Annotated in this window: 101 protein-coding genes, 1 tRNA gene and 1 pseudogene (1 of these 103 running past the window's edge); 40 read left to right on the forward strand and 63 right to left on the reverse strand. The window is 61.1% G+C overall.

The features are described 5' to 3' along the window. Positions 1–541 (forward strand): annotated as a pseudogene (locus ACI3KQ_RS02660) (thioredoxin); the annotation flags it as partial. Positions 542–574: 33 nt separating this feature from the next. Here ACI3KQ_RS02660 and ACI3KQ_RS02665 read toward each other — a convergent pair. Then, positions 575–1,480, reverse strand: coding sequence for a pirin family protein (locus ACI3KQ_RS02665; protein ID WP_404954532.1), 906 nt, complete (start codon positions 1,478–1,480; stop codon positions 575–577). A gap of 61 nt (positions 1,481–1,541) precedes the next feature. After that, complete coding sequence (locus ACI3KQ_RS02670; protein ID WP_404954534.1) at positions 1,542–1,829, reverse strand: BolA family protein; 288 nt, start codon at positions 1,827–1,829, stop codon at positions 1,542–1,544. Positions 1,830–1,873: 44 nt separating this feature from the next. On the opposite strand from ACI3KQ_RS02670, the gene ACI3KQ_RS02675 reads away from it, so the two are divergent. The 4 genes from ACI3KQ_RS02675 (at position 1,874) to ACI3KQ_RS02690 (ending at position 5,970) form a co-directional block, all read left to right on the forward strand. Continuing rightward, entirely contained in the window at positions 1,874–2,491 is a 618-nt protein-coding gene (locus ACI3KQ_RS02675) for a DnaJ domain-containing protein (RefSeq protein ID WP_404954536.1), read from the forward strand. 122 nt (positions 2,492–2,613) lie between these two features. Beyond that, complete coding sequence (cobS, locus tag ACI3KQ_RS02680; RefSeq protein WP_404954538.1) at positions 2,614–3,621, forward strand: cobaltochelatase subunit CobS; 1,008 nt, start codon at positions 2,614–2,616, stop codon at positions 3,619–3,621. Positions 3,622–3,625: 4 nt separating this feature from the next. Further along, positions 3,626–5,452: a cobaltochelatase subunit CobT gene (cobT, locus tag ACI3KQ_RS02685; RefSeq protein WP_404954540.1), complete on the forward strand. Its 1,827-nt coding sequence runs from the start codon at positions 3,626–3,628 to the stop codon at positions 5,450–5,452. Positions 5,453–5,499: 47 nt separating this feature from the next. Next, on the forward strand, positions 5,500–5,970 hold the full coding sequence (locus ACI3KQ_RS02690) for a GreA/GreB family elongation factor (protein ID WP_404954542.1): 471 nt from the start codon (positions 5,500–5,502) through the stop codon (positions 5,968–5,970). A gap of 84 nt (positions 5,971–6,054) precedes the next feature. Here the strand turns inward: ACI3KQ_RS02690 and ACI3KQ_RS02695 are convergent, their stop codons facing one another. The 3 genes from ACI3KQ_RS02695 to ACI3KQ_RS02705 form a co-directional block, all read right to left on the reverse strand. After that, positions 6,055–6,546 (reverse strand): Dps family protein, encoded by a 492-nt coding sequence (locus tag ACI3KQ_RS02695; RefSeq protein WP_404954544.1) that lies wholly within the window; start codon positions 6,544–6,546, stop codon positions 6,055–6,057. 120 nt (positions 6,547–6,666) lie between these two features. Next, positions 6,667–7,236 carry a TMEM165/GDT1 family protein gene (locus ACI3KQ_RS02700; protein ID WP_404954546.1) on the reverse strand — a complete coding sequence of 190 codons (570 nt, stop codon included), beginning with the start codon at positions 7,234–7,236 and terminating at the stop codon, positions 6,667–6,669. Between the two features lie 15 nt (positions 7,237–7,251). Further along, positions 7,252–7,584 carry a hypothetical protein gene (locus ACI3KQ_RS02705; protein WP_404954548.1) on the reverse strand — a complete coding sequence of 111 codons (333 nt, stop codon included), beginning with the start codon at positions 7,582–7,584 and terminating at the stop codon, positions 7,252–7,254. 212 nt (positions 7,585–7,796) lie between these two features. Between ACI3KQ_RS02705 and rpmG the strand changes: the two genes are divergently transcribed. Then, positions 7,797–7,964 carry a 50S ribosomal protein L33 gene (gene rpmG, locus ACI3KQ_RS02710; protein WP_007687342.1) on the forward strand — a complete coding sequence of 56 codons (168 nt, stop codon included), beginning with the start codon at positions 7,797–7,799 and terminating at the stop codon, positions 7,962–7,964. Between the two features lie 178 nt (positions 7,965–8,142). Here rpmG and ACI3KQ_RS02715 read toward each other — a convergent pair whose 3' ends face one another. Beyond that, the gene (locus tag ACI3KQ_RS02715) at positions 8,143–10,014 is read right to left on the reverse strand and encodes a PhoX family protein (protein ID WP_404954551.1); all 1,872 of its coding nucleotides are present in this window, start codon (positions 10,012–10,014) and stop codon (positions 8,143–8,145) included. Positions 10,015–10,165: 151 nt separating this feature from the next. Further along, positions 10,166–10,528 (reverse strand): response regulator, encoded by a 363-nt coding sequence (locus ACI3KQ_RS02720; RefSeq protein WP_404954553.1) that lies wholly within the window; start codon positions 10,526–10,528, stop codon positions 10,166–10,168. 70 nt (positions 10,529–10,598) lie between these two features. Between ACI3KQ_RS02720 and ACI3KQ_RS02725 the strand changes: the two genes are divergently transcribed. The 5 genes from ACI3KQ_RS02725 to ACI3KQ_RS02745 are packed head-to-tail and all read left to right on the forward strand — an operon-like array spanning position 10,599 to position 13,841. Then, positions 10,599–10,895: a DUF3572 domain-containing protein gene (locus ACI3KQ_RS02725; RefSeq protein ID WP_404954555.1), complete on the forward strand. Its 297-nt coding sequence runs from the start codon at positions 10,599–10,601 to the stop codon at positions 10,893–10,895. After that, positions 10,892–11,548, forward strand: coding sequence for an HAD family hydrolase (locus ACI3KQ_RS02730; protein ID WP_404954558.1), 657 nt, complete (start codon positions 10,892–10,894; stop codon positions 11,546–11,548). The genes ACI3KQ_RS02725 and ACI3KQ_RS02730 overlap by 4 nt, the downstream gene beginning before the upstream one ends. Then, the gene (locus ACI3KQ_RS02735) at positions 11,545–12,009 is read left to right on the forward strand and encodes a RidA family protein (protein WP_167304274.1); all 465 of its coding nucleotides are present in this window, start codon (positions 11,545–11,547) and stop codon (positions 12,007–12,009) included. The genes ACI3KQ_RS02730 and ACI3KQ_RS02735 overlap by 4 nt, the downstream gene beginning before the upstream one ends. Continuing rightward, a complete protein-coding gene (locus ACI3KQ_RS02740) occupies positions 11,990–12,718 on the forward strand; it encodes a glycerophosphodiester phosphodiesterase family protein (protein ID WP_404954561.1) in 729 nt (242 codons plus the stop codon). Before ACI3KQ_RS02735 ends, ACI3KQ_RS02740 begins: the two co-directional genes overlap by 20 nt. Continuing rightward, positions 12,711–13,841: a GNAT family N-acetyltransferase gene (locus ACI3KQ_RS02745; protein ID WP_404954563.1), complete on the forward strand. Its 1,131-nt coding sequence runs from the start codon at positions 12,711–12,713 to the stop codon at positions 13,839–13,841. Before ACI3KQ_RS02740 ends, ACI3KQ_RS02745 begins: the two co-directional genes overlap by 8 nt. A 3-nt stretch (positions 13,842–13,844) precedes the next feature. Here ACI3KQ_RS02745 and ACI3KQ_RS02750 read toward each other — a convergent pair whose 3' ends face one another. After that, positions 13,845–14,141 (reverse strand): SEL1-like repeat protein, encoded by a 297-nt coding sequence (locus ACI3KQ_RS02750; RefSeq protein ID WP_404954565.1) that lies wholly within the window; start codon positions 14,139–14,141, stop codon positions 13,845–13,847. A 198-nt stretch (positions 14,142–14,339) separates the two neighbouring features. Here ACI3KQ_RS02750 and ACI3KQ_RS02755 point away from each other — a divergent pair, with 198 nt between their 5' ends. Next, positions 14,340–15,617: a multidrug effflux MFS transporter gene (locus tag ACI3KQ_RS02755; RefSeq protein ID WP_404954567.1), complete on the forward strand. Its 1,278-nt coding sequence runs from the start codon at positions 14,340–14,342 to the stop codon at positions 15,615–15,617. A 42-nt stretch (positions 15,618–15,659) separates the two neighbouring features. Here the strand turns inward: ACI3KQ_RS02755 and ACI3KQ_RS02760 are convergent, their stop codons facing one another. Beyond that, a complete protein-coding gene (locus ACI3KQ_RS02760; RefSeq protein ID WP_404954569.1) occupies positions 15,660–17,276 on the reverse strand; it encodes an amino acid permease in 1,617 nt (538 codons plus the stop codon). A 145-nt stretch (positions 17,277–17,421) separates the two neighbouring features. Here ACI3KQ_RS02760 and pgeF point away from each other — a divergent pair, with 145 nt between their 5' ends. Next, positions 17,422–18,180, forward strand: coding sequence for a peptidoglycan editing factor PgeF (gene pgeF / locus ACI3KQ_RS02765; protein ID WP_404954963.1), 759 nt, complete (start codon positions 17,422–17,424; stop codon positions 18,178–18,180). Positions 18,181–18,366: 186 nt separating this feature from the next. Beyond that, on the forward strand, positions 18,367–19,740 hold the full coding sequence (locus ACI3KQ_RS02770) for a glutamate--cysteine ligase (protein ID WP_404954571.1): 1,374 nt from the start codon (positions 18,367–18,369) through the stop codon (positions 19,738–19,740). A 9-nt stretch (positions 19,741–19,749) separates the two neighbouring features. Here the strand turns inward: ACI3KQ_RS02770 and ACI3KQ_RS02775 are convergent, their stop codons facing one another. Together ACI3KQ_RS02775 and ACI3KQ_RS02780 are read right to left on the reverse strand one after the other, a co-directional pair. After that, positions 19,750–21,051 carry a methyltransferase family protein gene (locus tag ACI3KQ_RS02775; RefSeq protein ID WP_404954573.1) on the reverse strand — a complete coding sequence of 434 codons (1,302 nt, stop codon included), beginning with the start codon at positions 21,049–21,051 and terminating at the stop codon, positions 19,750–19,752. A gap of 64 nt (positions 21,052–21,115) precedes the next feature. Further along, positions 21,116–21,691 (reverse strand): peptidase S14, encoded by a 576-nt coding sequence (locus tag ACI3KQ_RS02780; protein WP_404954575.1) that lies wholly within the window; start codon positions 21,689–21,691, stop codon positions 21,116–21,118. A gap of 139 nt (positions 21,692–21,830) precedes the next feature. Between ACI3KQ_RS02780 and ruvA the strand changes: the two genes are divergently transcribed. From ruvA to ACI3KQ_RS02795, 3 genes are all read left to right on the forward strand, one after another. Continuing rightward, positions 21,831–22,442, forward strand: coding sequence for a Holliday junction branch migration protein RuvA (ruvA, locus tag ACI3KQ_RS02785; RefSeq protein ID WP_404954576.1), 612 nt, complete (start codon positions 21,831–21,833; stop codon positions 22,440–22,442). Then, positions 22,439–23,458, forward strand: a complete 1,020-nt coding sequence (ruvB, locus tag ACI3KQ_RS02790) for a Holliday junction branch migration DNA helicase RuvB (RefSeq protein WP_404954578.1) — start codon at positions 22,439–22,441, stop codon at positions 23,456–23,458. The genes ruvA and ruvB overlap by 4 nt, the downstream gene beginning before the upstream one ends. A gap of 170 nt (positions 23,459–23,628) precedes the next feature. Beyond that, positions 23,629–25,404: an AMP-dependent synthetase/ligase gene (locus tag ACI3KQ_RS02795; RefSeq protein ID WP_404954964.1), complete on the forward strand. Its 1,776-nt coding sequence runs from the start codon at positions 23,629–23,631 to the stop codon at positions 25,402–25,404. Here ACI3KQ_RS02795 and ACI3KQ_RS02800 read toward each other — a convergent pair. The 3 genes from ACI3KQ_RS02800 to ACI3KQ_RS02810 are packed head-to-tail and all read right to left on the reverse strand — an operon-like array spanning position 25,383 to position 27,000. Beyond that, positions 25,383–25,784, reverse strand: coding sequence for a hypothetical protein (locus ACI3KQ_RS02800; protein ID WP_404954580.1), 402 nt, complete (start codon positions 25,782–25,784; stop codon positions 25,383–25,385). The two genes, ACI3KQ_RS02795 and ACI3KQ_RS02800, sit on opposite strands and share 22 nt — an antisense overlap. Positions 25,785–25,839: 55 nt before the next feature. After that, positions 25,840–26,562 carry a hydroxyacylglutathione hydrolase gene (gloB, locus tag ACI3KQ_RS02805; RefSeq protein ID WP_404954582.1) on the reverse strand — a complete coding sequence of 241 codons (723 nt, stop codon included), beginning with the start codon at positions 26,560–26,562 and terminating at the stop codon, positions 25,840–25,842. Between the two features lie 3 nt (positions 26,563–26,565). Continuing rightward, positions 26,566–27,000, reverse strand: a complete 435-nt coding sequence (locus ACI3KQ_RS02810) for a VOC family protein (protein ID WP_404954584.1) — start codon at positions 26,998–27,000, stop codon at positions 26,566–26,568. Between the two features lie 102 nt (positions 27,001–27,102). On the opposite strand from ACI3KQ_RS02810, the gene ACI3KQ_RS02815 reads away from it, so the two are divergent. Next, complete coding sequence (locus ACI3KQ_RS02815) at positions 27,103–27,807, forward strand: SIMPL domain-containing protein (protein ID WP_404954586.1); 705 nt, start codon at positions 27,103–27,105, stop codon at positions 27,805–27,807. A gap of 51 nt (positions 27,808–27,858) precedes the next feature. Here ACI3KQ_RS02815 and ACI3KQ_RS02820 read toward each other — a convergent pair whose 3' ends face one another. The 3 genes from ACI3KQ_RS02820 to ACI3KQ_RS02830 all read right to left on the reverse strand — a co-directional run bounded on the left by ACI3KQ_RS02820 (position 27,859) and on the right by ACI3KQ_RS02830 (position 29,772). Continuing rightward, positions 27,859–28,065 (reverse strand): hypothetical protein, encoded by a 207-nt coding sequence (locus tag ACI3KQ_RS02820; protein ID WP_404954588.1) that lies wholly within the window; start codon positions 28,063–28,065, stop codon positions 27,859–27,861. Between the two features lie 88 nt (positions 28,066–28,153). Then, complete coding sequence (locus ACI3KQ_RS02825) at positions 28,154–29,014, reverse strand: hypothetical protein (RefSeq protein WP_404954591.1); 861 nt, start codon at positions 29,012–29,014, stop codon at positions 28,154–28,156. Continuing rightward, complete coding sequence (locus ACI3KQ_RS02830) at positions 29,014–29,772, reverse strand: alpha/beta fold hydrolase (RefSeq protein WP_404954593.1); 759 nt, start codon at positions 29,770–29,772, stop codon at positions 29,014–29,016. The genes ACI3KQ_RS02825 and ACI3KQ_RS02830 overlap by 1 nt, the downstream gene beginning before the upstream one ends. A 141-nt stretch (positions 29,773–29,913) precedes the next feature. Between ACI3KQ_RS02830 and ACI3KQ_RS02835 the strand changes: the two genes are divergently transcribed. Then, positions 29,914–30,000: transfer RNA gene (locus tag ACI3KQ_RS02835), tRNA-Leu, on the forward strand. 316 nt (positions 30,001–30,316) lie between these two features. Here ACI3KQ_RS02835 and ACI3KQ_RS02840 read toward each other — a convergent pair. Then, positions 30,317–31,069 (reverse strand): SDR family NAD(P)-dependent oxidoreductase, encoded by a 753-nt coding sequence (locus ACI3KQ_RS02840; protein ID WP_404954595.1) that lies wholly within the window; start codon positions 31,067–31,069, stop codon positions 30,317–30,319. 69 nt (positions 31,070–31,138) lie between these two features. On the opposite strand from ACI3KQ_RS02840, the gene ACI3KQ_RS02845 reads away from it, so the two are divergent. Continuing rightward, positions 31,139–31,285: a hypothetical protein gene (locus ACI3KQ_RS02845; RefSeq protein WP_404954597.1), complete on the forward strand. Its 147-nt coding sequence runs from the start codon at positions 31,139–31,141 to the stop codon at positions 31,283–31,285. Positions 31,286–31,423: 138 nt separating this feature from the next. Here the strand turns inward: ACI3KQ_RS02845 and ACI3KQ_RS02850 are convergent, their stop codons facing one another. From ACI3KQ_RS02850 to ACI3KQ_RS02865, 4 genes are all read right to left on the reverse strand, one after another. Then, complete coding sequence (locus ACI3KQ_RS02850) at positions 31,424–32,209, reverse strand: acetoacetate decarboxylase family protein (RefSeq protein WP_404954599.1); 786 nt, start codon at positions 32,207–32,209, stop codon at positions 31,424–31,426. 50 nt (positions 32,210–32,259) lie between these two features. Further along, complete coding sequence (locus tag ACI3KQ_RS02855) at positions 32,260–33,774, reverse strand: aldehyde dehydrogenase family protein (protein WP_404954600.1); 1,515 nt, start codon at positions 33,772–33,774, stop codon at positions 32,260–32,262. A gap of 60 nt (positions 33,775–33,834) precedes the next feature. Then, the gene (locus tag ACI3KQ_RS02860; protein WP_404954966.1) at positions 33,835–34,629 is read right to left on the reverse strand and encodes an SDR family NAD(P)-dependent oxidoreductase; all 795 of its coding nucleotides are present in this window, start codon (positions 34,627–34,629) and stop codon (positions 33,835–33,837) included. A gap of 263 nt (positions 34,630–34,892) precedes the next feature. Then, entirely contained in the window at positions 34,893–35,918 is a 1,026-nt protein-coding gene (locus ACI3KQ_RS02865) for a helix-turn-helix domain-containing protein (RefSeq protein WP_404954602.1), read from the reverse strand. A gap of 203 nt (positions 35,919–36,121) precedes the next feature. On the opposite strand from ACI3KQ_RS02865, the gene ACI3KQ_RS02870 reads away from it, so the two are divergent. The 3 genes from ACI3KQ_RS02870 (at position 36,122) to ACI3KQ_RS02880 (ending at position 40,762) form a co-directional block, all read left to right on the forward strand. After that, the gene (locus ACI3KQ_RS02870; RefSeq protein WP_404954603.1) at positions 36,122–36,955 is read left to right on the forward strand and encodes an acetoacetate decarboxylase family protein; all 834 of its coding nucleotides are present in this window, start codon (positions 36,122–36,124) and stop codon (positions 36,953–36,955) included. Positions 36,956–37,027: 72 nt separating this feature from the next. Then, positions 37,028–39,280, forward strand: a complete 2,253-nt coding sequence (locus ACI3KQ_RS02875; protein ID WP_404954605.1) for a TonB-dependent receptor — start codon at positions 37,028–37,030, stop codon at positions 39,278–39,280. Positions 39,281–39,448: 168 nt separating this feature from the next. Continuing rightward, complete coding sequence (locus ACI3KQ_RS02880) at positions 39,449–40,762, forward strand: APC family permease (protein WP_404954607.1); 1,314 nt, start codon at positions 39,449–39,451, stop codon at positions 40,760–40,762. An 85-nt stretch (positions 40,763–40,847) separates the two neighbouring features. On the opposite strand, the gene ACI3KQ_RS02885 is transcribed toward ACI3KQ_RS02880, so the two are convergent. Continuing rightward, positions 40,848–43,106 (reverse strand): TonB-dependent receptor, encoded by a 2,259-nt coding sequence (locus ACI3KQ_RS02885; protein WP_404954609.1) that lies wholly within the window; start codon positions 43,104–43,106, stop codon positions 40,848–40,850. 286 nt (positions 43,107–43,392) lie between these two features. Next, positions 43,393–44,637 (reverse strand): DUF3422 domain-containing protein, encoded by a 1,245-nt coding sequence (locus ACI3KQ_RS02890; RefSeq protein ID WP_404954610.1) that lies wholly within the window; start codon positions 44,635–44,637, stop codon positions 43,393–43,395. A gap of 640 nt (positions 44,638–45,277) precedes the next feature. Between ACI3KQ_RS02890 and ACI3KQ_RS02895 the strand changes: the two genes are divergently transcribed. From ACI3KQ_RS02895 to ACI3KQ_RS02915, 5 genes are all read left to right on the forward strand, one after another. Further along, positions 45,278–47,728: an FAD-dependent oxidoreductase gene (locus tag ACI3KQ_RS02895; protein WP_404954612.1), complete on the forward strand. Its 2,451-nt coding sequence runs from the start codon at positions 45,278–45,280 to the stop codon at positions 47,726–47,728. Positions 47,729–47,804: 76 nt separating this feature from the next. Continuing rightward, positions 47,805–48,551 (forward strand): electron transfer flavoprotein subunit beta/FixA family protein, encoded by a 747-nt coding sequence (locus ACI3KQ_RS02900; protein WP_404954613.1) that lies wholly within the window; start codon positions 47,805–47,807, stop codon positions 48,549–48,551. A gap of 1 nt (position 48,552) precedes the next feature. After that, the gene (locus tag ACI3KQ_RS02905) at positions 48,553–49,482 is read left to right on the forward strand and encodes an electron transfer flavoprotein subunit alpha/FixB family protein (protein ID WP_404954614.1); all 930 of its coding nucleotides are present in this window, start codon (positions 48,553–48,555) and stop codon (positions 49,480–49,482) included. Positions 49,483–49,524: 42 nt separating this feature from the next. Then, positions 49,525–50,409, forward strand: a complete 885-nt coding sequence (purU, locus tag ACI3KQ_RS02910; protein WP_404954615.1) for a formyltetrahydrofolate deformylase — start codon at positions 49,525–49,527, stop codon at positions 50,407–50,409. A 2-nt stretch (positions 50,410–50,411) separates the two neighbouring features. Next, the gene (locus ACI3KQ_RS02915; protein ID WP_404954617.1) at positions 50,412–51,320 is read left to right on the forward strand and encodes a bifunctional 5,10-methylenetetrahydrofolate dehydrogenase/5,10-methenyltetrahydrofolate cyclohydrolase; all 909 of its coding nucleotides are present in this window, start codon (positions 50,412–50,414) and stop codon (positions 51,318–51,320) included. A 13-nt stretch (positions 51,321–51,333) separates the two neighbouring features. On the opposite strand, the gene ACI3KQ_RS02920 is transcribed toward ACI3KQ_RS02915, so the two are convergent. Then, positions 51,334–52,215 carry a response regulator transcription factor gene (locus ACI3KQ_RS02920; RefSeq protein ID WP_404954618.1) on the reverse strand — a complete coding sequence of 294 codons (882 nt, stop codon included), beginning with the start codon at positions 52,213–52,215 and terminating at the stop codon, positions 51,334–51,336. A gap of 71 nt (positions 52,216–52,286) precedes the next feature. Continuing rightward, positions 52,287–53,204, reverse strand: coding sequence for a LysR family transcriptional regulator (locus ACI3KQ_RS02925; RefSeq protein ID WP_404954620.1), 918 nt, complete (start codon positions 53,202–53,204; stop codon positions 52,287–52,289). Between the two features lie 132 nt (positions 53,205–53,336). On the opposite strand from ACI3KQ_RS02925, the gene gabT reads away from it, so the two are divergent. Further along, entirely contained in the window at positions 53,337–54,623 is a 1,287-nt protein-coding gene (gene gabT / locus ACI3KQ_RS02930; RefSeq protein ID WP_404954622.1) for a 4-aminobutyrate--2-oxoglutarate transaminase, read from the forward strand. Further along, entirely contained in the window at positions 54,620–56,074 is a 1,455-nt protein-coding gene (locus tag ACI3KQ_RS02935) for an NAD-dependent succinate-semialdehyde dehydrogenase (protein WP_404954624.1), read from the forward strand. The genes gabT and ACI3KQ_RS02935 overlap by 4 nt, the downstream gene beginning before the upstream one ends. A 49-nt stretch (positions 56,075–56,123) precedes the next feature. Here ACI3KQ_RS02935 and ACI3KQ_RS02940 read toward each other — a convergent pair whose 3' ends face one another. From ACI3KQ_RS02940 to ACI3KQ_RS02955, 4 genes are all read right to left on the reverse strand, one after another. Then, positions 56,124–57,872 carry a hypothetical protein gene (locus tag ACI3KQ_RS02940; RefSeq protein WP_404954626.1) on the reverse strand — a complete coding sequence of 583 codons (1,749 nt, stop codon included), beginning with the start codon at positions 57,870–57,872 and terminating at the stop codon, positions 56,124–56,126. Between the two features lie 23 nt (positions 57,873–57,895). Beyond that, a complete protein-coding gene (locus ACI3KQ_RS02945; RefSeq protein WP_404954627.1) occupies positions 57,896–60,193 on the reverse strand; it encodes a TonB-dependent receptor in 2,298 nt (765 codons plus the stop codon). Between the two features lie 308 nt (positions 60,194–60,501). Continuing rightward, entirely contained in the window at positions 60,502–61,098 is a 597-nt protein-coding gene (locus ACI3KQ_RS02950; RefSeq protein WP_404954629.1) for a TetR/AcrR family transcriptional regulator, read from the reverse strand. 261 nt (positions 61,099–61,359) lie between these two features. Continuing rightward, positions 61,360–63,630 carry a TonB-dependent receptor gene (locus tag ACI3KQ_RS02955; protein ID WP_404954630.1) on the reverse strand — a complete coding sequence of 757 codons (2,271 nt, stop codon included), beginning with the start codon at positions 63,628–63,630 and terminating at the stop codon, positions 61,360–61,362. Positions 63,631–64,081: 451 nt separating this feature from the next. On the opposite strand from ACI3KQ_RS02955, the gene ACI3KQ_RS02960 reads away from it, so the two are divergent. Beyond that, a complete protein-coding gene (locus tag ACI3KQ_RS02960; RefSeq protein WP_404954632.1) occupies positions 64,082–64,876 on the forward strand; it encodes an alpha/beta hydrolase in 795 nt (264 codons plus the stop codon). A gap of 116 nt (positions 64,877–64,992) precedes the next feature. On the opposite strand, the gene ACI3KQ_RS02965 is transcribed toward ACI3KQ_RS02960, so the two are convergent. From ACI3KQ_RS02965 to ACI3KQ_RS03045, 17 genes are all read right to left on the reverse strand, one after another. After that, on the reverse strand, positions 64,993–66,177 hold the full coding sequence (locus tag ACI3KQ_RS02965; RefSeq protein WP_404954634.1) for an acetyl-CoA C-acyltransferase: 1,185 nt from the start codon (positions 66,175–66,177) through the stop codon (positions 64,993–64,995). Positions 66,178–66,278: 101 nt separating this feature from the next. Further along, entirely contained in the window at positions 66,279–67,964 is a 1,686-nt protein-coding gene (locus ACI3KQ_RS02970; protein WP_404954636.1) for a long-chain fatty acid--CoA ligase, read from the reverse strand. A 76-nt stretch (positions 67,965–68,040) separates the two neighbouring features. Next, a complete protein-coding gene (locus ACI3KQ_RS02975; protein WP_404954637.1) occupies positions 68,041–69,306 on the reverse strand; it encodes an MFS transporter in 1,266 nt (421 codons plus the stop codon). Between the two features lie 158 nt (positions 69,307–69,464). Further along, positions 69,465–71,852, reverse strand: a complete 2,388-nt coding sequence (locus ACI3KQ_RS02980) for a TonB-dependent receptor (protein ID WP_404954639.1) — start codon at positions 71,850–71,852, stop codon at positions 69,465–69,467. 289 nt (positions 71,853–72,141) lie between these two features. Further along, positions 72,142–72,903, reverse strand: a complete 762-nt coding sequence (locus tag ACI3KQ_RS02985; protein WP_404954641.1) for an SDR family NAD(P)-dependent oxidoreductase — start codon at positions 72,901–72,903, stop codon at positions 72,142–72,144. 55 nt (positions 72,904–72,958) lie between these two features. Continuing rightward, the gene (locus ACI3KQ_RS02990) at positions 72,959–74,632 is read right to left on the reverse strand and encodes an AMP-binding protein (protein ID WP_404954643.1); all 1,674 of its coding nucleotides are present in this window, start codon (positions 74,630–74,632) and stop codon (positions 72,959–72,961) included. Positions 74,633–74,721: 89 nt separating this feature from the next. Further along, entirely contained in the window at positions 74,722–75,666 is a 945-nt protein-coding gene (locus tag ACI3KQ_RS02995) for an alpha/beta hydrolase (protein WP_404954645.1), read from the reverse strand. 28 nt (positions 75,667–75,694) lie between these two features. Next, a complete protein-coding gene (gene iolG, locus ACI3KQ_RS03000; protein WP_404954646.1) occupies positions 75,695–76,696 on the reverse strand; it encodes an inositol 2-dehydrogenase in 1,002 nt (333 codons plus the stop codon). Between the two features lie 62 nt (positions 76,697–76,758). Further along, a complete protein-coding gene (locus ACI3KQ_RS03005) occupies positions 76,759–78,441 on the reverse strand; it encodes an AMP-binding protein (RefSeq protein ID WP_404954648.1) in 1,683 nt (560 codons plus the stop codon). Positions 78,442–78,494: 53 nt separating this feature from the next. Beyond that, the gene (locus tag ACI3KQ_RS03010; protein ID WP_404954649.1) at positions 78,495–80,027 is read right to left on the reverse strand and encodes a CoA-acylating methylmalonate-semialdehyde dehydrogenase; all 1,533 of its coding nucleotides are present in this window, start codon (positions 80,025–80,027) and stop codon (positions 78,495–78,497) included. 192 nt (positions 80,028–80,219) lie between these two features. After that, complete coding sequence (gene iolB / locus ACI3KQ_RS03015) at positions 80,220–81,044, reverse strand: 5-deoxy-glucuronate isomerase (protein ID WP_404954650.1); 825 nt, start codon at positions 81,042–81,044, stop codon at positions 80,220–80,222. Further along, entirely contained in the window at positions 81,041–81,934 is an 894-nt protein-coding gene (gene iolE / locus ACI3KQ_RS03020) for a myo-inosose-2 dehydratase (RefSeq protein WP_404954652.1), read from the reverse strand. The genes iolB and iolE overlap by 4 nt, the downstream gene beginning before the upstream one ends. Next, positions 81,931–83,766 carry a 3D-(3,5/4)-trihydroxycyclohexane-1,2-dione acylhydrolase (decyclizing) gene (iolD, locus tag ACI3KQ_RS03025; RefSeq protein ID WP_404954654.1) on the reverse strand — a complete coding sequence of 612 codons (1,836 nt, stop codon included), beginning with the start codon at positions 83,764–83,766 and terminating at the stop codon, positions 81,931–81,933. Before iolD ends, iolE begins: the two co-directional genes overlap by 4 nt. Then, entirely contained in the window at positions 83,763–85,694 is a 1,932-nt protein-coding gene (iolC, locus tag ACI3KQ_RS03030; RefSeq protein WP_404954655.1) for a 5-dehydro-2-deoxygluconokinase, read from the reverse strand. The genes iolD and iolC overlap by 4 nt, the downstream gene beginning before the upstream one ends. Beyond that, complete coding sequence (locus ACI3KQ_RS03035; protein WP_404954657.1) at positions 85,691–87,031, reverse strand: serine hydrolase domain-containing protein; 1,341 nt, start codon at positions 87,029–87,031, stop codon at positions 85,691–85,693. Before ACI3KQ_RS03035 ends, iolC begins: the two co-directional genes overlap by 4 nt. Before the next feature lie 60 nt (positions 87,032–87,091). Further along, the gene (locus ACI3KQ_RS03040) at positions 87,092–87,943 is read right to left on the reverse strand and encodes a MurR/RpiR family transcriptional regulator (protein WP_404954659.1); all 852 of its coding nucleotides are present in this window, start codon (positions 87,941–87,943) and stop codon (positions 87,092–87,094) included. 448 nt (positions 87,944–88,391) lie between these two features. After that, positions 88,392–89,246 carry an alpha/beta hydrolase gene (locus ACI3KQ_RS03045; protein WP_404954660.1) on the reverse strand — a complete coding sequence of 285 codons (855 nt, stop codon included), beginning with the start codon at positions 89,244–89,246 and terminating at the stop codon, positions 88,392–88,394. Positions 89,247–89,452: 206 nt separating this feature from the next. Between ACI3KQ_RS03045 and ACI3KQ_RS03050 the strand changes: the two genes are divergently transcribed. The 3 genes from ACI3KQ_RS03050 (at position 89,453) to ACI3KQ_RS03060 (ending at position 92,555) form a co-directional block, all read left to right on the forward strand. Further along, on the forward strand, positions 89,453–90,556 hold the full coding sequence (locus tag ACI3KQ_RS03050) for a Rieske 2Fe-2S domain-containing protein (protein WP_404954662.1): 1,104 nt from the start codon (positions 89,453–89,455) through the stop codon (positions 90,554–90,556). Positions 90,557–90,564: 8 nt separating this feature from the next. After that, a complete protein-coding gene (locus tag ACI3KQ_RS03055) occupies positions 90,565–91,527 on the forward strand; it encodes a PDR/VanB family oxidoreductase (RefSeq protein WP_404954664.1) in 963 nt (320 codons plus the stop codon). 89 nt (positions 91,528–91,616) lie between these two features. Beyond that, positions 91,617–92,555 (forward strand): helix-turn-helix domain-containing protein, encoded by a 939-nt coding sequence (locus ACI3KQ_RS03060; protein WP_404954666.1) that lies wholly within the window; start codon positions 91,617–91,619, stop codon positions 92,553–92,555. 24 nt (positions 92,556–92,579) lie between these two features. Here the strand turns inward: ACI3KQ_RS03060 and ACI3KQ_RS03065 are convergent, their stop codons facing one another. From ACI3KQ_RS03065 to ACI3KQ_RS03080, 4 genes are read right to left on the reverse strand one after another with little or no spacing between them, the layout of a single operon-like run. After that, positions 92,580–92,933 carry a dihydroneopterin aldolase gene (locus ACI3KQ_RS03065; RefSeq protein ID WP_404954669.1) on the reverse strand — a complete coding sequence of 118 codons (354 nt, stop codon included), beginning with the start codon at positions 92,931–92,933 and terminating at the stop codon, positions 92,580–92,582. After that, positions 92,926–93,792 carry a bifunctional 5,10-methylenetetrahydrofolate dehydrogenase/5,10-methenyltetrahydrofolate cyclohydrolase gene (locus ACI3KQ_RS03070; protein WP_404954671.1) on the reverse strand — a complete coding sequence of 289 codons (867 nt, stop codon included), beginning with the start codon at positions 93,790–93,792 and terminating at the stop codon, positions 92,926–92,928. The genes ACI3KQ_RS03065 and ACI3KQ_RS03070 overlap by 8 nt, the downstream gene beginning before the upstream one ends. Before the next feature lie 7 nt (positions 93,793–93,799). Continuing rightward, complete coding sequence (gene purU / locus ACI3KQ_RS03075) at positions 93,800–94,660, reverse strand: formyltetrahydrofolate deformylase (protein WP_404954673.1); 861 nt, start codon at positions 94,658–94,660, stop codon at positions 93,800–93,802. A 25-nt stretch (positions 94,661–94,685) separates the two neighbouring features. After that, positions 94,686–95,564: a methylenetetrahydrofolate reductase gene (locus tag ACI3KQ_RS03080; RefSeq protein WP_404954675.1), complete on the reverse strand. Its 879-nt coding sequence runs from the start codon at positions 95,562–95,564 to the stop codon at positions 94,686–94,688. 127 nt (positions 95,565–95,691) lie between these two features. Here ACI3KQ_RS03080 and ACI3KQ_RS03085 point away from each other — a divergent pair, with 127 nt between their 5' ends. Together ACI3KQ_RS03085 and desA are read left to right on the forward strand one after the other, a co-directional pair. After that, entirely contained in the window at positions 95,692–96,435 is a 744-nt protein-coding gene (locus ACI3KQ_RS03085) for an alpha/beta fold hydrolase (protein ID WP_404954677.1), read from the forward strand. Next, complete coding sequence (desA, locus tag ACI3KQ_RS03090; RefSeq protein WP_404954679.1) at positions 96,432–97,826, forward strand: syringate O-demethylase; 1,395 nt, start codon at positions 96,432–96,434, stop codon at positions 97,824–97,826. Before ACI3KQ_RS03085 ends, desA begins: the two co-directional genes overlap by 4 nt. Positions 97,827–97,905: 79 nt before the next feature. Here desA and ACI3KQ_RS03095 read toward each other — a convergent pair whose 3' ends face one another. The 8 genes from ACI3KQ_RS03095 to ACI3KQ_RS03130 form a co-directional block, all read right to left on the reverse strand. Beyond that, complete coding sequence (locus tag ACI3KQ_RS03095; RefSeq protein ID WP_404954681.1) at positions 97,906–98,655, reverse strand: IclR family transcriptional regulator; 750 nt, start codon at positions 98,653–98,655, stop codon at positions 97,906–97,908. Between the two features lie 37 nt (positions 98,656–98,692). Then, positions 98,693–99,097: a nuclear transport factor 2 family protein gene (locus ACI3KQ_RS03100; RefSeq protein ID WP_404954683.1), complete on the reverse strand. Its 405-nt coding sequence runs from the start codon at positions 99,095–99,097 to the stop codon at positions 98,693–98,695. Continuing rightward, on the reverse strand, positions 99,094–99,933 hold the full coding sequence (locus ACI3KQ_RS03105) for a class III extradiol dioxygenase subunit beta (RefSeq protein WP_404954685.1): 840 nt from the start codon (positions 99,931–99,933) through the stop codon (positions 99,094–99,096). Before ACI3KQ_RS03105 ends, ACI3KQ_RS03100 begins: the two co-directional genes overlap by 4 nt. A 1-nt stretch (position 99,934) precedes the next feature. Beyond that, positions 99,935–100,369: a protocatechuate 4,5-dioxygenase subunit alpha gene (ligA, locus tag ACI3KQ_RS03110; protein ID WP_404954687.1), complete on the reverse strand. Its 435-nt coding sequence runs from the start codon at positions 100,367–100,369 to the stop codon at positions 99,935–99,937. A 64-nt stretch (positions 100,370–100,433) separates the two neighbouring features. Continuing rightward, entirely contained in the window at positions 100,434–100,970 is a 537-nt protein-coding gene (locus ACI3KQ_RS03115; RefSeq protein ID WP_404954689.1) for a 2,4'-dihydroxyacetophenone dioxygenase family protein, read from the reverse strand. A 33-nt stretch (positions 100,971–101,003) separates the two neighbouring features. Continuing rightward, positions 101,004–103,538 (reverse strand): TonB-dependent receptor, encoded by a 2,535-nt coding sequence (locus ACI3KQ_RS03120; RefSeq protein ID WP_404954968.1) that lies wholly within the window; start codon positions 103,536–103,538, stop codon positions 101,004–101,006. Positions 103,539–103,757: 219 nt separating this feature from the next. After that, positions 103,758–104,516, reverse strand: a complete 759-nt coding sequence (locus ACI3KQ_RS03125; RefSeq protein WP_404954690.1) for an SDR family NAD(P)-dependent oxidoreductase — start codon at positions 104,514–104,516, stop codon at positions 103,758–103,760. Between the two features lie 77 nt (positions 104,517–104,593). Further along, positions 104,594–105,526: a helix-turn-helix domain-containing protein gene (locus tag ACI3KQ_RS03130; protein WP_404954692.1), complete on the reverse strand. Its 933-nt coding sequence runs from the start codon at positions 105,524–105,526 to the stop codon at positions 104,594–104,596. A gap of 309 nt (positions 105,527–105,835) precedes the next feature. Here ACI3KQ_RS03130 and pabB point away from each other — a divergent pair, with 309 nt between their 5' ends. Continuing rightward, on the forward strand, positions 105,836–107,044 hold the full coding sequence (pabB, locus tag ACI3KQ_RS03135) for an aminodeoxychorismate synthase component I (RefSeq protein ID WP_404954694.1): 1,209 nt from the start codon (positions 105,836–105,838) through the stop codon (positions 107,042–107,044). Positions 107,045–107,151: 107 nt separating this feature from the next. On the opposite strand, the gene ACI3KQ_RS03140 is transcribed toward pabB, so the two are convergent. From ACI3KQ_RS03140 to ACI3KQ_RS03155, 4 genes are all read right to left on the reverse strand, one after another. Continuing rightward, positions 107,152–109,329 carry a TonB-dependent receptor gene (locus ACI3KQ_RS03140; protein ID WP_404954696.1) on the reverse strand — a complete coding sequence of 726 codons (2,178 nt, stop codon included), beginning with the start codon at positions 109,327–109,329 and terminating at the stop codon, positions 107,152–107,154. Between the two features lie 33 nt (positions 109,330–109,362). Then, positions 109,363–110,610 carry a serine hydrolase domain-containing protein gene (locus ACI3KQ_RS03145; protein WP_404954698.1) on the reverse strand — a complete coding sequence of 416 codons (1,248 nt, stop codon included), beginning with the start codon at positions 110,608–110,610 and terminating at the stop codon, positions 109,363–109,365. A gap of 112 nt (positions 110,611–110,722) precedes the next feature. After that, positions 110,723–111,871 carry a helix-turn-helix transcriptional regulator gene (locus tag ACI3KQ_RS03150; protein ID WP_404954700.1) on the reverse strand — a complete coding sequence of 383 codons (1,149 nt, stop codon included), beginning with the start codon at positions 111,869–111,871 and terminating at the stop codon, positions 110,723–110,725. Between the two features lie 84 nt (positions 111,872–111,955). Next, positions 111,956–112,435, reverse strand: coding sequence for a MarR family winged helix-turn-helix transcriptional regulator (locus ACI3KQ_RS03155; RefSeq protein ID WP_404954702.1), 480 nt, complete (start codon positions 112,433–112,435; stop codon positions 111,956–111,958). A 74-nt stretch (positions 112,436–112,509) separates the two neighbouring features. Between ACI3KQ_RS03155 and ACI3KQ_RS03160 the strand changes: the two genes are divergently transcribed. The 3 genes from ACI3KQ_RS03160 to ACI3KQ_RS03170 all read left to right on the forward strand — a co-directional run. Next, complete coding sequence (locus tag ACI3KQ_RS03160) at positions 112,510–113,961, forward strand: aldehyde dehydrogenase (protein ID WP_404954704.1); 1,452 nt, start codon at positions 112,510–112,512, stop codon at positions 113,959–113,961. 115 nt (positions 113,962–114,076) lie between these two features. Beyond that, positions 114,077–114,937: a p-hydroxycinnamoyl CoA hydratase/lyase gene (locus ACI3KQ_RS03165; RefSeq protein WP_404954706.1), complete on the forward strand. Its 861-nt coding sequence runs from the start codon at positions 114,077–114,079 to the stop codon at positions 114,935–114,937. Positions 114,938–115,007: 70 nt separating this feature from the next. Further along, positions 115,008–115,079, forward strand: the start of a protein-coding gene (locus ACI3KQ_RS03170; RefSeq protein WP_404954708.1) for an acetate--CoA ligase family protein. It continues 2,085 nt past the right edge of the window; the window shows 72 of its 2,157 coding nt (coding positions 1–72); its start codon is at positions 115,008–115,010; the stop codon falls past the right edge of the window.

Below are 115,079 nucleotides of genomic sequence, written 5' to 3' on the forward strand. Positions count from 1 at the left end.
GTCCCCGTCCCCGTCCCCAGCGGTCGCTCCGGCGGTGGATGATGACTATCGCACCGATGATATTTACGGGCGGGCGGGGCAGCAGCGGGAAGAGCAACCCCCGGCCAGGTCTCGACCCCGGCGCAACCGCCTGAAGCTATGGACCTATGCCGCCGTCGCCTTTTTTCTGGCCATGGCAGCGTTAGGCGGTGGCCTCTGGTATTTCGGCACGCCCAGCTGGGCTGTGAATCTGGGTTTTGTTGCCGAAGAAGGCGACCCGGATCTGCTATTCTATCTGTCCAAGCCTGCCGAGCGCCGCAAATTGCCGACGGGTGAGGAATATTTCGCATTCGGCGCGCGCATCGTGAACAGCGGCAAGGATGTTCTGCCCGTGCCGCCCGTGCTGGTGCAACTGCGCGACCAGCAAAATCGCCTGGTCTTCAGCTGGACCACCAAGGCGGACCGCAACAGCCTGAAACCCGGTGAGGAAGCGTCGATCAACGAAAGCCGGATCGACATTCCCAAAAATGCCGAAAACCTGTCCTTGACCTTTGTCCAATAGGCGACGGAGCCGCAGGCCGACGCACCCGGCGCGTCAAGGATAGCTGACGGTTTTGGGCCTTCCCTTGGGGATGGGGATGAATTCATGGTCGTCGCCGGGAATCAGCGGAAAACGCATCGCCTCCCAATCCTCCCGCGCCTGATACAGCCGGTCGACATCCGACGACACGAAGTTCCACCAGACATGGCGCGGCGTGCGGAACGCTTCGCCACCGCACAGCATCACGCGCCCGCCATCGACGCTCATCAATGTGGCGCGCGTGCCGGGGCGCAGCACATAGAGCGTCTGGGGCGCAAGCGCCACGCCGTCGAGCGCCGCGTCGCCGCCCGCGACATAGATGGCGCGCTCTTCCGCCTCTGCGTCGATGGGGACCCTGCCGCCGGGGGATAGCTGGATATCGGCATAGACGGTGTTCGCATAGGTCGTCACCGGGGACGTTTCGCCCCACAATGTCCCCATGATCACCCGCGCGCGGGCATGGCCGCAATCGACGATGGGCATGCCGCCTTCGCCCACATGTTCAAAGGCGGGCGGCATCTCCTCCAGCCCGTCGGGCAGCGCGAGCCATGTCTGGATCGCCGACAGCTTGGACAGCTTGGCCCGTTCCCCATCGGGCGACCGTTCGGAATGAACGATGCCGCTGCCCGCCGTCATCAGGTTGACGGCGCCCGGCTCAATCAACTGTTCGGTGCCCAGCGAATCGCGGTGAATGAACGCGCCCTCGAACATATAGGTCACGGTCGCGAGGTTGATGTGCGGGTGCGGGCGAACGTCGATGCCCTGCCCCGCCCCGATCCGCGCTGGCCCGGCCTGATCGAAGAAAATGAACGGCCCCACCATCGTCCGGTCCCGCGCAGGCAATGAGCGGTGGACGCGAAAGTCGCCCAGGTCATGCGTGGTCGGGGTGATGGTCTGAATGATGATGTCGTCAGGGATCATGGGGCGTCCTGTTCGATATTTTGGCCAATGGAGAGAAGGTTGCAGATGCCGACCGCGCGCTTCACCCCTCGCCGGGCGCGCGCGCCTTGATCGCGAGGGCGTGGACCTTGTCACGCAGCAGTTCGGCCAGCGCCGCATTCACCATGCGTTGCCGCGCCACTCGATTCTGGCCGGAGAATTGGGCCGACACGATCTCAACCGTGAAATGACTTTCACCCGAACCGTCATGACCTGCATGACCGCGGTGCCGATCGCTGTCGTCGATCACGGCGAGATGTTCAGGCGACAGGGCGGCGCGCAGCCGCGCTTCGATCTGTGTGGCCACGGGGCCTTTTAGTTGCATGCTCATCGCCCCTATATAGGAGTTTTGCTCATCCATGCATCAGGACAATCGTGGCCAGCGACCCGTTTTCGAACCGACGTTTCAACCGTTTCCATGGCCGGGTGGAAAGCGACCACCCCTGCGCCGCCAAAGGATGCGAGGAGCCAGGCGAGTTTCGCGCGCCACCGGTAGAAGGAGGCGCGTCGGGCCATGAAGGGCCGCGCTGGCGCTGGCTGTGCCTCGACCATGTGCGTGAATTCAACCAGGGCTATAATTTCTTCAGCGGCATGAGCGCGGATGAAATTGCCGCTGCGCAGCGTCCCTATGCCGGATGGGATCGGGAAACCCGCGCCTTTTCATCCCGCGCGGCCAGCCCGCCCCCACGCTGGAGCGATTTTTCCGATCCGCTGGACGCCATCGGCGCGAAGTTCAAGGATCGGATGGCCAAGGCCCGCGCCGACAGCCAGACGCGGCAGGACGGCAAATTCCTGTCGAATGAGGATCGCAAGGCGATGGCCGTCATGGGGCTGCCCATTGACGCGGATCGCAAGGCCCTGCGCCAGCGTTATACCGAACTGCTGCGCCGCTATCATCCCGACCATAATGGCGGCGACCGCAGCCACGAAAACGCGTTGCAGAGCGTGATCGAAGCCTATGGACTGCTGCGCAAGGCTGTCGCTTTCGCCTGAGCTATCAGATCAATTCACCATGTGGGGCTGCTTGATCGCTGCGAGACGAAGCCCCACTCTATCGACACGCCCTTCCTCGATCGGTTAGGGGCTGGAAAGACCATTCAGAAAGAGCCGCGCGCATGACCGACATTTCCAACGTCCAGCCCGATACAAGATCCGAAACGCTGCTGGCCGCGCCCGACCGGGAAGTGGACGCGCGCGAGATGTTCGGCGTCGATGTCGACCTCAAGATCCCGGCCTTTTCCGAAGCGGACGAGCGGGTGCCCGACATCGACCCCGCCTATGTGTTCGATCCCGACACCACGCTGGCGATCCTGGCGGGCTTCGCATTCAATCGCCGCGTCATGGTCCAGGGTTATCACGGCACCGGCAAGTCCAGCCATATCGAGCAGATCGCCGCCCGCCTGCGGTGGCCGTGCATCCGCATCAACCTGGACGCGCATATCAGCCGTATCGACCTGGTCGGGCGCGACGCCATCGTCCTGCGCGATGGGCAGCAGGTCACGGAATTTCGCGAAGGGCTGCTGCCCTGGTCGCTACAGCGGCCCGTGGCGCTGGTCTTCGACGAATATGATGCGGGTCGCCCCGACGTGATGTTCGTGATCCAGCGCGTGCTGGAAGCCGACGGCAAGATGACGTTGCTGGACCAGAACCGCGTGATCCGCCCGAACCCCTGGTTCCGCCTGTTCGCGACGGCCAATACGGTCGGCCTGGGCGACACGACGGGGCTGTATCACGGCACGCAGCAGATCAACCAGGGCCAGATGGACCGGTGGAACCTGGTGGTGACGCTGAACTACCTGCCCGCCGCGACGGAGGCGCAGATCGTCCTCGCCAAGTCGGGCGAATATGATCATGAAGGCGGCCGCAAGGAAGTCGAGAACATGATCAAGGTGGCGGAACTGACCCGCCAGGGCTTCGTCAACGGCGACATTTCCACCGTGATGAGCCCGCGCACCGTGATCAGCTGGGCGCAGAACGCGCTGATCTTCAAGAATGTCGGCTTCGCCTTCCGCCTGAGCTTCCTCAACAAATGCGACGAAGCCGAGCGGGCGCTGGTGGCGGAATATTATCAGCGGGTATTCGGCAAGGACCTGCCCGAAAGCGTGGCGCACCGGGTAGCCTGAAGCCATGGCGGAACGATCGCCCCTGGACGCTTTCAAGGACGTGCTGTCCGGCGCGGCGCGGTCGATCGCGCGCGATGCGGAGGTCGAGGTCGGCTTTACCGCCGACGCGCCGCATATGGCGGGCAAGGCGATCAAGGTGCCGACCCCTGCCCGCACCCTGCCCGCCGATCAGGTGGCGCTGGCGCGCGGCTTTGCCGACGCCAATGCCCTGCGGCTGCGCCATCACAACAGCCGCCTGCATGCCAGTGCCGCCCCCGCCGACGCGACCGCGCGGGCGGTCTATGATGCGGTGGAGCAGGCACGCGTCGAGGCGATCGGGTCGCGCGCCATGGAGGGGGTGCGCGCCAACCTGAACCATGCGCTGGACCTGAAACTGAAGTCCGACCCGCTGCGCCGTGCCCGGTCAGCCGATGAAGTGCCGCTATCCACTGCCGTCGCGCTCAAGGTTCGCGAGCGGCTGACCGGTCAGCCGATTCCCAAGGACGCCATCACTGGCATGGGGCTGGTCGATGAGTGGATCGAGGAAAAGGCAGGCGCCGATCTGGACGCGCTGGGACTGGCGATCGATGACCAGCGCGCTTTTCAGAAGATGACACAGGCCATTCTGGAACATCTGCATCTGGTCGAAGCCGACACGCCCCCCGAAACCGACAATTCGGAACCTGAAGACCAGGGCGAAGACGAAGAGGAAAATCAGGAAGAGGGCGATTCGGGCGAGGATCAGGCTGGCGACAGCGACATGAACGCCGAAGCCCGCGCCGACGATACGGGCGGCGACACGGAGGAAGGCGACAGCGAATATAGCGACGATTTCGACGCCGACAGCGATGCAGGCGCCGACGATATGGGTGAAGAAGGCATGATGCCGGTGCGCCCCAACCGACCGCTGTCCGATCTGCCGCCGGGTTTCGACTATAAGCCCTATACCCAGTTGCACGATGAAATCGTGACAGCCGAGGATTTGTGCGACGAGGATGAGCTGTTGCGGCTGCGGGGGTTCCTGGACCAGCAGCTCACCAGCCTGCAAGGCGCTGTCACAAAGCTGGCCAACCGTTTGCAGCGACGGTTGATGGCGCAGCAGTCGCGGTCGTGGGATTTCGATCAGGAAGAAGGGCTGCTGGACGCAGCGCGGCTGGCCCGCATCGTCATCGATCCCACGCGATCGCTGTCCTACAAGATCGAACGCGACACCGAGTTTCGCGACACGGTGGTGACGCTGCTGATCGACAATAGCGGTTCGATGCGCGGACGGCCGATCAGCATCGCGGCGATCAGCGCGGACATCATGGCGCGCACATTGGAACGGTGCGGCGTCAAGACGGAGATATTGGGCTTTACCACCCGCGCCTGGAAGGGCGGGCAAAGTCGGGAAGACTGGCTGGCGGCAGGGCGACCGCCCTTGCCGGGGCGGCTCAATGACCTGCGCCACATCATCTACAAGAAGGCGGACGAGCCATGGCGGCGCGCGCGCAAGAATCTGGGCCTGATGATGCGCGAAGGGCTGCTGAAGGAAAATATCGACGGAGAGGCGCTGCTGTGGGCGCATAGCCGCCTGATCGCACGGCATGAGGAACGCCGTATCCTGATGGTGATTTCCGACGGCGCGCCGGTGGACGATTCGACCCTGTCGGTGAACAGCGGCACCTATCTGGAGCGGCACCTGCGCCAGGTGATCGAATGGATCGAGGCGCGTTCGCCGGTGCAACTGGTGGCGATTGGCATCGGCCATGACGTGACCCGCTATTATCGTCGCGCGGTCACCATCATGGACGCCGAACAATTGGGCGGCACGATGGTGGAGCAGCTTGCCGGGTTGTTCGACGAGGATTGAAAGCCGGTCCGGCGCTTCCGATCTCTACAATTTGTCAGGAGAGTGCCATGAGCGTCGCCTTTCGTCGCGAAAGCGATGAGGAACATCTGGAACCCAAGTTCGAGATTCCGATTCCGCCCGGTCCCAATTTGGTGACGGCGCGCGGGTTGCGGCTGACGCGCGAAAAGGTTGAGGCGCTGGAGGCAGTGGTCACGGCGGACATGGCCGAGGAGGACGTCAAGAAGTTGCGGCGGGAGCTGCGCTATTGGCGCACCCGGCTGGCGACGGCGCAGGTTCAGCCGGTGCCCAATGAAGAGGTCGTGACGTTCGGAACCTGCGTGACCTATCGATTGAATGGCCAGACCAGGACGGTCACCATTGTAGGCGATGACGAAGCCGACCCCAATGATGGACGGATCAGTTTTTCCTCACCGCTCGCACGCGCGATGATCGATGCTGAAGTCGGGGAGCAGCTGGATTTCGGGAGCAACGGCCAGTCGGTCGAGATTCTGGCGATACAGGCTGTCGAGGAATCCTGATCGCTTTTTGAAGGGGCGCAGGAGTGGGAGGGAGGCCCTCCGTATTCCCCGCGCCCTGGTTGATCCCGTAAGGCCTAAGCGCCCTCAGCCGTTGCGGCCTGCCTCAAACAGGAACCATGCGCGTTCTTCGGCCTGGTCGGTCCAGTCATCGACAATGCCTTCGGTCGCGTTGTCGCCAGCATCGGTGGCGGCTGTCTTGGCCGCGCGGAGCGATTCGACCAGGCGCAGATTATCTTCACGCAGTTCGTTCAGCATGTCGGCGGCGCTGACATAGTCGGCGTCATTATCCTTGATCGATTGATGGCGGGAGATGTCGCCGATCGACCGCAGCGTCGTATTGCCGGTCTTGCGCACGCGTTCGGCGATAGCGTCGGTGGTCGCCAATATCTGCGTCGCCTGTTCATCGAACATCAGGTGATAGTCGCGGAAATGAGGGCCAGAGACGTGCCAGTGAAAATTCTTGGTCTTGAAATATAGTGCATAGCTGTCGGCCAGCACCCCGTTCAGCGCTTCGGCCACCGATTTGGTGGCGTTGCTGCGCAGGTCGGTCGGCGTCTTGAGATTAGGGGCGGTCATGCGTTGCTCCTGTGTCCAGCGAATGATTTCGGAGGTATAATGATCTGATCGCTGAAAAGTATCATGACAGAGCGCAAATTTCCCGGCGAATTCCTCGCTCAGTCTGATCAAGCGGGTCGATCAGCCGACAAGGCCGAGCGCAGCGACCGCGCTGCCCAGTCCGATCATCACCATGACCAGCGCCCCGATCACCCGAATCGGCCCCAGCGGAACAATAGCCATCAGGCGTTCGCGCAGCAGCACGGCGGGGATCAGCGCCGCCATCATGCCCAATGCACCGCCCAGGGCAGCCATGGCGGGGTCGGCCGTCCGGGTCGCTATGCCGAGGATCAGAAATTGCTGGCCATCGCCAAAGCCAAGGATGAACAGGCCCAGCGCTGACGTCAGAAAGGGGCCGGTAGGCCAGGTGGCGAGCGTATCTGGCGGCTTGACCGGCCACAGCATCCCGCCGCCCAACATGAGCAGGGCGAGCGCCAGGAACAGAAGGCGCGCCTGCGATCCCAGCATGGGACCGATAAACGACCCGGCGATGGCAGCGAGGACGGCGTTGGCGATGACCGCTATGGCGGCGCCGGCGATGACAGCGCGATTATCGTGAAAACGTGCGGCGAGGGCGAGCGCCAGAAGCTGGCTTTTGTCGCCCATGCCGCCCAGCAAACATCCCATCAATGCGGTCAGCAGTGCATCCATGGGTCGTGGCGAACGTCAGAAGGAGGCGGAAATGCGCGCGCAGGGCGTCGGCTTCGTCGCAATGGCAAGGGGAATAACGTCGGCTCTGGGCATTTCCGCCGCAATCGCATCCCGAATGAGGTCGAGATAGGATAGCACCACCGGTCCCATGCCCTGCAACGACAAGGCCGATTCCAACGTGCAGGCCAGGCTTTCCACACTGTCGATATGATAGGCGCGGGACAGATGACGGACCTGATCCACTTCGTCCCGCAAGCGCGACACGCTCAAATGGCCGCGCTCCTCCGCGAGGCCGTCGACCCGTTCGAGCAGATTTGCCAGAATGGCCATCATCGGATCATGTCGCATGGAGAATTTTCCCCTGTTCCCGCCTTGAACCTGCACTATGCGCGTGAGAGGTTAAGGCCGTGTAAAGCGTAACGCCCGCCGCCCCCGGCGGTTGCTTCGCCTTGACATCGGTCCGAATCTCCCTCATGGGCGGCTGCTGAAACAGGGCGGCCTTTTTCGGAAGATTGGGGCCGCTTTTCTTTTCACGATATTACGACCAGGAACACAGGGCCATGGCCAAGCCAGCAACCGTCAAGATTCGCCTCGTCAGCTCGGCTGACACCGGATTCTTCTACGTTACGAAGAAGAACCCGCGCACGAAGACCGAGAAGCTGAGCTTCCGCAAATATGACCCGGTCGTGCGCAAGCATGTCGAGTTCAAGGAAGCCAAGATCAAGTGATCTGCGGACGGCGTTAAGCCGTCCCGGTCCATTTGCACGCTTCAAGGAAAGGCCCGTCCCCATGTGGGAACGGGCCTTTCCTTGTTGTTGCCTGAAATCGTCAGCGACGGGCGGCGTTCCGCCGTTTCGCTTGTCGGGAAGCATCATGTGACGCTTCCCGGCCTGACTATCCCTCGCGTCAGTTGCCGACCGGCTGATCGTCGGCGCGGGTGATGACGATGGTGGAGGAACGCGGCGGCTGTCCAGCGACGGGCCAGTCTCCAGTCGGGTGCTGGATATTGACGAAGAAGGTCTTGAGGTCCGGCGTGTAGGCGATGCCGGTGATCTCGCAACCCGCTGGCCCCACCAGGAAGCGTTTGGACTGCTTGCTGGTCTGGTCGACATGGAACATCGCATTGTGGCCAAAGGCCTGGTCGATGGTCGTGCCGGTCACGCCCGAATTGCCGGGGACGCTATGGTCGGTCTGGACCCACAGGCGGCCCTGCGGGTCGATGCGGAGGCCGTCGGGGCTGGAGAAGGTGTCGCCATTGATGTCGCCCACCAGATTGGAGCCGCCCGAAGCAAGGCTGGGGTCGCCCGCCATCAGGAAGATTTCCCAGGTGAAGCTGGTCGCCAGCGGCGAGTCACCGCTTTCCTTGAACTTGATGATATGGCCGTGAAGATTGCGGGTGCGGGGGTTGGCCGCGTCCGTGACCTGTCGGCCGCTATTGTTGGTCAGGGTGCAGAAGATCGCGCTGTTGTCCGGCGCGACGGTCAGCCATTCCGGTCGGTCCATGACGGTGCCGCCAGCGACGCGGGCCGCCGCCTTGGTGTTGATCAGCACGTCCGCCCGGCTGTTGAAGTCAATGGTGGTGGGGGCAGGCGGCGTCGTGCTCTGGCTGATATTGCCGGGGTCCGAAGCGCCGGGCAGCAAGCCGTTCTGCCCCTGCACCAGCGCGCGCCATTCGCCCGTGCCATCGGCGTTGAAGCGCGCGACATAGAGCGTGCCATAATCCAGCAGATCCGTGTTCGCGGCGCGGTTGGATTGGCTATAGGCGCGGTCTGGCACGAATTTGTAGATGCAGCCCGGCGTGGCGTCGTCGCCCATGTAAAAGGCGGTGCGACGATTGCTGTCCGCCATGAACGCGACATTTTCATGGTCGAACCGGCCCATGGCGGTGCGCTTGGTCGGAGGAGCCAGTTCCTGGGACGGGTCGATTTCGACCACCCAGCCATAGTCATTCTCTGGCTGCGTGGGATCGAAATAATTGTCCGTCGTTTCTTCACAGGTGAGGTAGGTGCCCCAGGGCGTGCGCCCGGACGCACAGTTGTTCAGCATCCCCTTGATCGTGCCGGAAAGCTGGCCCGCGGCAGGACCGCCAGCATTGTAGCTGCTGTTGCCGGTGTAGCGCTTGTTGAAGCGCGAACCCGCCTTTACCGCCCATTTGCCGTCCGTACCCTTGGCGACTTCCACGACCGAGATGCCGACAGCCGACAGCACCAGCGCCTTTTGATCCGCGGTGGCCGTTGCGGCGTCGTAGCTGCCCGAAAACAGGATGTTGCTGTCGGGATATTCATGGTTGATGGCGAGCAGCCCGCCGACATTGGGGTCGGTGCCGGACAGTTCGAAATATTCCATGCCGTCATGATTGCCGCCCGCCCATTTTTCCGCCTCTGCGGGGGTGGGAAAGCTGCCCGAATAGGCGGTGCCAGCCTCAACGGAATCGCCTGCCTTGAGCAGGATGTCGACGGTGTAGCCGGTCGGGACGGTCACGGTGTCGTTCTGGTTCGCCGCCACCGGAGCAAAGGCGATGGCGTAGCTGGGCGCGGGCGTCGGTGTGGGCGACGGGCTGGGGCTGGGCGAAGGCGACGCAAAGCCGCCATCGTCATCGCCGCAAGCGGCCAGCGTTCCCAGCATCGGCAGGATCGACAGGCCCAGCAAGCCGTTTTTCAGGACGGAACGGCGGCCCGGATTGGCGGCGACAATGGCTTCCAGGCTGTTGTCGCCAAATATGATCGTCGGCTGTTTATCGCGAAATGGCGCGCGCGCTTCGTCGGTCAGATGAGACATGATTCTTTACCCCTGGTGCAGATCGGGCTGTCCGCGGATCGCGGCGCCCTTGGCCAAGGGAGTTGGCAGAGGCAGATGAAATCAGGGCGTCATTTCAGCGACATGGCCATGAAAGCCGCATGACGATCCGATGACGATCACCACCCGATCGTTACAGCAGCGCATTCACCTGTTCGACAAAGCGCAGCACCGAAATGGGTTTGGACACATAGGCCTGCGCACCGGCGCCGCGAATCCGGTCTTCATCGCCCTTACCGGCATAGGCGGTGACCGCCATGATCGGGACAGCGGACAGGCGCGGATCGCGTTTCAGCGATATGATGAGGTCAAGGCCGCTGACATGGGGCAGGTGGATGTCGGTGATCACCAGGTCCGGGCGAAACTCCAGCGCCTGCGTCACCACGTCCCGACCGTCGCGCAGGGGCAGCACTTCATGCCCGTGCGCGCGCAGCAAATCGCAAAAAAGTTTGAGATTGAGTTCGTTGTCCTCGACAACGAGCACGCGCTTTGCCACCAGTCACCCGCGTTTCGATCCATGCGCACGACATGTGCGCCGTTCATATTGTCCCCAGTCGAGAATCACCATGCGTCCCCATCACCCCGAAGGCAAGCAGGATAGCCAAGGCGATGCCCAGGAAGCGGGCACGCTGGCGCTGATGGCGCTGGCCTGGACATTAAGCGATGAGCGGCGCGCCGAGCGGCTGCTGGCGCTGACGGGACTGGACGCCGATGCGCTGCGCGCGGGCATCGACAGCCCGGCGGTGCTGGGCGCGGTGCTGGATTTCCTGGCCGATCATGAGCCGGACCTGATCGCGTGCGCCGAAGCGATCGAAACTACGCCCGCCATTTTGATCGGCATCAGGACCCGGCTTCGCCAATGACCCGCCCCCTTATCATCACCGATTGCGACGAAGTCCTGCTGCACATGGTCGTGCCGTTTCGGCAATGGCTGGACGAGCAGCACAATGTCCATTTCGACATGGGCGAACCGGGCTTTGTCGAAGCGCTGCGCCACAAGGACAGCGGCATTCCGCTGGAGCGCAAACTGGTGTGGGAGCTGCTGATCGGCTTTTTCGACACCGAAATGCACCGGCAACAACCGATTGCAGGCGCGATCGAAGCCCTTGGCCGCCTGTCGCGCATCGCCGACATCGTCGTGCTGACCAATATCGGCGAGCGTCATCACCAACAGCGGATCGAACAACTGGCCGCGCACGGGCTGCACCATCGCGTTCACTGGAACCATGGCGGCAAGGGGCCGCCGCTGGCCGCCATCGTCGCGGAACGCCAGCCGTCGGTCGCCCTGTTCATCGACGACCTGGCCGAACATCATGCGTCGGTTGCGGACCATGCGCCGGGCGTATGGCGCCTGCACATGGTCGGCGAACCCGAACTTGCCCCCAAGATCGCCGCCGCCCCGTCATCCCATGCGCGGATCGACACCTGGAGCGCGGCGGAACAATGGATCACCGAGCGGTTGGCCCAAGGCCCCGCCCCATTTTCCCCACCCTCTACCGATGGAGCTTTCCTATGAGCGTTGAAACCCGACTTGCCGAACTGGGCATCACCCTGCCCGTGGCCGCCGCACCCGTTGCCGCTTATGTCGCCACGGTGGAAGCCAATGGCCTGCTGCATATTTCCGGTCAGATTTCCCTGTCCGACGGCCAGTTGATGACCGGTCGGCTGGGCGAGGACCGCGACCTGGATTATGGCGTCAAGGCGGCGCGCGCCTGCGGCCTGAACCTGATCGCGCAGATCAAGGCGGCGCTTGGCAGCCTGGACCGGGTCGAGCGGATCGTGAAGCTGGGCGCGTTCATCAGCAGCGCACCTGATTTCACCGACCAGCCCAAGGTCGCCAATGGCGCGTCGGAACTGATGGTCGAAGTGTTCGGCGACGCGGGCAAGCACACGCGCAGCGCGGTTGGCGTTCCCGTCCTGCCGTTGGGCGCCGTCGTCGAAATCGACGCTGTAGTCCTTGTCCGGCCCGCCGCCTGATCCTTACTCCTTCCTGACCGAACGGCCCTTTGCCCATCGCGGGCTGCATGGGCCGTCGGTCAGCGAAAACGGCATGGCGGCGTTCCGCGCCGCTGTGGCGCAGGGTCACGGCATCGAATGCGACGTGCGTTTGAGCCATGACGGCGTCGCCATGGTCTTTCACGACATGGCGTTGTCGCGCATGACGGGGGTGGAGGGCGATATAGGCCACTGGCCCGCCGATCGGCTGGACCAGTTGCCCCTGCATGATGGTGGGCCGGTCCCCCGCCTGTCCGACCTGCTGGAACTATGTGGCGAGCAGGTGCCGCTGCTGATCGAAATCAAGGTGACGGGTCGGCGGGTCGCGCCGATCTGCCGCGCGGTGGCGCGGGACCTGGCGCGTCATCCCGGAGCGAAGGCGGCGGTCATGTCCTTCAACCCCCTGGCCATGCGATGGTTTGCGCGGCGCATGCGCGGTGTAGCGCGCGGCCTGGTGGTCACCGAGCAGGATAAGCGGGGCTGGCGCGCGAAAATGCAGCGCGGCCTTGCGCTTTGGCTTGCCCGGCCCGATTTTGTGGCCTGTGATATTCTTGATCTGCCATCATCCCTTTCCGCCCTCATGCGCCGCAAAGGCAAGCCGGTGTTGACCTGGACCGTACGCTCCCCAGACGATCGGGATCGCGCGGCGCGGCATGCGGACCAGATCATATTCGAGGTGGCGGGTGATTGACTGTGTGGCGCGGGTGGCGAGCGGCGTCGCAGACCTGCCCCGCGATCAATGGGATGCCTGTGCAGGGACGGCGAACCCGTTTATATGCTGGGATTTTCTGGCGGCGCTGGAAAAATCGGGGAGCGTAGGGCCGGGCACGGGTTGGCAAGCGCTGCCCTTGCTGATCGATGGACCTGACGGGGGGATCGCCGCAGCAGCGCCGCTTTATGCCAAGACCCATAGCCAGGGCGAATATGTATTCGACCAGGGCTGGGCCGAGGCATGGGAGCGAGCGGGTGGGCGCTATTATCCCAAAATCCAGCTGTGCGCGCCATTTTCCCCCGTTCCCGGTCCCCGGCTGCTGCTAAACGACCCATCGCTGGCCCCCGCGCTGATCGCCGGGATCGAAATGGTCGTCGACCGCAATGAACTGTCGTCGGCGCATGCCACCTTCATCGAACCGGCCCAGGTGCCGTTGTTCGAAGCGGCGGGCTGGCTGATCCGGGAGGACATCCAGTTCCACTGGACCAACCAGAGCTATCGCCATTTCGATGACTTTCTGGCCAGCCTGTCCAGCGCCAAGCGGAAGAATATTCGCAAGGAAAGGGCGCGCGCGGTCGAGGGACTGGACATCGTCCACCTGACCGGCGCGGACCTGCGCGAGGAGCATTGGGACGAATTCTGGCGATTTTATCAGGATACCGGCGCGCGCAAATGGGGGCGACCCTATCTGACGCGATCTTTTTTTTCGATGCTGGGCGAAAAGATGGGCGACCGCGTGCTGCTGGTGCTGGCGCGGCGGCAGGGGCGAGCGATTGCGGGCGCGCTCAACCTGATCGGTGGCGATGCGCTGTATGGACGCTATTGGGGTTGTACCGAAGAGGTCCCCAACCTTCATTTCGAGCTATGCTATTATCAGGCGATTGACATCGCCATCGCCCGCGGTTTGTCGCGGGTGGAAGCCGGTGCGCAGGGCGGGCACAAGCTGGCCAGGGGATATACGCCCGAACCAACCTATTCGGCGCATTATCTGCCCAACCCGTCATTTCGCCGGGCGGTGGCGGATTTTCTGTCGCAGGAACGCGCTGGCGTTGAACGCGACCGCGCCTGGTTGAACGAACGAACGCCGTTCAGGAAAGATTGACGATCAGGCTGCGCGCAGCTGTGTCGAAGCGATCAGGGCGCGTGCCTGGCGCTGCGCCTCGGCAATTTCACGCCCAGTCATTTCTTCGGCGATTTCGGCGCGCATCGCCTGTCCTTCCTCACTGCCCCGAAGCGCGGCTAGGTTGAACCATTTATGCGCTTCGACCAGGTCGACCGACAGATCGCCCGTGCCGCAGCTATAGGCCACGCCCAGTTCAAAACAGGCTTCGGCCGATTCATACGCCGCGATCGACTGGCGGCTTTCCATCAGAAACTGGGCGCTCTTCAAACTGTTCGCCATGACCTGATCCCCCTTATGGACTTCACTGGATGGTTCTTGACGAAGGCAACAATGGACGGGGTGTGATAAAAAATGGTTAACGCGATTTTCCTGTTTTGCAGGCCCTGACCCCGATCTAACTGGGCGGGCAAAGGTTAATGCGTTGAAATGACGATGCGGGGGTGGCTTCCGTCGGGGATAATCCCCATAGCCGCCTGCATGACTGCGTCCCCGGAAACATCTGCATCGGCATCGACGAAAAAGGACATACCGTTCCGCGAATTCGTCCTGCTATGCGCTTGCCTGATCGCGATGAACGCCATGTCCATCGACCCCATGCTGCCCGCTCTGCCGGACATCGGCCGTGACCTGGCCGTCACGCAGCCCAATGACCGGCAGCTGATCATCAGCGTCTATTTCCTGGGGCTGGGCGTGGGATCATTGATCTTTGGCGTCCTGTCCGACCGATTCGGGCGCAAGAAAGTGCTGGGCATCGCCATGGCGCTGTTCATCCTGGCATCCATCGCATGCGCCGCCGCGCAGAGCTTTGCGATGATGCTGACGGCGCGCGCCATGGCGGGATTCTTTGCCGGGGCGAGCCGGGTTATCGCGGTCAGCATCATCCGCGACCGATTCCGAGGCGACGCGATGGCGCGGGTCATGTCGCTGATTTTCGCCGTGTTCATGCTGATCCCGGTCGTCGCGCCCACTTTCGGGCAAGCGATCCTGTGGATCGCGCCATGGCGGTGGATTTTCTGGATATTGGCCATCCTGTCCACGCTGATCCTGCTGTGGATGTTGATTCGCCTGCCCGAAACGCTGGCCCCGGAAAACCGCGTGCCCATCAGCGTGCCGTCGCTGCTGCGCACCATGGGGCTGATCGTCACCACGCGCAGTTCGATCGGCTATATGCTGGCGAGCGGGGTCGCGATGAGCGGGCTGATCGGGTTCATCCTGTCGATCCAGCAAATCTTTTTCGATGTGTTCGACGCGCAGGACATATTCCCCCTTGCCTTCGCGGTGCAGGCAGGCAGCATGGGGATCGGCAGTCTGGTGAACAGTCGGCTGGTGTCGCGATTTGGCGCGCGGCGGCTGAGCCAGGGCGCGTTGCTGGGCCTGATCCTGATCAACATGGTGCATCTGGCCGTCATTCTGGCCGGGTATGAAACGATAATCAGCTTCATCGTCCTGCAATCGCTGACGATGCTGACGGTGGCGTTCACGGCATCCAACTTCAGCGCGATATCGATGGAGCCATTTTCCAGGGGCGCGGGCGCCGCATCGTCATTCCAGTCGTTCCTGACGACTGCGGTTTCCAGCATGTTCGGCAGCCTGGTCGGCCTGTCCTTTGACGGGACGACCCTGCCCCTGACGGTGGGCATGCTGACGTTCGGCGCGCTGTCTTTCCTGATCATCTACTGGGCCGAGCGCGGAAAGCTCTTTACCCGCCCCCATCATGGCGCGCTGCGCGACGTGGAAGTCGAAGCAGTCCGGTAAACAAGAAAGGGGGCAGTCGCCTGCCCCCTTGCTCCATGCCTGTCAGGCGTCGCGTCCGCCCGGCGTGGGCGCGCCCGGCATCGGCGGCACCGGCTGCGGCGGGATGTCGACGTCCTGTTCATGCGTTTCCACAAGGCCCCGCGCCACATGGCTCTTGCGATGGCCATAGAGGAAATAGAGCAGCAGCCCCAGCCCACCCCAGACCGGCAGAACCATCTGGGCATCCACCGGCAGGTTGAAGAACAGGAACATGCAGCCAATCGCCGCGGCGGGCGCGACCAGCCAGATGGCCGGCGTCCTGAACGGGCGTCGGCGCTGGGGGTCCCTGATCCGCAGCACGACGACGGCAATCGACACCATGAAGAAGGCGAAGAGCGTGCCCGAATTGGAAATGTCGGCCAGTTGACCCACGGGCAGCAGCGCGGCGGCGATGGCGACGAAGATGCCGGTAAAGATGGTCACGACATGCGGCGTTTTGAAGCGCGGGTGAATGCTGGCAAGTTTTTCCGGGAGCAGTCCGTCACGGGCCATCACGAAGAAGATGCGCGTCTGGCCGAACATCATCATCAGGATGACGGATGGCAGGGCCAGGTTTGCGGCGAGGCCGAGCGCATTGCCGACGACCGTCCAGTTGATCGCCCGCAGCACATGGGCCAGCGCTTCGTTGGAACAGACAAGATCATTGGCGTGAGCAGCCGTCCCGCAGGCGGCGGCAAAGCCCTGCGACCCCGGCGCGACGATCGACCCGTCTGGACCCAGAACCGGCTGCGCACCGATCGCGCCAATCGCGCCCGCGGCGACGAACAGGTAAAAGATGGTGCAGATCGCAAGGCTGCCGATCAGGCCGATCGGCACGTTGCGTTGAGGATTTTTGGTTTCTTCCGCAGCGGTTGAGACCGCGTCGAACCCGACATAGGCGAAAAAGATCGACGCCGCCGCCCCGACGATGCCCATGCCGCTGGTGCCTTCCGGGCCAAACCAGCCATTGGGCGCGAAGGGCGAAAAATTGCCAGTGTCCAGCACGGGCAGCGTCAGCGCGACGAAAGCGGTCAGGGCCGTGACCTTGATAGCGACCAGCACCGCGTTCACCCGCGCGCTTTCGGTGGTGCCGAGGACTAGCAGCGCAGTGACGGCCAGGGCGACGAAAATCGCGGGAATGTTGATGAACCCGTGCGAGAAATCGGCATGGGGAATGAGGCCGTTCATGGTCCATACCGGCCCGGCGGACAGCGCCTGGGGCAGTTCAAGCCCGGTGATGCTTTTCATGAGGCCCATGAAATAGCCTGACCAGCCGACCGACACGGCGCTGGCCGCGACGGCATATTCCAGGATGAGCGCCCACCCGACCATCCAGGCGAGCAGTTCGCCCACCACGGCATAGGTATAGGTATAGGCTGACCCCGAAACCGGGACCATCGACGCGAGTTCGGAATAGCACAGGGCGGCAAAGGCGCAGACCGCGCCCGCGATCATGAAGCTCCACATCATGCCCGGCCCCGCCTTTTGCGCGGCGGCGGCGGTCAGCACGAAAATCCCGGTGCCGATGATCGCGCCGACGCCCAGCAGCGTCAGCTGAACCGGCCCCAATGTGCGGACGAGGGATTTTTTCTCAGCCGTCGCCAATATGGCGTCCAGCGGCTTGATGCGCCCGAAGATCATGAATGGAGCCCTTTATCCATATGCCGTTTGTCCGGGCGGTCAGGCCGACCGATCCCCCCTGTTTTTCTGTAGGCGGGAGACTATCGCCTAATCCGGCCCGCGCAAGTATGTTGCGTGACGCCGACACTGTAGAAGGAAAGCCATGATGATCGAACTGCTGCGCGCGGCGTGCCTGGACAATGTCCCCCACGGCTTTGCCGGGCGGCGCGGCGGCGTTTCCAGCGGCGTTCACGCAGGCCTGAATGTCGGGCTGGGATCGGACGATGAGCGGGAGGCGGTTCTGCGCAATCGCGACCTGGCGCGCGACGCTCTGTTACCCGGCGCGCAACTGGTGACGGTGCGGCAAGTCCATTCCCCCGACGTGGTGACCGTCACGGCCGCAATCGGGGAACAGGACCGCCCGGCGGCGGACGCCATGGTCACGGACCGGCCGGGGCTGATTTTGGGCATATTGACCGCGGACTGCGTGCCGGTCCTCTTCGCCGACCCCGATGCAGGCGTCGTCGGCGCGGCGCATGCAGGCTGGAAGGGCGCGTTGAGCGGCGTGACCGACCGAACGATCCAGGAGATGGAGAAGCTGGGCGCGCGGGCAGGGCGCATCCGTGCCGCCATCGGCCCCTGTATCGCGCGCGCTTCCTATGAAGTGACCGAGCCGTTCATGCGGGCTTTCGAAGATCAGGACCCGGAAAATGGGCGATTCTTCAGCGCGGGGCGGGAAGGCCATTGTCAGTTCGACATAGCCGCCTATGTCGCCGCGCGTCTGGCGGCGTCCGGCATTGGCCGGGTCGAGATGCTGGATGAGGACAGTTATAGCCAGCCTGAGCGTTTCTATAGCTATCGCCGTTCCTGCCATCGTGGCGAAGCGAGCTATGGTCGGCAGATTTCCATGATCGCAGTGGGATAATAGCGCCCTGCCCCCGTCGCCCCGCCGGACAGGGCGTGGTCGGCGGGCTGGCGCGCCTGCATGTCATACCGTCCGACAGCTTTTCTAGTTGCAATAAAGGATGGGATTGCGGCCACGCCACCGGCAACCTATTTGTCGCGGGCGCGTCGATGTTTGACGAGCAAGGGGGACAGGCTAAGGCGTGGCATGAGCACCAGAACAGATTCAGGGGAAATTGATCCCGTCATCGAAAGCCGCGACCAGTTGATCGCCGCCTTCGCCAAGGGAGAAAAGCCCAAGGATCGCTGGCGCATCGGCACCGAACATGAAAAATTCGTCTATGCCAAAGATGATCATCATGCCCCGTCCTATGGTGAAAGTGGCGGCATCCACACGCTGCTGATCGGCCTGACCCGCTATGGCTGGAGCCCGGTGTTCGAGGGCGAAAACATCATCGCCTTGTCCGGTGCCGACGGGACGGTCAGCCTGGAACCGGCGGGACAGCTGGAGCTGTCAGGCGCGCCGCTGGACAATCTTCACCAGACCTTTGGCGAGACACAACGGCATCTGGAACAGGTCAGATATGTCGGCGAAATGCTGGGGCTGGGCTTCCTGGGCCTGGGCATGTGGCCCGACAAGCGCCGCGACGAATTGCCGATCATGCCCAAGGGCCGCTACGACATCATGCTGCGCCACATGCCGCGCGTCGGGTCGCTGGGCCTGGACATGATGCTGCGCACCTGCACGATCCAGACCAACCTGGACTATGGCAGCGAAGCGGACATGGTGCAGAAGTTCCGCGTCAGCCTGGCCTTGCAACCGCTGGCGACGGCGCTGTTCGCCAATTCCCCCTTTACCGAAGGCAGGCCCAACGGATTTCTGTCCTATCGCAGCCATATCTGGTCCGACACCGACGCCGCGCGCACCGGCATGCTGCCCTTCGTGTTCGAGGACGGCTTTGGCTACGAGCGCTATGCGGACTATGCCCTCGATGTGCCGATGTATTTTGTCTACCGCGAAGGCCGTTATATCGATGCGGCAGGGTTGAGCTTTCGCGATTTCCTGGACGGGCGACTGTCCGTCCTGCCGGGCGAGAAGCCGACCGAGAAGGATTGGGAGGACCATCTGTCCACCGCCTTCCCTGAGGTGCGGTTGAAGAGCTTTCTGGAAATGCGCGGCGCGGATGGCGGCCCGGCCGACCGGATCACGGCGCTGCCCGCCTTCTGGGTGGGGCTGCTCTATGATCAGGGTGCGCTCGACGCGGCGTGGGATCTGGTCAAGGACTGGTCGATGGCGGATCGGCAGGCATTGCGCGATGCGGCGCCGCGTCTGGCGCTGAACGCGCCGCTGCCGGGCGGGCGAACGCTGCGCGACATTGCGGGCCAGGTGCTGGAAATTGCGCGCGGCGGGCTGAAGGCGCGGGCGCGGATGGACGATGCGGGCCGCGATGAGACGGAATATCTGGCCCCGCTGGACGATATAGCAGCGTCAGGGGTTACCCATGCTGAACGGTTGCTGGCGCGCTATCATGGCGAATGGGCGGGCGACCTTGGCCGGGTATATGCTGACGAAAGCTACTGATCGGCGATTTTATTCGGCGGGCTGAAGTTCCGGTTTGCGCGCCGCCTTACGACCGGTGACCCAGGCAAAGAACCGAGGGACCGGCCCGTTGCGCGCCATCCATTCGCTGTAGGCGCGATAGTCGGGGTCGGCCGACAGATGCGCTTCCTCTGTCCGGGCGCGCCAATAATAGACGGCGTTGGTCACGGCCAGCATCGCGCAGTTGCGCACCATGTCTGTCAGGCTGCCCGACAAGGTCAGGAACGGCAGGGCGGAAAACCACCAGAAGAGATTTTTTGACAGATAGGCCGGGTGGCGGGTCCAGCGATAGGGTCCATGCGTCAATATGCCGCGATGGGTAAGATTGGAAAAGCGTATGCCAAAGGCTACCGTCGCCCAGGCGTAGATGGCGGTCAACAGCACCAGCCAGCCGCCCAGCAGCCACTGGATGCTGGTGTGCCCCTGTGTCCACATATCCCATTCCGCACCGCCCGCATGATAGTCGAGCGGACCGCCCGCCCCCATCAGCACGAAGGGCGGGTAGCAGATCAGCGCCGCCACCCATCCGGCCAGCGTGGGGTTGGCGGAACGGATGTGCGAATCCAGCGGCTTACAGGTCAGCAGATAACCGACCGTCGCCATGCAGACGTCGATCATGAACATGATGGCGATCAGGAAGGCGGTCAGGTTCACGGGGTTGGCGAAGGCGTGATCGATGCGCCAATCCACGACGCTGGCGAAATTGCCGGGCACGATCGACAGCATGAAGGCGAGGAAGAAGCCCTTGACCGTCCAGGCACGGGCATGGTTGGCGACCTGACCCCGATCGGGCCTACCCGCCGCGCCACCGATCACCCATTGGCCGAAGGCGTAGGACGCATCCTTCGGGTCGATCAGCCGCCGGTCGATCCAGACGACATAGGGAATGGAAAAGGCGAGCAGCCAGGGCGCGGCGGCCATGAACAGGTCCATGGAGAAACGGTAATTGCCGTTCCAGTACCAACGCGCCACGCAGTAGAATATGGCGATGGCCAGCCATGTCGCCCACAGCCCGGCGATCTTGACCAGGCTGATGTCGAAAACTTCGCGCAACAGGCGGGCAGGCCCGCGCCAGTCGAGGCCGGTCGACGCATTGCGATGCACCTTGTCCACCAGCAGCGACCAGAGCACCATCGGCAGGCCACAGGCGATAACGGCAGCGAAGCCCGCATAGGGGCCGTTCATTCCGTAGTGACGGGCCACGACCGTCCAGAGTCCGAGGCCCAGGAGGCCGACAAGGCCCACGCCATGGCCGACGGCGGAAGGCGGGCAGGGATCGGCTGTCTTTCGCATGACGGCCGCTTATGCGCGAAAATGGTAAGCAAGCGGTGAAGGACTGCGCCCTGCCCCTGCCCGTTCAAAGAACAGCCGTCACCAGCCCCAGCGCAGCGGCCTTATTCGCTTCGAGATACCAGTTTTCCGGTGCGCGCTTCTTTACTTCGTCCAATGTCACTTGCGACCCCATGATCAGGTTGGCGAACCCTTCATTCTGGATCGTGATCGACGCTTCAATTTCATTCAGCGCGGCCTTGAGCGGGGCGATGCAGGTGGAAAGCGGGCCCTGCAGGCGGATGTCGCGCGTGATGATGCGTTCATGAATCATAAGGCGGGTGCCGCGCGTCAGATAGCGGTTTTCCGTCGCGAAAAAGCCCATGAACGTCGCGCCCGCGGAATAGACGGCGGTCTTGCCCAGGAAAACGAGCCGACATTCAGGACGCAATTCCGAATGGAAACGAATATCCTCACCCATCATCCGCGCGAGTTCAGGGTCGCCGCCCAGCGTGGAAATTTCCACCACGACCAGCCCGTCCTGAGGCGCGGCGGCCAGCCTTTCCTTGAAATGGATATACATGCCATGATCGACATAGCCCGCCAGCCGGATCGCGGGGTTGGCGAAATCCTGTGGCGACAGCATCGGCGCTTGCATCGTCATCGACCTTAATGTCCTTTGGTGATGGGGAACAGGGCAGCACTACGCGCGACGCGCCAAATGGTGCCGTGGCCGCGCGCTTTTAGCTGGCGCGAGGCCCAAGACGCTGTAAAGAACAGACCATGACCAAAGGGCACGGGGCATGATCGCTAAACTCAAAGGGCGGCTGGACAGCACCGGAACCGACCATGCCATCATCGATGTGGGCGGGGTCGGCTATCTTGTCGGCGCGTCGTCGCGCACGCTGGCGGCGCTGGGGCCAGTCGGCGAAGCGGTGACGGTGCATACCGAAATGCTGGTGTCCGACGATTCCATCCGCCTGGTCGGCTTCGCACGTGGGGAGGAACGCGACTGGTTCCGCCTGTTGGTCGGCGTGCAGGGCGTCGGGTCGCGCGTGGCTCTGGCGATTTTGTCCGCGCTGGAACCGGCTGAACTGCATCGTTCCGTGGCGACCGGCGACAAGGCGATGGTGGCGCGGGCGAACGGTGTGGGTCCCAAGCTGGCCCTGCGCATCGTCAATGAGCTGAAGGACAAGATCGGCGCTGCGCCGGGGGCTTCCGGCGCGCTGGCTGGCGGTGGCGTCGCGCCATCCCTGATCAACGGCCATGGCGCGGACGCGATTTCGGCGCTCCAGAATCTGGGCTTCCGCCCGGCGGAGGCGAGCAGCGCCGTTGCTGCAGCGGAGGAAGAGCTGGGCGAAGGCGCGACGCTTGACGCGCTGGTCCGGCTGGCGCTGCGCAAGGCGTCGAAATGAGCGAGGAACGGCTAATCGCGTCCACCCGTCGCGTCGAAGATGTCGATGCGGCGCTGCGCCCCAAATCCTTGAGCGAATTTATCGGGCAGGAAGCGGCGCGCGGCAATTTGCGCGTGTTTATCGAGGCAGCGAAGGCGCGGGGCGAGGCGTTGGACCATGTGCTGTTCTTTGGACCGCCTGGCCTGGGCAAGACGACGCTGGCGCAGATCGTCGCCAAGGAAATGGGCGTAGGATTTCGCGCGACTTCAGGGCCGGTCATCGCCAAATCGGGCGACCTGGCCGCGCTGCTGACCAATCTGGACGAAGGCGACGTGCTGTTCGTGGACGAAATCCACCGCCTCAATCCAGCGGTGGAAGAAGTGCTGTATCCAGCGATGGAGGACCGGGCGCTGGACCTGATGATCGGGGAAGGACCATCCGCCCGATCCGTCCGCATCGACCTGCCCCACTTCACGCTGGTCGGCGCGACGACGCGGCAGGGATTGCTGACGACGCCGCTGCGTGACCGTTTCGGCATTCCGGTGCGGCTACAATTTTATACGGTCGATGAGCTGGAACTGGTCGTTCGCCGCGCGGCGCGATTGTTGAACCTGGTGATCACGTCCGATGGCGCGGTCGAAATCGCGCGGCGTTCGCGGGGCACGCCGCGCATTGCCGGACGACTGCTGCGGCGCGTCCGCGACTTTGCCAATGTCGCAGGGGCGCAGGCGGTGGACGCAAAGGTGGCCGACGCGTCGCTCAGTCGGCTGGAGGTCGACCAGTTGGGGCTGGACCTGATGGACCGGCGCTACCTGATGATGATCGCCGACATCTATCGTGGCGGCCCGGTGGGCGTGGAGACGCTGGCCGCGGGCCTGTCCGAGCCGCGCGACACGGTCGAGGAAGTGATCGAACCCTATCTGATCCAGCTGGGCCTGATCGCCCGCACCGCGCGTGGCCGTTGCCTGAACGGCCCGGGATGGAAGCATCTGGGGCTGAACCCGCCTGCGGGCACGCAGGACGGCCTGTTCGGCTGACAGGGTCCGGCTGAAAATTCGATTGGCCGGATTGAACAGGGCGCGCGGAAAAAGCATGGCCGTTACGGCAGCGCGCCGTTATAGCCTGCCCCCAAAATGGCGCGTTGCGGGCGCGCCGGGTCCAGGAGGCAGGGTTGCAGGCGATCAAACGGTTCCCCAATCTGGTGACGATGTTCTTTGCGCGGGCGAGGGAAAAGGGCGACCTGCCTTTCCTGTGGCGCAAGGTCGATGGCCGCTGGCAGTCGCTCAACTGGACCGAGGTCGCGCATCAGGTCGCTTCGCTGGCCGCTGCATTAAAGGCGCGGGGCCTGAAACCGGGCGATGCCGTCATGCTGGTGAGCGAGAACCGCCCCGAATTCTGTATCGCGGACCTTGCCATCATGGCGGCGGGGTGCGTGACGGTGCCGACCTACACCACCAATACGACGCGCGACCACCAGCATATCCTGACCGACAGCGGAGCACGGGCGGTAATCGTGTCCACGGCGAAGCTGGCGCAGGCGTTGATGCCCGCGGTGCTGCGGTCGCGGGCGAGTTTCGTCATCGGCATGGAACCACTGCGCGGCGGACAGGGCGACATTTCCTGCCATTTGTGGAGCGACCTGATCGCGGCCCATATCGCCGACCCTGACGCTTGCGCCGCCGAACAGACGGCGGATCGGCCGGACCTGGCGTGCATTATCTATACCAGCGGCACTGGCGGCGCGCCGCGCGGGGTGATGCAGCATCATGGCGCGATCCTGTGCAACATCGAAGGCGCAGGCAGGCTGGTGGTGGAGGATTTCGGTTGGGGGGACGAGGTCTTCCTGTCTTTCCTGCCGTTGTCCCATGCCTATGAACATAGCGGCGGCCAGTTCCTTCCGATCATGCTGGCCGGGCAGATCTATTATGCCGAAGGGCTGGAAAAGCTGGCCAGCAATATCGAAGAGGCGCGGCCCACGATCATGGTCGTGGTCCCCCGCCTGTTCGAGGTGCTGCGGACCCGGATCATGAAATCCGTCGAAAAGCAGGGCAAATTCCCCACCTGGTTGATGGCGCAGGCGCTAAGGATCGCGGCAAAGGAGCAGCAGGGCCGCAAATCGATCGCCGACCTGCCGATGAAGGCGCTGCTGGCGCGCACGCTAAAGCCCAAGATCGCCGCCCGCTTTGGCGGACGGATGAAAGCGCTGGTATCGGGCGGCGCGCCATTGAACCCCGATGTCGGCCTGTTCTTCGACGCCATGGGCCTGACCTTGCTGCAGGGCTATGGACAGACAGAGGCCGGGCCGGTGATCAGTTGCAACCGGCCGCGCGCGGGGATCAGCATGGACACGGTCGGGCCGCCGCTTGACGGGGTGGAGGTGCGGATCGCCGCCGATGGCGAGATTCTGGTGCGCGGCGAACTGGTCATGCACGGTTATTGGCGCAACGAAGCGGATACGGAGCGGGCGCTGAAGGGCGGCTGGCTGCACACCGGCGACATTGGCGAGTTTGACGATCGCGGGCGCATCCGCATCACCGACCGGAAAAAGGACCTGATCGTCAACGACAAGGGCGACAATGTTTCGCCGCAGAAAGTCGAAGGCATGCTGACGCTGCAACCGGAAATCGGGCAGGCGATGGTCTATGGCGATCGCAGGCCGCATCTGGTCGGATTGATCGTGCCGGATGCCGAATGGACACGCGAATGGGCGGCGGCACGGGGGCAGGAGCCGGACCAGGCCGGCGCCGACCCCGAATATCAGTCAGCCCTGCGCGCAGCCGTTGAGCGGGTCAATGCCGACCTGTCGGTGACGGAACGGGTGCGGCGCGTCATCTTGGCGGACGAGCCGTTCACCATCGCCAATGAGGAAATGACCCCGTCGATGAAGATACGGCGTCATGTCATTCGCGCGCGCTATCAGGATCGACTGGACGCGCTTTACCAGGGTTCAACCCCTGCTGCTCAGCGACCGGGCGTCCGATAGGGGGTAAAGGACCCAAGCGCGCATGAGCCGGTGACCATGCCAACCGCCAGGTCCGCGCTGCGAGCGATGTCGCCCCGGCAATATTGCGACCCCACAGGCCTGACCACCAGAGTGTCGCCACGGGCGAGGCCCGGGCAGCTGCCGATCAGGTCGTTGCGATAGATCAGCCGACCGCTGACCCGATAGAGGAGCACGCTGCCGCTGATCGCGGTCATGTTGGTTTGGGGACGGATTGGAATACAGCTGACCGGTTCGCCGGGCACCTTGCCCTCAAGCGCTTTTTCCAGCCTTGCCGCCTGCCTTTCGGTCAGTTGAGGCCGTTCCATGCTGCCCGCGCAACCGGCTAGCATCGCGGGCGCCAATAATATCCATCCACGCATGGCCATTCTCCTGCAAATCGCTTCATTGGAGCGACGCGGTTTCAACGCCTGACCGTCAGGCGGTATCCTTGGCCGCACGTCGCGCGGCCAGCTGATCGACGTCGGCGGCGCGCATGAAGACGTTGGTGGCCCGTTCCTGCCCGATGGTCGTGGGCACTGTCGCTTCGCCCCGGCTTCGCGCGATATCGACATCAGCCATCCGATCGGCAAGCGCGCGGTTTTCTGGCTCCACCGTCATGGCAAAGCGGCCATTGGCCTGCGTATATTCATGCGCACAATAGACCAGCGTATCGTCCGGCAACGCGGCGAAGCGCTGCATATTGGCGAACATCTGGGCAGGAGTCCCTTCAAACAGCCGACCGCATCCCATGGCGAACAACGTATCGCCAGCAAACAGCAGGTGCTCAGCCGCCAGATGATAAGCGATATGCCCAGCGGTATGCGCGGGGACTTCCAGCACAGTGGCGACATGTTCGCCGATGCGCACGCTGTCCCCCTCCCCCACCAGCCGGTCGAGTGTCCCGATCTTTCCCGCCTCCGTCGCGGGGCCGGTGATGGTGCAGCCGGTCGCCGCCTTGATCGCCGCGTTGCCGCCCACATGGTCGGGGTGCCAATGGGTGTTCCAGATCTGTCCAATGGTCCAGCCGCGCTCCGCCGCTTGCCCTAGCACCGGGTCAGCAACGGCGGGGTCGATAACCACGGTATCGCCGCCCGCATGATCATGCATCAGCCAGACATAATTGTCATTGAGCACCGGGATGCGGACCACCTCCAGCATGGTTTACCACACTCCGCTATTGGGCATGGACGCCCAGGGTTCGGCAGGGTCGAGATAGCCGTCCTGCAGAAGCTCTATCGAAATATTATCCGGCGTGCGCACAAAGGCCATATGCCCGTCGCGTGGGGGCCGATTGATCGTGACCCCCGCGTCCATCAAACGCTGGCAGACATCGTAGATATTGTCGACGCGATAGGCCAGATGACCGAAATTGCGCCCACCTTCATAGCGTTCAGGAGCGCTGCCGTCGGCGGGCGGCCAGTTATAGGTGAGTTCCACCTGAGCATGTTCGTCACCCGGCGCGGCGAGGAAGACCAGAGTGAAGCGCCCCTGGTCGTTATCGATCCGCCGCTGTTCCTCCAGCCCCAGCATGTTGAAGAAGGCCACCGTCCGGTCAACATCGGTCACGCGGATCATCGTGTGGAGATATTTGGTCAATTTTTGCTCCATTCGTCGCCGTCCAGCAACGGTTCATCTCAGGCCTGTCAGCAATGCGTCCAAGATAGGGTGGCATGGGCGGTGAAGGAAGAGGAGACGGACATGGGTTTGGACTTGCGCGACAAGGTGCTGCTGGGCTGCGCCGGACTATTGGCCTTCGGGATCGTGAGCGGCGGCTATCTGTTGGGCGACGGATTGAAGCGCGCCAGAGCCGCCGACCGTTCGGTCACCGTGCGTGGCCTGGCGGAGCGCGACGTCACCGCCGACCTTGCCACCTGGTCGATCAGCTATTCCGCCACCGGGTTCGACCTGCCCACGGTACGGGCAGAGATTGACAACAACACCAAGGAACTGAAGGCCTATTTCGCCGGGTTGGGTTTCCCGGCCCAGGCGTTGACCCCCACTGGCGCAGGGGTCAACCAATATATCAACAATGGCGTGAACACGATCACAATCACGCAACGGATGTTGTTGCGAACCAACGACATCGCCAAGGCCCAGCGCGCGGTCGCCCAGCAGTTCGACCTCGTCCGGCGCGGCGTCACGCTGCAGGAAGGGTCGGGGATGCGTTACAGCTTTACGAAGTTGAACGACGTCAAGCCGCCGATGGTGGCCGCCGCGACCAAGGATGCGCGCTCCGCCGCAGAGCAATTTGCACGCGACAGCGGCGCAAGCGTGGGTGGCATCAAGAGCGCGACCCAGGGCTATTTTTCCATCGACGCGCGCGACGGCGAAACCGACGGGGCAAGCGACACCCCTTATAAAAAGGTGCGCGTCGTCACCACGGTCGACTTTTATCTGAACTAATCATTGCGGCGTGGAGCGATGCCGTCTTCCATCGCTCCACGCGGTCCTTCATCAGTCATCATCGCCGATAATCGCGCCAGCGGTCCCGCCGACCACAGCGCCTTCTACCGCGCCGACCCCGGTGACAGCGCCCACCGCTGCACCGCCCGCGCCGCCGATCAACCCTCCGCGCGTCGCCCCATGCGAACAGGCGCCAAGCGACAAGGCGCCCATCATCAGAAGGCCGATGGCCGCAATCTTTCCTCGATTACCTTGCATTTCGAATATCCTTTCCCGAATGCCATGATGATGGGCCAACGGGAGGATGGGGCCAAGGTTCCCCGGAGCGAACCCGCCCGGTCGATTGTCAGCGCCTGGGCTGACCCGCCAGTCGCGCAAGGCTTTCGGCTGCAGCCTTCCCGGCCGGGGTCGCCGGGGCGATCTTCACCGCCCGTTCCCAGGCGGATTTCGCGACATCCTCATGATCGGTGAGAATGGCGATATTGCCTTCCTCCAACGCCACCGACGCATCATCGGGCGACAACTGCACGGCGCGCGCGATGTGGGCCTGGGCCAGTTTCATTTCACCCGTGCGGCGAGCCAAGGTCGCCGACAAAAGCCAGGCAAGGGGGTCCTGCGCGGCCTGCTGTGTCGCGACATCCAGCGACTCCCGCGCGCCCCCAACATCGCCCAGCGCGACCAGAGCACGGGCGCGGTCGAGGTGAAGTTCGCCCTTTTCTATGCCATCGGGCAAACCACGCGCCAGGGCGGCGTCAAAACTGGTACGCGCCTTTGCCGCGTCGCCGCCCGCCAGCGCCGCATTGCCTGCCTGCGCCCATAGCCGTGCGCTTTGCGCCATTTCGCCGCCACGCTCCGCTTCCTCCGCCGCCTGCTCAAAGGCGACGATGGCGGGGGGCCACCGTTCCGCCCTGGCATAGGCGAACCCCATGCAGTGACGCGCGTAGAAGCTGCCGCCTTCCAGCCGCCACTTCTGGGCAAAGGCAACCGCCTGTTCAGGAGAATCGACGGCCTGATCGAGACATGCCTGAAACGGCCTGGCAAATTTTTCCGGTACGGGAATGCGCCCGTCCGCTGCTGCGGCAGGCGGTGGCGGCGTGGATGCAGAACGGGCGACAGCCGCTTCCCTTTGCCGCCGGGTCATCACTGCCTCAATTTCAGGATCATAGGCTTGCGGCGTCAGCAGCAGCAGGGGCAGAAGGAAGGCCATTAAAAACTGTCCAAAAGGCTGGCGACAGTACGGATCAGCAGGGCGATATCCGCGTCGCGGGAAAGGCGATGGTCGCCATCCTTAACCAGCAGCGTCTGCACATCCGATGAACGTAGCCGCTGCGCGATACGGAGCGCCGTCTGCCAGGGAACGTCGCGATCTTCCTGCCCCTGAAGCAGGCGGACAGGGCAGGAAATGGCGATCTCTCCACTCAGCAGGCGCAACGCCTGCCCGGACTGCCAGAACGCCAGCGTCGTCACATAGGGCTGGTCGCCATAGGGGGTCGGCTCGACAATGCGCCCTTCCGTCGCAAGCAGCGCCTTGTCAGCATCGGTAAAGCCCCATTCGGTAAAGTCCGGCGCGGCGGCTATGCCCACCAGCCCCACCACCTTGTCCGGCCGGGCAAGCGCGATCAGCAGCGCCAGCCAGCCGCCCATGGACGACCCGACCAGCACCACCGGCCCATGGACCAGCGCGTCGATCAGTTGCAGCGCATCGTCCCGCCAAGTGGCGAGTGTGCCATCCTCGAACCGTCCTTCGCTGGCGCCGTTGCCGCCATAATCGAACCGCAGCATCGCCCGGCCCGATCCGGCAGCCCATGCGTCCAGGGCTACGGCCTTGCCACCTTCCATGTCGGACATGTAGCCAGGCAGAAAGACAAGTGTAGGCCCGTCGCCCGTGCGGTGGCGATAGGCAAGCCGACCACCGTCAGGGCACGCGAACAAGGATGGCGGCGGGTTGGCTTTTGCAGGCTCCATCGGGTTCTCCACGGGCGTTAAGGGCGTAAAGTCCGCCCTGCCTTAGAGGCAGGCGCAGCGAAATCCAAAACAGAAGAAAAATAACGGCCTGCACAATTGACAGGGTAAGGAGCAACGGCTAATCGCGCCGTCCTACCCCGTGCCCAGATGGCGGAATTGGTAGACGCACCAGCTTCAGGTGCTGGCGATCGCAAGGTCGTGGAGGTTCGAGTCCTCTTCTGGGCACCACTTTCTGACGCCAAGTGCGTCCAGCAGCGTCCAGCAAGCGTCTGGTTTCATAGCATAAATCGACGGATGATCGGCGGCTAAATTTCCGGTGACGTCCGGCTAGGACCTCCACCCCCCCCCTGGCGGCGTCTTGTGCCAAGACAGGTTCGTCGAGTGCTTATGATCAGAAGTCGTCCATGGAGCACATCCGCGCCATTGGTTTGGAGATCGCGAAGGCGGTTTTCAGGTGCATGGCTCGGATGCAGCGGGGAGCGCGTTGCTCAGGAAGCGGATCCGTGGTGCGTCCACCCGCGATAGACCGTAGTCACCCCAGCCGTCACGCGGGCGCAAAGGGGCCGGCAGAGCCTCCGCCGTCGATCGGGATAAGAGCCCCATTGATGTATCCGCCTAGGGTTGACGATACGAAATCGACAAGATTGGCCACGTCATCCACCTTCGCGAAACGCGCCAACGGCACCGCCTTTTCCGCATCGTCGAATGCCCAACCAATTTCCGCCAGCAACTGATCGAGCATCGGCGTTTCAACATATCCGGGGCAAATGGCGTTGCAGCGAACGCCCTTCGGGCCGTGGTCCAGCGCCATGCTCTTTACAAGTCCCGCGACGGCGTGCTTCGACGCGCAATAGGCGGCATAGCCCTGGAAGCCATTCAGGCCAGCGTCCGACGCGATGGCGGTGAAAGTTCCACCCCCATTCTCCAGGAATGGGATGATTGCTTTTGCGAAGAGGAACACGCCTGTAACATTGACGTCGATCATCTTCCGAAACAGCTCGGCCGACATATCTACAACCGTGCCCGTCGCCGCGATGCCCGCACAGGCGACCGCGGTCGAGGGCCGTCCGAAATCCTTCGCGACGCTTTGGATGAAACCGGCAAGTTGATTTTCGTCGGTCACATCAACAGTCGCCGCTATGCCCTGTCCGCCAGCGCGTTCGATCTGCTCAAGCGTCCCCCTGACTCCATCGGCATTTCGGTCGGCCAGAGCGATGAAGCTCCCGCGTGCGGCAAGCTTCATGGCGACGCCAGCGCCGATGCCTGAGCCTGCCCCGGTGACTACTGAAATTTCCATCGAGGCCCTTCCTTTTACTCGTGGGAGGTCAAGAATCCCGCGCTACACAGCTGACTGGGCAGGCGTACCATGATCCGCGCCCTGACTGGATCGACCGCCATTGCCGCGCCCATGAAGGAGAAGACCATCCCTACACCGGAATCAGCATCAACGGTTTCTGATGGCCAAGACGATCTGATAGCAGAGGTCACGGTCGGCTTTTTCTCTATCACCTGATCACTCCGTTCGGCGTCCGTCAGCGCGGGGGCTTAGAACGGGCTGCATCAAATCAGACGCAGCCCGCCACGCTAATTTTGTTTCGGCTCGCGCAAAACCGGCGGCCACTTTTGCACGATGTCCAAGGCGCCTCCCTTCTTACCTGATGAAGCGGCGAGCCTTGTTGAACAACCGGAAGTCGTCATATTTCTGACCGTAGATATACGGACGATAGTCATGACCGTCATCCAGTTCTTCCCAGAAAGGTATGGTCCAGCAGGAGGCGCCTTCACCATAGGAAACACCGCCCACTTCGACCACCGGTATGGTGTCGAGCGGATCGACCGCAGTGCCGGCGAGCTTGAGCATGCCCGTGCCCTGCCGCGTGACACGGAAGTCCTCCGCCGTATCAAGGCAGCTCAAAACCACCTTGTTCTGGAAGCCCTTGCCGGTCGTGTGCGGCTGCGCCTTCAGCTCGAAATCCTTGACGTTGTTTTGCGCCGGGCCAAGGTCAGCACCGAGTTCGGCCTGAATTTCTATCAGGCGCACACCGTTGCGTTCAGCATAGGCGTAAACTTCATGACCATCGACATACAGGCGAGCATTACCGGTCTTTTTGCCTTCACCCCACATCTCACGCCCGATGGTGACAGGCATATCGCCGCTGACGAACAAGGTCAGCATGGTGGTGCCAGCTTCACCCTTATATTTGCACGACAGATAGATGATGCCGCAGTCGAATTCGCCGCAAAGCGCCGACTGCCAATGCGACACGTTGGCATAGGCGATCGGTTCGTCGGGAAGATCGAAACAGGGCGGGAGGACCTTACGCAGAAATTCCTGCGTGGTCTTGAACTCAATCGTCAGGGATTCTGTCGTAAACTGCCCCTTCGACAGCAAGCTCTCAATTTCTGCGACTTCCTGGTCTGTTTTGACGAAGCTCATTGACTAGCCTTTCTGTAATTTCTTTCATGAATTTAAAATAAAATTGGATTTCACTTCTCGCCGCCAAACGCTTCCGCATCTGCATAGGGGAACCACCAGAAATCATGAGACGAGCAGCTCGGATCGATCATCACCATCTTCGAGTGCCGGAACTGGTCCAGCCCCTCCGCTCCTAGCTGGCTACCCATGCCAGAGATCTTGCGACCACCGAAAGGCGCAGCATTATTGTCCATCAGCGGGGCATTGATCCAGGTCATGCCGCTTTCAAGCTCTTCGATGGCGCGATGCGTTTCACCAAGGTCCGTGGTGTAGACCGTCGATCCCAGGCCATAGTCCGACCGATTGGCGAGCGTGAGCGCTTCGTCGAAATCAGCGACGCGGCAGACGGACATCACCGGACCGAAGCTTTCAACATTCAGGATTTCGGCGTCCGGTTGGACCTCCGTCAAGACCGTGGGTTCGACGAAGTAGCCAGCGTTGAGGTGAGACGGACGGGCGCCGCCGGTCGCCACCCGGGCTCCCGCCTCGATCGCGCGCGAGACCAGTCCTTCGTAGCGGCTCCGTTCGCGCTCCGACACCATCGGACCCATATCGACCTTGTCCAGGCCGTTGCCGATACGGATCTTCCGCGTCAGTCCGACCACCTTGTCGATGAAGGCATCGTGGATGTCCTGATGGATATAAAAGCGCTCGCCCGACGTGCAAACCTGACCCGCATTGAGATTGGCGGCAAAGACGGCGGCGCGCGCGGCAATGTCGAGATTGGCCGACGGCATGACGATGAACGGATCGTTGCCCGACGTTTCGATCAGAGCCTTCTTGAAATTTTCGGCGCATCCCTTCGCGACGGCCCTGCCCGCGCCCACGCTGCCAGTGAAGGCGATGCCATGAATATCCTTATGCGCGACCATCGCGGTGCCGACGCGAACGCCACCCGTGATGAGGCCGATCAGGCCGGGCGGCAAGTGCGGCATCATCGTCTTGAGGAACAGGAGCGACGAGACCGATGTGTGGTCGGACGGCTTCAAGATCACGGCGTTCCCAGCACCGAGCGCCGCAGCCGCTTCCCAGGAATAGAGGCAGTAGGGGAAGTTGAACGCCATGATGATGCCAACGACGCCAAGTGGATGCTTGGTGACCAGGTTCATATGGCCGCCCACGACCGGCCCAACGACACGACCATGATCGTGCCGGGACACTTCGGCATAGTAGCGGAATGCCCATACGGACCATGTAACCTCGTCGAAGGCTTCCTTGTACGGCTTGCCCATTTCGCGAGTCATCGATTCAGCCAGCAACGGCCGGTTGTCCTCAATGGCCTGCGCGACCTTATGAAGCGCTTCGGTACGTTCCAGCGCCGAAAGTTTGAGCCATGCGCGCTGCGCCTGCTTCGCGCTCGCGACCGCCTGATCGAGTTCAGCGTCAGTCGCGTCCGACACGCTCGCAACCACCTGTTCCGTAGCAGGATCAATCACATCGAGCGCAGTCGTCGAAGCACTCCGCCGCAGCTCTCCGTTCACCAGAATATGGTTGCTATAGTCCGCAAATGGCTTGAACCCCGACATCAAAATACTCCCAGAAAGACTATGGTGAAGTTCGCCTGCTCTTCACTCCCGCACCCATGATCACGCACCGAGCCAGCCCCCATCGACGGCATAGGTGTAGCCCGTGCAGTAGGATGAGGCTTCGGACGCCAGGAAGAGAGCCGCGCCCCGCAGTTCCTGCGGCTGGGCGTAGCGCTTCATCGGCGTGCGAGCCAACAGTTCGGCCTGGAGGCGGCGAACTTCTGGATCGGGATGATCCAGCTGCTCGCCTTCGCTCAATCCTGTGGCGACATAACCGGGGGCTATCGAATTTACCCGGATGCCTTCGGGAGCCAGCATGGCCCCCAACTGGCGCGTAAGCTGCACGACCCCACCCTTCGCCGCCGCGTAGCCGATGCAGCCCCATTGCGAGTCAGCAGTCACGCCGACGATGGACGCGATGTTGATGATGGAGCCTCCGCCACGACCCTTCATGGCCTTGGCCGCCGCCATGTCGGTGAAGAAGACACCCGACAGATTGACATCGATCAGCCGACGCCAGAGATCGGCCGTATAGTCCTCCCACGATATGGGAAGGTTCGGTTCAGCGATGCCTGCATTGGCGATACAGACATCAAGGCGTCCGTGCCGTTTCATGACGGCATCAACCATGCTGGCGACCGACGCCTCCTGAGACACGTCCACCTGTATTCCATGGGCGGCGCAGTCGCCATCCGCGGCAATCCGTTCAGCCGCCTCTTCAGCGCCAGCACCATCGATATCGGCACAGTAAACAATCGCGCCAGCGTGCGACAGGGCCGTAGCAAGCTCAAAGCCGATACCGCGCGCACCTCCCGTTACGAGAGCCACTCTCCCATCGAGCTTGAACAAATCCATTGTGTTCACGCGCCGCCTGATCCTCTAGCTTCAAAGTTATGAAAACTCTGTTCTTTTTTAAGATTGCGCGCCTTCAAGGCCGCGAAAATTGCTACAGCTGCTGGAAGGCCACTTCTATTAGCAACTAGAAGACAACCATAGCTTATTCGTCCGATGGTGCCGGTGGCGACGTTGATCGGCAATACCTCTGCGAGGGTATCACCGAAGCTCTGCCCTTCGGCAAAGGCAGCGAGTCCATGGGGCCAAGTTCCTCGGCCTTTTTCTCACTTGGACACCCTCCCTCTCTCTGCATTGCCGAGACGGCCGATCAAGCGGCCTTTGGTAGCAGAAGGAAGTTCGTGGAAATGACGCCGATACTGCTGGGAAAAGCGGCTCGGATGGTGGAAGCCCCATTTATACGCCAGATCAAGCACGTCGGTCCTGGCACCTTGTGCGAGAATATCTGAACGTACACGGTTCAACCTTTGCGTCAGAATATATCGTTTCGGGCTTAGTGCTGTGATATCGGCAAAACTATATTCCAAGGTGCGCTGACTGACACGCAAAGCTTCACAAAGCTCTGCGACGCTGAAGTCTTCGGTAATCCTGTCCAGGATATAGTCACGCGCTTTTCGAAAGAGATAGGTTCGTGTGTCGAGCGAGGGCCTGCTGCTCGCCTGAATGTCCAGGTCAGCCACGACGGCTCCAGCCGCGAGCGCCACATTCTCACCCCGATCCACCAGTTCAGCGTTGCGCGGATCGGCCGACAAACATTTCAGAAGATCAAAAACGGCTACGTCCAGCATGGCTGTGCGCTCCGCTGACACCGAAATCCATTTTCTGACCTTGAAATATGTCCGCCAGTCGAAATCGGCCAGCAAAACGTCGAGCAAATCCTGGTCTATCGCTACATAAAAGCCGGAATAATCGCCGCGCACCAGAAAGTGGAGTAACGCCTCATCGGCGCATATCAGTCCGAATTCTCCATTCAGCGCCTGCCCTTCACAAAATGCCTCGCCATTGGAGCGCGCCCGGAAATAGAAGAATTTGCCGGGGGGCGCGCAGAACATCTCCTCCATCGGCAGGTTATATTCTTCCAGCCCTACCGTTACGCCAGCCATTTCCATGTCAAAGAGCGCGCCCTCAAAAAGGCCAGGCAACAGCTGCACATATTGCGTGCGCCAGTTCATCTCCTTGATTTCGGCATGTTCGTCGGGAAAGGATGTAGGACGCCGGGGCAACGGCAAAGGCAGATCGCGTCCCCTTGCAGGACGGATGTGAGGCCAGCCGATGCTATCCAATTCGTCCATTTACGCGCTTCAATTCGCGGGCGATGCGCGGTCGCGCACCCCTATCCCAATTGCATCAGGCTGGCACATTCGTACTCGCCCCGCAACAGCTTGCGGAAAACGGCTAACGACATCCTCAAAGCTGTGACAGCTTTTCAAGCCAACGCACCTTCTGGAGATTCGAGGTGCGGGAAATCCAGTGATGATATCGAGGAAATATTTCAATGTCATATGTGTGGTCGGAAGAGCAGGTTCGCAATTTCCTGGATATTTTCCATAGCGAAAACACCCACACGCACAGCTGCTTCGTAAATGTCGAGTTTGAAACAACAGCAAAGTTCGCGCGCTCCGTTCTGCCACCATGCCTCGACGTTCCTGAAAATCCCACGATCACCATCAGCGTCGGATTGATGCGCGAATCGTTCAAAGGCCGCTTGCAACAAGGAAACGAGGTTCGCGCGGAGGAGGAAATCGGCTGGATCGTGATGAAGGCGGTCCATGAGGGCCGCGAAGGGATATATTCCCTTCAGGAGATCGTCAGCGGCGACTATGAAGTATCATCAGGCCGCGAATTCTGGGGCAATCCCAAGAAGCGCGGATCGGCCCAAATATACAGCGACAGCAAAACGGTTTACGCGTGGGCTGAGCGCCACGGTACGCGAGTTATCGAGATCGAGGCTAGCCTGGGCAACGACTTGCCAACCACCACGGACGAACGTTCCCGCTACTTCACCATCAAATATGACTTCGCGCCAGACGGATCGGGATTCGCGAGTGATCCTTCCCTGGTCACGCTCAACAATGGATGGGACACGCTCTACGGGAAGGAGCTAAACGACGTGCGCGTCGCGCTGCGACCCAATGGCTTCGACCCGGTGGATACGCTTGAACTAGGGAAAATAATCAGCGCTACAATGACCTATGGGGGCGGCGGATACCTGGTCGAACGTGTCGATAGGCTTGAGGGCGGAAAGACATATCTTCCTTATGTCCTGGGCCGGATTTTCGATGAGGCGACCCGTGAGCCGACTAACAAGGGCGCACGGATCTTCACCTGATCCACGCTGGTGCGCCCAGATCCTTATTGGGACGCAGGGAGGTTGGGGTTCTTGAAAAATGGGGAGGTCCTGATGGGCCAGGTGAAATATTTCCGGCTGTCGAGCAGCCTTTTTGTCCTCGCAGCACTGACCGCCACGGAGGCCGTGAACGCGCAGGAGGCCCCGGCGCCTCCGGCCTCGGCGGGAGGACAGTTGGAAGAGATTATCGTGACCGCCCAAAAACGGCGGGAGAGGATGCAGGATCTACCCGTTTCAGTAACGTCGATTTCCGGCAGTGCGTTGCAGAATCTTAAGCTGACCGACGCCTCTCAACTCGCGGTCCAGGTTCCGAACCTGACCGTTCAAACGCCCTTCGGTGAAGTACAGCCGATATTCGCGATGCGCGGCGTCTCGCTGGTCGATTATTCGCAGCATCAGCAAGGCCCGATCGGGATGTATGTTGATGAGGACTATAAGGGGGCGGGTGTTTTCCGCGCCCAGCAACTCTATGACATTGACCGGGTCGAGGTGTTGCGCGGGCCGCAAGGAACGCTCTTTGGCCGCAACACCACCGGCGGCGCGGTCAACATCTATACCGTTCAGCCCGACCTCGATGGCGCGGAGGGCTTCGTCACCGCCGGGGTGGGCAACTACGGGCTGCGGGAATTGACCGCCGCCGTCGAGTTTACGCCGGTGCAAGACGTCTTCGGCATTCGTGCCGCGTTCGATGGCCGTAAGTCCGACGGCTATCTCCACGCGGTTCAGCCGGGACTCAAGAATTTCGCCAACGACGACAGCTATGCGTTCCGGATCAATACGGCGTTCCGTCCCAGCCCCGGCCTCCGTTTCAATCTGGGCTATAGCCGCAGCCGTTCCGACACGCGTCCTGCTGGCTACACGGTGACCAATGTCGGCCCCGAAGGGTTGGGATTTGCCGGTATCTTCAATCAGGGGCTTGGCTTCTACGATGTGAATGCGGGTGACCAGGGCTATCTCAAGGTTGACAATGACAGCGTCATCCTGCGCGCTGAGTTGGACATGAGTCCCGACGTCGGGATGACGTCAGTAACGACCTACGACAAAGGCCGCTTTCGCGCCTATAGCGATGACGACAGCCGCCCTGAAGGCATTCTGGCGGATGGCAGCGACGCCAAGGCCCGTGTCTGGTCGCAGGAACTTCGTCTGGCTTCGCGCGGCTCGGGACCGTTCACCTGGCTCCTGGGAGCCGCCGCGTCTGATGAGAAAATCAGCAGCGCAACCCGCTACGATTCCTACGCTTCCTTTTCCGAAGACGTTGGCGGCACGCCGATCTGCCTGATCGATAATGTGACGGGATGCGTTTATACCAATCAGTTCAGGATGAAGCGCCGCAGCCTTTCCGCATTTGGCCATACGACCTACAAGTTCGACAACGGAATCGAAATTCAGGCGGGGCTCAGATATTCCAACGATCGCACGGACATAAATGAATATAAGGCCTATCTGGGCTATTTCGATCCTGCAACCGGCAATCCGGTTTATGGCGTCAGCACCTTCATAGAGGGACCGCCGCAAGATCGCTTCACCAACCGCAATCTCAGTGGCAAGGCGGCACTGCGCTACAGGCTTACGAGCAACACCAGCGTGTATGCCAGCTTCAGCCGAGGCTATCGATCGGGCACATTCAATGGCTACGCCTATTTCGATCCCGCAGAGATCACGATCGTCAAGCCCGAAATCCTCGACGCTTTCGAGATCGGAGCGAAGAGCGAGCTGTTCGGCAGAAAGCTCCGGCTGAATGGTGCAGTCTATTACTACAAATATAAGAACCAGCAGTTCCTCGACGTGACGGATCAGGGACTGGAGATTCTGGTGAACGCGCCGCGCAGCCGCATATGGGGCGCGGAACTGGAGGCGGCGGCCGCACCCACCCGGAACCTGACACTCAGCGCGGGGATCGGCTACACCAACGGCAAATTCCAGGATCTGACGCTCAGCGGGGTCGTCCTCGACGGCAACAGGCTGACTTCGGCGCCGCGATGGACGCTGAACGGCGCTGCGGACTGGAAGTTGCTTCAGGACACCAACGCCGCATTCGCGATCCATATGGACGCGCGATATTCGAGCCTTCAATATTTCGACGCCTTCAACACAGCCGATATATCACAACCTGGCTACTGGCTGGTCAACGGTCGGCTCACCAAGCCCATCGGAAATACCGGCCTGGAAATTGGGCTATGGGTCAAGAACCTTCTGAAGAAACGCTACTATGCTTATCTCGTCGACTACAAATCTTTCATGAACGCCAACCTCGCCACACCGGGTGCACCCCGGACTTATGGCGCCGATATTTCATTCCGCTTCTGATATCCGCGTTAATTTCGCCGTCAGGAAAACAAGACGAGTGAGAGGGTTCGATCCGAAGCGATCAGCCTTTGGTATAAACGGGATCCAGCATTGACAACGTCCACGGAAGACACTGCCACCTCCGGCGCTCTATCTCCGTTAAAGGCGGTAGCTCTTGGCTTCGCAGCGATGCAGGTCGGGCCATGTCTGGCGAGCGTACCGACGCTGCTGCTTCAGTTCGGAGGCGCTGGCTCCTGGATCAGTGCGCTGATGACGCTGGGGGTCGCGCTCCTCATCGGGCGCGCGATCACGACTTTCGCCAGCCGGTATGTCGTTAGCGGGTCACTCGTCTCCTACGCTGAAATCGCGTTTGGCAGCTGGGGGCAACGGGTGGTGGGCGTCTCGCTCATGCTCGGCTATCTCGGCGTGATCGCGATGATCGTAAATGATGAGATATATTATCTGACGAGCCTGCTGTCCGAGACCGGATTTCCCCAGGCGACGAGTTTACCCTGGCAATGCGCCTTAAGTCTCGTCGCTTCCGCCTTCTCGGCATTTTTTGCTTATCGCGGCCCTGATTTGTCCGCCCGCGTCGCAGGATTGCTCGCCCTGATCAGCTTGCCGGTCATCATGGTGGTAATGCTCCTCGCCTTCTCCAACCATCCAGCCGGATTCTTCGATCAGTTCAACACGAGCAAATTCGATGCCGGAGGAATACTCGCGGGGGCGGTATGGGGCATGGCGATCTATGTCGGTTTCGACGGCCTGACTTCGGTCGCATCGGATACGGTGAATCCGCGGAAAAATGTTCCTCGCATCCTGACCTACACCCTACTTTTATGTGGGGTGACATGGTCTCTGGGATCCTTGCTTCAATATTCGGTTTTGGCGCCGCATATGAACGACATTCTCGCCGGCAGAACCGCCATATCTGTCCTTGCAGCGCAGGCGGGCCTGCCTGGTCTCACGGCCGAGTTCGATCTTGTGGTCGGCGCCTCGGTCGTCGCATCGACGATCGCGTTCTTCAATTTCGCCGCCCGCATCGTGGCGACGGCGGCCCAGGATTCGATGCTGCCAGCCTCGCTCGGGATCATCGACCCTGAAAGCCATGCCCCCCGCCGCGCGATTTTGCTGGTCGGCGTTATCGGCGCGATCGTGCCGATGCTGATAAGGCTGAGCGGAGCCGAAAGCCCTATCGAGGCCATCACCACACTGGCCAGCATCGTGATCAATTTCTGGCTGCTGCCCTATTTCCTGATCAGCCTGGGCGCGATCCTGATCCTGCGCCGGGAATCCGTCGCCAGCTTCGCACATTTGATGCCACCGGCTGCCGGAGCGCTGCTTCTCATTCTCGTGGTCGCTCAGAACTTTATCGCGCGAGAGGGAAAGTGGCACATGCCCGTGATCGCGGCCACTATCCTCGCGGTCGCGTTGGGGCTGCTCAAACTTGCTGACCGGACCCGGCAATCGCAAGAGCTGAGAATGCATCCCAGTCCTGAATAGGCATCAGGTGCAGCGCGCAGCCAGAAAAAAGACGGCCCTGCCGAACAAGTCCGGGAGGGCCGCCAATCAGAGAAGAGATGGGACGTCAGAAATCTTTGCGAAGCTCAATGCCATAACGACGCGGAGGAACGTAGGTGACAATTCTGGTTCCAAACAGCGCGATATAATCGAACGCGGAGACCTGCTTTGCGGCATTGGTAAAGTTCTTCACGAACGCAGCAATTTCGAAGCCATTGCGCGAATAACTTACGCGAGCGTTGTGCAGCGTAGCGGCGGGAAGAAGGTTCATCGCATTGTTGTCGACCGATGAGTAACGCTTCGACTGATAGCTGAAATCATATACGAAAGCGAGCTGGCCGTTGCCGATGTCGAACGACTTGCGAGCAAGGCCATTGACCGTCCACTTGGGTGCATTGACCGCACCCTGGTCAATAACGCCGCTGTAGCTGGTGTTCACATCGTAAATTTTCGTATGAAGATTTGCTACGCCAAATTGAAGATCGAGGCCTCGCATGGGTGTAATAGACAGTTCCATTTCACCACCATACATATAGGCATCATTGTTGGTGACGAAAGATGTCAGACCCTGAAGCTGGAATGCCTGGAAGTCGGAATAATCATAATAGAATGTGCTGAGATTCAGGCGAACGGCACGATCAAATAGCTTCAGTTTCGATCCTGCTTCATAGGCGATCATTGTTTCAGCGCCAAAGGGCGTCTGATCGAGCGTAGTCGTCCCGCCCGCATTGCTATTGAAACCGCTGCCCTTCACGCCTCGCGAGACGCTGGCATAGAGCAGCGCGTCATCACTGGCGGTATAATCGAGCTGAAGGCGACCGCTCCACAGCCATTCTTTCTTCTTCGCGGCGCGACCGACAGTTGCCTCCGAAAAATCATATCCAAGCAGCGGAGGATTGTAGACGGTGTTAGTGACCCCGTCTCCCAACTCATTATAATATACCTGCGAAGAAAAGCTCTTGGTGTCGTGCAGCACCCGCCCGCCGACGGTCAGCTTCAGGCGATCGGTCAGCGCATAGTCACCCTGTGCGAAGGCCGAATAGGAGCGGACATGCTGGTCGAAGACGTTGCTGACATCGAACGCGAACTCCGTGCCAGCATAAGCAGGGAATGAATAGTTCTGATAATTGGACTGTTTTATATCCAGAAAATATACACCGCCGGTGAAGTTAAACCTGTCGCCCACTTTCGACACGCGAAGCTCTTCAGACCATTGTTTCAAATTCTGGCCGCTGGGAAAATAGCAGGCATTCAGGGGCGTGCCATCGCAATCCTCTGCATAGGCGAATTTGAAATCTGTGTAATTGGTAAGGGAAATAAGACTAATTTCGTCCGAGGCGTTCCATTCAAGGCGCAAGGTCGGTGAAATACGCTCTTTCTTCAGATAGCCGACGGCGTTGAACGCCGTCTTGCGCGCATCTGGATAGGGATCGCGATATCCCGTGGCGTCGTTCCCGGGGCCGGTCCCATAGGCATCGATGTCGGCGGGAAGGAGTTCCGGCGTGCCATTCACCAGATAGGCTGGCTGGGAGTCATAGGTGCCGATCCTTGCACGCGGATTGCGATCATAGGAGATTGCGAAATAGGCTTTGAAATTGTCGCTCAGGTCCCGCTGGATCTGCGCGCGCACGCCAAAGAATTTTTGCGCATTCGTGTCTGGACCGGTCGCGTTCTTCCACCAACCATCCGAATAGTCGAGCATACCGGAAATGCGGAACTGCGTCTTGTCGTCCAGCGGACCGCCGACGGCGCCCTCCAGGCGCTTCTGATCATAGTTGCCGATCGTGGCCGACACGAATCCTTCAAACTGTTCTGTCGGCTTCTTGGTGATGAAATTGGCGAGGCCGCCAGTGGAATTTCGACCGAACAGCGTCCCCTGCGGGCCGCGCAAAATTTCTACACGCTCCAGATCATAGACAGGGAAGTTGGTTTCATAGGGCGAGCTGACGTAAATATCGTCGAAATAGATGGCGTTGGGCGATTCCTGATTGGTCGAAAAGTCAGTCGCCGCGACGCCCCGCATCGTCAGGTTGCCGTTCAGCCCCGAACCGCCGCTCGATTCAAGCACTACGCCCGGCACTTTGGAAGCCAGTTCAGTGGCCGACTGGACCCCCATCGCCTGCATCTGGTCGGACGAGAAGGCAGAGATCGAAAGGCCGACCTTGTCCAGCCGCTGCTCACGTCGCTGCGCGGTCACCACGATGTCACCGCCCAGGCCATCGGGCTGGTGAGCACTCGCGTTGGCGCCCTGTCCACCCTGTTGGGCCAGAGCATAGGCAGGAACCATGCTGATACCGATCGCCAGCGCTGCTATCGAAGCCCGCATCGCGCGCACGCCGCATGTCTGGAAAAGATCTTGCCCTTTACTCAAGGATTGCAAAGCATAGAAGCTATTGTGATAAGCCATTGGATAAACCCCCGGATCGTTGTTGGGCGCGGTCCCGATCGCCAAATTTGAGACGGCCCAGAGGATCAGGCTGACGAAATTGTTATACAATACCCTGTGAAGGGTAGCTTATGCTTGCCTGAACAGTGCTGGCTTGCCATCGGGAAGCAGCCAACCCTTTTATTACCGCGCTTTACGATCCAATTGCTCTGGATTTCTTTACGCCCTAGCCCCCTGGCTGCCGCAGCACCGCGTTGCGGAGGCGGTGCAAGCAAAACCAGGTTCCAGCCAATATGAGCGGCGTCGCAATGGACACGATCGCCGAAGCGTGCAGAGCAGGCGCGAAGGGCTCTATCCCTTCAAGCATATGCCCCAACAGCGACACGCCATAATAGCTGATGGCGACCACGGACAATCCCTCCACCAACTGCTGGAGCCTCAGCGTCATGCTGGTGTTTTGTTCGAGCGAGGCCAGGAGTCTTGCGTTCTGATTTTCGATCCGCGTTTCGATGCGGGTCCTCAGCAAATTGGAAAGATGGGCCGCGAGGTCGGCGCTCTGGCGCGACCGTTTGGTGAAGCTCGCACATGTGCGCACCGCCGGAAGAAAGCGGCGTTGGGTGAAATCAGTGAGCGACTGGCATCCCCTTATCGGCCGCGGAGCCAGTTCGGCCAGCCGCTCATCAACCAGCTGAGCATATGCTGCGGTCGCACTCATCCTATAGTTTGTTGCGCCGGCGAGGGCGCCGATCTCCAGCGAGAGCTGACACAGCTCGTTCAGTAGATCGTCGTCGCGGACTTCTGGATGACTCAGCATCTGGCCAAGGTCTCGCAGCTTGGCTTCGGCATCGTGCAGCAATCGCGATTGTGCTTGGGCCACTGGCAAGCCCATCAGGGCCAGATTACGGTAATTCCCCAGTTCCTGAAAACGCTGCACGGCACGTGTTAGGTCGCCGTCACTGGCGCCGTTTGCAGCTACAAGAAGCCTGCCATATCCATCAGGACCAATACGAAAATCGGACCAGATGCGAATGCCGTCACCCACATGGCAGGATACCAATTCATCGCCGACGAACGCCATATCCTCCAAGCGGGTTTGAGCCTTCTCCTCGTCTTCGACGATCTGGATCCTGGTTGCGCGTATCGCGGCGCCCGGCAATTTTTCCATTTGTGAAACAGCGTGGTCCGTCGAGTTCGCCTGGCCGGGGTCTATAAAAAGAGTGACGGTGCTTGCTTCGCTGTGGCGCTCCCAAGTGTAGGCTATCCCGTCATGCAGCATTCCCGAAACATGGCTGGCGCCGGGCACACAAGCCGGATTCCCGCTGAATTGAACGACGAAATCGCATTCCTGCGCCCGATCGCCTTCATCCAGAATGTTCAGCATCTGCACGATCTCCATCGACGCTGAAAGCCTTGGCCAGCGCCGCAAATGCATTTCTCCGACGACCCGCTTGCGGAGCTCATGTTCTCTCACGCTCTATGCCCCCTCACTTGGCCATCCTCTTCCAACGCCTTTTTCGCAACGACGAATGTACAGATTTGCCCTGTTCACGAAGTCAGACGGAAAGGTGCGCATTTGATCCGCGTCCCGGATCAGTTCTTGGCGCTAAAGCCCGCCATCCGTCCGCCATGACGGACACATAGCTGACGTGGGCTAGCCATGCTCCTACCCTCATCGGAGTAGATGCCGGACTACAGGCGCAGACTTCACCTTCAGCCATTGCCGCCCAGGAGGCATGGGCGTGCGAGAAGTGGGGTCACAAGAGACCAACGCCATAGTTCTGTCTAATGACGGCAAAGAGCCACCGCATTTGCCGTTCGCGCTGCCTTTTCCCGGCCCCTGCTCCGCCCAGCCGCGCCTGCACAGATACTACCCCGCGCGGGGTATTGTTACACCAGTCCATCATCAGCACTATGCCATCTCTAGAATAGATTTTCTCTTGATGGGTGCGTCGTTTCAATAGCGGATAAACAGTTTGCCCGACGGGCAAACACTCCGACCAAAACTTACAAACTGTCGCCGGACGATCACTTGAGAGACGGGCGACCTCTTCACATGCGCATGTGAATACCTCTGCGCACTCGATACATCGCAGATATCTGGAGTGTTTTCCATGACGTCATATCCGAGTTCCGCCGAAGTCGTAATCATCGGTGGCGGCATCGCAGGATGCTCCATAGCGTACCATTTGACCAAGCTGGGCATTTCGGACGTAGTTCTGTGCGAGCGCAAGCAACTGACCTGTGGCACAACCTGGCACGCGGCAGGATTGGTCACACAGCTCCGCGCAAATCGGCGGATGACAGAGCTTGCCTATTATACGGGGCAGCTGTTTGGACAGCTGGAAGCCGAGACGGGCATGGCAACCGGCTATATGCAACGGGGTTCGCTGCGCCTCGCCAAGACGCCCGAACGGCTCGAAGAGCTTGCCCGCGGCGCATCGATGGGGCGCAATTTCGGCCTGCCTGTCGAACCTGTCACCCCCGGCCAGATCAAGGAACGCTGGTCGCCAGTAAATATCGACGGCATCGTCGGCGGATTCTGGTTCCCCAATGACGGTCAGGTCAACCCCATCGACGTAACGATGGCTTATGCAAAGGGTGCGCGCATGGGCGGCGCCAAGATTCTTGAGCAATGCCTGGTCAAGAACATCATCGTCGAAGGCGGCAAGGCCGTCGGCGTCATGACCGAGCAAGGCGAAATCCGGGCGAAGAAGGTTGTCATCACCGGCGGCATGTGGTCGCGCGATCTGGCGGCGCAAATCGGCGTAAGCCTTCCCCTGCATGCCGCAGAGCATTTCTACATCGTCACCGAGGCTATCCCGGAACTTCCGCGCAACCTGCCGGTCATGTTCGTCACCGACGAACACGCCTATTACAAGGAGGATGCAGGGAAGCTCCTGCTCGGCTGCTTTGAGCCGAACGCCAAGCCTTGGGGCATGAACGGCATCTCACCCGATTTCTGTTTCGATACGCTGCCCGAAGATTTCGACCATTTCGAACCGATCCTCGAACTCGCGGTGAACCGCGTGCCGCTGCTAGCCAACGCGGGTATCCAGCTGTTTTTCAACGGACCTGAAAGCTTCACCCCCGACGACCGCTACCTGCTGGGCGAAACGCCAGAGGTGCGCGGCCTGTTCACCGCTTGCGGCTTCAACTCGGTAGGCATCCTGTCTTCGGGCGGCGTCGGCAAGGTGCTTGCGGACTGGATCAACGACGGCATGCCACCAGTGGAGTTGGTCGATGTCGATGTCCGTCGCACGGTCTCGTTCCAGACCAACAAGAAATATCTTCACGACCGGACGACGGAAACACTGGGCGCAATGTACAGCATGCATTGGCCCAACCTGCAGATGGAGACCGCCCGCAACGTTCGCCGCAGCCCCTTCCACGATCGCCTGATCGCCAAGGGCGCCTGGATGACCGAAATGAACGGGTATGAACGACCCGGCTTCTTCGGCATCGCAGGAACGACACCGAAAGTGGAATATTCCTATCATAAGCCGAGCTGGTTCGACGACACTGCTGCCGAATGCCGCAACACGGCGGAGAATGTCTCAGTCTTCGACCTAAGCTGCTATGTCAAATATCTCATGGAGGGCCGCGACGCCCTCAAGGTGCTCAACAAGCTTTCCGCCAATGAAATCGACGTCCCGGTCGGTAAGCTGGTCTATACCCAATGGCTTAATCCCAAGGGCGGCATCGAGGCCGACGTCACCATCACGCGCCTGTCCGAAACGTCCTTCATGATCGTCACGATCGCCGCCTCCCAGCGCCGCGACATGGCCTGGCTGAAGCGGCATATCCCGGATGACGCGCATGCCCATGTGGTCGACATCACGTCTGGAATGCCCATGCTGGCCGTGATGGGTCCCAAGTCACGCGAACTGCTGCAGAAGATTTCGCCCGCCGACTTCTCCAACGAAGCCTTTCCTTTCGGCACCAGTCAGGAAATCGACCTTGGTTATGCGAAGGTCCGCGCCAGCCGCGTCACCTTTGTGGGTGAACTGGGTTGGGAACTCTACATGCCGGCTGAGTTCGCCCAGCATGTGTATGATGTCCTTGTCGAAGCGGGAACGGAGTTCGGACTTCGCGACGCTGGCTTCTTTGCCCTCAATTCCCTCCGCATGGAAAAGGGTTATCGCCACTGGGCGCATGACATCGGCGAGGAGGATACTCCGCTGGAGGGCGGCCTGGGTTTCGCGGTCGCGCTGGACAAGCCGGGCGGCTTCATCGGCCGAGATGCGCTTCTGCGTCAGAAGGAAGCAGGCAAGCTCACCAAACGCCTCGTCCAGTTCAAGCTGAAGGATCCCGATGCCCCCTTCGTCTTCCACAACGAACCGCTGTGGATCGGTGACCGGATAGTCGGCGACATCTCTTCGGGCGCTTATGGCCATCGCATCGGGGCTTCGCTGGGGATGGGTTATGTCCATCACGAGGATGGCGTCGACAAGGCGTTTCTGGAAGCGAGCAGCTTCGAGGTCGAGATCGCGTGGAAGCGGCATGAGGTGGAGGCGCAGTTAGGCCCCTGGTATGATCCAAAGGGCCTGCGCATCAAGGCGTGAGCCGCCCAAGCCAGCATTCTCGCAACAACAGCTGCACCTTTTTTTGAAGGCGCTTTAGCGTCGCCGGGAGGATATCATGCGCATTCTCGTTCCCGTGAAGCGGGTCATAGATTTCAACGTAAGGCCCAGGGTCAAGGCAGACGGAAGCGGCGTTGACCTTGCCAACGTCAAGATGGCCATGAACCCCTTCGATGAAATCGCCCTTGAGGAAGCGATCCGCCTCAAGGAATCGGGTCAGGCAGCCGAGGTCATCGCCGTGTCCGTCGGCCCCGCCAAGGCGCAGGACACGCTGCGTACGGCGCTGGCCATGGGGGCGGACCGCGCCATCCTTGTCGAGACCGACACGGACGTCGAACCACTCGCCGTCGCGAAGATTCTGAAAGAGATCGTGGCAGAAACCGATCCCGGTCTCGTCATCCTCGGGAAGCAGGCGATTGACGACGATGCAAATCAGACCGGACAGATGCTCGCGGGGCTACTGGGCCGACCGCAGGGCGCCTTTGCAAGCCGGATCAGCGTCGATGGAGACGCAATCAAGGTGACGCGGGAGATCGACGGTGGACAGGAAACGGTAAGGCTCACCCTGCCAGCGATCATCACTGCCGATCTCAGGCTGAACGATCCGCGCTATGCCTCGCTTCCCAACATCATGAAGGCGAAAAAGCAGCCTGTCACGATCAAGAGTCCCGCAGATTACGGGGTGGATTGCACCCCGCATATCAAAACTCTGAAGCTGGCCGAGCCGCCAGCGCGCTCCGCTGGTATCAAAGTCGCCGATACGGACGCTCTGGCCGTCAAAATCAAGGAACTGGGGGTTGCCTGAGATGAGAACTCTCATTTTGGTCGAGCATGATAATGGCGCGGTAAAAGACGCTACCCTGTCCGCCGTCACGGCCGCCGCCAAACTCGGTGCTGTCGACTTGCTGGTGGTCGGACTTGCATGCCATGGCGTGGCAGAGGCGGCTGCGGCGATCGCGGGCATCGATAAGGTCCTTCTGGCCGATCACCCCTGTTACGAGCATGCGCTGCCGGAAAATGTCGCGCCGCTGGTGGCAGCCCTCATGACCAACCACGATGCATTTCTCGTGCCCGCGACGAGCATGGGGAAGAATGTGGCGCCGCGCGTCGCCGCGCTGCTCGATGTCATGCAGATTTCGGAAATCCTCTCCGTGGAAGGAGAAAAAACATTCACCCGCGCGATCTACGCCGGAAATGTCATCGCGACCGTCGAAACCACCGATCCCAAGCTGGTGATCACTGTGCGGGGTTCAGCCTTCCCCATGGCGCCCACGACAGACGGTTCCGCTGTCATTGAGGAGGTTTCCATAGGGGCGGACACCGGTCTGTCCACTTTTGTGAGTGCGGAAATCGCAAAGCTGGAACGCCCTGAACTGACCTCCGCCAAGATAGTGGTGTCCGGCGGCCGCGCGCTCAAGGATGCGCAGACGTTCGAACAGATTATCATGCCCCTCGCCGACAAGCTCGGCGCGGGCGTGGGCGCCAGCCGCGCCGCGGTCGATGCGGGATATGCTCCCAACGATTATCAGGTAGGGCAAACGGGCAAGATCGTTGCTCCCGAACTTTATGTCGCGGTCGGCATATCGGGCGCGATACAGCATCTGGCTGGCATGAAGGACAGCAAGACCATCATCGCCATCAATCAGGATGTGGACGCGCCGATTTTTCAGGTCGCCGATATCGGGCTCGTCGCCGATCTTTTCACCGCCGTCCCTGAACTGACCGCGAAGCTGTGAAGCCCATGCCGGGCAACTGGGCATAGAATTTTGGAGAAGAATGTGACGACCGATATCCTCACCGTATCCTGTCCGTCAAAGCGCGGGATCGTGGCCGCCATCTCCAGCTACCTGGCAAGTCAGGGCTGCAGCATCTCGGATTCCTCGCAATTCGATGATGTGGAAACCGGCACCTTCTTCATGCGGGTCAGCTTCATCTCCGAAGAAGGGAAGGCGCTTTCGGAGGTGGCGGAGGGTTTCACACCGATCGGCGCAGAATGGAATATGAATTTCGAGTTTCATGATTCCACGGTCAGGATGAAGGTCATCCTGATGGTGTCCCGCTTTGGACATTGCCTGAACGACATTCTGTATCGCTGGAAGATCGGCATGCTGCCGATCGACATCGTGGGCGTCATCTCCAACCATTTCGATTATCAGCATCTAGTGCTGAGTCACGATCTGCCGTTCCACCATATCAAGGTGACCAAGGATAATAAGGCTGAAGCGGAAGCCGAATTGATGGCGATCGTCGAGCGGACGCAAGCCGATCTCATCGTCCTTGCCCGCTATATGCAGGTGCTTTCGGACGAACTGTGCCGCAGGATGCCGGGCCGGGTCATCAACATCCATCACAGCTTCCTGCCCGGATTCAAGGGTGCGAAACCCTATCACCAGGCCCATAAGCGCGGCGTGAAGCTCATCGGCGCCACCGCCCATTATGTCACCGCGGAACTGGATGAAGGCCCGATCATCGAGCAGGAAACCATAGCCGTCACGCATGCGCAGAGCGCGGACGATTATGTATCCGTCGGACGGGATGTGGAGAGCCGCACATTGGCCCGCGCGATCCACGCCCACATCCATCATCGCGTATTTGTGAATGGCGACCGGACGATCGTTTTTCCCGCCAGTCCGGGCAGCTACGCCGCCGATCGCGTGGGCTAACCATGGCGAAGATCATTGACGGCAAAATGATGGCCGAGGGCATTCTGGAGACCGTTCGCCACGACGTGGACGCCTTTCGGACGCGCTGTGGCATAGCGCCCTCCTTGGCGGTCATTCTGGTGGGTGATGATCCGGCGAGTCATGTCTATGTCTCGCGCAAGTTGAAGGCTTCCAAACGGGTCGGAATAAGGTCGATCGAGCGGCGCCTGCCGAGCGGAACGACCCAGGACGCCCTTCTGGCGGAGATCGATGCGCTGAACATCGATCCCTCCGTGCATGGCATATTGGTCCAGCTACCGCTGCCGCAGCACATTGACGCGACGGTCGTGCTGAACCGCATTTGCCCGTCGAAGGATGTGGACGGTTTCCACCCCGTGAATGTCGGTCGGCTCTCTACAGGCACTCAGGGGCTGACCCCCTGCACACCGCTCGGTTGTCTTCTTCTGCTTGAAAGTGTGGTGCAGGACTTTTGTGGCCTGAAGGCTGTCGTCATCGGAAAGTCCAACATCGTCGGCAAGCCTGTCGCCCTGCTTTTGCTGGAAAGAGAATGCACCGTCACCGTCACGCACATCAACACGCGTAATCTGCCGTCCATCGTTTCAACCGCCGACATCGTGATCGTGGCCGCGGGCAGTCCCCGCCTGGTGCGCGGCGGCTGGGTCAAGCCCGGAGCGATCGTGATAGACATCGGCATCAACAAGATTGTCGACAAGGATGGCCGGAGCATCATCGTGGGTGATGCGGTGACTTCAGAGCTCGATCATGCCGCAGCCGTCACACCTGTGCCCGGCGGCGTCGGACCCATGACCATTGCATGTCTGCTTTCGAATACCGTCCGCGCAGCCAACATGATGACGGCCGGTTCCTCACCGGATGTTCAGGGGACCATATTCGCCTCTCGCGTGGCTTAGTCGCGCAGGCAAGTTAGTTGCTGCGGGGCGCCTGCCCATATTGGAGCAACGGGTCGGCATCCAGGCCGACATTCACTTCCCCAACCACGTCGATGAACAGCGAAAACAGCTCCGCCATCGAACTGATATCCAGCTTGGCGTAGATATTCCTCCGATGCACCTTCGCCGTGCCCTCGGCCATTTTCAGCCGTTTGGCGATCACATCTATCGGATATCCCCTAAGCATCATCTGAACGACCTCGAACTCGCGATCGGTCAACAAGGAACGGCCAAAATTATCGCGGGCTCTTTTCAGATCGTCGTGCAGCTTCACTTCTTCGGGCGAGGGAGGAGCAAATAGTTTCGGGTCGGCAAAATGTCGCCAGCTCGAAGAAAGCGTACCGAAGACAATCGGAGCAATCGCCTTGGCCAGTTCCAATTCCTCATCCGAATAACGCCCCGCGTCACGGGACCGGGCGAAAGAAAGCAATATGTGCCCACCCTGCCCGTCCGACATGCAATAGCACATCTCATCGACAAGATCGGTGTCAACATAGTGCCGAACGAAAAAATCGCTGGTTTGAAAATCATCCTGATCTACCACGTCCTTAAGACTGATCGCCTGATTTTCGATGGACCGCTCAATGGCAAGATAGAATGGATCGGTAAGGTAAAATCCGTTTTTATAGTCGTTGATCTGCTGCTGCCTGACAGATTTCGACGTACGATGTTCGACGACCTCTGGTCCTACATTTTCACGAAAATGAAACAACATCATCTCGTCTGATCGGAGCGCGGCCGAGAACATGTCGAACAGCGCCTCTGCCCTCGCCTTACCTTCCAAAGCGATAAGCTGGGCGATCTTGCCATTCCACTCAGGGGAAGCCAGATATTCCAGTGACAACATTTCAGACATTTCCCACTGCCCTGACTTCAAAACGAAACATGTTCAGGCAAACGCGTCCCGGCAAGCCTGTTGAAGACGCGTCAATATGCCGGGTCCGCACTGAATTGCGCCGCGAGCCAGCGTCTGAAACGGACGATTGATGGGTCCGACCACCGATTGGCGGGACCCCTGAAAACATAAGCTCCCAGTGTCACAGGCACGAATTCCTTTTCACGAGGCACCACCTTCACCAGTCTACCCGCCGCAAGATCTTCGGCAATGAGATAGTGATTGCCAAGCGCTATCCCTTGGCCCGCGCGCGCGGCGGCCAGCGCCAGATGGGCATGGCCGTATCTGCCGGTCGGGGTGTTCGGCGGAAGATCGATAGATTGCGCCTTCATCCACATGCGCCATTCCACATCGCTGCGTTCCTCGATCAGCGGCAATGTAGCCAGGTCTTCAGCCGATCGGATCTTGTCGCCCCAGCGAGAGACGAACATCGGCGAGGCCAGCGGAAAAACATGCGGCCTCGCCAGTTCAAGCGTTCTCACCCCACGCTTCCGGTCCAGCGTCTGGCAATCGCCAATATATCGAATGTCGCCATCAACGGCGTTGTTCGAGAGGTCAAGAAGACCTTCTTCCGAGCGAAGATCGACCGGCGGCATTCCGTTCCGACCCGAAGACATTGCGAGCCGGGTAGCCAGCCAATGCAATGCCAACCCCCCGACGCAGGATATCACAAGCTTGCCATCAGTCCTCCCCCGAACGGCATCCGTTGCTTCCCTCAATTCATTGAAAACCTTCACCAAACGGCCATGATAATCGAACCCGACCGCTGTCAGCTGCCCGCTTTCCCGGTCCAGCAAGGTAACCCCCAAACGCTCTTCCAGCCCCCTTATATGACGGCTGACAATGGCATGGCTTACGCCAAGGGCCTTCGCTGCTCGTCGGATACCGCCCAATCGGCCCACTGCCTCAAAGGCCCTGAGAGCGGAGAAAGGAGGCAATGGTGAATTCATCGCGTTCAGCCAAGGAGTAGATGGTGACCTGAGGTTACCAAAGCGGCCGCCGAAAGCAACTGCTTCCGGGATGCGGAATCCCCTAATGTGTCAGCATAAGGACAGATTCCAGAAATCAATGAAGGTCGTCAGATGCGGAACGCCGAATATAACGCCCGTCGCAAGGAAGCCATTCCGCAGGGCGTCGCCACCGCCACCAATATTATCGCCAGCAGGGCCGAGAACGCCACCATCTGGGATGTCGAAGGCAATGCCTATATCGATTTTGCGGGTGGGATCGCGGTTCTCAACGTCGGCCATCGCCACCCCAGGGTGATCGCGGCGGTTCGCGACCAGATCGACAAATATACGCACACGGCATTTCAGGTGGTTGCCTATCCGCCTTATATCGAATTGGCTGAGCGGCTGAACGCTTTGGCGCCCGTCGATGGCGATGCCAAAACCATCTTTTTCACGACCGGCGCGGAAGCGACGGAAAACGCAGTCAAGATCGCACGCGCCGCCACCGGCCGCCCCGGCATCATCGCCTTTGCGGGCGGCTTCCATGGCCGGACCCTGCTGACGTCCGCCATGACCGGCAAGGTTTCGCCCTACAAAAGGGGCCTTGGACCCTTTCCGGGGGAAATCTACCATATCCCTTATCCCAGCCCGACCACCGGAGTCAGCATTGAGGAAACGCTAAAGGCTCTCAACTTCCTGTTTGCGGCCGACATCGAACCAGAGCGCATCGCGGCTTTCATTATCGAGCCGGTTCAGGGCGAAGGCGGTTTCCACAGCCCGCCGCCTGAATTTTTCCAGGCGCTTGATGATATCCGTCGTCGTCACGGCATATTGGTGATCGCGGACGAGGTTCAGACGGGCTTCGGGCGAACGGGGAAGATGTTCGGCATCGAACATATGCCGATCAAGCCCGACCTCCTTACCGTCGCGAAGTCGCTGGGCGGCGGCTTTCCGATTTCCGGGGTCATAGGGCGCGCTGATGTGATGGACGTCATCGGCCCAGGCGGTCTGGGAGGCACCTATGGCGGCTCGCCCGTCGGGCTGGCCGCAGCCTTGGCCGTGCTGGATGTGATCGAGGATGAACGCCTCCTCGACCGCGCCAATGTTATCGGCCACAGAATTCGCGAACGGATTACGCAGTTCGCTGAGAACAAGAATCTGGTGAAGATCACCGGCCTGCGCGGCCCCGGAGCGATGATTGCCTTTGACATCGTCGATGAACATGGCCAGCCCGACGGCGTTGAGGCAAAGCGTGTCTGCTCTCGCGCGCTCGAACATGGGCTGATATTGCTAAGCTGCGGCCAGTCCGGTCAGGCTATAAGAATATTGATGCCGCTGACTGTCGAGGACGAAACATTGGAACAAGGCCTGAATATTCTGGAGAAGGCACTGACAGCTGTCGCGAGGGAGGCGGCGTGACCTTCCCTCACACTCTCTCTCGACCGGACTTGCTTAAGGAAGCGGCTTTCATCGACGGGCAGTGGGTCGAGGGGACGGCGAAGATCGCCGTCACCAATCCCGCAGACGGCTCTGAACTGGGGGCTGTGCCCAATTTGGGCGCGGACGAAGCAAAACAGGCGGTTGCTTCCGCCTGGCGGGCTCAGGTCGATTGGCGCAAGCTGGCTGCAAAAGCGCGCGGCGCCATATTGCGGCGCTGGGGTGAGCTGATGCTCACGCACCAGGACGATCTGGCGACAATTTTGACGCTGGAGCAGGGCAAGCCTTTTGCCGAGGCCAAAGGCGAGGTCGCCTATGCAGCCTCTTTTCTGGAATGGTTCGCGGAGGAAGCGCGCCGGATCAATGGCGAACTGATCCAGCCCCACGCCTCCGATCGCCGTCTTGCCGTGCGCAAGGAACCCGTTGGCGTCGTCGCCGCCGTCACGCCCTGGAACTTCCCCCTGGCGATGATCACCCGGAAGGCCGGACCCGCTTTGGCCGCCGGTTGCTCGATGGTGCTCAAGCCCTCCGAACTCACGCCTTTTTCGGCACTGGCGCTCGCCGTGTTGGCGGAAGAGGCCGGGGTGCCCGCCGGGATATTCAACGTCGTGACCGGCGATGCAGCACCGATCGGGGAAATCCTGACCACGGACCCGCGAGTGCGAAAATTCACCTTCACGGGTTCGACGGGCGTGGGCAAAATGCTGGCGGCACGCTGCATGTCGACAGTGAAGCGTGTTTCCCTGGAACTCGGCGGCAACGCGCCCTTCATCGTCTTTGATGACGCCGATGTCGAAAGCGCGGTTGAAGGCGCCCTGATGTCGAAATTTCGTAACACCGGCCAAACCTGCGTCTGCGCGAACCGCTTTCTGGTTCAGGATGGGATTTTCGACGCCTTTGCGACGCGCCTGGCCGAACGGGTCAACCAGTTCGTGGTAGGCGCGGGCATGAGCGGACCCACGGACCAAGGGCCGCTGATCGACGGGCGGGCAGTGGCCAAGGCATCGGCCCATGTCGACGACGCCGTGGCGCGTGGGGCGCATATCCTGACAGGCGGTCACGCGATTAAGGGCGAAGGCAATTTCTTCCTTCCCACGGTATTGGCGAATGTTTCCGCCGACGCGCTGCTTTGCAAGGAGGAAACCTTCGGCCCGGTTGCCGGTCTGGTACGGTTCCAAAGCGAGGCTGAAGCGATCGCGATGGCCAACGACACTCCGGCTGGCCTTGCCAGCTACGTCTACACGCGGGATCTGGGTCGGAGCATCCGCGTTTCGGAAGCGCTGGAATATGGAATGGTCGGCCTTAACAGCGGACTGATCTCCACGGAGGTCGCGCCTTTCGGCGGCGTCAAGGAATCAGGCCTTGGGCGCGAAGGCTCCCACTGGGGCGTTGATGACTATATCGAATTGAAGTTGATCTGCACGGGCTTATGAGACCTGGTTAAATGAAGCAGGCGCCGGGCGTCCGGCTGCGGGCCAGTCCCTATCGCCCACAACTGGTTCCTTGCGCGATGACGTGATTGCCATGGACCTCTGCTTGAGCGGCCCCGTGGGTGAACTGGTCGGCCACCCGACACAGGGGAGTAGCGCCTGTGCCTTTGTTGTCAGCAATCCGGGTGATCTGGACTTCATTGTCGGTCACATGACCCTTCACCTTGCTCGCGACATAGCCGCCAGCGATTAATATGCCAGCCTGGTTGGCATCGATGCTGTTGCGCATAACCTGAACGTCGTGGACATGGTTGCGCACGATATCGGCCGAGCCGCTGACTTCGCCAGCCGCGATCAATGCTCCACCGGCCACCAATATGCCGGTCTTTGCACCCGTGATGGTGTTTCCGTCATATTTGATGCCGCGAACCATGTTGCCGGTACTTTTCCCCGGCGCGCCGACGTTGACCACGGGAGAGGCCAGCAGCCCCGTTGCGCACCCTGCGACCGTGTTGCCGGACACTTCGACGTCACTAACGGAAATTTCCGTCACCGGCGGCCCATTCATCTCTGGGAACCCGCCGATGGTGGCGATGCCGACGGAACAGCTTTTGCGTGGGCTGATCTGGTTGCCCCGCACACGGATGCCCTTCATGTGGATGTTGCGGGGAGGCTGCTTACCCCCCATCAAGGCTTCCACGCCCGCGATGAAGACAATGAAGCCGTTGCCGACGACCTTGTTGCCTTCGACCAGTACATCAGAGACGGATACGTCCGATGCATGGCCGTTCACGGCAACCGCGCCCCAGAGGTAGATGGCGGGGTCCGTCGCTTCGTCGAGCAGCGCGATGTCGTTGCCAGCTACGGTCAGGCGCGACAGCCGGGCGCCCCGATTGGGCGCGAACACCGTCTGCAGCGGCATGACATGCACTCCGCCTGCAAAGTCCTTGACGCTGTTGCGAGCAATCGTCACATCTTCGATCACGCCGTCGGGAGCGGAGGCGCTGGTGTCCTTGACGCCGTTGTCGACGCCCACGATCGACATGGCGCTGTGCAGCATGCTGGGAAATTCCTCGCCGAACTGACGCGGCCCGCGGAAATCATTGTCGCTGATGACAAGGTCGCGGAGCGTGCCACGCTCCCCTGCGGTAGTGACCGCGCTGAAGGTGATGCCGCCTCCATTATGAAATTTGTTGCCGGTCACGCGCATGCCGGAGAGCACCGTTTTACCAGCGGCGGGCCTGAAGGAAAGCGGCGTCGCAAACCGCTCGAACGCCACGTCCTTGATGGTGACATTGGCGCTTTCCACGACAAGGCCAAGTCCGCCGATCGGCGCGCCTTTGAAAAGGGGGGCAGCGTTCACCGTGTCGCGCATGTCATCTGCGCCGTTGGTGAGTTTCACGCCCCTTCCGCCGATCGTGTCGCCATCATTGTCCCGCAGTATCGGCATCAGGCTGTTGACGATCAAAGGAGCGAACGGCTGATCGGGTTTGGCCAATATCTGAACCGGAAGGCGAACGGCATCGCCCCGCACGGAAAAGCGGATGAGATCAGCAGCCGCAGGCCCAGGCGATCCCCGCACCTGCCGCCGCTCGGCCTTGCTCAATTGCGTAAGGGTCAGGCTGCCATTCGCCAGGCGGATGGCTTCGGCCAGCGAGAGGCGTTTGTCGCCGACCCGGCCAAGGCCATCGGCATCGTTGACGGTCAACGTAGCCCCCGCCCCGACGCTCGCGGCTGCTTGGCCGGGCTGGACACCGCCGATCATCAGCAAGAAGGCGAGTGACGAGATTGAACCACGCATTATTTGTCGTCCTATGAAGGCCATTAGAAGGACACCCGCCCAAGTACGCCGACTTCGCGGCCGCGTCCGATGCTCACCGGAAAATATCCGGTCGGCGCCCCGAACAGGCTGTAGATTTCGCCACCGCCCGGCATCCTTTTCCGTTCGTTGAGGAGATTGCGGGCGAAGAGTTCGATGGAGGCGTTCGCCTTGTCGAGACGCAAACCGGCGAACATGTCGATCTGGAAGGAAGATGGAACGCGGCGTCCATCAGCAGGCTCGCGGGCGGCTGGCGAGTAATCGGCCAGCAGCCGCACGAAGCCATCCAGGCCGCCCGACAGGGCAGCGGTATATTCCGTGTTGGCGCTCACTTGCCATTTCGGCAAACCGCCCAAGGATGCGCGTGACGTGCAACGGCTGAAGTAGCGGCCTGCCTGCACCGCAGGAATTCCTTGGGAGTCAGCCTCGCCATCACCATTGAAATCGTTGCACGGGATTTCTGCGTCGTCGAAATGGGCATTGGCGTAGCTGACAGTCAGTTGCGACATCCAGCCCTTTGCCATCGCCAGGCGCGCATCGAATTCGACGCCGCGCGCGCTTGCATCGCCGTTGAAGGTCGGACCAAGCGATCCCGTCCCGCAAGGGTTGGTGCCATTTGGCGGCAGGCCGTCTTGCGTCGCGAAGACCGTTCCTGGGATCAGCCCTACGCCGGCGGGATTGCCGGTGCAGACGATGCCCTGGACGTTGGAAATATAGCCGTTGAACTTCTGATAGAAGACTGCTGCAGCAATGCTGAGTTTTTCGTCGAAGAACAAACCCTTGAAACCGACTTCAAAGGAGTTGGACGTTTCCGCATCGTATCCGAACTCGGTCGCCGGGATCTGGGGATTGGACAGGACCAGATATTCCTCGTCTCCGCCCGGCCGGAAAGCACGCCCCCAATTCGCATAAGCCGTCAGGCTCTCGTTGAACTTATGCGTGTAGCTCGCGCTGCCGGTCCAGGCCTTTGCCGAGTCCGTGACTGCACGCCTTACTCCGACTTCGACCTTGTCATGAGGCGACAGGTTGAGGGTATGGGTCATGAAATAGCCCATTTCGATTTGCGATGGAGAGCCAGAGGTATCGACAAAGGTACAGGGCAGCCCGAAAGCGGCGAGCGGCCCCGGCGTTGTCCGGCAGTCGCCATTGGCACCGGTGAAGTCGATCAGGACATTGACGTTCTGCTCGACGCTCCGGCGGAAAATGCCCAGACGATAGTTCCAGAAATTGTCGCCGGTTCGTTCGATACGCGCTTCATGCGTCCAGTCGCGCTGATCTGATATCGTGTCCGTGTACAGTGCGATGGGTATCCGGCCGAAGGGCGTGGTTAGCAAGGCGTTCCCCGAGTCGCTATCCGATGTAGTGCCGAAACGCGCCTTGGAATGACCGCCGGTATAGCTTAGCCGGTGGCCTGCAAAGTCCCAGACCGCGTTGAGGGTCGTGATCTGCGTGTCGGTCTCGACCCTGCCCGCAAGGTCAGCGACCGATGCGCGATCAGAGGCGCTGAACGTTCCAAATTCACCTGATCCTTCGACCTGGGCGCTAGATATGCCCCGGCTTTGCAGGCGCTGATGAACAAGGTCAAAACGCAGGTCGGGATTGGGCTGCCACGTCAGGCTGGCACGCCCACTGCTGGTCCTGGACCGGTCGCGCTGTCCGTTTACGACGTTGCGGATGTCCGCGCCGCGCCCTTTTTCGTACAGGCCCGCGACGCGCAGGGCGAGCGAACCCTCGACGATAGGCATCGATACCGCACCCTGGATGTTCAGGGCATCCAGATCGGTATAGCTTGCCATGGCATAGCCATCGGCGCGGTCGAGCAGGGGGCGGCGGGAGGCGATAAGGATTGCACCCGACGGTCCTGTACCCGCCCGCAGAGTCCCCTGCGGGCCGCGCAGGACTTCGATCTGGCCGACGTCATATTGCGCCTGGATCTGCGCGGCGCGTTCGGACACCACCTCATTGAAGTAGACATCCACGGTCGGTCGGGTCAGCGTCAACGTGTTGAACTTGACGCCTCGCAGGGAAACGGTGCCACCGCTGACATCGAGGCCGGGTACAAGCTTCTGGATGTCAGAGAAGTTGGTCAGATTGAAGCGCTCTATGTCCTGCCCGGTCACTACGTTGATCGACTGCGGCACGTCGGTAAGCCGCTCTTCACGCTTTTGTGCCGTGACGATGATATCGGCCGTCACCACCGCGGCGCCACTTTCGGACTGCGCATAGGCGGGTGCTACCGGCAAGGCCAGGATGAGGGCGCCGGTGGCCGCTGAGCAAAGAAGCGAGATACGATTGAAGCGCATATAATCCCCCCTGTTCCGGGCACAGTGGCCCGATCACCGGTCGATGTCCGCCGGTGCGTTTACCGTTGCAAAAGAAGTAAACTTGGCTGGGGAGTGCAGCTACGGTGAAAAGATCATCCCAACGCATCCTCTCTGAACTGTTCTATTATGAACCCATGAGTACAGTTTAAGGAAGCGCGGTCAAGAGGCTTTTTGTAGGAGGAATTAGAGCATCGTGCGCAAAAGTGGGAACCGGTTTTGCGCTTAAAACGACGCGATAACAAAAAAACTAGAGCGCGCGATCTGCGTCCGATTAAACGCAGCGCGCTCTAAACGTTCAGGCGGGTCGAGATGAGGTCGACTGCGGTGTCGGCCTCGGCGAGCAGCGCGTCTATCTGCGGCGTTGCCTGAGCGCCGATCAGGCATTGAAAATGCGAGCCACCGTGCAGAAGTGAGCGTAAGGTTTTGGACAGTTCACCTGCATCGACAGAGGGTGAGCAGCCCCGCGTCCAGCCTTCGATGGCAAGTCTGACATGCTGCCAGATGTCATGCTCGCTCCCATCCGCGAATATCTGGGAAAACTTATGGTTCGCACTCTCCGCGATCATGAGCCGCATCATCGCCAGAGAGTAATCATTCATGACGAGAATAAGGTAAGTGCGGGCGAATGTCTTAAGTCGATCGATCAAACTACCTTCGCCCTGGAGAGCGGTCGCCAGATAGTCCATCGTGGGGCGGGACCCCTGCACGATGATGGCCTTCAGCAAATCCTCACGCGATTCAAAATAATTGTAGATCGTGACTTTGGAGCAGCCGACTTCACGGGCGACGTCGTTGAGCGTGGTGCCGTGATACCCCCGCTGTTCGAAGACGCGTGCAGCGCCTTCGAGTATCTGTGTGCGCTTAGCCTCTGTCTTCCGTCTCACAACCGCTGCTCCCGCTGACCTGCTATTATGGCCCGGTCGCAAGGCGCGCAACGTTGATGTTTAAGCGCGTTCTAAGCCGGTTAGTGCAAATGACCGGGGCGACAATGACAGGAACGTTGCTGTCGGACATGTGAATGGGCGGTTCCGACGAAAGCAGACCTTTTCAGCACGGCATTGGAACGGCGTCAGCATGCGCCCGGCTCCCTGACGGAAGCCGGGCCCATCGGTCCCTGCTGAGGATTTGGGGAAAAACTGACTTTCCTAGAAGTTCATCTCGGCTGATAGTCCGATCGATCTGAATGACCCGTAGGTGAACTGCTGCGTGTAGACACCCCCAGTGAGAGGGGCGCCCTGGATATACCCAACGAAGCGCCTATCGGTGCAATTGCGGCAGAAGACACTAAAGCGCCACTTGCTATCAGCAGCCCTAAGGCCCAAGTCGAAGTCGACCGTTGTATAACCCTCCTGCCTCGTTGCCGGATCCCCATTTGACGAGTAGTTGACTGCAGAACGGGAGTAGAGCGAACTGCCGATACTCGCTACCAGATTTGCGCTGACGGGCCGTTCGTAGCGAATACTTGCCAATCCAGTCCAAGCTGGCGCGTTGGGCAGACGACGTCCGCTCGAATCTGTCACCCCGCCAACACAGTCTGGCTGGCCAGCATAGCATATGTCGCCCTTGAATTCCTTGAACCTCGCATTGGCATGAGAAAGGCCACCTGAGATGGTTAGCCCGTCAATCGGTTGCGCCGCAATTTGAAGTTCAAAGCCTTTTGTTACCAGTTCGCCTGCGTTCTGTACAAATATAGACAGTGTTCCTGGGTCGAACGCTTGCGCTTGAAAATCACGGAACGACGTATGATATAACGCGGCATTGAATGTAACCCGCTTGTCGAAGAACTGGGATTTTAGACCCAGCTCATAATGGCGGGAAATCTCCGGACGCACATAGATTGTCGAGAATTGGGCAAATCCAGGTCCCTTATATCCTCTCGATGCGGTAGCATAGACCATGTTGTCACGCGACACATCATATTGCAGCGTGCCCCGCCAAGAAAAGTCAGTATTATGTCTCTCGACGATGGGTGTGTCCGCGACAGGAATGATCTGGATGGGCGCGCCCAATCCGTCTGAAGAATATTGGATGTCCACTTCGTCGTAGGTCAGCCGAGCACCACCAATAAGCCGTAGCTTTTCCGTCATCTTGCCAGTGACCTGACCGAAGCCTGCATAGCTGCGCAGATTTTGGACCTGATTCACTGAGTTACCGAGTAGATAAGGAATGCCGGGCGGCGGCGTCGATCCCAGATTGCCCGTGATGAAGTTCGACTGGCGAATACGCGCATTCAGCACATAGAGGCCAAATTGATAGTCGATCGGCCCTCCGCCCGTCGAAGCAACCCGCAGTTCGTCCGAGAACTGCCGAAACTTCTTAGGTTCCGTAAACCTGTCGAGTAAAGGAACTGGAAGAAAATCAGGGTCGAACTCCACATCCACCTTATAGAAGCGGGCCGCGGCTATGTTGGTCAGCTGAATATCGTCTCCAAGATCATATTCGACCTTGATCTGCGCGCCCCCCACTTTCGAATTTTCAAATGACGCGGTGTCAAAACTGACGCGGGTATTGCCTGGCCCGGGTTCAATTCCCGCCGAGGCAAGGATGGGAGCGATGGGATTGGCGGGCGATACTGATCTGATCGATGATGCACCGGTGTTGAGCCCCTTGGAACTCATATAGTCACCACCGATATAGATCGACAATCGATCGTTCGGTTTCCAAAGAAGCTTGCCGGACCCGCCGATCTGGCGCAGGCCAAGATCCAGATGTGGATTAGGGACTACATTTTTGAGAATAGGAGAATTGTCTCGGTAATATGCATTCAAGCGAACGGCGGCATCGGACGAAACTGGCAGATTCAATATGCCATTGACGCGGAACTGATGCGTGTCATTCCCCGTATGAAGGTCGCTATATTCCGAGTTCACGCGCGCGCTCACCTCACCAATGACTGGATCATTCGTGCGGATGTGAACCAGGCCAGCTGATGCATTTCGTCCGAAAAGCATGCCTTGGGGGCCATTGAGGACCTCAACCTGGCTTACGTCAGAGAAGTTGACGACGCCCATTTCCGTTCGCGCCAGAGCTACGTCATCGATGACTAATGCCACGCTGCTGTCGATGGTGCGTTGGAAGCTGGTTGTCCCGACACCGCGAATGGAGAAATTGCTACCCTGCGATTTGGCCCCGCCATTTTGCGTCTGCAAGCTTGGCGAAACCGCTGACAACCGATCGGGATCGTTCACGCCTTGACGCGCCAACTCCTCGCCTCGAACCGCTGTGACTGAAATCGGGACGTCCTGAAGGCGCTCGGCACGCCGCGTCGCGGTGACAATGATTTCGCCGACCGCCGCAGTCTGAGCCTCGGGAGGCAAGACTTTTTGGTCCACGCCTTGAGCGGCGGCTGGGGCAACCAGGGGAAATGCCGCGCCACTTAGAAGCGCCGCGCGCAAAACTCCTCTCACGTTCACCATACCCCTCCTCCTTCTTATTTCTATTGACTGAATATGGACTAGAACGATGATTACGTCAATTCATGTTGCAACATGGAATTTCCAAGGACTGCTGATTTGAAATATTCTTCTTTTTAATCAGCGCCTTACCTTCTGATCGGCCATTGCGGTTCCGTATCAAGATGGGAGGGCGGAGGGTGGCGGCGATTGCGGCAACCCTCTTCCGAGAGGCACGAATGGTGAATATATATATTTTTATCTCAGTCTATGGAACATATCTTCCGCACGGAAGCCGCTTCCTATATTCTCAGGCCTTCTTGCTTAGGAGAAAATGATGAAGCGTCCTCCCGCGTTGATCTCCCTATTCATAGCCATGGTTGGGAGCGGCGCCCCGGCCTTAGCCCAACATCAGCCGCATAGATCTCCTGAGGCAACGGACATTCATGGTCGGGAAACATCCGGCGAGATCCCCTTGGGTACTTCGTCCGGCACCGACACTGAGCAACGGGGCATGGTGTTCGGTGTGCGCGGCGTGCGCAATGTGTCCAGAGCGACGCTAACGCCCGTGCTCCCGCCCGCTGGCAAGGCAACGGGCGCTGCCGTGATTGTAGCACCCGGCGGCGCATTTAAATATCTATCTATCGATAATGAAGGATATGACGCTGCGCGATGGTTGGCAGCGCACGGCATCGCCGCTTTTGTGCTCAAATATCGCACCGAGGGCACGCCGCGCGACGCCAGGGCGTTCGATTCCATGATGATGCAAGCGGCGAAGCAAATGACCGACCCCTCCAATTTTCCCCGGACTGCGCCTGCGCTTCCCCGTGCGGCTCTTGAAGATGGGCTGGCCGCACTTAAGCTGGTTCGTAGCCGCGCCGCAACTTGGGGCATCAATCGCCAGCGCGTTGGGTTCTTGGGCTTTTCCGCTGGTGCGGTTTTGACCATGGGGGTTGGTCTGGCACCTGAAAAGGCGGATCGTCCGGACTTCATTGTCCCAATCTACGGTTCGCCCGAAGCAATTGCCGTTCCGGCAGATGCACCGCCGCTTTTCCTCGCCTTGGCGCTGGACGATCCCATCGTCGCACGGGGCCAACTTGGCCTTCTTAATTCGTGGCGAGCGGCCAAGCGTCCGATCGAAGCTCACTTTTATGAGACCGGCGGGCATGGCTTCGGAATGAACGCGAAGACTGCGGCTGCGGGCATATGGGCAGAGGAGATGCTCGCCTGGATGAAAGACCGTGGTTTGTTGGATATGCCTGCAAAATGATCTCAACTCCGGCGTTTTTTCGAAATGAGAGGGGTGTCGCGCCAGCGCGTGCGCGACGCCCCCCGCATAGTGGCTCAGCAGGGCCTCAAGATTGAGACTTCCTAAGTCAGCGCAATTCACAGCAGTTCGATCGCCATCGCCGTTGCCTCGCCACCGCCAATACACAGGCTGGCGACCCCGCGCCGGAGGCCGCGATGCTGCAAGGCGCCAAGCAGTGTCGCCAGAATGCGCGCACCTGATGCACCGATCGGATGACCAAGCGCGGTGGCACCCCCGTTCACGTTCAGCTTGTCCCCCGGAATGTCCAAATCCTTGGCGGCGATCATCGCCACCACCGCGAACGCTTCGTTGATCTCGAACAAATCAACATCATCCACGGCCCAGCCTGCGGCCGCCATCACCTTGCGCATGGCGGGCACGGGTGCGGTGGCGAAGCGCGCCGGTTCATGGGCATGAGCCGCCGTTGCAGCGACGCGGGCTATAACGGGAAGGCCAAGTTTGTCCGCAATGCTTCGCCGGGTCATGACGATCGCAGCCGCGCCGTCCGAAATGGAAGATGCGTTGGCGGCGGTGATCGTGCCATCCTTACTGAAGGCGGGCCTCAGCGTGGGAATTTTGTCAGGCCGTGCCTTTCCGGGCTGTTCATCGGTATCGACCAATGTCTCTCCGCTGCGGCCAAGCACCGCAACCGGCGTGATTTCTCGGACAAAGGCGCCGCTGCGGATCGCTTGATTAGCGCGAGATAGAGAACGCAGGGCATAATCATCCTGATCAGTGCGAGAGAATTGATAGTCACGCGCGGCTTCTTCGGCAAAGACGCCCATCGCCTTGCCGGGCTGATAAGCATCTTCGAGGCCATCCATCATCATCGTGTCGATAATCCGGTCATGACCGATGCGCGCGCCGGATCGATGCTTGGGTAGCGCATAGGGCGCGTTGGTCATGCTTTCCATCCCGCCCGCGATGATAATGTTGGCCGCGCCGCTGCTCAATGCTTCATGGGCCATGATCGCCGCCTGCATACCTGAACCACACATCTTATTGACAGTGGTAGCCTGCGTATTAAGGCCAAGACCGGCAGCCAGCGCAGCCTGCCGAGCGGGCGCCTGCCCTAATCCTGCGGGCAACACGCAGCCCATATAAATGCGGCCGATTGCATCTGCCACCACTCCTGCGCGCTCTACAGCAGCCTTGACGGCGCATGCGCCAAGCGCTGTGGCCTTCAGCGGCGATAAAACACCTTGAAAACCGCCCATAGGCGTCCGGGCGTAACTCGCGATAACGACCGGGTCGTTTGACATGATTCATTCCTTCTGCGGCGTCGCTCTATGTCTTCCTAAATCTGACAAGAGCAAGAAATTGTGATATATATTGCAATACCAAACCCAGATCTTCCCTTCCATCAACCGGAATGATTGGATAGTGCTGGAGCACAATATTGTTCTCGAAGCTTCTTCTTGTCCAATTTACCTACGCTCGTCTTCTCCAGCGAGCTTTGGAACATCACCCGCTCAGGCACCGCCCATTTCGAGATTTGACCGCGTTCGCAAAATGTCTTGATGTGCGCTTTGACCATGGCTTCCGTCAGCGATTCAAAACCGGCTTTCCGCACAACGACCGCGAGCGGACGCTCACCCCACCTGAGATCAGGTACGGCGATCACCGCCACCTCGCTGACACCTTCAAGTTGAGAAATAAGATCTTCGATTTCCAGAGAAGATATCCATTCTCCTCCCGTCTTGATCAAATCCTTGACACGATCGGTGATCTGCAACGTCCCATCAGGGTGGAGCACGCCGACATCGCCCGTATGCAGATATCCCCCTTCCCATAGCATCGCAGAAGATGCCGGATCGCCTGAATAGGCTTGCGTCAGCCAGGGAGCCCGCACGACGATTTCTCCGGCACTTTTCCCGTCGCGTGGAAGCGGTTTCATTTCCGCGTCGACGATGCGCAGATCGACGAGCGGCACCGGCCTTCCCGCACGCGTGCGTGCTTCCACCATTTGCGCGGACTCGTCCGCCAATTGCTCCTCCGTCAGCTCTGCTATGCTGAGGACCGGGCAAGTTTCAGACATGCCATAGCCTGCAAAGATGTCGATACCCCGCTCAAGCGCAGAATGAACGAGGGCCTTGGGCAGTGCAGCCCCGCCGATGACGATCTTCCAGCCCGTGAGGTCGATGTCGGTCGCTTCGGCAGACGTCAGCAGCATCTGGAGCAAGGTCGGCACGCAATGCGAAAAGGTAACGCCCTCGGCCTGTTGCAGCGCGAGCAGGGATGCGGGAGCATAGCGCCCCGGATAAACTTGCTTCAATCCCAGCATCGTTGCGATGAATGGCAATCCCCAAGCATGTACGTGGAACATCGGGGTGATCGGCATATATATGTCGCTACGATGCAGGCGGCCTTGAACCGGAGCAGCTGCCATGGATCCGGCCAGCACGAGGGAATGAAGGACGAGTTGGCGATGGCTGAAGAACACGCCCTTGGGCAGGCCGGTGGTGCCTGTTGTATAAAAGGTCGTGGCGCGCATATTTTCATCAAAATCTGGAAAGAGATATTCGCTTGCCGCCATGGACAGCATAGCTTCATATTCCGCCTTGATAGGCAATGCAGTCGCCGGAATTTCGTCCATGTCGGTCAAGACGATGACAACACGAACATTTTCGATACGGTCCCATATGCCTTCAAGCATTGGAAGGAAATCGGCATGGACGAGAAGAGCACCGTCGCGCGCGTGATTAATTGTGTACAATATCTGTTCGGGAGACAGGCGAATGTTCACCATGTGCAGCACCGCTCCGATGCCGGGAATGGCAAAGTAGCTTTCCAGATAGCGGTTGCTGTCCCAATCGAGCACACCCACCGTGTCGCCGACGCCGATCCCAAGGTCTGAAAGACTGTTGGCCAATTTGGCTACACGTTTGGCAAGCGTTTGATAATCGAACCGTGCGATATCGCGGTAGACGATCTCCTGCTCGGGAGCGCGTGCAACCCCTGACGCCAGCAAATGCTTCAGCAGGAGCGGAAATGCATAAGCCGACGGAGCCTCTTCTTCCGCTCGGCGGGTCACTTGTTCTCCTGTCATGATCACCGCCTTACAAAAAGGAAATCTTGTAACTTTCGTACCAGGGATCAGGTCGACCTGAAGCGCGCCTGCGGCATCACCGAAGCCTGATGAACGCCACGCACAGGCCGCCAATAAAAGCCACGCCCGCACCAAAGAGGAAGAGAGCCGGATAGCCGCTCACGGCAATGATGGCGCCTGCCACTGCCGGGGCCACTACGCCGGGCGCCGAACCAGCGGCGAGCAGAATGCCAAAGTCCCTGCCTGCGGTCTTTTCGTCAGGCAGCACGAGGGTAGCAAGCTTCAGGTCCAGGACAAAATAGCTGCCAAACATGATGCCCGTTCCAAGACCGAAAATAAGGAACATGATCCAGCTATTGGAAAGAGCTGGCAGCAACGTCACGACGCCCGCAAGGATCGACACTGTGGCGACAATCAGCACGGTTCGCGGTAAGCGGCCAGAGAGCCACCCTGTGAGGACAGTGACCAGAAGCCAAGCGGCGGTCATCACGCTGGAGAAGATGCTCATGCCCGCGTTGATGCTTTGGTATGGAAGTTGCTCCTGTCCCACATAGTCTTGAAGCAGGTAAAATATATAGCCGGTCACGCTGAAGTAACAGAGGAAGAGCAGCGCCCTCGATATCGCTGCGAGCGAATAGTTGCGATGTGCGAAGCTTCCAAATTGAGCATAACAGCTTTTCCAGCTGAAGTTTTGTCGCTCTTTCACCGGCTCTTCAAGAGACGAGTCTTCCGGCTCCAACACGATCAGAACGAATGTCAGGATGGTCAGCGGGATCGCAAGAAATATATAGCCCGTCATTATATTGGCAGCCATTGTGGCGATGTTGATGCCTGCGAAAATCCCTACAGGAGCGCCCAATCCAATTGCGGCCGACGCAAAGCTCAACTCGTGCGCGGGAATTCGGTCAGGCAAGGCAGCAAGCAGCACAGACTGGTAATAGTTGAGCGTGAACCACAAGAGAGGCAGCAAGACTGTCAGTTGCAGAAGAGAGGTCGCGCCTCCAACCAGAGGCATGAGCGCAATGCTCGCCAACAGGGCAATCAGGAGGGAGGGCGTGCGCTTACCCCAACGGGACCTGGTGCGATCCGATACCGCGCCTCCAGCAAAAAGGGCGATGACAGCTGCGATCGCCGCGCCGGTGGAGAGGAATGCCAAGGTGCCCACCTTGGCGTCAGGAGCAAGCCTTGCAACGACCAGCGGAAGCAGGACGTTCAGGATGCCCTGAAAAACAGCGATCAGCGATGCGTATGCAAGGAAAAGCAGAACCGCAAGACGTCGCGTACTCCGCATTCTTGAGAATCCAGGACTGACTAAGCTTGATCCGCTTCCTTCGATAGCCACTGCGGGCATCCTTCCATCGGGCAACTATAAGCGCTGCCAATATGTCCAAGATTTTCTTCGCATGCCGTTTTTAGCAGCTCATCAAGACGGCCCCTCAGCCGCTTGGCTGAGGGACCCGCTGCATTTCCCATCCTCTTTCGAATGGCTTCGGCATCAACTTACATTTTATAGTTCAAACTCACCCCGACAGTCCGGAAGGAGTTTGGCCCAAAGCTTTGCCAATAATCGCCGCCAAGAGCCGCGTCGCTCTGCCCTGTAGGACCGACATAGAAGGCAGACACCGGATCAGCGAAAATATAGCTGGGGACCCGCTTGTCGAACAGATTGCGGACAAAGGCAGCGATTGAAAGCTTGTCATCCGCTGTATGCACACCCGCTGACAAGCCAGCGATGGCGTTCGCACGGACCCTAAGGCGTGGGTCACGCGTCTGGCTGAAGCTGAAGGCGCTGCGATGATACACGTCCCCTTGCAGGAACCCCACCCAGTTACTGGAAACGGGATGCTCGTAACGGGCTGTGATCGTTGAGGTCCATTTCGGCGCGTTCTCGAGTTGGTTTCCGCTCACATCTGTCGTGCCATTTGGCAAGCAGACATTGGTGCCGCTGGTTCCCGCGGGCTGCCCAGTATAGCAGGGCACGCCCGACAGGTTCCGATATTCGGTATCATTATATGTGGTGCCGCCGCTGATCGTCAGCCCTTCAAACGGGAGAGCCGTGAATTCCAGTTCCACACCGCGGGACTTCAGCTTGCCAGCGTTAAGCGTCGTGAACCCTGCTGCAGTTCCCGGCCGCTGTGCCTGGGTCTGAAAACCGCTAAACGTCGTGTCGAATATTGCGAGGTTAAGACGGAGCTTGCGGTCGAACAGCGTTGACTTCACACCAACTTCGAAACTTTTAGGAATTTCAGGGTTCACGGGAGACCCGGAAAGTTGATCGAAGGTTGGACCCTTATACCCCCGAGTATATGTAGCGTAGGCGAGCACATCCGGACTGATGCTATAGTCCAGTCCCAGGCGATATGAGAGGTTATTCTCCTTGACCCGGCGATCGAGGGAGAATGCAGGTCCATAAAGCCCGATGACCGATGCCGGACTTGAAAGACTGATATGATAACGAATGTCATCATGCGTGTAGCGGGCACCTGCAGTCACGCGTAGATTGTCGCTGAGCTTATATTGTCCTTCGAAAAATCCCGCATAGCTTTTCGTCGGAGAATTACCGTCGGCATAACCTCCGAAGTTCGAAAGCCCCGGAACAATGATCGGAATGCCGAGGTTTGCACCTTGCAACAAATATTCGCGAGCGAGCAGGTCCAGGTAGAAAAAGCCAAGCTGATAGCTGAAGCGTCCCTCGCTTGGCGACGTCAGCCGCAACTCTTCCGTTGTCTGGCGACGGGTAAGCCCGCCCGTATTGGTGTTGAAAAGATCAGCGGTGGTAGTATCGGTGTCGATGGACGTACGCATGCGTGAACGGCGATGCGCAAGGACATTGGTCAATGTATATCCGCCGCCAATATCCCATTCCGCTTTGAGCGATACGCCATAGACGGTAGAGTCATTCTCGTTTCTGACATCCGTCGCCATGGTCGTGTTTCTGGGCGATGCAACGATGCCGTTCGACGCATCGACGGCCTCGATCAATCCGCCAGGTGCGCTGAATCGCCGCACGAGCACGCCTTCACCTGGCCCGTTGGAGCGCTGATAGTCACCGGCAAGTGTCAGACGCAACGCGTCGCTCGGTTCCCAAAGAAGCTTTAGACGACCGCCATAGGCAGTGTTTCCGAGATTTTGCCGAAGCGCTATGTCCTTCACGAAGGCGTCCTGGCGCGTCACGAAGGCGGAAAGCCGGAGCGCGGCGTTGGAGCTCAGCGGCGTGTTGCCCGCAACTTGCAAAGTAGCAACGTTGCCGTTTCCGGGCGCCGTAGTGTTACCATAAAGAACATTTGCGAGAAACTCGGACTGATTCAGTCGCGGTTGCGCTGTAACAATGTTGATCAGGCCCGCTGCTGCGTTCTTGCCGAACAGCATACCTTGCGGGCCGCGTAGAACCTCAACGCGCTCGAGGTCGAAGAACTGGATGTTCCCAAGCTGAGGGCGGCTCATGACGACATCATCGATCACAATGCCAACGCTTTGCTCGACCTGGGGTCCGAAGACGGATGTACCGACACCACGAATGGTGAAGTTTACCGCGCCAGCCTGCTGGTTGGTCGACCGGGTTTGCAAACTAGGGGTCAGATTGACCAATTGGTAGGCGTTGAGAACCTGATGTTGTTCCAGCGATTCAGCCGATGCGACGCTGACAGCGACTGGCACCGTCTGCGCGCTCTCGCTCCGGCGGCGAGCTGTCACGACAATGTCCTTCAACCCCTGGCCCGATGAGTCAAGCTGCGCGCCTGTTGGCGCTGAATTGGCTGACGCGGCAGCCGACTGTTCGGCTTGCACAGCGGATTCGGGCAAGGCGTCCTGCGCCTGTGCATATGTCGAAATGGCGGGTAGCGCGGCCAGGCTCGCGACGCTGCCCAATAAACAACCCCTCATGCGCATCTTATCTCTCCTTATCAGGGGCGGTCGAACTGGCCGGCAGCGAACGCCCGTTCCAACCGCCTTATAATAGAATATATGATCTGTAAATAAATATATTGGAATATTGACATCAATTGTCGGGCGGAAAATTCCATTTCGCCATTGTCGTTCGTCATTGGAATCGGCGGGTTAATGGGGTGCAACTCGTCCCGGTTAGACCTAAAAATTTCCCACTTTTCCCATGAAGGCTGCCGATCGAACGGAACCGCTCAATCGTGCACGCTTCTACATCGCACCCGGATAATTCAGATTAGCGTGGCGTCATACGAATCGCACCATCCAGGCGGATCACTTCGCCGTTCAGCATGGGATTACGAATAATGCTTTCCACCAGCTGAGCATATTCCGTCGGCTTGCCCAAGCGACTGGGGTGCGGCACCTGTGCGCCAAGTGCATCCTGAACGGTCTGAGGAAAGGATTCCAGCATCGGCGTCAGGAAGATGCCCGGCGCAATAGTCATCACGCGGATCTTATGCTGGGCCAGGTCGCGCGCGATCGGAAGGGTCATGCCGACCACCCCGCCTTTCGACGCGCCATAAGCTGCTTGCCCGATCTGCCCGTCATAGGCGGCGACCGACGCGGTGTTGACGATGACGCCTCTTTCGCCGTCAATCTCGTCCGCCGCAGCGAGCCGGGCGGAGAATTTGGCGATGGCATTGAAGCTGCCGATCAGGTTGACCGTCACCGTCTTCACAAAGCTGTCCAGCGGATGCGGCTCGTTATTCTTGCCCACTGTCTTCACCGCCGGAGCGATGCCAGCACAGTTGACGAGGATGCGCGCGACGCCATGCGCACGCTCGGCGGCTTCCAGACCAGCCGTAACGCTGGCGTCATCGGCGATGTTAGCTGCGATGAAAATGCCGCCCAATGCCTCGGCAGTTGCCCGACCAGCGCCCTCGTTCAAATCGAAAATCGCGACCTTGGCGCCGTGCTCCGCCAACATCTGCGCCGTCGCCTTGCCCAAGCCGGACGCCCCGCCGGTGACGACGGCAGCCATTCCATTGATGTCCATAATCAATCTTTCTTCTATCGTTCGTTAGGCGTGTGCCCCGCCCAATCCGGCGACGTCAGCGATTTGACTGTTCTGCATCCCGCTGCTTGGCGATTTCCTCATTCCGGAGCAGGAAACGCTGGAGTTTGCCGCTCGGCGTCTTGGGCAAGGACGGCACAAAGGCTATTTCGCGCGGATAGGCGTGGGCGGACAACCGCGTTTTGACGTAGCGCTGGATCGAAGACGCCAGATCGGGATCTTCCGCACTGTAGCCCTGATTGAGGACGATAAACGCTTTGATGATCTCGGTTCGTTCGGGATCGGGCTTCCCAATCACGGCGGATTCCATCACCGCATCATGTTCCAGCAGAGCGCTTTCCACATCGAATGGCCCGACGCGATAGCCCGAGGTCGTGATGACGTCATCGGCCCGCCCAATGAAGGAAATGCTTCCGTCTTCATTCTGCTCGACTGTGTCGCCGCTCAAATAATAGTCGCCGACGAACGCCGCGGTTTCCCGGCCCAGATAGCCGGAAAACCACATCATCGGTGACGCCTTGCGGTCCAGCGCGAGGATGCCCGGCTCTCCTTGACGCAGCTCCTCGCCCTCTGGCGAACAGACGACGACGCGATGCCCCGGTGACGCGAACCCGGCGGACCCGATGTGGATCGGATGATTGATCCCATGATGGTTGCACAGCACCATGCCTACTTCGGTCTGGCCATAATGATCGTAGATCGGCGCATTGAGATGCTCGTCGAACCAGCGAATGATCTCGGGATTGAGCGGTTCACCCGCGCTGCTGACGGCGCGAAGCTGACCTTTGATCCGCGCTGCCTTTTCAGGTCCGCCTGCCAACAGCAGGCGGTAGGCCGTCGGCGACCCTGCGACATTGGTGATGCCAAGGTCTGCGATCGTGTCATAAGCGTCATCGACATCGAAGCCGCGCTGGTTGAACGTCGTCGTGATGCCGAGCGCCAATGGACCGGTCACGGCGTAATAGAGGCCATAGGCCCAGCCCGGATCGGCGAAGTTCCAGAACCGGTCTTCAGGCCGCAGCCCCACCGCATCGCGCATATAGGCGGCAAAGGCAGCGATCGCCCTTACCGGCACCAGCAGCGGCTTGGCGGGACCCGTCGTTCCAGATGTGAACATGATGAGAAAGGGGTCGTCCAGCCCGCAGGGCACGGCAGGATGACCGTCCTCCTCATCCTCGATCATGCGCCAGAAGTCGCGGTTGGCACCTGCTTCGCCAGAGGAGACGACGATCTGCTCAATCGATGAAGGAACATCGGCAATCTTCGGAAGATTATCCTGGTCCGCCACGATCACGCGGGTGTTGGCGGTTTCCAGACGATATTCGATCGCTTTGGAGCCGAAGGCCGTGAACAAAGGCTGGTAGACTGCCCCAAGCCGCCAGGTCGCCAGGATCAGGATCAGCAGTTCTGGCGAGCGCGGCAGCAGTCCGGCCACTCGGTCGCCTCTTGTCACACCCAAAGACGCCAGCGCAGCCGCGAGCCGCCCACTGTCATGGGCCAGCCGAGCGAACGTCCACTCCTGCGTGACGCCATCGATCCCGCGATGGCGCAACGCGACCCGCGATTTGTCCGCCGCGTGCCGGTCGCAACATATCACCGCCGCATTGGTATGGCCCGTCTCGTCAAAATCCAGGATAGCCATTGCCTGCGATACATCGAACGTAAAATCAGTGCCGCCAGTCTGGATGCTGGATTGCGCCACGTCGTCCATGATGGACCTCCTCAACGAACAAAATTTATACTCTTCGGTATCAGTCCTCCCCGCTCCACTTTCCGTGTTGCCGATGACTTCGCCGAGCTTCAGTCCCGAATGTTTCGGGCCAACAAAGTCATGAGGCGCTGCTCAACCACCTCTGTGGCCTCGGTCGCAGCTGGCACCAGCGCGCACAAATTGTTAAAACCATGGGTCAGATTATCGAACCTCACCAATTCGACATCGACACCCGCCTCTCTCAGCCGATCGGCATAGGCAACGGCTTCATCGCGGAGCGGATCGACCTCCAGCACGACGATGACCGCAGGCGGTACTGTATCCAGCTGTCCTGACATAAGCGGCGATATATGGGGATCTGCCGGATTGTGCGCACCGCAATAGTCGCGCACGAGTTGAGGCAGAATCTCAGTACGCAAGGTCGGATCCGCATTGGCGATACGGGACGGATAGTTCGCTGCTTCTTCTCGCAGATCAACCGCCGGGAAGAACAACAGTTGGGCGTCGAAATTCCCGCGCCCTTCCTCAGCCAGCGCCAGGGCCACTGCCGCCGCCAGGTTCCCTCCGGCGCTCTCTCCAGCAATCACGGTCGGGTTCCCCGCGCCACCGAGCTCAGCAGCATGCTCCATCGTCCAGCGCGCAGCGGCAAGACAATCGTTGAACCCCGCGGGAAAGGGATTTTCAGGAGCGAGACGATATCCGCTCGCCACTACGACCATCGAAAGGTCCCTCGCGAGCCGCCGCGCCAGCGGCTCTATGAATTCAATGCTACCAAATGCCCAGCCGCCGCCGTGCAGCAGATGCATGGTTCCTGTAGGAGCAGTCAGAGGGCGTATGATGCGAAGCGGCACCGGCCCGCCATCGCCTGCAATATTCATATTCTCGACCGATCCGACCTCAATGGGACCGTCCGGCCCATGAAAAATCGCGATCATGGCATCCATATCACGGCGCATGACTTCATGGTCGATCTTGTCGGACGTGGGCACCGGAAGCTGTGCGATGATCTGCTGCAGTACTGGATCTAACGCCATATCAGTATCTCCTTGATCTTTTTTGGTTTCAACGGTCTGCGTGGCCGGTCAGCTTGACCACTGCTCCGCTGCGCGCCGACTGCTCCGCGGCTTCGGCGAGGATGAGCGCCTTGATACCGTCGCTTTCATCGGCGACGGGCGTTGCCTTGCCGTCGATGATATCGGCAAAATGCTCCACCTCAATCGCGTAGGCTTCGGCGTAACGATCGAGGAAGAAGTTCTGGAAGCAATCCGACCGTGCGCCTCCCTCAGTCCAGGTCTGGACGCTGCTTTCCAGCTTGTTCTCGGCCCGGATCATGCCCTTCGACCCGAAGGCTTCGATGCGTTGGTCATAGCCATAGCCGCTGCGGCGGCTGTTGGAGATGACGCAGATCTTGCCGCTGACTGTGCGCAGCAGGATCTTGGCGGTGTCGAAATCGCCCGCCGCGCCTATTTCAGGATCGATCAGCACAGCGCCTGAAGCAAAGACGCTTTCAATCTCTTCATCCAACAGCCAGCTGGCCATGTCGAAATCATGGATCGACATGTCCTTGAAGATGCCGCCCGATACCGCGACATAGGATGCAGGCGGCGGCGCTGGATCGTGGCTGATGATGTGCAGCGTCTCGAGCGCGCCGATCTCGCCCTGCTTCAAGCGTCGCTGCAGGCTGGCGAAGCTGGGATCGAACCGCCGGTTGAAGCCGAGCAGGACATGCCGGTCGCTCCCGGCGACTGCCTGCTGAACACGTGCGGCGCGGCCCGCATCCTGGTCCAGCGGCTTTTCGCAGAAGACATGCTTTCCCGCGCGGATGGACTCCAGCGTATAGTCGAGATGGGTGTCAGTCGCGCTGGCGATCACCACGCCGCTGATCGCAGGGTCGGCCCAGACTTCCTCCACCGTCGAAACACGCGCGCCGTAGCGCCCGGCCAGTTCTTCCGCCCCACCGAACGGGTCAACGATGCGCGACAAGGTCAAGCGAGGATTGGCGGCGATGTTCGCAGCGTGGATCTTGCCAATCCTGCCAGCGCCAATCAGAGCGATTTCAGACATGGAATACCTTTCCTAAAACAGGATATTGTTGTTTGCGCGCTGAAACACAGCGCTCATTTTCTCTATTGGCGGGCTTTCGCCAGCTCATCCTCCATCATCTCGCGCAGCCGGGCCTTCTGCACTTTGCCGGATACGGTCATGGGAAAACTGTCAACGAAGCGGACGTAGCGCGGCACCTTGTGATGGGCCACGCGCCCCCGGCAGAATGCGATGATCGATTCAGCATCTTCCTGCTCGCCGTGGCGGAGCTTCACACAGGCCATTACCTCTTCGCCGAACCGATCGTCCACGATGCCGACGACCTGCACGTCCAGCACGGATGGGTGGAGGTAAAGCAGCTCTTCCAGTTCGCGCGGATAGATATTTTCGCCGCCACGGATGATCATGTCCTTGATGCGCCCCACAATCCGCGCATATCCCGCGTCATCGATGGTGGCGAGGTCGCCGGTGTGCATCCAGCCGTCGCGGACTGCCTCCGCCGTCCTGTCCGGTTCACCCCAATAGCCGAGCATCACGGAATAGCCGCGAATACAAAGCTCACCCGGCTCCCCGCGCGCGACGATCTCGCCGGTTTCGGGATGCACGATCTTGGCTTCGATATGGGGCTGAATGCGCCCGATCGTGGCGACCCTGACTTCGACCGGATCGTCCAGCGCGGTCTGAAAGCTCAACGGGCTGGTTTCCGTCATGCCATAGCCGATGCCGATGTCCCGCATGTGCATCCGCGTCATCACCTTGCGCATCAGTTCTTCTGGACAGGGCGAGCCCGCCATCAACCCGGTGCGCAACGAGGACAGATCGAAGCGCGCAAATTCAGGATGCTCCAGTTCCGCGATGAACATCGTGGGCACGCCGTGCAATATCGTGCAGCGTTCCGCTTCCACGGTTTCCAGCACCGCGAGCGGATCGAAACCGGGTGAGGGATAGACCATGGCGACGCCATGAAGCATGCTCATAAGGTTGCCCATCACCATGCCAAAGCAATGGTAAAGCGGCACCGCTATGCAAATGCGCTCGCCTGGCACCAGGCCCATCTCACGGCCACACATGAACGCGTTGTTGAGAATGTTGTGGTGCGAAAGGGTCACGCCTTTTGGCGCCCCTGTGGTTCCACTGGTGAACTGGATGTTGATCGGATCGTCCGCCTTCAGCGTTGCAGCGATGCCGATGAGTTCCGCTTCCGAAGCTGCCGTCCGCAGGTTCGCAACCTCGCTAAAATCCAGCCAGCCTGGGCGCGGATCACCGCCGATCTTGATGGCATAGCGGAACGCTGGAAGGCCAACCGACACAATCTCTCCCGGTCGCCCGCCAAAGTGCGTGACGAACGTCTCCGTCATGGCCAGATAATCACTGGTCTTGAACGAGGCCGCGCAGATCAGCGCCGTCACTTCCACCTTGGCCAGCGTATATTCCAACTCCGTGACGCGATAGGCCGGGTTGATATTGACCAGGATCATACCCGCACGGGCAGTCGCCAGCTGCGCGATGGTCCATTCGGCGCAGTTGGGCGCCCATATGCCAACCCGATCGCCCGGCCTCACCCCCAACGCCAGCAGGCCTGCGGCGAAGTCATCCGTGGCGACCTTCAGTTCCGACCAGCTATAGCGAACATTGCCGTGCCGTGCGACGAGCGCATCCTCATCGGGCCAGCGCTGCGCCGCTCGGTCGAGCGCTTCGCCGATCGTGTCGTCACGCAGGCAAGGCTCCGAAGCTCCAACAACTTGACTGAGTTCTTGCGTGGTCATGAGAAGCTGCTCGCCTGATTGCCGACCCGGCATGAACCGGGCCGACGGAAACATCATTTCATCGTCGGGATCATGAAGGCATCGGACAGCGACGATCCCGAAGCGGCGCCCGATGCGTTCGGCCAGCGCTGCGTCACGGTCTTCACCTTCGTCCAGAAACGCACGCCTTCTTCGCCATGCTGGTTATGGTCGCCAAAGCCCGACCGCTTCCAGCCGCCAAAGCTGTGATAGGCGACCGGCACCGGGATCGGCACGTTGATGCCAACCATGCCGACATTCACCCGCGCGGCAAATTCCCGTGCGGCGTGACCATTGCGCGTGAAGATGGCAACGCCATTGCCATATTGATGCTTGGACGGGAGAGCCAGCGCGTCTTCAAAGCTGTCGGCCCGCACCATCTGCAACACGGGGCCGAAAATTTCCTCCCGGTACGCGCTCATGTCCGGCGTCACATGATCGAACAGGGTCGGGCCGACGAAAAAGCCGTCCTCATGCCCCTGCAACGAGAAGCCGCGCCCATCGACGACCAACTCCGCGCCCTCATCCACACCGGTCTGAATCCACTGTTCAATGCGCGCCTTGTGCTGCGCGGTCACCACAGGACCATAATGCGCCTCCGCGTCGGTGGAGACGCCCACGCGCAGGGCCTCCATGGCGGGGACCAGCTTTGCCTTCAGCCGCTCGGCCGTTTCCTGCCCAACCGGAACCACAACCGGCAAAGCCATGCACCGTTCGCCAGCCGAACCGAATGCCGCGCCGCAAAGGTCAGCCACCGCCTGGTCGAGATCGGCGTCGGGCATGACGATGCCGTGGTTCTTGGCGCCGCCCATGGCCTGCACCCGCTTGCCGTTGTCGACCCCGCGCCGGTAGACATAATGGGCGATGTCGGAGGAGCCGACGAAGCTGACCGCGCTGATCGCCGGATGATCAAGGATGGCATCCACCATTTCCTTGTCGCCCTGAACGACCTGGAAAATGCCCGCAGGCAGCCCGGCCTCCATGAAAAGCTCCGCCAGGCGGATCGGAACGGACGGATCGCGTTCGGACGGCTTCAGGATGAAGGCGTTGCCGCAGGCCATCGCGACGGCGCTCATCCAGAGCGGGATCATCGCCGGGAAATTGAAGGGGGTGATCCCCGCGCCGATGCCGATGGGCTGGCGCATCGAATAGACGTCGATGCCGGGGCCTGCGCCCTGCGTATATTCACCCTTAAGCAAATGGGGAATGCCGCAAGCGAACTCCACGACATCAAGGCCGCGCTGAATGTCGCCCTTGGCGTCGGCGACCACCTTGCCATGTTCGGACGCCAGCAGATGGGCAAGTTCGTCCATGTCGCGTTCGACCAGCCGCTTGAACTCGAACATGACGCGAGCCCGGCGCTGAGGATTGACCGCCGCCCATGCAGGCTGCGCCGCTTGAGCGGCATCGACCGCCTGCTGCAATTCGCTGGCGGTTCCCAGGCCCACGCGCGCCTGCACCTGTCCGCTATTCGGGTCGAACACGTCACTGGTGCGAGACGCGGTAGCCGTCACCGCACGCCCCCCGATGAAGTGGGGAATGTTTCGCGTTTCGGCTTCTACGGTCATGGTCAAATCTTCCTCATCATCTTTGCACAACGCCGTCGCGTAGATTGTGGGCGGGGATGCTCCCTGCCCTCACGGACGCCCAGCCGCCGCCATGGATAAAGTGCAGATTTCCACCGGCGGGGCTGGACAGGCGATAGACGTCAAAACTTTTGGTTCACTTCGCCCGGCAAGCAGACGAACGAAGGCAGCAACTCATTCTCCCGTGTCAGGTCCTGACGGCGCGCCGCGCGCGATCCACTCATGCGCGGGGTCATTGGCGAACACCCAGTCGCGACGCGGGCCAGCCATGACGTTCAAATAATAAAGGTCGTAGCCGTGCGGCGCGCCGACGGGATGGTAGCCGCGCGGCACCTGCACCACGTCACCGTCTTCAACGGCCATGGCCTCGTCGATCGAGCGGTCGTCGGTGTAGACCCGCTGAAAGGCAAAGCCCTGCGGCGGCGACAGGCGGTGATAATAGGTTTCCTCAAGGAAGGTTTCTTGCGGCCATGCGTCTCGATCATGCTTGTGTGGCGGATAGCTCGACCAATGGCCGCCGGGAGTGATGACTTCCACGACCAGCAGGCTTTCCGCATCGCCTGCGTCATCCAATATGTTGCGCACGAAACGCTGGTTTGTGCCCTGCCCCCGCGTTTCCAACCTTACGTCCTCGGGCGCGATGACACGCGGACGACGATTGCCACCGCCCGGAGCGGTGCAGATCGCGACTTCCGCGTCGCTCGCTGCCCGGATGCTGTAGAAGGTCCCTGCGGGGACATAGGCCGAGGTCGCAGGTCCGGCGAATACATCAGCCCGCCCACCAATCCGCTCGAAGCACTCCTCTCCGGCGGTCACATCAACGATGCCGGACAGGATGACCAGGCATGCTTCGCGGCCCTCTTCACCCCCGTCATAGACTTGCCCCGCGGCAAGACGGACAACCTTGAAGCCAACATAGCGCCATCCTGCGCTTTCCGGCGTGATGTCGAGCACCACGCCCTGCGCATCGGGTTCATGGCTTCGGACCTTGAGGCTCATGCCGCCAGCCCCACTTCAGCCGCGATATTTTGCAGCGTACGCAGGCCCAGCTGCTGATAGGTGTAGGGATTGGCCAGAGCCGGGTCCTGTTCCGCCTCGACGACGATCCATCCGTCATAACCGACGCTGGCGAGGGCGCCCAGGAACGGCTCATAATCATAGACGCCATCACCCGGCGCGGTGAACATTCCGCTGACGACGCCATCAAGGAAGCTCGCACCGCCAGCCCGGAGGCGATTATACCGGTTCCGCCGCACATCCTTGCAATGGACGTGGCTCACCCGCTCGGGCCGTTCGCTTATGACCTTCAGCGGATCGATGCCGCCGCAGAGCGAATGGCCCGTGTCGAGCGTCAATCCGACATGATCGCCCGTCACCTCGAAAAAGCGTTGCAGCTCATCGCCGGTTTCCACCACCGTGCCCAGATGATGATGATAGGCGAAACGCAGCCCGCGCTCATTCACATAGGCGGCGACCGCGTTCAGCCGCGCTCCAAACTGTTCCCACGCCTGATCGTCGATCCGGGGATGGGCGTCGAGCGGTCGGGAGCGATCGCAATGGATCGCGTTCGATGTCTCAGCGGCGATGAAGACCTGCGACCCCATCGCCTCCAGCAAGGCGAGGTGATCGGCCATCGCCTCGATCTCGGCGTCGGCGTCCCGAACCAGCAGATTGGTGGAATACCAGCCGCCGATGATTTCCAGCCCGTGCGAGACCATGATGGGCTGAAGGGTGGCGGCATCACGCGGGAACTTGCAGCCAAGTTCCACCCCCTCGAAACCGATCTGCCGTACTTCGTTAAGCAGCGTGTCCAGCGTGATGTCGCCCCCAAGTTCGGGCATGTCGTCATTCGCCCAGGCGATCGGGCTTACGCCCCAGCGTATCGTCATGGCATTTGCCTCTTCTTCATATCCTCATAGCGGGCACGCGCCTCAACGACTTCCGCGCGAGCCGACACCTGCGGCACCGCGACATCCCACCAGTGCCCCCCCGATTGCGTCGTGATTGCGGGGTCGGTTTCCAGCACGATGACATAGCTGCTGCGTGACGCGGCGGCGCGACCCAGCGCCTCTTCCAGCGCCGCGATGCCCGACACCTTTTCCGCTTGCGCGCCAAGGCTGCGGGCATGGGCAGCGAAATCGACAGGCGGCAGAACCTCTTGCCTGGAATCCGCGAGCAGATTGTTGAACGGCCTGCCGCCAGTCGCCTGTTGCAAGCGGTTGATGCAGCCATAACCGCCATTGTCGAGCAGCACGACGGTGATCTTCATTCCCAGCATGACCGAAGTCGCAAGCTCGGAATTCAGCATCAAATAGCTGCCGTCACCGACCAGTACAAAGACCTCCCGGCTGGGATCGGCCATCTTGACCCCCAGGCCACCTGCAATCTCATAGCCCATGCAGGAAAAGCCATATTCGACATGATAGCCGCCCGGCTTGCGAACGCGCCACAGCTTGTGCAGCTCACCCGGCAAGCCCCCGGCGGCACAAACGACGACGGCGTTGTCGGGCGCATTGCGCGATACCGCGCCGATCACCTGCGCATCGGAAGGCAGCGCGTCCGATGGCGCCATGACAGCGTCCGCCGCATGGTTCCATTCGGCCCGCGCGGTTTCGTTAGCGTCCTCCCAGGCCTGCGGCACACGCCACTTGCCCAGCGATAGGGCCAGCTCTTCTATCACTTCACGCGCATCACCCACGACGCTCTTGGCCCCATGCTTGTGCGCATCGTGCGCGGCCACATTGACCTGGAACAGTTGGGCCGGGAACAGCGTGCGCGATCCGGTCGTGAAATCCTGCAACCGGGTGCCAAGGCCAATCACCAGATCAGCCTCCCGCGCCGCACGATTGGCGGCGCTGGTGCCGGTAACGCCGATCGATCCCAGCGCCTGAGCGTGGCTGGCGACCAGACTGCCCTTGCCCGCCTGCGTTTCCGCGACCGGAATGCCGGTGGCTTGCGCCAGCGCCGCGAGCGCCTCTTCGCCCCGGGAATAAAGAACGCCACCGCCCGCGACGATCAGCGGCCGCTGCGCCGCGCGAATTGCCTGCAGCAGCGCACTGAACTCGCCCACGTCCGGATGAGGACGCCGCTGCCGCCACAGGCGCGGCTCAAGGAAGCTGACCGGGCAGTCGAAAGCCTCCGCCTGAACATCCTGGCATAGCGACAGCGTGACCGGGCCGCACCGTGCCGGGTCCATCATCACTGCCATGGCGCGCGGCGCGGCGTCCAATATCTGTTCGGGCCGAGTGATACGGTCGAAATAGCGGCTGACCGGGCGGAAGCAGTCGCTTGCGCTCACCGTCCCGTCGCCGAAATCCTCTATCTGCTGAAGCACCGGATCGGGCAAGCGACTGGCATAGACGTCGCCGGGCAGGAACAGCACCGGCAGACGATTCACATGGGCAAGCGCAGCGGCGGTCACCATATTCGTGGCGCCCGGCCCGATTGATGTCGTGCACGCCATCACGCGCTGACGACGGTTGGCCTTGGCAAAGGCGATGGCGGCATGCGCCATCCCCTGCTCATTATGCGCGCGATAGGTGGGAAGGGCGTCGCCGATCTCCGCCAGCGCCTCTCCGACGCCCGCGACATTGCCATGTCCGAAGATTGCCCACACCCCGGCGAAGAAGGGTTGTTCCGTGCCGTCAATGTCGATGCGTTGCGCCGCCATCCACCGCACGAGCGCCTGCGCCATCGTCAGCCTGATGGTTTCTCCGCTCATGATGCTGTGTCCTGCCTTGCGTCGCGCCACGCCCGCGCCAGCACGCTGAAGCTGGCCGCCATCTGTGCGATGGCCGTGTCGTCGTCAATCTCGTCCTTGAACCAGCGCATGGCGGGCTCCACCCATATGGTGCGGCCAACGGCAAAGCCCTTGACCATCGGACTGTTGGCCGTTGCGGCAAAGCCGGCCAGCAGCGTCTCTTCATCCGATGCCAGCCCCAGCAGCAATATGCCCCGGCAATAGGGGTCGTTCGCCGCTATGACCTTTTCAATCGCCGTCCAGGTGGCAGGATCGACCGCGGGTTCCAGCTTCCACCAGTCGGGATAAACGCCCAAGCCGTAGATGTGTTCGATTACCTGCGCGACGGTATCGCTTTCGACCGGGCCGTTCTTGGACGCAATGACTTCCAGCAACATCTCGTGACGGGTGGCCCGGCACGCTTCGAACAGGCTCAATATCTGCCGATCCTGTTCGGCGCGAAGGTCCGCCGGATCGTCGGGATGATAGAAGACCAGGCATTTGACGACATGGTCGAGCGGCCAGTCGGCAAGGATCGTCGCGGCTTCCCGCCCACCTTCGAACCGCAGCGGACGCGACCCCGGCAACTCGATCGGACGGCCGATCCAGTAGCGCCCACCAGCCGCGCCTTCCAGCGCAGAACGGCCATAGCGCCCATCAGCGAGCAGGCCGAAACCATCTTCGCCCCCCGCAACCTGCGCCATGGCGCGCAACGCCAGCTCCTTGAACTCGGTTACTCGATCCAGATTGTTGGTGCCAAGCTCTTCGACAAGCTCATCAAACTGGGCGCGATGGTCGATCGCCAGCACGGTCAGTTTGTCATAGCCGGTCAGGCGGTTGGTCGCCCAATGGACATGCTCCAGCGCCGCACTGTCGCGTAACCGCAGCGGCCAGTCATTGCGGGAGAGAAACACGCGCAACTCCTCCGCGCTCGGCTGGGCCGGAGCGCAGCCATGGCGTGACACCACGATGGCGCCGCACGCATTGCCATAGGTGCAACACTGCTCAATGCTCTCGTCGCGCAGCCAACCGCGCAGGAATCCCGCCATGAACGCGTCCCCCGCGCCCAAAACGTTGAAAACCTCGATCGCAAAGCCCTTGCCGACAACACCTTGATCCAACTGATCGGGCACCCCCGCCGGGAAAGCGACGCATCCATCGGGACCTCGTTTGCACACCAGAAGCGCGCCGCTGTTCTCGCGGATATTGCGCAAGGCGGCGACCGTGTCGGTCGTTCCACCCAGGATATGGATTTCCTCTTCCGTTCCGACGATCAGGTCGCATAGCGGCAGAACTTGCTGCAGCTCCTGCGTGACCTGCGCGTTGGAAACGAAACGGTCCTCGCCATTATCCTTCGACGCCAACCCCCACAAAACCGGGCGGTAATCGATGTCAAAGACCACGCGCCCGCCAGCCGCCTTGATTGCGTGCACCGCTTTCAGCGTCGCGGCGCGGACATCCGGTTGCGACAGATGGGTGCCGTTGATCAGCAACGCCCGTGCAGACGCCACATAGCCAGGATCGATGTCTTCCTCGCACAGCGCCATGTCGGCGCAGTTTTCGCGGTAGAAGATCAGCGGAAAGCTTTCAGGGTCTCGAATGCCCAGGATGACGAGAGCCGTCAGCCGCTCCGGATCATTGACGACCCCCGTCACGTCCACGCCTTCCGCCTCCAGCTGCTGCCGGATGAAACGACCCATATGGTCCGAACCGACCCGGGTGATGATGCCGACATCAAGGCCCAACCGCGCCGCGCCGATGGCGCTGTTCGTCGGACTGCCACCCACATATTTGGCGAACGAACCCATATCTTCCAGCAGACCGCCGACCTGCTCGCCATAAAGGTCCACACCCGAACGGCCGAGGGTGATAAGATCGAGCGCACGCACGCCAGTCGAAAAGCCGCTCATTGCTCACCTGCCACGTGCATCGGGACCGTGGACGCGGCATCCTTCCCGTTCAATTCATTCAGAACGTCAGCGACGATCCCGCGACTTTGGAACTGGAGCGCCAGCCGTTCGGCATCCGTCAACAGATGAACCATGCACACGAACACAAGGTCGTTCTGCGGATCACACCAGAACCAGCTACCTGCCGCACCATCCCAGAAGTATGTATCACGCCCAAGACGAACATCCGCCTTTTCCGGGTCAGTGACCACTATGCCGTTATAGGCATATTCATAGCCGGGACGCAGTCCGTGCGGAGCGCTGCCAAAATCCCCCGTCAACAGATGATCGGGCGTGTGGCTGCGCATCATCCATTCGGCAGCTTCCCGGCTGATGATCCGGTTGCCGTCCAATTCTCCCTTACCCAGCAGCATCCGTCCAAAGCGAAGATAGTCGGCTGCGGTGGACATAAGGCCGCCTCCACCGGATGCCAGCAGCGGCTCTCTGTCACAGGGCGGGATCAGGTCGCTGGGCGAAAGGCCCGCGACATTATCATAATGCAGCCGCTCGGAACCGTGCTCCATTTCCACCAGCGCATCGCCCGCCAGCGAGTAAAGCGTAGCCAGCCGGTGACGCTTTTCGTCCGGCACGATGAAGTCGGTATCGACCATCCCCAGAGGCTCGAAAATCCTCTGGCGCATGAAATCGCGCAGGGTCATGCCGCTCAGCCGTTCGATGACGAGGCCCTGAACATCCATCGATACGCCATATCGCCAGCCCGTGCCCGGATGAAAAGCCATTGGCACCCGGGCCAGACGGGCCAGATATTCTTCCGCGCTGACACTGTGAGGAATAACCGGCACATGCGCCGCGCGGAAAAGCTGGTCCACCGGTTCGTCGGTAAAGCCATAGGTGAACCCGGCCTGATGCGTCATCAGATGTTCCAGCGTCGGCTGCACGGTCGGCGGCGCCAGCATTGGAGCCTCAGCGGTGGATCCAGCCTCCAGCACTTGCAGACCGGCAAGCTCAGGGAGATGGTCGGCAATCAAATCAGAAGGAGACCATTTGCCCTCGTCCCACAAGATCATCATCGCGGCCGCCGTTATCGGCTTCGTCATGGAATAGATCCTGAAGATACTATCCTGCCGCATCGCATCACGGGTCGCGACGTCACGCGAGCCGAGAGCTGATCCATGCACAAGGGAGTTCCCGTGCCATGCCGCCGTCACGGCGCCGCTCAGCAAGCCGCGCTCGATAACGTCCTCGAAGAGACTGTCTACAGTCCGCCACGCATCGGCCGGGGGCGCTACACTATCTCCCGCAAATACAGCGTCCCCGCCAATCGGCTGCCCCACCATTCCTCTCCTATGGAAATTACATTCCACTTTATATTGGATCAGAACCTGTAGTGCAATAGCTCAAATAGTAGGTTGCAAGCTTTTTGCGGGCTGTTCGGCTGCCGTAGCTTCGTCGCGCAGTGCCGCCATGCCGATTGCAAGCGATTGTGCCAGGCACATGGACGCGGCCAGAGAACGGAAACCCCGCACCTCCGATTCGCGGACCTGGAGGATCAAATCGGCCTCCTTCGCAATGGGACCGATGACGCTGTCGGTAATAGCTATGACGGGGCACTGGCCTTTTGCAGCCTCCACGAGGCTCAGAGTTTCGTGGCTATAGGGGGCAAAACTGATGGCCAGCATCAGGTCGCCGGCGCGAAGGCCGCCAACCTGCTGAAGTTGTAGCCCGGCAAGGCCATCCACGAGCACGGTCCGCTTCCCCGCTTGCCCCAACATATAGGCAAGATAGGTCGCCACCGGAAATGACCGGCGGAAGCCTGCTACGAACACGGTTTCGGCCTTATGAAGCATCTCGATCGCTTCGGACAGTTCCCGGGAACCCAATGCATGATTGAGATTTTCCAAGGCCAGAATATTGCCTTGGACGAATTCCGACAAAAGTTCGCGGGGGCCTTCCGGCTCGTCAGAGGTTGAATATCGGTGCTGGCGAATACGTTCGGCATAACCGACGGAACGATCTTCGCGCAGCAGGCCTTCTCGCACCAGGCGCTGCATTGGGCTGGCGCCAGAAAAGCCGAACGCCTGTGCGAAGCGAACGATGGCGGACGGCTGCACATTGCTACGCTCCGCGACTACCGCCAATGTCTCGAACGCGATGTCGTTGGGCTCTTCAAGAATGTGCCGCGCTATACGCTGCAGGCGATCACTCAACTCATCATAACGCGCGCGGATCGCTTCCAGCAAATCCTCCAACTCGCGCGGCTGTTCTATTTTTTCTGACATTGAAGCTTCCCCGTAAATTAGACTTTGGAGCGGTCAAAATGCGTCGCTCAACCCAAGCTGATCCTCGCTTGGAATTTACCTTACGAACCGTAAAAAACAATTCCAGCTTTTCCAACTGCAGGTCGAGCAGCGATGCGCGCGCTCATCCCAGCGTCCGCATCTACGTGGAAGGCGTTTATTATGGCCGTTCCCAAGGCGGCATCATGGCGTGACCGTGAAACGCAACTTCTGATTGTTCTGGAACGGCGAGCGCGTCGTCTTATGCAACCGCTCGCGTCGCGCGCGCCTTTTTCATCCGTGGCGTCCGTTGAAGCCATGCTGATGTTTGAAGAGACGACGCTCCACACAGCCCTCGTCACACCCATTGCACGGCTGCGCTTCGATCAGGCAAAGCCCGGCAGAGGCGCGATCAAGCGGGTCATGCGCATTGCCGCGATAGCCATCCAACAAGCAATTTCGGCCACGGCTCCACCGACCGCCCTGGTGCGAAGCCTATACCAAAGCCATGGCCGCCTTCAGGGAACAGGTGAGTCTCGCAATTCACCCCGACAGAACGGAGCGACGAACGAAGCAGCAGCGCATTTTCGACGGGCACCGACGGATCGTCTTCGGCGTGGACGATGAACGTGGGAGGATTGTCAGGCTGGACGTGAAGATAGGGCGAGCGGGCGATTTCGCACGCTGCGTTCGCGTTCGGCCCCAGCAGATTGTTGCGCACCCCATCGTGCCGGTATGGAGTTTGCATCGTGGTCGCCGGGTAAATAAGGGCCGCAAGGTCCGGTTTCGCGCTAAACCCATCTGCCGCATCGACCGGACTATATACCGCCTCATTCTGGATCATCAGTTCGGCGCAGAGATGCCCGCCCGCCGAGAATCCCAACGCGCACAGCTTTTTCATGGGAAGGTTCAACGCGGCGGCATGGTGGCGGATGACGCGTATTGCACGCTGGGCGTCACATAGCGCGACATCGGCGCCTTCCGCCCACCCGTCGCATGGCAACCGATATGTCAGGACGAACGCGCTATAACCGTGATCGGCAAGATGGCGAGCCACCTCATAACCCTCGTTGTCAATGGCGAGGCGAGCGTAGCTGCCGCCCGGCATGACAAGCACGGCGGACCCATTCGGCGTGGCGGGCCGAAAGACGTCCAGTCGCGACCGCCGAATGCCGGAAATCATTCTGTTCGGTCTGCCTTCAATGGCGCTCGTGTCCCAGACCTGCTCGTCGAGAAGTTCTGGAGCATTGATCAGGTCGGCGGGCCAGATTTCCATATACTCTCCGGCGTCATTCATGTCGGCTAAGCAGCGGCATACACCTTCGAGGCGCTCCCGACCAGCAAGGCCGCCATTGCCGCACCCGTGCGTGCTTTCCTGTCCTACCTTTTATGCTCTCCCGTCCAGGCGAAATAGAATGAGCCCATATATGCTGACATGGTGAAGGGTTCCGACACTGAACTGGCACGATATGGAGAGGCGAGATGTTCCTGAAGAATTGCTGGTATGTCGCCGCCTGGAGCGGCGAGATCGGGCGTACGCTGTTGGAGCGTCAGATCTGCAACGAATCCATCGTCCTGTATCGCACCGAGCATGGCGATCCAGTGGCGCTCGGCAATGTCTGCCCGCACCGCTTCGCGCCGCTGAGCGCAGGCAAGCTGATCGGCGATGATATACAGTGCGGCTATCACGGCTTTCGCTTCGGCGCGTCCGGCAACTGCACCAAAACGCCGCTGATCGATGGCATCATACCGGCAAAGATGCGGACCAGGCGTTACGCCGTCGTCGATCGCTTCGACATGATCTGGCTCTGGCTCGGAGACCCGGACCAGGCCGACGAAAGCGCGATCCCTGATTTCGCGTGCAACAACGATCCGTCCTTCCGCCGGATAGAGGGCATGATGGAGGTCGCGGCCAATTACGAGCTGATCAGCGACAATCTCCTAGACCTTACCCATGCCGAGTTCGTCCATGAAGGCATTCTCAACAGCGCGGCGCTGACCCGGAGCAAGCTGGAAACACTGCAAAGCGGGACGACCATATGGTCGAACCGCTGGGCACATGACGGCGCCGCTCCGCCCGCCTGGGCCGCCGCTTTCGACGACTATGCCGACAATGTCGATCACTGGGCCTATATGCGCTGGGACCCGCCGGGCAACCTGCTGCTGGACGTCGGCGTGACCCCGGTCGGCAAGACCCGCGACGAGGGCGTCTGGCTCTATGGCTGTGACATGCTGACGCCAAAGGATGCGACGTCCAGCTGGTATTTCTGGTCCTTCGCCCGCAACTACAAGGTGGACGATCCATCGGTCGACTATATGTGGCGCGCCGCGATTGAGATCGCCTTCGTCGGGCAGGACAAGCCCATGCTGGAACAGCAGCAGCGCATGATGGGAAGCCGGACACTGGATGAGATGGGGCCGGTGATGGCATCGGCCGACGTTGCCGCGACCCGCGCCCGGCGCATCATGAAGAAGTTGATCGCCGAGGAAGCCGAAGGCGCGACGCCGCGACCCGACGCGGAGCCCCCCCTTGCGCTGCTGAAGCGCAAAGCCTCTACCCGGCTGCCGGTCGAACCCGTGGTCTGAGGCGCGCCATGACGAAGCTGGCCGACGGGCTGACGCTCGAAATCACGTCGCGCACGATGCTCACCCCGGATATCGTGCGGATCGATCTTGCGCGCGCGGATGGCGGCAGCCTGCCGCCCTTCACGGCGGGCGCGCATATCGACATCCTCGTCGATGACGGGCTGGTGCGGCAATATTCGCTCTGCAATCCTCCGGCGGAGCGGCATCGCTACCAGATCGCCGTGCTGCGCGAGCCGCAGTCACGCGGAGGATCGGCCATGGTGCACAAGGCCTTCCATCCGGGCCGGCAAGCGATCGTCGGCGCGCCACGCAACCTCTTTGCGCTCGCTCCGGACGGCGGCCGCCACATATTGATCGGCGGGGGGATCGGCATCACGCCGATCGTTTCCATGGCTGCCGCGCTAGCGGAAGGCGGCGCGCCGTTCGAGCTTTTCTATTGCTGCCGAACGCCGGAAAATGCCGCCTTCGGCAGCACGGTGGAGGCGCTGGGGGGGCGTATCTGTTTCAGCCGTCATCCCGGCGCTGCTCCCCTCGACATGTCCGTGGCGCTCGCGTCGCCTGGCGCTGACACGCATGTCTATGTGTGCGGGCCAGCCGCTTTCATGAACAGCGTCCGGGAAGAGGCGCTGCGACTTGGCTGGGCCGAAAGCCGTATCCACCGCGAGTTGTTCCAACCTGCCGAGCCGCTGACAGACGAAGGCGACCAGCCCTTCGACGTCCGCATCGCCAGCACTGGGGCGACCTTCACCATCCCGCCGCGCGCGTCGGTCGCCAGCGTGCTGACCGATGCGGGCATCGACGTGCCGGTAAGCTGCGAACAGGGCGTATGCGGCACGTGCGTCACCGCCGTGCTGGACGGCGTGCCCGATCATCGCGACAGCTATTTGACCGATGAGGAGCGGGCGGAAGGAAAGCTGTTTACCCCTTGCTGTTCACGCGCGCGGTCACCGTTGCTGCTTCTGGACCTCTGACCCAACGTCTTTGTGGCGCGCCGCCTGCTTGCCCGCTATCATCGCGATGAAAAGGCGCGATCGACAGCGCGGGAAGGAGACGGACGCGCGTGCATGGATGCAGCTATCACCTGTCGACCGCGACCGTGAACGGCTCGCCCGCCTTCGACCACTGGCATGGGCAGGTGCAGGCGCTGGTAACGCCTATCGACATTCGCGTCCCCGATCGTGCGGCGTTTCGGGGGGAATTGCGCCAGCAGGACATTGGCGAGGTCCAGTTTTCCGTCATCGACGCGACACGTCAGGAAGGGGTGCGCGACACCAGCGGTCCTCATGGCGCATCGTCGCGCTTCGACCTCGTCTATATGCGCAGCGGCGGCATCACACTGCGCCAGAACGGGCGCGAAGCCTCTCTGGGCGCGGGCGAAGCCTTGCTGTTCAGTCACCTCGACGACTTCCGCTTCCTCACGTCGGAATTTTCCGAAGCCTATTTGGTTGCGCTGCCCAGCGCCTGGATCGAACGCTGGTTGCCGGACCCATATGCCTGCACCATTCGCCCCCTGATCGGCACATCCCGCTGGGGTGCGGCGATGGACGGATTGCTGCGCAGCATCGCGATCGCCGTCAAGGAGGGGCGGCCTCTGCCCGCTCATATCGTGGGAGATCAATTGGGCGGGTGCCTCGCGCTTATGTGCGAAGGGATAGCGGGCGAAGAAACCACCTATCGGCGGCGACTGATGCATCAGTTGAGGCGCACGCTGGCCAGCCGTTTCGCGGATCCGGATCTGACCCCCGCTGCCATCGCCGCACAGCACGGCATTTCCGTGCGCTATCTCCATAGCCTGTTCGCCGCCACCGGCAGCAGCGTCGGTCGCGAACTGCGATCGATCCGGCTGGCGCGCGTGCGCGCGATGCTGGAAGACGTCGCGTGCCGCAGCCTTACCGTCAGCGAAATCGCATATAGCTGCGGTTTCAACGATCCGGGCTATCTGGCGCGCTGCTTCGCGCAGGAATATGGGCGGTCGCCGACGTCGTTCCGGCAGGCGTAAATTATACGGACGGAATGTTCCGCTTCACCTCGCCATCGATATCATGACCGACGCCATCCCCGACGGCAGCGCGCGGGGCTTGTCGATTGTCACCTCCACCTGCCGCACGCGGTCGAAGGCCAGGCACGACCGCGCCAGTTCGGCGCCAAAGGTCTCGATCAGCCCGATCCGCTTTTCCGCCAGCATCCGCGCCAGTTCATGGACGCGGCGATAGTCTATCGTCGCGCCCAGCATGTCCTCCGTCACCGGATCGACCAGCAGCGTGATGCTGACCACCAGCGGCTGGAACGTACCGATCTCGTCCGGGTTGATGCCGATATCGGCCATCAGCGGCAGGTCGCGCACGGCGACCCGCGTGGTGGAGCAGGATTCAACCAAGGGCCGCCGCCCGCTTGGCCGCCTGTACCGTGTTGGCAAGCAGGCAGGCGATGGTCATCGGCCCCACTCCGCCGGGGACCGGCGTCACCGCCCCGGCATGGCCCAGTTCGTCAAAGGCGCAATCGCCCACCAGCCGTTCCTTTCCGTCGCCATCCGTCACGCGTGTGATGCCCACATCGATCACGACCGCGCCCGGCTTTACCCAATTCCCCCGGACGAGCAGTGGGCTCCCGGCGGCCGCCACGACGATATCCGCCGCGCGCACGATGTCCGGCAGGTCCTTGGTGGCGATATGTGTCACCGTCACCGTGCACTCCCGTTCGAGCAGCAGCATGGCGACCGGTTTCCCGACGATATTCGACTTGCCGATCACCACGGCATTCAGCCCGCGATAATCCTTCACCACCGTGTCGAGCAGCCGCATGCAGCCAAGCGGCGTACACGGCACCAGCCCGCCGATCCCGGTCGACAGCCGCCCGACATTGACCGGATGGAACCCGTCCACGTCTTTGGCCGGATCGATAGCGTCCAGCACCCGGGTCGCGTCGATCTGTTTGGGAAGCGGGAGCTGAACCAATATGCCGTGGACGCCCGGGTCCGCATTCAGCGATGCGATCAGCCCAAACAGATCGGCCTGCCCGATCGACGCGTCCAGCCGGTGCTCGATCGACCGCATGCCCGCCGCCTCCGTCTCCTTGACCTTGCGCCTGACATAGACCTGGCTGGCTGGGTCTTCCCCGACCAGAACCACCGCCAGCGTCGGCAGCACGCCGGTCCGCGCTCTCAATTCTGCCGCCTGCCGGGCCGTGTTCGCGCTCATTTCGCGGGCCAGCGCTTTGCCGTCGATTGTCGTGGCCATGCGCGGTTCAGTTGCGGAAAACGACTGTGCGGCTGTCATTGACCAATACCCTGTCTTCCAGATGATAGGCGACCGCCGTCGCCAGCACGCGCCGTTCGATGTCGCGGCCCTTGCGCACGAGGTCTTCGGGGCTGTCGGCATGGCTGATCCGCTCGACATCCTGATGGATGATCGGCCCTTCATCGAGGTCGGCCGTCACATAATGCGCGGTCGCGCCGATCATCTTCACGCCCCGCGCATGCGCCTGGTGATAGGGTTTGGCGCCCTTGAATCCCGGCAGGAAGCTGTGGTGGATGTTGATGCAGCGGCCCGAAAGATAGGCGGCCAGATCGTCCGACAATATCTGCATGTATCGGGCCAGCACGATCAGTTCCGCACCGGTTTCCTCGACCACCGCCTTGATCTGCGCTTCCTGTTGCGCCTTCGTCTCTCTCGTGACCGGCAGGTGATGATAGGGAATGTCCCCGATCATCGTCGTGTTGAGCGCCGACATCGGGTGGTTCGACACGATGCCCACGACGTCCATCGACAGTTCGCCGATGCGGTTGCGATAGAGCAGGTCGCCCAGGCAATGGTCGAACTTCGACACCAGCAACAGCACGCGTCGCCGCTCCGCCGCGTCGCGCAGGCTCCATTCCATGCCGTGATCGTCAGCCACCGGACGGAAAGCGGCGCTCAGCCTGTCGATGTCGTCCCACGGTTCGGCCAGTTCAGCCACGACCCGCATGAAGAACAGGCCGCTCTCCCGATCGTCGAACTGCTGGGCCTCCAGGATATTCCCCCCGTGCGATGCGAGGAAGGCGGCGACGGTAGCGACCAGTCCCGGCCGATCGGCGCAGGATAAAGTCAGGATGCAGGTCTGGGTCAATCGATCCCCCTTTGGAATATGTGCGTCAATTCTGGTTCGCGCGATGCTGCCCGATCCACTCCGCCGTCCGCGCCAGGCCGCCGAACGGATAGAAATGCAGGCGCACCGGTCCATGGCCGGGACGCAGGCCGGCGGCGATGTCGCCAACCAGCCGGTCAGGCCCCGCTGCGCCCAGCAGGCGCGACAATGAAATGCCATATTTGGCGAGCACCGCCGCCGACGCGCCGACCCCGCAATGCGTGGCGAAGCGCAGCAGCGTCTTGATCCCCGCCGGTCCCGGCACGCCGATCCGCACCGGGGCGTCGATCCCCCGTTCCCGCAGCGCGATCAGCCAGTCGAGCACCCGCGCCGCGTCGAACCCGAACTGGGTAACGATCAGCGGCGCCATGCCGCGATTGGACACCTCAGCGCATTTCATGGTCAACGCCGCCCAACAGGCATCTTCGTCCATGACCGGATGGCCTTCGGGATGCCCGGCGATGCCAATCGCCTTCACACCATGCGCGTCGAAGAGGCCGGTGCGCAGCAACGACAGCGTATCCTCGAACGGCCCAGCGGGGACAGGAGGATCGCCCGCCACCAGAAACATGCGCTGCACGCCTGCTTCTTCGACGGAGAGCCGTATCGTCTGTTCCAGCTCCTCATAGGATGCGATCCGCCGAGCCGACAAATGCGACATGGGTTCGAACCCCAGGTCGCGCACCAGCTTCGCCGCATCAATTCGCGCATCGATGGTTTCGCCCGGCAGGAAAGTGATGGCGATTGGCGTTTCGGGCGCAAGACTGGACGCGGCCGTCCGTAGCGCCTCACAATCCTTGGCGGTGATCTCGATGGAATAGCCATCCGTGATTCGCGTGGGGATATGCTGTGCCCAATTGGGGTGGATCGTCGCCGCGCCCGCCATGATCGCTCTCCTGAAGTATCCCGGTCGTGCCGGACGGCGTCAGCCGCCCGATCTTTTTGCGAATTCCTCTCTAGCCCTATTTGATAAATTCGTATATAAGAAATTTCATGGATACGAATTCAATCTGATGGTGATGATGTCCGTCGAAGCCGCCAAACCTGTTTTCCTGCCCGGCCTGCTATGCGATTCTCGGGTTTTCGCTGCGCAGATGCGGCGCTTTCCCGATGCGTTCGTGATCGACGGATTCGGCGCCTGCGACAGCATTGCAGCGATGGCTCGGCGCGTGATCGCCACGGGTCCCGACCGAATGTCGCTGCTTGGCCATTCGATGGGCGCGCGGGTCGCGCTGGAGGTCATTCGGCTTGCGCCGGAGCGTGTCGAAAGGCTCGCGCTGGTCAGCACCGGCACGCACATGATCCGCCCCGGCGAAGCGGAAAAACGCCACGCCCTGCTCGCGCTGGGCCAAGAACAGGGCGCAGCCGCGCTGATCGACCGTTGGCTTCCGCCGATGGTCGCGCCTGCCCGGCGGGCCGATCAGGCGTTGATAATGCCGCTGCATCGCATGGCGGTGGAGGTGGGGATAGACACCTACGCCGCGCAGATCGCCGCCCTGCTCGCCCGCCCGGAAGTCGAATGTCTGCTGCCGCGCATCGCTTGCCCGACGCTGGTCGCCGTTGGCGAGGACGATGAATGGAGCCCGCCCGAACAGCACCGCTTCATCGCCGACCGCATCCCCGGCGCGCACCTGAAGATCATCGCCGGGTCGGGCCACATGCTGCCCGTCGAGGCGCCTGACGCCCTGAACGAAGCCATAGCCGACTGGCTGGAAACGCCCGCCGGTTCCATCATCACAATGGGAGAAGATGAATGACTGACAGCCTGCAAACTCTGGTAGAAGGACAGGATGACCTGGTGCACTTCCTGCGCAACCAGCAGACCGGGCCCAACGCCTATCCGGGCGTACCCGCGGAATATTCCAACTGGCGCAACGAACAGAGCGCATGGGCGCAGAAGGCTGTCCTGTTCAACCAGTCCTATCACATGGTCGATCTGGAAGTCAGCGGGCCGGACGCCTTCGCCATGCTGAACCATCTCGGCATCAACAGCTTCAAGGGCTTCATTCCCGATCGCGCCAAGCAATGGGTGCCGGTCACGCCCGACGGTTACGTCATCGGCGACGTCATCCTCTTCTACCTTGAGGAAAACCGCTTCAATCTGGTGGGCCGCGCTCCCGCCATCGAATGGGTGGAATATCATGCCCAGACCGGCAAGTGGAACGTCACCGTCGCACGCGACGAACGCACCGCCGTTCGCCCCGACCCGGAAAACCGCAAATCCTACCGCTACCAACTGCAAGGCCCCAACGCCATGAAGACGCTGGAGGCCGCGATGGGAGAGACCCCGCCCGATCTTAAATTCTTCCACATGACGACGCTGGACATCGCCGGTTGCAAGGTGCGTGCTCTGCGCCACGGCATGGCGGGCCAACCGGGCTATGAACTTTTCGGTCCCTGGGCTGATCGGGAAACGGTACGCCAGGCGCTGATCAAGGCAGGCGAACCCTTCGGCTTGACCCTGGTCGGTGGCCGCACATACTCGTCGAACACGCTTGAATCGGGCTGGATTCCTTCCCCCCTGCCCGCCGTCTACAGCGGCGAAGCGCTCAAGCCCTATCGCGAATGGTTGACCGCCAATTCCTATGAAGCGAAGGCGTCGATCGGCGGCAGCTATGTCCCCGACAGCGTCGATGGCTATTATCTGACACCCTGGGATCTGGGGTACGGCCCCTTCATCAAGTTCGACCATGACTTCATCGGACGGGAAGCGCTGGAAAAGATGGCGGACCAGCCACACCGCAAGAAAGTGACGCTGGCGCTCGACAGCCAGGACGTTGCTCGCGTCATCAGTTCGGCCTTTCAGAAGGGCGACCGCGCCAAATATTTCGAATTCCCCTCGGCGGTTTATTCCATGCACCCGTTCGACGCCGTGCTCGTCGATGGCAAGCAGGTCGGCCTGTCGACTTGGGTCGGCTATAGCGCGAATGAAGGCCGCATGCTGACGCTGGCGATGCTGGACGCCGAATATGCGGAACCCGGCACGAAAGTGACGCTGCTGTGGGGCGAACCGGACGGCGGCACCAGCAAGCCGACGGTCGAACCCCATATTCAGGTCGAGATCCACGCCACTGTCAGCCCCGCGCCTTATTCCGAAGTCGCGCGCGACAGCTACGCGGATGGCTGGCGGACCCGCAAGACCGCCTGACCATCCAACCGGCGGGGCGTTTTCTCCCTGGCGCCCCGCCGGATCTTTTTAAACTTGCTCGGCTCGCGCCACGTTCACCTCAAGCTATGTCGAACAGCGCCGCCGTCCGCGTCAGCGCAGCGACGACCCGCCGGTCCAGTTCCTCATCCAGCCGCACGACCGGCACGGCGACACTGAACGCGCCCGCCACCTCGCCGTCCACCCGCGCCGCATAGGCAAAGCCACAGATTCCTGGCGTGCTTTCCTCCCGCGTACGCGCGACGCCCGTCTGCCGGACCAGCCTGACCTCCTCCCGCAACGCATCCGCGTCCGTAATCGTCGTGGGGGTCAGCGCCTCGCGATGGCTTTCCTCCAGATAGCGTTCGAACGCATCGTCCGGCAGCGCCGCCAGCAGCGCCTTGCCCGCCGAAAAACAATGGAGCGGCGTGCGGCGGCCCGTCTGCACGGCATAGCGCAGCGCATGATCGCTGGTCTCGGTCACCAGCGCCTCCATCTCCCAACCCTGCCGCGCGAAGAAGGAACTGGTCTCGTTCAGCTGGACACGCAGCGAGCGCACCAGCGGCGCGGCCCGTTCGGCGAGCGAAAAGGCCGGGGCTGGCCCCTGTAGTCGGGCCAGCCCCGGCCCTGGGCTATAACGCCGCCCCTCGCGTTGAAGATAACCGCGCTCCGTCAGCGTCCCGAGCAAGTAAGACAGGCTACTGACCGGGATAGACAGCGCCTGCGCGATCTCCTGCGCCACCAGCGGGCGGCGGCACGACACGACATATTCGATGATGTCGAGGGTGCGCATGGCGGATTTGACGGTCGGCGAAAGCGTTTGTTCGTTCATCGGCGGAGTGTAGCATCCGAAACGAAATCGAATAGCCTCACCCCGAAAAGATCAGCGAACCCCTGCGCTCCAGGAAGCGCCATCCTTCCGCGGTGCGCGTGAACCGATCGTGGAACGATCCGACCAGCGGCGCGCCGGGGCCGGTGAACAGCAGCATGGCGCTTTCTCCCACCGCCCGATCGGCGCTCAGCACGTCGATGACGACATTGGCGCAGACATGGCGCGTCGCGCGCGGCGATCGCGCCAGAAAGGCCGCCAATATCGCATCGCGGCCCGCGATCGGCCGATCGGGCGCGCTGGGGCGAACCAGCAGCCCTTCCTCGGCAAACAGGGCAGCCGCAGCCTCCCATTCCGCCCCGTCGTTCAGATTGGCATAGTAATGGACCAGCCGGGCGCAATCCCATTCGATCGCCCTGCGCGCCTCCGCATCCAAAACGCTCACGCCCTCTCCAGCACGACATGGCCGACGGCCGTGTTCGACGCGGGCACATGATAGAAGCGATGGACCTCGTTCACCGCATCGCCCAGCGCGCCGCGCATCACCAGCCACATGATGAGCTCTATCCCTTCCGACCCCGCCTCACGCAGATAGTCATAATGGGTGAGCTTTCGCAGCGCCTGGGGATCGGTGGTCAGATTTTCCAGAAACGCCTGGTCGAACGGCTTGTTGATAAGGCCAGCGCGCTTGCCCTGCAACTGGTGGCTCATGCCGCCAGTGCCCCACACCTGCACGTTCAGGTCTTCGGGAAAGCTGGCGACCGCCCGCGCGATCGCTTCGCCCAGCCGCCAACAACGGTCGCCCGATGGCGGCGGAAACTGGGTGACGTTGACCAGCACCGGGATCACCCGCGTCGGCCATTGCCCGACCTCTCCGAACAGCAGCGACAACGGCACGGTCATGCCATGATCGACATCCATGTCGTTGAGGATGGTCATATCGAATTCGTCGATAATCAGGCTTTCGGCGATGTGCGCCGCCAGTTCGGGATGGCCCTGGACCATTGGCACGGGGCGGGCGCCCCACCCTTCGTCCGCCGGGCGATACCGTTCCGCGCATCCGATTGCGAAGGTCGGCACCACTTCCAGCATCAGGCTGGTCGCATGGTCGTTGAACACCAGGATGACGACGTCGGGTCTGGCGTCCTTCTGCCATGCGCGGCTCTTTTCATATCCCGCGAACAGCGGCGCCCAGTAAGGCTCCTGCGTTTTCCCAAGGTCGATGGCCGCGCCGATCGCGGGCACATGGCTGGTCGCCACCCCTGCGGTGATGCGCGCCATGTCAAAACCTGCCGCTGATGGATCGGACGCCGTCTGGCGACCGGCCGCCGGTCATCATCATCGCCGTATAATCCTCTACCGAAAGGTCCGTCATCGTGCTGACCGCCTGCGCGGCGCTGATGCCGTCGCAGCTGGCGATCTTGACCAGGAAATAGAAATTTCCGTCCAGCGCGATCAGCCCGCCATAGTCGCGGCGCAGCACCGCGTCCCGCTGTTCCCCGGTCACACCGAAGCGATCGAGATAGCCCGGTTCGTCCGCCTTGAACGCCGAACGGTTTTCCGCCTTCATCAGCGACATGCAGAAGCGATGGAGATGGTAGGCCCGCCGCGACGAGGCGATGGTGAAGATCGTCGTCCCGGGAATGTCCGCAAGATCCGCCTTGTCGTAACCCGCGCACTCCACGTTCAACGCCTCCTCATCATCATCGTCACGCAATGGACGGCGGCCCGTCGCTGTCGCGACCGCCGCCGTTCCTTCGCCGGGGACCCCCCGGCCCCCATCAAAGATAAAGCTGAGGATTGATCGGGATGTTATTTTCCCGGCAGTAGCTCTCATAATGGTTGATGAACCACCACACGTCGGCGGTCTCCACGAACTGGCCTTCCTCGTCGTAAAATTCGATCGGACCCTGCATCCATCCCCACAGCTTGCCGCCCTGCGGATGTTCGCTGACCAGCGTGTGCCGTTCGCCCGGCACTTCCAGGAAGAAGTCGCCCGGTCCTGCCACCCAGTCATGCTCCAGATAGCGCAGGCTGCCCTCCAGGCACATCATGACCAGGCGCCCGCGATGTTTGTGGGTGCCAACGACGCCCGGTCCCTTCAGCCAGAGCACGTTGCAGTAGATGTTCTGGCGGACGTCGAAGGCCAGGTGGCGAATGGCGGCGTTGGGGCCAAAGGGCACCCACGGGCTTTCCGCCTCCGAGGGCCCGATGAAGCTGCCCTTGACGCCATGCGCGTCGATCACATGGGCAAGGTTTTCGGGCACGTCGACGATCTTGAAAGCGGTGGAAGGCGGGGCATTCATAATGCTGGACATGATGATATTATCCTGTTTTCCGCGGGGGGGTAATCAGAACTGCACGCCCAGCCTGGCGTACCATTCGGCGGGACGGTTGTAGGTGCCGTAGAATTGCCCCCCGGCAATCTGCGCCTGACCCGTGGTCAGGAAGCGTTCGTTGAAGATGTTCGTGCCGCCCACCGTGACGCTGTACCGATCGTCGGGCAGTCGCAGCGTGACATTGGCGTTGACCACGTTCGACGCCTTGCGGTCCAGAATGAACGTGCCTTCGGTATCGTTGCGCATGCGCGAGGTGTAGGTCCAGTCGGCCAGCATGATGATCTTCGCGCCGCTGCCGCCCACGTCCAGTTCGACGCGCGGGCTGACATTGACTTTCCAGTGCGGTGTCTTGGGCAGTTCGGCGCCCACGAACACGCCTCCCTGGATCACGCTGGGGGCCACGACGGCGCCCGGCAATACATCGGTATATTTCGCGTCGATATAGCCGACCGAAGACGTCAGGGTAAAAGCGCGGACCGGCGCGAACACCGCTTCGGCCTCAAAGCCCCGGATCCGGGCGTCGCCCGCATTCTGGATGGTCGGCGACACGCCCTGCTGGAAGTTCAGCTGGATGCCCTTATAGTCGGTCGTAAAGGCTGCAAAGTTCAGTTGCAGACGCCGGTCGAGCAGCTTCGACTTGAAACCGACTTCCCAGGTCGTCGCCTTTTCCTCGTCAAAGCTCGGCGCATCGGGCAACGGGTTCGACAGACGCGTGGTCCATCCGCCGGTCTTGTATCCCTTCGACCAGGACGCATAGGCCATGAAGTCGTCGCTGGGATAAAGCTGCACGCCGATCTTGGGGGAGAAATTGTCGAACGTCTTGCGGTTCTCGCCACCGGGATAAAGTTGCAGCGGCGCGTTGGCGTTGGGGAAGCCCCCGGCGATGCGGCAATCGTCGCTGATCGGCGTCAGCGATGCGCAGGCAGGCACGCCGAACCCATTCAGGATCTTGTAGGTCAGGCCGTTGAGGTCCGTCTGGAACCCTTCGAAAGACTTTTTTTCCTTCGTATAGCGAGCGCCGACGGTAATGCCGACAAGGTCGATCGGCTTGAAGTCGAGCTGACCGAATATCGCGCCATTCTTGGTGTTGAGGAGATTGTTGCCATCGATCGACAACAGTCCTTCACCAAAGGTCACATATTCGTGGAGATTACCCGATTCGCTGAAATAATAGGCGCCCAGAACATATTTAAGGCGATCATCCAGCGCATTCCCCAAAAGTTGGAGTTCCTGGCTGAACTGCTTCTGGTTCATCTCGAAACTGATCTGGAGCATGTTGAGCGGCGAACCGTCATTGTCCAGACCCGCCTTCCAGTGCAGTTCGCGATAGGCGGTGATCGATTTCAGCGTCAGGCTGTCGGACAGATCATATTCGATCGTTCCCGCCCCGCCATAGGACTGCATGCGCGAAAAGTTGGAGCCGGTCGCATAGCTGCTGTCCTTGTCCCCGGTGACGAAGCGATTGTCATAAGGCAGCCGGTTGTTATCGGGGTTGGCGTCTGCATTGACGCCGAAGATCGCGGGCAAGTCGAACAAGCCCGAACGGCCGGCGCGCCGATATGCATAGGCGAAGGACGGCGGTCCATTGCCGCAGCCGGTCGACTGCCCCGCGATAGCGCAGTTATAGCTGCCCGCAAAAACGTCGAAAGCGCCGCCCGCGACATTGGGCGTGGTCGCCAGCAGCGTGTTGGGCAGCTGTTCCTGCTTGCTGTTGCTGTAATCGCCGCTCAGCGTCACGCGCACCGCGTCGCTCGGCTCCCAGCGCAGCTTGGTGCGCAGGCTCCAGGCATCCTCGCCGCCTTCGCGACCAAGTCCTGCATTTTCGTAACCGCTCGCGGAATAGGCGGTTGCCGGTTCGACCTGATAGGTGCCCGGTTGTGCGCCCGGAAAGGGCTTGCGCTTGAAATAGCCGTTGCGCGTCTTGACTGAGAAGGACACCGAACTCGACAGCGTATCGGCGATCGGAATGTCCGCCGTGCCGCGCGCCTGGAACAGCTTGTAGCTGCCCGTCGTCGCGTCGCCGATGAAGCGGAACTTGTCGCCCGGATCATGGGTGACAATGGAAATCGCGCCGCCGATGGTGTTACGACCGAACAGCGTTCCCTGCGGACCTTTAAGCACTTCGATCCGCTCGACATCGCCCAGTTCCTGGTTCGCGCCGACCGATCGCGCAAGATAGACGCCGTCCAGATAGACACCCACGCCAGGGTCGATATTGAAGGCAAAGTCGTTGGACCCGATACCGCGCACATAGGCGGCCAGCACCGAAGACGACCCGGAAAAGGGCGTTCCTGCATCAAAGGTAACGTTGGGGGCCAGCCCCGACAGCGCGGCAACGCTCTGCACCGCGCGCTCCTGCAAGGCGTCATTGGTGAAGGCGGAAATCGCGATCGGAACCTTCTGCACATTTTCCGAACGGCGCTGGGCCGTCACGACGATGTCCTGGATGCCCCCGGATCGCGATGCGTCCTCCGTAGCAGCCGCCGGATCGGGCGCGGTCGCCGTGTCAGCGGGCGCAGGCGTGGCGTCCTGCGCATAGGCGGGCATCAAAGTCCCGGTCGCTATGGCTAGAACCGACACCACGGGCAATGCGGCTATCATCTTAAACATGGTTCCTCCCCTCGACAATTGACGCTTTTCGCGCTCTTCTTTTCAATGCCAGAAACCCGTCCCTCCTGCTTGCACTGGAGCGCTGCCGATCAGGACGCCAGCGCAGTTTAATTCATCTATCGGAATATTTCACAGATATGAATTACTCCGATTCTTTCAGGTGGCGAGATATCCGCCATCAATCGGGATGCACGCGCCAGTGATGAACGCCGCCCGGTCCGACAGCAGGAAGGCGGTCAGGTGCCCGCATTCCTCAGGCTCGCCCAGTCGCTTGATCGCCTGCGGCGCGAGCAGGGCATCCAGGAACTCCGGCGACGTGCCATCTAACAGCTTCGACCGAATCGCATTGGGCAGGATGGCGTTGACGCGCACATTGACGTCGCCATTCTCCCCCGCGGCGGTGCGCGTCAGGCCCAGGATCGCATGCTTGGTCGCTGAATAGACGCCCGCTTCGCGCAATCCTACGGCTCCGGCGATGGACGACACGTTGACGATGCTGCCGCCGCCCTGCTCGCGCATGATCGCCAGGACGCCGCGCATGACGCGGAAACAGGATTTGAGGTTTACCTCGTTCATCCGCTCCCACAGGTCGTCGCTGCTTTCAGCCAGCATGGATTTCAGGCCGATGCCCGCATTGTTCACGGCAAAGTCGATCCGCCCGCTGATGGCGCGGCTTTGCGCGATCAGGGCGTCGATGTCCTGCGCGCGCGTCACATCGGCCGCGACGAAGCGCGCCATGCCGCCCGCCACCTCGATCTCGGCTACCGCTTCGGCGCCTTCCGCGGTCGACGAAGCCAGATCGCTCAGCACGACATAGGCGCCTTCGCTGGCCAGCACTTTGGCGATGCCGCGTCCGATCCCGCTGGCCGCGCCCGTGACGAAGCCGGTTTTTCCGGTGAGTAAGCCGTTGGTCATCTGCATGAGCTCCCAATATGGTGATGAAACCGCTCCTGCGATCCAGGACGGTCGATAGAGACGGCGATTACCGCTGGTCAGGCCCGCGCGATCTGACGCCCTTCGCGTGGGGAATAGCCGTGCCGCTTGCGAAAGCAGCGGGCGAAATAAGCGGGATCGTTGAACCCCAGGTCCAGCGCAATCGCGGTGATATTCACGCCCCGGTTGGCGGCCAGCATGTCGGACGCCCGCTCCATCCGCCGATCCAGCACATAGGCGCGCAGGGTCGTGCCTTCCGCGGCGAACCATGTCTGGATCGTGCGCGGCGAAATGCCGACTTCGCGCGCGATCGCCGGGGTGTCCAGTTCCGGGTCGCCCAGCCGCGCCTCCACGATTGCCTTGACCCGCGCCAGCCCCCTGCCATCCCCGTTGGGGCCGCCGCGAACGGCGCTGCGCAGCGCCAGTCCCAGCAGGTCGAGCATCAGCGTTTCCGCGCCTGCCGCACAGTTCGGATCGGGGGGCGTGACGCGGCCTTCCGCTTCCCGCCATAACGCCAGCGTGAGTTGATGGAAGCTGTGGACGGTCGGAGAATTTCCCGGCGTAGGACTGCCGATATGCAGGTCCAGCTGCGGCACGCGTCGTTCAAGTTCGTGGCGGGCGACATCGACCACCATCATCTCATGCGATGCGACCTCTATCCGCATCGGCGCGGCCGTGGTGCAGATGGAAAGGTCGCCCGGGCGCAGCACGCATTCGCGGCCCGACTGGCGCTGTTCGCTCAGGCCCCGGGTCTGGAGATGCACCAGCAGCCGTTCTTCCCCATCATGCCGAGCGCTGCGGGACACGACGCACGATTCAGCCCGAGCCTTGAAAATGGAGAGGTTGCCCAGAGTCCAACAGCCAAGCTCCCCCAGGAATTCGCGGTTGGCACTGTCGATCATCAATCCGGCAGAGCGGCCAGCGGCGACCCTGTTCCAGTAAGCCAGACGTTCAGGCCTGACGACATTCTGCGTCGAGAAATGCTCGATCATCCATTACTCCATGACCGGAACAGTTTCACATAAATTATGAAAAGAAAATAGCGGCCGCATCCGCGGATCGATTGCCCTACGCGACCATCGTCATCAGGCAGGGGCTTTTGGAGGTAAGATATTGATGAGAACTGACGTTTTTTCTTATCCTCCCCATTCCGGGACCTTGCCAGCTTACCGCACTTAGGAAAAATGAATATCTCCGGATCAGTTCGAATGATCGGCAGGACGTTATGCGGGGCCACAACGGGTAGACGGCGCACGACAACGCCGATCGGCGACATTCCAGCCTGAAAGGTGGCGCTTGCGATGAACCATCTTCCCCACATGCCGCCGCGATCTGACCGGACAGAATGCGGCGAAGAGGCGATCGACGTCCTGCCGCCGTTCGACCAGCCCTTCGTGCTGCTCGACGACGCATCCTCGCCGGATGGTGACATGACGCTGTTCACCAACCCGTTACAGGTGATCAAGGCTGCGACGCTCGCCGACGTTGCACCGGCGCTGGAAGCCGTACGCGCAGCCATAGGACAGGGCGCATACGCCGCCGGGTTCGTCGGCTATGATGCCGCCGCCGCCTTCGATCCCGCCATGCCGGTCACGCCCTCATCCGGGCCACTGCTCTGGTTCGGAATATTCGGGCCTCCTGCCATGCTGCCGTCGCACATGTTCGCGGCGCTGCTGCCCAGCGATGCACCGTTCAGCATGGGGCCGCTGAAGCCCGCCATCACCAGGCAGGAGCATATCGGGCGAATCGCGGAATTGCTCGGCCTCATCGAAGCAGGCGATCTGTATCAGGCGAACCTCACCTTTCGCGCCGGGATGCGCTTCGATGGCGATCCGCTGGCGCTTTACGCCCGGCTGCGGCAGCGCCAGAGCGCGCCCTATGGCGCGATCATATCGACTGGCGCGGACCTGGTATTTTCCTTCTCGCCGGAATTGTTCTTCAAGGTGACCGGGCGCGATGTCGCCTGCCGACCGATGAAGGGCACGGCGGAGCGGCACGCCGATCCCGCAAAGGACGCCGCCGCCGCACGGTCGCTTGCCACCGATCCCAAGCAGCGCGCCGAAAATCTGATGATCATCGACCTGATGCGCAACGACCTGTCCCGCATCGCCGAACCCGGATCAGTGAAGGTGCCTCAACTCTTCGCGGTCGAAACCTATCCGACGGTGCACCAGATGGTCTCCGCCGTCACGGCGCGCCGCCGCGAGGATGTGGACGCCTTCGACATTCTCGCGGCGCTGTTCCCGTGCGGGTCCGTCACCGGAGCGCCCAAAATCCGGGCGGCGCAAGTAATCGCCGAACTGGAAGACCGCCCCCGGGGCGTCTACACCGGATCGATCGGCCATTTCGCCCCAAATGGCGACGCATGCTTCAACGTCGCAATCCGCACGCTGACCGTCTCACCCCAGAGTGGGCGTCTGACGATCGATCTCGGGTCCGGCATCGTCGCTGATTCCGATCCTGTCGCGGAATGGGAGGAATGCCTGACCAAGGCGCGATTTCTTGACTAGGATTTGCTCGCCGCGATGCCGAGCTTGTTCAATCTGGCCTGATCGAACAAGCTCCAAAGCACCAATCCTGAAACCCGCCACCCGATGGCGACGGGTTTCCCCCTAATTTAGAAAGTGAACCCAGCACGAATGCCATATTCGCGCGGCGCACCGTAAAATTCATTGAGACCAAACTGGCCGCTGACGTAGCGCTTGCCGGTCAGGTTGGTGCCATAGGCCTCGATATGGAACTGACCCGTCCGCAGAGTGACGAGGCCGGACAGCAAGCCATAGCCCGCGATCCGATCTGACACCGGCGAGTAAGCGAGATAGGTGAAGCGCGGCCCGACATAGGAATAGCTGATGCGCGGCGTCAGGGTCACGTCATCGCCCAGCTGGAATTCATAAGCCGCTGTGCCGCCATAGGTCCATTTGGGCGAATAGAGGTTAGGGCCGCCATCGGTCGTGGTGATGGCTGGCGTGTAATCGAAACATAGGGGCGGCGCGGACGGCGTACCGGGCGGGCATTGCGGGCCAAGGCTTCCCGATGGAATGGCCCGGGTGTTGATGAAGGTCAGCCCAGCGAGCTTCGAATGGACATAGGCGACATTGGCGTCGAGACTGAAACCGCCGAACTTGCTCTGCAACTGGGCTTCAATGCCCTTGATCTTGCCTTGCGAGATATTCTGGACGCCGTTGAAGCCGGTCGTCGGCTCGATCACTTCGAACTGGAAATCGGAATAGTCGTTGTAGAAGGCCGAAATCTGCGTGCGGACATGCTTGTCGAACAGGCTCGCCTTCCAGCCGATTTCATAGTTCCACACCATTTCCGGCCGGAACTCGGAATCCACCGCGTTGAAGCCGCCGGGCTTATAGCCGCGAGCGACGAAGGCGTAGAGCAGGTGATCATCGTTCACCGTCCAGTTGATCGCCGCCTTGCCGGTCACGCGACCATCCTGATGCGATCCGTCAAGGCTCGCCACCGGAAGGCCACCGGGCGGGAAGCCCGGGATCCCAGCGCCAATGCGCACATCGCCAACGCCGCTCGCCTTATAGTGCGAATAGCGCGCGCCCAGCTGCAACTGGACATCGGGCGTCACGCGGTAGCTGCCCTGCGCGAAGATGCCGGTCGTCGTGCGCCTGTTGTCGGGGTCGATGTCCGTGGGAAACCCAAATCGCAACTCACGGATGCGCACCTTGATTTCATTCCGCTGAAAATAGCCGCCCAATATCCATTCCAGCGTTTCGCCGGTGGGTGAGATCAGGTTGATCTCTTGGCTATATTGACGCTCACGCGCATAATAGTCCTGCGTGACGCCGTCCGGCGCAGGCGATGCGTCGACATCGTTGACGCCTTCGATCTTCTTGCTCTGATAGCCGCTGATCGACCGTAGCACGATACCGCTGGCGAATTCCTGCCGCAGTTCCAGGCTGGAGATGAACGCCTTTTCCCCGATCGCCACGGGCGTATCATAATTCAGCGTATAGATGTCACCCACCCGATAAGGCGAATACTCCGTTCCCCGGATCGGACGATAGGCATAACCGCCAATGTCCCGATCATTATACTGGACCTTCAGCAGCGCGCGGAAATCGCCCGGCTGCCACAGCACGCCCAGCCGCCCGCCCTTTTCGTCCAGCTTGCCCGCCTTGTTGTTGAAGGGGCCAACATCGTTGAAATAGCTGTCATGGCCCCGGTAGAAGCCAGCACCGCGCACCGCCAAGGTAGAGGACAGCGGCACGTTCACCGCGCCTTCCAATCCGAAATTGCCCCGGTTGCCAGCGCTCCCCTCGGCATAGCCATTGATGCCATTCAGATCAGGATTGCGCGAATTGATGAAGATCGCGCCACCGGTCGAGTTGCTGCCGACCAACGTGCCCTGCGGACCGCGCAACACTTCAACGCTCGCCAGATCGTAGAAGCTGTTCGCCTGGACGATCGGCGGCTGGAACAGCCCGTCGACATAGGTGGCGACGCCTGCCGTCACATTGGGCGAGTTGCTGGCAAGGCCGATACCGCGAATGTTGACCGCAGACGTGATACCCGCGTCGGAAATCGACAGCGCAGGCGTCGCATTTTGAAGGTCGTTCAGGCGAACGACGGCATTCGCCTTCAGGTCACCTGCGTCCAGCGCGCTGGCGGCAACCGGCACCTTCTGCAGATTTTCCGTCCGGCGCTGGGCCGTCACGACGATCTCGCCCAGCGTGTTGGACGATCCCGCCTGCGGGGCCGCTTCCTGCGACCAGGCGGATGACGTCCACAAGGTCATGATGGCGGCGGAGCCCGTCAGCAATATGCGTTTCATTCTTCCCTCCCTATTTTTTGGATATTCTTCCGGTCATTTCGGAGACCAGGCCGACACGGCCTTCAGGAAAGCGCCGGTTTCCGCCGTCGGCTTTTCATCGCCCGGCGGGAAATAGCTGATCTTGACGACGACGGTGCGGGATCGCGGATCGACGTAGATATATTGGCCCTGCAATCCCACCGCGCTGTAGGCGCCGCTATTGTCCAGCAGCCACCATTGCATTGCATAGCCGGTCGGAATGCCCGGCATCTTGTCATCGGCGGGCGCGGACGGCGCCGTCGATGTGCGGACCCAGTCGGCTGGCACCACCTGCCGCCCGTTGGCGCGGCCACCGTCCAGCATCATCTGGCCGATCCGCCCATAGTCGCGCAACGTGGCGTTGAAGCCCGCGCCGCTGAATTCGCGGCCCGTGCCCGGTTGCCCATCCATGATGTATAAGCCGTCCTGCTCCGCGCCCAGCGGCTCCCACAATTTCTGCGCGGTATAGCCCGCGACGGTCGTGCCGCTGACCCGTTCGATCAACCAGCCAAGCACAGCCGTGTCGAGCGTCTTATACTGGAACACGCTGCCCGGCGCGTGCAGCCGCTTCACCGTCCGCGCGGCATCGGCAAAGCGCGCGACATTCTTGACCAGCGCGTCGACATGATTGCGCGCCGCGATGCCCGGATTGGCGAAATCGTACCGTTCCTCATAATCCACGCCAGACCGCATCTGCAGAATCTGCCGAATGGTCACGCCGTCATATCCGCCGCCCTTCAATTCGGGCAGGTAAGCGGTGATGTCATCGTCCAGCGACTTGATCCGCCCGTCCGCCAGCGCACAGCCAACCAGCAGCGACGTGACCGACTTGGTCATGGACCAGCCGATGAAGCGGCTGTTTTCATCGCTGTTGTTGCGGTAGATTTCGCTGACGATCTTGCCGTCCTTCATCACCAGCAGCGCATTGGTGTAGGTGCGATCGAGGAAATCCTGCGCCGTGTAGCGCTTGCCGCCGAAAGTGTAGCTGACGTCCAGCGGCGCGTCGGCGCGCGGCAGCCGCCAGGGCGTCCCGGCATGGGCGACGGTGCGCGTCGTGAACAGCCGGTCCATGCTGCGGAAGGTCAGTGAATTAATGTCGCCATCCAGCATGTGCCAACGCGCGATCTGGACGGCGACCGGCACCGTGGATGGCGGTCCATCAGCCAGCACGGGCGGCAATGTCTGCTGCGCCGAAGCAGGCGGAACGGTCGCGCACATCGCGGCAGCCGCGAAACTGACAAGGAATCCTGATGCTTTGCGCACACGCACATCCTCTACTTTCGGCCGACTGATGGTCGTCGGTCCTTCGGCACTGTTGTGAACAGATGATCTGACGAGCGCGGCTCCCAAATGGGATACGCCGCGCAGCAGCCGCTCAGTGCAAATTGCCATGCACCTGAGCGATGACGGAGCCGTACAGCTTGCCGACAAGGTCGGCCTGGCGACGGCTGTCGGTCTTTTCCAGGATGCGCTTCATCTGGATGCGCACCGTGCCGACCGACACACCACGGCGATCAGCATAGGCGTTGAGCGACGTGCCCTGAGACAGGGCGACGGCCAGTCGCGCCTCCGCAGGCGTCAGGCCAAATAGCGACGTGACGTGCCCGGCCGATAGGAAAGGCGCCTGCGACGGATCGATCAGGATCAGCGCGACGCCGTCCCGGTCATCATCCCAGCCATGCGCCACCGTCCCCTTGAACGCGCCATTGGGCAGCGCAATCGCCTGCACCATGCTGTCGTCCAAATCTCCGAATGCCGCCGTGATCATGTCGTCATCGCAAGGAGGCGACAGGAGCCGCGCCAGCCTCTGACGACTTTCGGCTGAAACCCCGCGCAGTTGGCCATGGTCCAGCATCAGCGGCGCGCCGTTCGCCAGCATCGTGGCCGCCGCGCGATTGTGCCAGCGGACCTCGCCGCTGGCGGTGCAGAGAATGACACCGGGGCGCAGACGATCCATGATCGAGGCTAATGTGGCTTGCGCGGCACGTGCCGTTTGCACCGTGGCCGAGACGCGCGACAGGGCCAGAAGATGCGGCGCGATGTCCGACAGGAAAGCAGCATCCTTGCCATCCCGCTCCACCGTGTCGCTGATCTGCCGGTGCAGGATCAGGCTGAACCAGCGTGATGGTTCGAATTCGAACAGCAGACCCGACCCGCCCCTGAGGCCAATCTGCGCCAGGCGATGCCGCGTCTCCTGCAATTGCGGCGATGTGGAATCGAAACGCTGCGCGTCGGTGCGGACGGACAGCTGTGCTTCCAGGCGGTCGCGCGGGATGATGGCGAGCCGGGGATTGTCTGGATTGTTGATCCACCGGTCATGCAGGGCGGCGTTCGCGTGGGAATAGCTGTCCCGCTCCTGCCACCGCTGTATCAGATGGCCGCCCTCCTGCCGATAAATCTGCACCGCCGCGCTGCGGACGCCAAGGTCGGCGCAAATCCGGTCCAACAGCGGTCGCCAGTTTTCGGGACGGTCGCAGCATCCGTAAAGGGCGGGTAGTATCTGCGCGCTGAGATTAGCCTCCATTGCATCCCTCCCTGCTTGCCGCGCATTATTTTTACTGCGGCGTTAGGCTCCCAAATGACGTGCGCACTGCGGAGATGGCGCGGCCTAGATGACTGCCGCTTCCCCCTCCTCGTGCGTGGCATTTTCTTCCTGTTCCAGAACGTCCAGCACGATGCGCAGCGCATCCTGATATTGGGGCGTCAGCAAGCGTGTGTAACGGCGTTCGTGGGCGGACATGATCGCGTCCGCCTCGCTGCGCACATCTTCTCCCTGGGCGGTCAGGCTCAGGGCGAAGGAGCGTCCGTCTACCGGCGACTTCTGCACCAGGTCCTTCTGGATGAGGCCAGTGATCAGCGGCACCATATTGGCGCGCTTGATCCCCAGCATGCGGCCTATGTCGCTTTGGATGCAGCCCGGATTGGCGCCGATCGTCAGGAGGATGGTCGCCTCCACCGGTCGCAACCCCACCAGCTCCAGCGCCGCACCCAGCGTCGCCATCATCGCGGAGGAGGAACGCCGCAGCCGATATCCCAGTCGTGATGCGACGGGATTGATCAGCCTGTTGCCTGAAGGACTCATGCTCATGACTCGCTCATAATGTTATTGCTCAGAACAATCAACATTGATATGCAACATAACATTAAGAGAGGGCCTGACACATGTCCGCATCGGAAATTTCCCTGATAATCGGCGGCGAATCGCGCAGTGCCGCCTCGGCTTTCGAACGGTTGAACCCGATCACTGGCGCCGTCGCCACCCGCGCGGCTGCCGCCAGCGTCGAAGATGCGATTGCCGCGGTCGATGCCGCCAAGGCCGCGTTCCCCGCCTGGTCGCAAACCGGCCCCAATGCCCGCCGCGCCCTGCTGATGAAAGCCGCCGACGCGCTCGACGCCCGTGTGGACGATTTCATCAACGCGATGATGGCGGAAATCGGCGCGACCGAGGGTTGGGCGCGCTTCAACCTGATGCTCTCAAGCTCGATGGTGCGCGAAGCAGCGGCGCTCACCACCCAGATCGGAGGCGAGGTGATCCCGTCCGACAAGCCCGGCTGCATCGCCATGGCTATCCGCGAACCGGCAGGCGTGGTGCTGTCGATGGCGCCATGGAACGCGCCGATCATCCTCGCCACCCGCGCCATCGCCGTGCCGCTCGCCTGCGGCAACAGCGTGGTGCTCAAGGCGTCGGAACAATGTCCGCGCACCCATGGTCTGATCGTCCAGGCCTTTGTGGAAGCGGGCCTTACTGGCGGCATCGTCAACCTGATCACCAACGCGCCGCAGGATGCGGCCGATGTGGTCGGCGCGATGATCGACCATCCCGCCGTGCGCCGCGTGAACTTCACCGGATCGACGCCGGTCGGTCGGATCATCGCGAAACGCTGCGCTGAGCATCTGAAGCCTGTCGTACTGGAGCTGGGCGGCAAGGCGCCGCTGATCGTGCTGGAGGATGCTGACCTTGACGAAGCAGTGAAGGCCGCCGCGTTCGGCGCTTTCATGAACCAGGGCCAAATCTGCATGTCGACCGAGCGGATCATCGTGGTCGAAGCCATCGCCGACGCTTTCGCCGAGAAGTTTCAGGCAAAGGTCGGCACCATGGCGGTGGGCGACCCGCGCGAGGGCAAGACGCCACTCGGCGCGGTGGTCGACAGCAAGACGGTTTCCCACGTCCGTACGCTCATCGATGATGCGTTGGCGGCAGGCGCGATCCAGTTGAACGGCGGCGAGGCGAATGGCGTCTTGATGCCCGCCCATGTCATCGACCGCGTCACCCCACAGATGAAGCTGTTCCGCGATGAAAGCTTCGGCCCGGTCGTTGGCATCGTCCGCGCCCGCGACGAAGCCCATGCGATCGAACTGGCCAACGATACCGAATATGGCCTGTCCGCATCGGTCTTCACCCGCGACACGGCGCGCGGGCTCAGGGTCGCGCGGCAGATCCAGTCCGGCATCTGCCATGTAAATGGCCCGACCGTCCATGACGAAGCGCAAATGCCCTTCGGCGGCGTCAAGGCGTCGGGCTATGGCAAGTTCGGCGGCCGCGCCGGGATCGACAGCTTCACTGAATTGCGCTGGATCACGATGGAGACCCAGCCCGGCCATTATCCGATTTGATATTCTCTTCCCTCGTCATCCCAGCGAAAGCTGGGATCTCAGGCGGAGAGGCGCAACTTAGCCGCACGAGATCCCAGCTTTCGCTGGGATGACGAATAACTTCTAAGGAACGATCATGACGAACTTCCTGCATGTCGATGGCGTCGAGCAGGCCGAAATCGAAACCGTCGCCTTCACCGTGGAGGACGGCGTCGCCTGGGTCAGCCTCAACCGCCCGGACAAGCGCAATTGCATGTCGCCGCGCCTCAACCGCCAGATGATGCGCATACTCGATGAGCTTGAGTTTCGCGCCGATGTCGGCGTCCTCGTCCTGACCGGTGAAGGCACGGCGTGGAGCGCTGGCATGGACCTCAAGGAATATTTCCGGGAAACCGAAGCGCAGGGCCTGAAGGGCACGCGTGACGCACAACGGGAAAGCTATGGCTGGTGGCGTCGCCTTCGCTGGTATCAGAAACCCACTATCGCGATGGTCAACGGCTGGTGCTTTGGCGGCGGCTACGGCCCGCTCTTCGCCTGCGACCTCGCCTTCGCGGCGGAGGAAGCGCAGTTCGGCCTCAGCGAAATCAACTGGGGCATCCTGCCCGGCGGCGGCGCGGCCAAGGTGGCGACGGAGCTGACCAGCTTCCGCAACGCCATGTATCATGCGCTGATGGGTGAGAATGTGGACGGCAGGACGGCGGCACAATGGGGCTTCGTAAACGAAGCGCTGCCGCTCGGCGCACTCAGGGGCCGCGTGTCGCAGGTCGCGCAGACCTTGCTGACGAAGAACCCCGTCGCGCTCAAGGCGACCAAGGACGCCATCCGCCGGGTGCGCGAAATGACCTATGACAATGCCGAGGATTATCTGATCCGCGCGCAGGAAGCGGCCAACAGCTTCGACAATGAGGGCCGCAAGGAAGGCATCAGGCAGTTTATAGACGACAAGAGCTACAGGCCGGGCCTTGGCGCTTACGACAAGTCGAAACAGCAGGCCTGAACCGCGACAGACTGGCAGGATCGCCCCCAAGAGGCGGCCTGCCCCACAGAGTTTTTGGAGAGACGGACCCATGACGGCCGACACCCTGAATCCGCCCGCCGCCATCGCTGCCCGCGCGGCCAGGTCGCTGGACCGGCTGCTG

It is taken from the genome of Sphingobium sp. ZW T5_29, assembly GCF_044987515.1.
Classification (GTDB): domain Bacteria; phylum Pseudomonadota; class Alphaproteobacteria; order Sphingomonadales; family Sphingomonadaceae; genus Sphingobium.

What these genes read in the sequence shown, in the direction of transcription:
- cobT (WP_404954540.1), top strand. Translation starts at nt 3,626, where the DNA reads ATGGCGGAACGATCGCCCCTGGACGCTTTCAAGGACGTGCTGTCCGGC.
- ACI3KQ_RS02900 (WP_404954613.1), top strand. Translation starts at nt 47,805, where the DNA reads ATGCGCATTCTCGTTCCCGTGAAGCGGGTCATAGATTTCAACGTAAGG.
- pgeF (WP_404954963.1), top strand. Translation starts at nt 17,422, where the DNA reads ATGATCGAACTGCTGCGCGCGGCGTGCCTGGACAATGTCCCCCACGGC.
- ACI3KQ_RS02725 (WP_404954555.1), top strand. Translation starts at nt 10,599, where the DNA reads ATGCGTCCCCATCACCCCGAAGGCAAGCAGGATAGCCAAGGCGATGCC.
- ACI3KQ_RS03035 (WP_404954657.1), bottom strand. Translation starts at nt 87,031, where the DNA reads ATGGTGGGGCAGCCGATTGGCGGGGACGCTGTATTTGCGGGAGATAGT.
- ACI3KQ_RS03010 (WP_404954649.1), bottom strand. Translation starts at nt 80,027, where the DNA reads ATGACCGTAGAAGCCGAAACGCGAAACATTCCCCACTTCATCGGGGGG.
- ACI3KQ_RS03125 (WP_404954690.1), bottom strand. Translation starts at nt 104,516, where the DNA reads ATGACCAACGGCTTACTCACCGGAAAAACCGGCTTCGTCACGGGCGCG.
- ACI3KQ_RS02920 (WP_404954618.1), bottom strand. Translation starts at nt 52,215, where the DNA reads ATGTCTGAAATGTTGTCACTGGAATATCTGGCTTCCCCTGAGTGGAAT.
- iolC (WP_404954655.1), bottom strand. Translation starts at nt 85,694, where the DNA reads ATGAGCGGCTTTTCGACTGGCGTGCGTGCGCTCGATCTTATCACCCTC.
- ACI3KQ_RS02695 (WP_404954544.1), bottom strand. Translation starts at nt 6,546, where the DNA reads ATGACCGCCCCTAATCTCAAGACGCCGACCGACCTGCGCAGCAACGCC.
- ACI3KQ_RS02875 (WP_404954605.1), top strand. Translation starts at nt 37,028, where the DNA reads ATGGGCCAGGTGAAATATTTCCGGCTGTCGAGCAGCCTTTTTGTCCTC.
- ACI3KQ_RS02800 (WP_404954580.1), bottom strand. Translation starts at nt 25,784, where the DNA reads ATGCGTGGATGGATATTATTGGCGCCCGCGATGCTAGCCGGTTGCGCG.
- ACI3KQ_RS02970 (WP_404954636.1), bottom strand. Translation starts at nt 67,964, where the DNA reads ATGACAGGAGAACAAGTGACCCGCCGAGCGGAAGAAGAGGCTCCGTCG.
- ACI3KQ_RS02955 (WP_404954630.1), bottom strand. Translation starts at nt 63,630, where the DNA reads ATGGTGAACGTGAGAGGAGTTTTGCGCGCGGCGCTTCTAAGTGGCGCG.
- ACI3KQ_RS03130 (WP_404954692.1), bottom strand. Translation starts at nt 105,526, where the DNA reads ATGATCGAGCATTTCTCGACGCAGAATGTCGTCAGGCCTGAACGTCTG.
- ACI3KQ_RS02965 (WP_404954634.1), bottom strand. Translation starts at nt 66,177, where the DNA reads ATGTCAAACGACCCGGTCGTTATCGCGAGTTACGCCCGGACGCCTATG.
- ACI3KQ_RS02940 (WP_404954626.1), bottom strand. Translation starts at nt 57,872, where the DNA reads ATGCGTGGTTCAATCTCGTCACTCGCCTTCTTGCTGATGATCGGCGGT.
- rpmG (WP_007687342.1), top strand. Translation starts at nt 7,797, where the DNA reads ATGGCCAAGCCAGCAACCGTCAAGATTCGCCTCGTCAGCTCGGCTGAC.
- ACI3KQ_RS03070 (WP_404954671.1), bottom strand. Translation starts at nt 93,792, where the DNA reads ATGGCCACGACAATCGACGGCAAAGCGCTGGCCCGCGAAATGAGCGCG.
- ruvB (WP_404954578.1), top strand. Translation starts at nt 22,439, where the DNA reads ATGAGCGAGGAACGGCTAATCGCGTCCACCCGTCGCGTCGAAGATGTC.
- ACI3KQ_RS02735 (WP_167304274.1), top strand. Translation starts at nt 11,545, where the DNA reads ATGAGCGTTGAAACCCGACTTGCCGAACTGGGCATCACCCTGCCCGTG.
- ACI3KQ_RS03155 (WP_404954702.1), bottom strand. Translation starts at nt 112,435, where the DNA reads ATGAGCATGAGTCCTTCAGGCAACAGGCTGATCAATCCCGTCGCATCA.
- ACI3KQ_RS02815 (WP_404954586.1), top strand. Translation starts at nt 27,103, where the DNA reads ATGGGTTTGGACTTGCGCGACAAGGTGCTGCTGGGCTGCGCCGGACTA.
- cobS (WP_404954538.1), top strand. Translation starts at nt 2,614, where the DNA reads ATGACCGACATTTCCAACGTCCAGCCCGATACAAGATCCGAAACGCTG.
- ACI3KQ_RS02750 (WP_404954565.1), bottom strand. Translation starts at nt 14,141, where the DNA reads ATGGCGAACAGTTTGAAGAGCGCCCAGTTTCTGATGGAAAGCCGCCAG.
- ACI3KQ_RS02945 (WP_404954627.1), bottom strand. Translation starts at nt 60,193, where the DNA reads ATGCGCTTCAATCGTATCTCGCTTCTTTGCTCAGCGGCCACCGGCGCC.
- gabT (WP_404954622.1), top strand. Translation starts at nt 53,337, where the DNA reads ATGCGGAACGCCGAATATAACGCCCGTCGCAAGGAAGCCATTCCGCAG.
- ACI3KQ_RS02870 (WP_404954603.1), top strand. Translation starts at nt 36,122, where the DNA reads ATGTCATATGTGTGGTCGGAAGAGCAGGTTCGCAATTTCCTGGATATT.
- ACI3KQ_RS02905 (WP_404954614.1), top strand. Translation starts at nt 48,553, where the DNA reads ATGAGAACTCTCATTTTGGTCGAGCATGATAATGGCGCGGTAAAAGAC.
- iolD (WP_404954654.1), bottom strand. Translation starts at nt 83,766, where the DNA reads ATGAGCGGAGAAACCATCAGGCTGACGATGGCGCAGGCGCTCGTGCGG.
- ACI3KQ_RS02985 (WP_404954641.1), bottom strand. Translation starts at nt 72,903, where the DNA reads ATGGACATCAATGGAATGGCTGCCGTCGTCACCGGCGGGGCGTCCGGC.
- ACI3KQ_RS03105 (WP_404954685.1), bottom strand. Translation starts at nt 99,933, where the DNA reads ATGGCGCGCATCACCGCAGGGGTGGCGACCAGCCATGTGCCCGCGATC.
- ACI3KQ_RS02795 (WP_404954964.1), top strand. Translation starts at nt 23,629, where the DNA reads ATGTTCTTTGCGCGGGCGAGGGAAAAGGGCGACCTGCCTTTCCTGTGG.
- ACI3KQ_RS02760 (WP_404954569.1), bottom strand. Translation starts at nt 17,276, where the DNA reads ATGATCTTCGGGCGCATCAAGCCGCTGGACGCCATATTGGCGACGGCT.
- ACI3KQ_RS02980 (WP_404954639.1), bottom strand. Translation starts at nt 71,852, where the DNA reads ATGCGCATGAGGGGTTGTTTATTGGGCAGCGTCGCGAGCCTGGCCGCG.
- ACI3KQ_RS02865 (WP_404954602.1), bottom strand. Translation starts at nt 35,918, where the DNA reads ATGGACGAATTGGATAGCATCGGCTGGCCTCACATCCGTCCTGCAAGG.
- ACI3KQ_RS02995 (WP_404954645.1), bottom strand. Translation starts at nt 75,666, where the DNA reads ATGGCGTTAGATCCAGTACTGCAGCAGATCATCGCACAGCTTCCGGTG.
- gloB (WP_404954582.1), bottom strand. Translation starts at nt 26,562, where the DNA reads ATGCTGGAGGTGGTCCGCATCCCGGTGCTCAATGACAATTATGTCTGG.
- ACI3KQ_RS03080 (WP_404954675.1), bottom strand. Translation starts at nt 95,564, where the DNA reads ATGGCGGGCGCGGCGACGATCCACCCCAATTGGGCACAGCATATCCCC.
- ACI3KQ_RS02895 (WP_404954612.1), top strand. Translation starts at nt 45,278, where the DNA reads ATGACGTCATATCCGAGTTCCGCCGAAGTCGTAATCATCGGTGGCGGC.
- ACI3KQ_RS02780 (WP_404954575.1), bottom strand. Translation starts at nt 21,691, where the DNA reads ATGACGATGCAAGCGCCGATGCTGTCGCCACAGGATTTCGCCAACCCC.
- iolB (WP_404954650.1), bottom strand. Translation starts at nt 81,044, where the DNA reads ATGAGCCTCAAGGTCCGAAGCCATGAACCCGATGCGCAGGGCGTGGTG.
- ACI3KQ_RS03160 (WP_404954704.1), top strand. Translation starts at nt 112,510, where the DNA reads ATGTCCGCATCGGAAATTTCCCTGATAATCGGCGGCGAATCGCGCAGT.
- ACI3KQ_RS03150 (WP_404954700.1), bottom strand. Translation starts at nt 111,871, where the DNA reads ATGGAGGCTAATCTCAGCGCGCAGATACTACCCGCCCTTTACGGATGC.
- iolE (WP_404954652.1), bottom strand. Translation starts at nt 81,934, where the DNA reads ATGACGATACGCTGGGGCGTAAGCCCGATCGCCTGGGCGAATGACGAC.
- ACI3KQ_RS02665 (WP_404954532.1), bottom strand. Translation starts at nt 1,480, where the DNA reads ATGATCCCTGACGACATCATCATTCAGACCATCACCCCGACCACGCAT.
- ACI3KQ_RS02730 (WP_404954558.1), top strand. Translation starts at nt 10,892, where the DNA reads ATGACCCGCCCCCTTATCATCACCGATTGCGACGAAGTCCTGCTGCAC.
- ACI3KQ_RS02755 (WP_404954567.1), top strand. Translation starts at nt 14,340, where the DNA reads ATGACTGCGTCCCCGGAAACATCTGCATCGGCATCGACGAAAAAGGAC.
- ACI3KQ_RS02670 (WP_404954534.1), bottom strand. Translation starts at nt 1,829, where the DNA reads ATGAGCATGCAACTAAAAGGCCCCGTGGCCACACAGATCGAAGCGCGG.
- ACI3KQ_RS02715 (WP_404954551.1), bottom strand. Translation starts at nt 10,014, where the DNA reads ATGTCTCATCTGACCGACGAAGCGCGCGCGCCATTTCGCGATAAACAG.
- ACI3KQ_RS03095 (WP_404954681.1), bottom strand. Translation starts at nt 98,655, where the DNA reads ATGAACGAACAAACGCTTTCGCCGACCGTCAAATCCGCCATGCGCACC.
- ACI3KQ_RS02885 (WP_404954609.1), bottom strand. Translation starts at nt 43,106, where the DNA reads ATGCGGGCTTCGATAGCAGCGCTGGCGATCGGTATCAGCATGGTTCCT.
- ACI3KQ_RS02845 (WP_404954597.1), top strand. Translation starts at nt 31,139, where the DNA reads ATGATCCGCGCCCTGACTGGATCGACCGCCATTGCCGCGCCCATGAAG.
- ACI3KQ_RS02880 (WP_404954607.1), top strand. Translation starts at nt 39,449, where the DNA reads ATGCAGGTCGGGCCATGTCTGGCGAGCGTACCGACGCTGCTGCTTCAG.
- desA (WP_404954679.1), top strand. Translation starts at nt 96,432, where the DNA reads ATGACTGACAGCCTGCAAACTCTGGTAGAAGGACAGGATGACCTGGTG.
- ACI3KQ_RS03140 (WP_404954696.1), bottom strand. Translation starts at nt 109,329, where the DNA reads ATGAAACGCATATTGCTGACGGGCTCCGCCGCCATCATGACCTTGTGG.
- ACI3KQ_RS02860 (WP_404954966.1), bottom strand. Translation starts at nt 34,629, where the DNA reads ATGGATTTGTTCAAGCTCGATGGGAGAGTGGCTCTCGTAACGGGAGGT.
- ACI3KQ_RS02855 (WP_404954600.1), bottom strand. Translation starts at nt 33,774, where the DNA reads ATGTCGGGGTTCAAGCCATTTGCGGACTATAGCAACCATATTCTGGTG.
- ACI3KQ_RS02700 (WP_404954546.1), bottom strand. Translation starts at nt 7,236, where the DNA reads ATGGATGCACTGCTGACCGCATTGATGGGATGTTTGCTGGGCGGCATG.
- ACI3KQ_RS03120 (WP_404954968.1), bottom strand. Translation starts at nt 103,538, where the DNA reads ATGCCCGCCTATGCGCAGGACGCCACGCCTGCGCCCGCTGACACGGCG.
- ACI3KQ_RS02690 (WP_404954542.1), top strand. Translation starts at nt 5,500, where the DNA reads ATGAGCGTCGCCTTTCGTCGCGAAAGCGATGAGGAACATCTGGAACCC.
- ACI3KQ_RS02850 (WP_404954599.1), bottom strand. Translation starts at nt 32,209, where the DNA reads ATGAGCTTCGTCAAAACAGACCAGGAAGTCGCAGAAATTGAGAGCTTG.
- ACI3KQ_RS02915 (WP_404954617.1), top strand. Translation starts at nt 50,412, where the DNA reads ATGGCGAAGATCATTGACGGCAAAATGATGGCCGAGGGCATTCTGGAG.
- ACI3KQ_RS02830 (WP_404954593.1), bottom strand. Translation starts at nt 29,772, where the DNA reads ATGGAGCCTGCAAAAGCCAACCCGCCGCCATCCTTGTTCGCGTGCCCT.
- ACI3KQ_RS02990 (WP_404954643.1), bottom strand. Translation starts at nt 74,632, where the DNA reads ATGGACGACGTGGCGCAATCCAGCATCCAGACTGGCGGCACTGATTTT.
- iolG (WP_404954646.1), bottom strand. Translation starts at nt 76,696, where the DNA reads ATGTCTGAAATCGCTCTGATTGGCGCTGGCAGGATTGGCAAGATCCAC.
- ACI3KQ_RS02825 (WP_404954591.1), bottom strand. Translation starts at nt 29,014, where the DNA reads ATGGCCTTCCTTCTGCCCCTGCTGCTGCTGACGCCGCAAGCCTATGAT.
- ACI3KQ_RS02705 (WP_404954548.1), bottom strand. Translation starts at nt 7,584, where the DNA reads ATGCGACATGATCCGATGATGGCCATTCTGGCAAATCTGCTCGAACGG.
- ACI3KQ_RS02820 (WP_404954588.1), bottom strand. Translation starts at nt 28,065, where the DNA reads ATGCAAGGTAATCGAGGAAAGATTGCGGCCATCGGCCTTCTGATGATG.
- ACI3KQ_RS03045 (WP_404954660.1), bottom strand. Translation starts at nt 89,246, where the DNA reads ATGGAAATCTGGCCCGCCGACCTGATCAATGCTCCAGAACTTCTCGAC.
- ACI3KQ_RS03055 (WP_404954664.1), top strand. Translation starts at nt 90,565, where the DNA reads ATGACGAAGCTGGCCGACGGGCTGACGCTCGAAATCACGTCGCGCACG.
- ACI3KQ_RS02770 (WP_404954571.1), top strand. Translation starts at nt 18,367, where the DNA reads ATGAGCACCAGAACAGATTCAGGGGAAATTGATCCCGTCATCGAAAGC.
- ruvA (WP_404954576.1), top strand. Translation starts at nt 21,831, where the DNA reads ATGATCGCTAAACTCAAAGGGCGGCTGGACAGCACCGGAACCGACCAT.
- pabB (WP_404954694.1), top strand. Translation starts at nt 105,836, where the DNA reads ATGAACCATCTTCCCCACATGCCGCCGCGATCTGACCGGACAGAATGC.
- ACI3KQ_RS03005 (WP_404954648.1), bottom strand. Translation starts at nt 78,441, where the DNA reads ATGACCACGCAAGAACTCAGTCAAGTTGTTGGAGCTTCGGAGCCTTGC.
- ACI3KQ_RS02925 (WP_404954620.1), bottom strand. Translation starts at nt 53,204, where the DNA reads ATGAATTCACCATTGCCTCCTTTCTCCGCTCTCAGGGCCTTTGAGGCA.
- ACI3KQ_RS02840 (WP_404954595.1), bottom strand. Translation starts at nt 31,069, where the DNA reads ATGGAAATTTCAGTAGTCACCGGGGCAGGCTCAGGCATCGGCGCTGGC.
- ACI3KQ_RS03050 (WP_404954662.1), top strand. Translation starts at nt 89,453, where the DNA reads ATGTTCCTGAAGAATTGCTGGTATGTCGCCGCCTGGAGCGGCGAGATC.
- ACI3KQ_RS03115 (WP_404954689.1), bottom strand. Translation starts at nt 100,970, where the DNA reads ATGTCCAGCATTATGAATGCCCCGCCTTCCACCGCTTTCAAGATCGTC.
- ACI3KQ_RS02775 (WP_404954573.1), bottom strand. Translation starts at nt 21,051, where the DNA reads ATGCGAAAGACAGCCGATCCCTGCCCGCCTTCCGCCGTCGGCCATGGC.
- ACI3KQ_RS03165 (WP_404954706.1), top strand. Translation starts at nt 114,077, where the DNA reads ATGACGAACTTCCTGCATGTCGATGGCGTCGAGCAGGCCGAAATCGAA.
- ACI3KQ_RS03085 (WP_404954677.1), top strand. Translation starts at nt 95,692, where the DNA reads ATGGTGATGATGTCCGTCGAAGCCGCCAAACCTGTTTTCCTGCCCGGC.